A 112,710-nucleotide genomic window follows, 5' to 3' on the forward strand; every position below is an offset into this window, starting at 1 on the left:
TCATCTGCGTCGATCTGGGTCGTGTTGCGGCTCCGGTCTTCCAGGGTTTGCTGCGCGAAGGCGTAATCGTGCGTCCGGTGGCCAATTACGGCATGCCGAACCACTTGCGCATCACCATCGGTCTGCCGGCGGAAAACAGCCGCTTCCTCGAAGCGCTGACCAAGGTTCTGGCTCGTGGTTGATGTCACTGCACTGCAATCTGCTGAACCTATGATCGGTCGCCTGGTGGTGGTCGGTCTGGGGCTGATCGGCGGTTCGTTTGCCAAGGGTTTGCGTGAAAGCGGCCTGTGCCGCGAAGTGGTCGGGGTCGATCTCGACCCACAGTCGCGCAAGCTGGCGGTTGAGTTGGGTGTGGTGGATCGCTGCGAAGAAGACCTGGCCGTTGCTTGCCAGGGCGCCGACGTGATTCAACTGGCCGTGCCGATCCTTGCCATGGAAAAAATGCTCGGCCGATTGGCCAGCATGGACCTGGGGCAAGCGATTCTGACTGACGTCGGCAGCGCCAAAGGCAATGTGGTGCGCGCGGCAACCGAAGCGTTTGGCGGCATGCCGGCGCGTTTCGTGCCGGGGCATCCGATTGCCGGTTCCGAGCAGAGCGGGGTGGAAGCCTCCAATGCCGAACTGTTCCGTCGCCATAAAGTGATTTTGACGCCGCTGGATCAGACTGATCCGGCAGCGCTGGCAGTGGTCGACCGTTTGTGGCGCGAATTGGGCGCCGATGTCGAGCACATGCAGGTCGAGCGTCATGACGAAGTGTTGGCGGCGACCAGCCATTTGCCGCACTTGTTGGCGTTCGGTTTGGTCGATTCGTTGGCCAAGCGCAATGAAAACCTTGAGATCTTCCGTTACGCTGCCGGCGGTTTCCGCGATTTCACAAGAATTGCGGGTAGCGACCCGGTCATGTGGCACGACATCTTCCTCGCCAACCGCGAAGCTGTCCTGCGCACACTCGATACATTTCGCAGCGACCTCGACGCCTTGCGCGACGCGGTCGATGCAGGGGATGGGCACCAATTGTTGGGCGTTTTCACTCGCGCCCGGGTTGCCCGCGAACATTTCAGTAAAATCCTGGCCCGCCGGGCTTATGTGGACGCTATGAATTCCAACGACCTGATTTTCCTGGCACAACCTGGTGGCCGCCTGACTGGGCGGATTCGAGTACCGGGCGACAAATCGATTTCCCACCGTTCGATCATGCTCGGCTCCCTGGCTGAAGGCGTTACCGAAGTGGAAGGTTTCCTCGAGGGCGAAGACGCCTTGGCAACCTTGCAAGCCTTCCGCGACATGGGCGTCGTGATCGAAGGCCCGCACCATGGCCGCGTGACCATTCACGGCGTCGGCCTGCATGGCTTGAAGCCTGCGCCGGGCCCGATCTATCTGGGCAACTCCGGCACTTCGATGCGTCTGCTGTCTGGCCTGTTGGCTGCGCAGAACTTCGACAGCACGTTGACGGGCGATGCTTCGCTGTCCAAGCGTCCGATGAATCGCGTGGCCAATCCGCTACGTGAAATGGGCGCCGTAATCGAGACCGCTGCTGAAGGTCGTCCACCGATGACCATTCGCGGCGGCAACAAGCTCAAAGGCCTGACCTACACCATGCCGATGGCCAGTGCCCAGGTTAAATCCTGCCTGCTGCTGGCGGGTTTGTACGCCGAAGGCAAAACCACCGTCACCGAGCCTGCTCCAACCCGCGACCACACCGAGCGCATGCTGCGTGGCTTCGGCTACCCGGTCACCGTCAACGGTGCGACCGCGTCGGTCGAATCCGGCCACAAGCTGACCGCGACCCACATTGAAGTGCCGGGCGACATCTCGTCTTCCGCGTTCTTCCTGGTGGCCGCGTCGATCGCCGAAGGCTCGGAGCTGGTGCTTGAGCACGTCGGCATCAACCCGACCCGTACCGGCGTGATCGACATCCTGCGTCTGATGGGCGCTGATATCACCCTGGAAAACCAGCGTGAAGTCGGCGGTGAGCCGGTTGCGGATCTGCGCGTACGTGCAGCTAAACTCAAAGGTATCGAGATTCCCGAAGCGCTGGTTCCGCTGGCCATCGACGAATTCCCGGTGCTGTTCGTAGCCGCCGCCTGTGCCGAAGGGCGCACCATCCTGCGTGGCGCCGAAGAGCTGCGGGTTAAAGAGTCGGACCGGATTCAGGTCATGGCGGATGGCTTGCTGGCACTTGGCGTCAAATGCGAACCGACCCCGGACGGCATCATCATCGACGGCGGCCAGATCGGCGGCGGCGAAGTGCACGGTCACGGCGATCACCGGATTGCCATGGCCTTCAGCGTGGCTTCGCTGCGCGCCACTGCACCGATCCGCATCCATGATTGCGCCAACGTCGCGACGTCGTTCCCGAACTTCCTCGCGCTGTGTGCGCAGGTCGGTATCCGTGTTGCACAAGAGGCTCAGTCGTGATTATCAAGCCACCGGTCATCACCATCGACGGGCCTAGCGGTTCGGGCAAGGGCACTATTGCCGGGATTCTGGCCAAGCGCCTGGGCTGGTGCCTGCTGGATTCCGGTGCGCTGTACCGTCTGCTGGCATTCGCCGCGCGCAACCATGGCGTCGATCTGACCAATGAAGAGTCGCTGAAGCTGCTGGCCGCTCATCTGGACGTGCAATTCGTCGGCGCGACCGAAGGTCATCCGCAGCGGATCATTCTCGAAGGTGACGATGTCACTGATGATCTGCGCAACGAACAAGTCGGCGCCTGGGCTTCCCAGGTCGCTGCGCTGCCGGCCGTGCGTGATGCGCTGCTCCAGCGCCAGCGGGCGTTTCAGGAGGCTCCGGGTCTGGTGGCCGATGGTCGCGACATGGGCACGGTGGTTTTCCCCGATGCACCGCTGAAGATATTCCTGACTGCCAGTGCCGAGGAGCGTGCGCGCCGTCGATACTTGCAGTTGAAGGGCAAAGTCGATGGTGTTAGTCTGTCGAGTCTGCTAGATGAGATACGTGTCCGCGATGAGCGTGACACCCAGCGAGCGGTAGCCCCGCTCAAGCCGGCGGCTGACGCCATACAGCTGGATTCCACGGAATTATCCATCGATCAGGTGCTGGAACGCATCATGAGCGAGATCGCACTCCGCGATATTGCCGGGTGACCAAGAAACACCCTGGGGGACCAGTCATAGTCCTGTGGTGTTTCTTTAAATGAACGTAACCCACGTCGTCTGGGATGTGGAGATGGGCGTATTCTTCGCCCTTATACTCAGGAATTAAAATGAGCGAAAGCTTTGCGGAACTCTTTGAAGAAAGCCTAAAAACCCTGAACCTTCAGGCAGGCTCCATCATCACCGGTGTTATCGTTGATATCGATTACCAAGCTCGCTGGGTAACCGTTCACGCTGGCCTGAAGTCTGAAGCACTCATCCCGCTTGAGCAGTTCTACAACGATGCTGGCGAACTGACTATCAACGTCGGTGACGAAGTTCACGTTGCGCTGGACTCGGTTGAAGACGGCTTTGGTGAAACCAAGCTGTCCCGTGAAAAAGCCAAGCGCGCTGAATGCTGGATTGTTCTGGAAGCAGCCTTCGCAGCCGAAGAAGTGGTCAAGGGCGTTATCAACGGTAAGGTTAAAGGCGGCTTCACTGTCGACGTTAACGGCATCCGTGCGTTCCTGCCAGGTTCTCTGGTTGACGTCCGTCCAGTGCGCGACACCACGCACCTGGAAGGCAAAGAGCTGGAATTCAAGGTCATCAAGCTTGACCAGAAACGCAACAACGTTGTCGTTTCCCGTCGTAGCGTCCTCGAAGCCGAGAACTCCGCTGAGCGTGAAGCTCTGCTGGAATCCCTGCAGGAAGGCCAACAAGTCAAAGGTATCGTCAAAAACCTCACCGATTACGGCGCATTCGTCGATCTGGGTGGCGTCGATGGCCTGCTGCACATTACCGACATGGCTTGGAAGCGTATCAAGCATCCTTCCGAAATCGTCAACGTTGGCGACGAGATCGATGTCAAGGTTCTGAAGTACGATCGCGAACGCAATCGTGTTTCCCTGGGCCTCAAGCAACTGGGCGAAGATCCATGGGTTGCTATCAAAGCCCGTTACCCAGAAAGCACTCGCGTTACCGCTCGTGTAACCAACCTGACCGACTACGGCTGCTTCGCTGAGCTGGAAGAAGGCGTTGAAGGCCTGGTACACGTTTCCGAAATGGACTGGACCAACAAGAACATCCACCCTTCGAAAGTCGTACAAGTCGGCGACGAAGTGGAAGTTATGGTTCTGGACATCGACGAAGAGCGTCGTCGTATCTCCCTCGGCATCAAGCAGTGCAAATCTAACCCATGGGAAGATTTCTCTGGCCAGTTCAACAAGGGCGATAAAATCTCCGGCACCATCAAGTCGATCACCGATTTCGGTATCTTCATTGGTCTGGACGGCGGCATCGACGGTCTGGTTCACCTGTCCGACATCTCCTGGAACGAAGTGGGCGAAGAAGCTGTTCGCCGCTTCAAGAAGGGCGACGAGCTGGACACCGTTATCCTGTCGGTTGACCCAGAGCGCGAGCGCATCTCCCTGGGTATCAAACAACTGGAAAGCGATCCGTTCTCCGAGTACGTTCAAGAGAACGACAAAGGCGCCATCGTTAAAGGCATCGTGAAAGAAGTTGACGCTAAAGGCGCCATCATCACTCTGGCCGACGATATCGAAGCGACTCTGAAAGCCTCCGAAATCAGCCGTGACCGCGTTGAAGACGCGCGCAACGTTCTGAAAGAAGGCCAGGAAGTAGAAGCCAAGATCATCAGCGTTGACCGCAAGAGCCGTGTAATCCAGCTCTCCATCAAGTCGAAAGACGATGCTGAAGAGAAAGAAGCAATCCAGAGCTTGAAAGACAAGCCTTCGGATAGCATCGCTGCTGGTCCTACCACTCTGGGCGACCTGTTGCGTGCACAAATGGAAAAACAGAACTAAGTTCTGTCAGACCATAGAAAAAGGGCGACTTCGGTCGCCCTTTTTTGCGCCTGTGATTTGGTGATTTTAATGGTTTCGCGGCGCTGCGATTGTTTGCCGTGAAACCAATCCTCCCGACAAGTTGTCTCTTTCTTTAATAGGATCAATCGTTTATTTACAGCTAGTCTTTAGCCTGAAGCGAGCGACAGTCGGGCAGGGCGTCCGACCTTAGGAAGCGAATGAACAAGCTCATTGTCGTAATAGCCGTACTGACATTGGTGGGATGTACCACTAATGCCAAGACTCACGCAGTGCGTGGGGTCAGTGGCATCGAGATCGATTGTTCAGGGCTGGGGTCGGGGTGGGAGAAGTGTCGCAAGCGAGCTAACAAGGAGTGCAAGGCGGCGGGCTATAAAGTTATAGCCCGGTCCGATGATGCTAAAGACGAGGATGAGTACCCCTTTGGCTTCAATCCTGCGGGCTATCTGACGCGCACCATGCTGGTCATCTGTCGATGAGTGTGTGAGTGCGCGATCAGTGATTCGTTACTCTGGAATAGGTCATCTCATTGCTGGTGAGGTATGTCAAAACTCGGACTGTTCAAATTCATCCGGGCGTGCTAAAACCTTTGAAGCGCTGATCTAGCTGCTTGAAAAAGAAGGGAAAAATATGACGAAGTCGGAGTTGATCGAACGAATTGTCACCCATCAAGGGCTGCTCTCATCCAAGGATGTGGAGCTGGCCATCAAGACCATGCTCGAACAAATGTCCCAATGTCTGGCCACCGGTGATCGTATCGAGATCCGTGGGTTTGGCAGTTTTTCACTGCACTATCGTGCGCCGCGTGTGGGGCGCAACCCGAAAACTGGTCAGTCGGTTAGCCTGGATGGCAAGTTTGTGCCGCATTTCAAGCCGGGGAAGGAATTGCGTGATCGGGTGAATGAGGATGAGGAAGATGATGTCTAGATCGTGAGAAGGAAAATGCTTTTGAAAACATTGCTGCGGTGGTTCCTGCTCCTCTTTGTGCTGTCGGTAATTCTGGCTGTAGTCGTTTTTATGCTTGAGAATCAGCAATCTGTCATAATCACTTTTGCCGGCTGGTCTAGCGTAGAGGTTTCTGTTTCTAGTTGTTTGATTGTGGCGCTGCTGGTCGGGATGGCCATAGGGCCGGTACTGGGATTTGCCTTAAGGTATCGACGTGGTGTTCGGGGCAATCGGAAATTTAGTTAACTATTGGCGCAGTAGCCTTTAAAAGAATGGGTTGGATGAAGTGTATGCAAGAAAATAGCTCTGATAGCCAAAGCTTGAATGAAATTGATTTATTCGAATTTCTAAAAGGGATTTGGGAGCAGCGTCAGCTAATTGCTGTTGTTACGGCGTTGTTTTTGTGCGCAGCAGCCGCATACGCTTGGTTAAGTGAGCCCGTCTATGAGGCGCGAGCTTATGTATTACCGCCAACCCAGAGTGATATTGAAAATTTTAACCTGGGGCGATCAGAGAGCTCCGATCTGAAGCCTTACTCGGTAAAGAATGTTTACAATGCGTTCGTCAGCAACTTACAGTCTGAATCATTGCGACGTGATTTTTTTAAAGAGGTTTATTTACCTTCGTTAAGTGAGTCTGATCGTCAAAAGTCGCAAGACACTTTGTATCGTCAATTCCTGAAGGATATTACTGTCATTCAGCCGATTAAAGAATTTCCTGATCGATTCTCTGTGTACGCGCTGAGTAATAACTCTGAAGTGTCGGTGGAATGGTTGCGTGAATACATCGACAGGGCCAGTGTTGCAACGGAAAAAGAGATCATCAAGAACTACTCCAAAGAAGTCGAGATGCGAGCCCGTAATATCGCCGTGCAGATACAGATGTTACGGGATAACGCAGCGAATAAGCGCAGGGATACCGTTTTACAGTTGCGTGAGGCGGAGCGGGTCGCCGGCGCCATTGGCTTGGAAAATCACCAGATCATTTCTGGTGGTGTCACCGGGGAAGTGGCCGGCTCAGTTGATCCACGGCTAATTTACCTGCGTGGCACAAAGGCGTTGGCGGCCGAGGAAAAAACTCTTCAAGCGAGAGAGTCGGATGATCCGTTTATCGGTGATTTGCGCAAGCTTCAAGGCCAATATGATTTCTACAAAGCTTTGAACGTTAAAGCTGAAGACATAGCTGTGTATCGACTGGATGGTGTCATTCAGCCTCCTGATTCGCCAATCAAACCCAAAAAGGCGTTGATTTTGGTGCTGGGTATGGTCTTGGGGGGTAGCTTGGGTGTGATTCTGGGCTTGATTCGCCAGATCTGGATGCGCAACAGAAACAAAATAGCCTAAAGGCTCGGCCACCAATAGCATTGGTGGCTGATATTTAGAAGTTGATGTCAAAGTCACGTGCCAAGATCGGTCTAGCGCAGCGTACGGCAGATGCTCAAATCCCCTCTTCTCGGCTAACGGATTTAGCTCCAGTGGTCGTATAATCCACGGCTTTGGCGCCTAAAGGTCTTGGTAGGAGGCATAATACCTCTTCATTGACCACGGGATTCACTCCTGTACTCGTGCAGATATGAGACCCGATCCGTCGGATTGGGCGGGCGATTACGACTAAAAACGGTGTCAGGATTTTCACTCCACAGGCAGTGGGTCCGAGTCGCCGGAGCAGGCAATAGTGTTGGGATATGGATATGAACATTCGCGGCGCAGCCAGTAGTTCCGAGTCGCTCGCAGGGGCGTGGTATTTGGTGCAATGCAAATCCAGACAGGATCATCGAGCGGAGGAAAACCTTTTACGTCAAGGGTATGTCTGTGCCCGCCCTGTCTGCCGCCGTGGCCGTATCGTGCGAGGCCGGCGTGAGTATGTTCAAGAGTCTCTATTTCCAGGTTATCTATTCATCAACCTGCCTGCCAATGCCAATTGGTCCTCTGTACGTTCAACCCGCGGTGTCGTTCGTCTTGTCAGTTTCGGAGGCATGCCTTTGCCTGTGTGTGCAGATCTGGTTACGCAATTACAAGCGCGTGTCGAGCCAATAGAATGCCTCCCATTCAGTAGTGGCGACAGCGTGAGAATTCTTGACGAAGGATTTGCAGAGCTTGAAGCCGTATTTCTGACGATGGATGGTGAAGAACGAGCCATCCTGTTGGTTGATTTTTTGAACCGCCAGCAGCAGGTGAGCCTGTCGTTGGCAAAAATTTCAGCGCTCTGATACCTGTCGTTAATTAGATAGCGTATTAGAAGTAGCTGTTGACATTGCTGAGCCCACGTTTTCAGGAATTCGACGGAAAATCCTGGGGCGGTAGCGTGTCTTTATCATCGATGTTTCGCCTGGCTTAGCCATAAGTCATCAGAAACATCAACCATTTTATCGCTCATCAGCCTGAGCCGGAGCAAGTTTGATGTCCCAGCAAATGAAGACCAGCATCACCAAGTTTAAGAACAAGGAAGCCTTGATCGGTATCGTCGGCCTTGGGTACGTCGGGTTACCCCTGATGCTGCGTTATAACGCTATCGGTTTTCGGGTGTTAGGCATTGATATCGACGAACACAAAGTCGCCAAGCTGAATGCTGGTGAAAGTTACATCGAGCACATCCCAGCAGGTAAAATCCAGAATGCCCGTACCACCGGCTTTGAGGCAACGACCAATTTTAGCCGTGCTTCCGAATGCGATGCCCTTATTTTGTGCGTGCCAACACCGTTGAACAAGTATCGTGAACCCGATATGAGTTTTGTCATTAACACCACGGATGGCCTGAAGCCCTACATGCGCGCAGGTCAAATCGTCTCTTTGGAAAGCACTACCTATCCAGGTACAACTGAAGAAGAGTTGCTGCCACGTGTTCAAGAGGGCGGTTTGGTCGTCGGTGAAGACATCTTTCTTGTCTATTCACCTGAGCGTGAAGATCCGGGTAACCCGAATTTTGAAACACGCACTATTCCAAAAATCATCGGTGGTGATACTGCGGCTTGCCTTGAGGTCGGTATTGCTCTCTATGAGCAGGCCATCGATCACGTAGTGCCGGTAAGTTCTACGAAGGCAGCTGAAATGACCAAGCTGCTGGAAAACATCCATCGCGCTGTGAACATTGGCTTGGTCAATGAAATGAAGATCGTTGCCGATCGGATGGGGATTGATATCTTTGAGGTTGTCGACGCTGCTGCGACCAAACCTTTCGGATTCACTGCTTACTATCCGGGACCTGGTCTGGGCGGACACTGTATCCCTATTGATCCTTTCTATCTGACCTGGAAAGCTCGGGAGTACGGGCTCCACACAAGGTTTATCGAGCTGTCAGGCGAAGTGAACCAGGCCATGCCTGAATACGTTCTCAACAAGTTGATGGACGGATTAAACGATTCGGGCAAGGCTCTCAAAGGCAGTAAGGTTCTGGTGCTGGGCATTGCTTACAAGAAGAACGTTGATGACATGCGCGAGTCGCCTTCAGTTGAGATCATGGAGTTGATTGAAGGAAAAGGCGGTTCTGTAGCGTATAGCGATCCCCATGTACTTGTTTTCCCTAAAATGCGTGAACATCACTTTGAATTGAGCAGTGAAGTACTTACGGCCGAAAGTCTTGCCGGATTTGATGCTGTCGTACTCGCCACTGATCACGACAAGTTTGATTATGACCTTATCAAGCAGCACGCTAGGCTGATTATTGACAGTCGAGGCAAATACCGAGTCCCTGAAAAACATATTATTAAGGCTTGAGTACTGTCACAGTATTTGTTCAAGATAAAATGGCGGATTGCCATAGAAGAGGTCAAATGAAGAATTTTGCTCTAATCGGTGCCGCGGGCTATATTGCTCCACGGCATATGCGCGCTATTAAAGATACCGGGAACGTTTTGGTGTCTGCCTACGATATAAATGATTCAGTAGGCATCATAGATAGTATTTCGCCGCAAAGTGAATTTTTTACTCAGTTCGAGCGTTTCCTTGAACATGCTCATCAGCTCAAACGTAATCCAAAAACAGCGCTGGATTATGTAGCGGTATGCTCGCCAAACTATTTGCATCATTCACATATCGCAGCCGGGCTTCGACTGGGCTGTGATGTAATCTGTGAAAAGCCTTTGGTGCCAACTCCTGAGATTCTGGATGAGCTTGCATTGGTCGAACAAGAGACCGGTAAGCGTGTTTACAACATTTTGCAACTGCGCCATCACAAATCGATTCTCGATCTTAAAGAGAGAGTCGCCAGAGATAATGCGTCTGAGAAGTATGATGTTGAGTTGACTTATATTACCTCTCGCGGTAATTGGTATATGGAAAGCTGGAAGGGCGACCCACGTAAGTCCTTCGGACTGGCAACAAATATCGGCGTGCACTTTTACGATATGTTGCATTTCATTTTTGGTAAGTTACAGCGCAACGTTGTTCATTTTACTTCCGAGCACAGGGCTGCTGGATATCTTGAATACGAGAAAGCGCGCGTACGTTGGTTTCTCTCGATCGACGCAAATGATTTGCCTGAGTCTGTGAAAGGGAAAAAACCTACGTATCGATCCATCACTGTGAACGGTGATGAAATCGAATTCTCCGAAGGATTCACTGATCTGCATACGGTCAGCTATCAGGAGATTTTGAACGCGCGCGGCTACGGTATTGAGGATGCTCGTCACTGTGTCGAAACAGTGAATACTATTCGTTCCAGCCAGACTGTTGCACCTGCAAATGGGGAAGGTCACCCCTTCCTGCTTGGCGTTTAAAGAACGTCTATCTGCGTCTCTAGCAATTATCAAGCGACATAATTGATTGCTAGGAGACGCAGCGATGAGGTGGATCTCTGGAACAAATCAATCGGATAAAAATATCCTAACGGGATGACCTTCCATCGATTGGCTGCAGACCAGAAAATACTAGTTTTTTTAATGGCAAACCCTGGAGTATGAAGTGAATTTCTCCGTTCATAGCAGCGCAATAGTCGATGAAGGGGCAGTCATCGGTGAAGGCACCCGCGTCTGGCATTTTGTTCATGTTTGTGGTGGGGCTCGGATTGGCAAAGGCGTCTCATTAGGCCAAAACGTCTTTATCGGTAATAAGGTTGTCGTTGGGGATTTTTGTAAGATTCAAAACAATGTTTCGGTCTACGACAACGTTACTCTGGAAGATGGCGTATTCTGCGGGCCGAGCATGGTATTTACTAATGTTTATAACCCTCGTTCGCTAATAGAGCGCAAAGACCAGTACCGGGATACGTTAGTGCAAAAAGGCGCCACGTTAGGCGCGAATTGTACGATTGTTTGCGGTGTTGTCATCGGGAAGTTTGCGTTTGTCGGCGCAGGGGCGGTTATTAATCGGGACGTGCCAGCGTACGCTTTGATGGTGGGGGTTCCTGCTCGCCAAATAGGCTGGATGAGTGAGTTCGGGGAGCAGTTGAAGCTTCCTGTGAGAGGTTCTGGCGAAGTGAAATGTGAGCATAGTGGTGCTTCCTATGTTCTTGCTGACAATGTCGTTACAAAATTGGATGCATGAGTCTAATGATTGAATTTATTGATCTAAAACGGCAGCAGTCCCGGATTAAAACTCAGCTTGATGCTGCGATCCAGAAGGTATTGGCGCACGGTCAGTATATTTTGGGGCCAGAAGTTTCTGAGTTGGAAGAAAAACTGGCAAGTAAGGTAGGTGCCAAATATTGCATTACCTGCGCCAACGGTACAGACGCGCTTCAGATCGCTCTGATGGCTTTAGGTGTAGGACCTGGTGATGAAGTTATTACCCCCGGGTTCAGCTATATTGCGACAGCCGAAGCAGCCGTCATATTGGGCGCAAAGGTCGTATATGTGGACGTTGATCCATTGACATATAACCTTGATCCCAGATTGTTAGAGTCAAAAATCACAGCCAATACCAAGGCCATTATTCCTGTTTCGTTGTATGGCCAATGTGCGGACTTCGATGCAATTAATGCTGTAGCGGAGAAGTATCAGATTCCGGTCATAGAAGACGCAGCGCAGAGCTTTGGCGCAGCGTACAAAGATCAGCAGTCATGCGGGTTGACGACGATTGCTTGCACTAGTTTTTTCCCAAGTAAGCCATTAGGCTGCTACGGGGATGGCGGAGCTATGTTCACCAATGACGAAAAGCTTGCCGTTGTACTTCGTCAAATTGCGCGCCATGGTCAAGATCGTCGGTATCACCATATAAGAATTGGTGTAAATAGTCGGATTGATACTTTGCAAGCTGCAATCCTGCTTGAGAAATTATCTATTTTTGATGAAGAAGTCGAGCTTCGACAAGCTGTCGCAGCACGTTATGATCGACTATTAGCAGAGGCGGGAGTTGAATCGACACCGCACATTCATCCTGATAATAAAAGTGTTTATGCACAATATACTATACGCGTAGAACATCGCGAGCAGTTGCAAAAAAAACTTAAGGATGACGGGGTGCCGACGGTAGTGCATTACCCTATTCCTCTGAATAAACAACCAGCAGTCGCTGATCAATCGGCCTCCTTACCTGTTGGAGACGAAGTGGCTCGCACTGTACTGAGTCTTCCGATGCACCCTTATCTTAGCGAAACGGACCAATCGCGAATTGTTGAGTCTTTAAGACGAGCGCTTGATGCATAACCAATGATTTTGTGTATGAGCCCTGCTTTTATAGGGATCGTGTGGCAATAATATTAAGATTGATTGAGTGCTGAGTGTGTCGATGCGATTCTGGAAAAGCTTGGGACGATATAAGTCAAATGATTTTATCAGAGCCGTGGGTGTGCTGGTCGGAGGAACTGCGATAGCTCAAGTCATAATGTTACTTTTGCTTCCGCTACTGACCCGGCTATATACCCCTGAGGATTTTAGTGTCTTATCAATATACTTAGCGTTGCTTAGCATTATCTCTGTAGCGGCGACATTGAGGTTCGAGTTGGCCATTCCGATTCCTGAGGACGATGCGGAAGCGATAAATATATTGTTTTTGGGCGTTTTATCATCACTGTTCGTTGCGATGATAATTGGGCTTGTGGTGAGTTTGTTTTCGGCCGAACTCTCATTAATATTTGGTAAGCCCAGTTTGCAATATTATTTATGGGTCTTGCCTGTAGGGATATTTTTTGCGGGTTGCTACAGTGCATTGCAGTTTTGGGCCAGTCGCAAGAAAAGGTTCTCGGATATTGCAAAAACTAAAGTACAACAAGCTGTTGGGGCTGCAACAGTGCAGTTGTTGTTTGGCGTGTTTGCCAGTAGCCCTTTAGGTTTGATTTTAGGGCAAACGATAAATAATGGCGCAGGTGCAGTCGGGCTTGCGCAAAAAAGTAACTCAGTAGATAAAGCTTTGTTGAAAAGCGTGAATCTACGCGCGATGTTCGAGTTGTTTAAGAAGTACGATCGATTTCCAAAGTATTCGATGCTCGAAGGATTGGCCAATAACGCCGCAATACAGGTGCCTGTCATTATTATTGCGAGTTTGGCTGCAGGACCTGAGGCCGGATATTTACTTTTGGCGATGCAATTAATGCAGGCCCCCGTTAGCCTCGTAGGTAGTGCAGTTTCTCAGGTATATTTGTCCAAAGCCCCAGAGATGCAACGAGCGGGTGATCTTTCGGGTTTCACGTCCGATACGCTTATAGGCTTGATTAAGGTAGGGATCATCCCCCTCGTAATTGCTGGCGTAGTGGCACCGTATGCGTTCCCGTTCGTTTTTGGCGAGCAGTGGCATCGAGCGGGCGAGATAATTCTATACATGGTTCCCTGGATCGCAATGCAACTGTTGGCGTCTCCCATTTCCATGGCTCTTCACATCACAAATAATCAGCCTGCTGCAATGTTATTGCAGTTCAGTGGCTTATTACTTCGAGTAGGGGCTGTTACAGTCTCTGCGCTTTGGTTTAAAAACATATTAACTGAAGTCTATGCGGTTTCCGGATTTTTGTTTTACGCAATCTATCTGATCATTGTGATGAAAGTAACCCAGGTAAAAGCCTGGGAGTTGCTTTGCAAAGTAAAATTTATTGCTGGAGCGGTAGTAATTATGTTTTTTGCTGCGCTGTTATACGTGATGCGTCAGCGTTTTTTTTTAATGTAAGAGGTGTGTATGTTTTTTTATAATTTAACAAGCACCCGAGTGGCTGTTTTCTTGTTTGTACTGGCTATATCGCTGGTCTATATGTGGCTTCCGCTTTTTGTGAATTTTGCTTTGTTATCCAGCGCGTATTTTTTGAAACTCGCCTTCATGACGTTCTTCTCTATTGTCAGCGTGCTTGTTGGGTATAGTATTCCAATTTTCGACTCTCGTTTCAGGCCGCAGGCGGTCAGGATACGAGTGGGCGCCAATACTGTTCATTTTTTTGTTTGGGCAGTGTTTGTGGTTTTCTTGGTTATTACTCTGTATACCGCGCCGGCAATTCCAATACTATCGGCGTTGTCGGGTGCAGATACGGACGAGTTGAGCATTCAACGGGGTGCCTTCCTTAAGGGGCGTGAGGGCGCAGAAGTTGCATTAATATACATCAGTACAATTTTTGTAAGTGCATTTTTACCTTACAGCCTGGCGAAGATGTTTATCGATAAGCATAGATTTCGCTATGTTTTTCTCCTCGTCTTTTTTGGGTATTCAATAAGTTTTTTGCAAAAAGCGCTTTTCTTGAATGCGCTGTTGCCGTTGTTTTATGTGGCGTCACAGAGAAAAAAAATCAGTTTGACAACCGCGGTGATGATCGTTGCTGGGTGCAGTGCGGTTTTGTATCTCGTGACTATACTGTCTATGGGTGGAGCAGGTAACTCTAGCGTCGTAGTTGAAAGTGGCGGGGTTTCAAGTCCAGACTTTTACAGCTCCAAATACCTTCCGTCTGGAGCGATTGATCACCTGGTGTGGCGTATTGTTGCTGTTCCAATGTTTACAGCGGCAGATACCTTGGTTGTTTTAAAACAACAATTCGATGATCTTCCGTTGCTGGGTGCTACAAGTACTTTTTTTTCCGGATTGTTTTCGCTGGATCGCGTTTATCTAGAGAAGCTTGTCTTTGAGTACGAGTGGGGATGGAACGAAACAGCAAACTCCAATGCAGTATTTTTTACTGAGGGGTTTGCTAATTTCGGCTGGTTTGGTGTCTGGTTTTATTCCTTTTTTGTCGGGCAAACATTTCGGTGGTTTAAAACCTCTGATGATCACGCATTCAAAGCTTTATGGCTTATATATTTCTTAGGTTTATTTACGGGCGGGCTGATTGGAACGCTGTTAAGTAACGGATATCTGCTGATGTTTTTGGCAAATTTCTTCTTAAGAGTTCGGGATAAAGAGTCCGTCACCGTGCGGGCCAACTAGTTTTCTGGAATTTTGATTAAAGGAGCTCGCATGAGTGACCTGAACGTTAGCGTAGTGGTTGCAGTAAAAAATGAAGAGAAATACGTCCAGTCGGCGATGCTCAGTATTCTCAAACAGCGAGGTTTGATTTTTGAGCTGGTTGTGGTGGACGACGGCTCTGAGGATGAGACATACAACATTCTATGTTCGCTCGCCGCCGAGCATAAAAATATGCGGTTGTTAAAAAACCCGAAGGCGGGTAAGTGCTCTGCATTCAACTATGGTGTGTCTCACGCTACGGGGCGTTTTACCTGTATTTACGCAGGTGACGATCTCATGCCCGAGGGGAGCCTCGCCGCGCGCTTTGCTATGGTTTCAGGTTTCGGTGAGACCGATGCAGTTGTCGGTTTGTGCAAGTTGATTACGCTTTCTGAAAACAAGAAATTCGATGGACACCTCGTTCCTAAGCGTGCAGGCCAGGGGGGGTTGACTGGCGTATCTTATATGATGAGCCTGCAAGTGGTTTCCAAAATATTTCCAGTTCCCGAGATACTTCCGAATGAAGATACTTGGATGGAGTTGGCAGTAACTCATTTTGTAGAATGGAATATCGTCCATTCCGATATTGTGGGTTGTATGTGGCGTGTCCATAGTGGAAATAGCATTAACATGCTTGTGGACTTTCCTACTTATAATAAAAAGCTTACGCCGCGGATGGCTGCAATCGGTCTATTTTACGAGCGCCACTCTTCGGAATTATCAAGAAATTCCAGAGACGAACTTTATCAAAAGGTTAAGTGCGAGACGAGTCGCTCGCAGGGCGATATAGTTGGTATTTTGCTTTCAAAAACAAGTTTGATTAATAGGTTGAGAGCGCTGTCGGCGTGCAACAGCTTCTTTTATAATCTTCGAAAAAAATTGTACGGACTTCTCTCCGGCTGGTGAGAGTACAATTCGTGTCCGCTTGGGGTGATCTATGAGTTTGAAAGAATATAACATCTGCCGTACATGCATTATGGATACCAGCGATCCTAATATCGCTTTTTCGGAAGATGGTCAGTGCGAGTATTGCTTAAATTTTGCGCAAAGTATTCGGCCTAATTGGCACACCGATTCAATTGGTGAAGCTGAACTGATGAAAATCGCCGATAAAATTAAAAAAGAGGGCGAAGGCAAAGATTTTGACTGCATCATTGGCCTGAGTGGTGGGCTGGACAGTTCGTACCTGGCCTATGTTGCAAAAGAAAAAATGGGCTTGAGACCTCTGCTTTTTCACGTAGATGCGGGCTGGAATACGGATCAGGCTGTTGGTAACATAGAGAAACTTGTCGACGGCTTAGGTTTGGACCTCTATACCGAAGTGATCAATTGGGAAGAAATGAAAAGCCTGCAGGTTGCTTTTTTGAAGGCTCAGGTACCCGATCAAGACATTCCTCAGGACACCGCTTTTTTCTCCGGTTTATATAAATTTGCAAAGGCGCATAAGATAAAGTATGTGCTCACCGGTGGTAATTACTCTACCGAGTGTTGCCGTGAGCCTGAAGAGTGGGGCGCCTATCCGGGTATTGATAAGACACTTATCACTGATATACATACCAAGTTCGGATCGCGGAAGTTGAAGAGTTTCCCGATAGTCGACGTGCTGTCTTATAAGATTTATTATCGGTATGTATTGGGCATGCAAGTGGTTCGCCCACTCAATTTGCTTCCTTACATTAAAAGCGAGGCCGAGGAAACGCTTGAAAAATTGTTTGGCTGGAAGCGGTTCCAGCATAAGCATCATGAATCCAGGTTTACCCGTTTTTACGAGGATTATTGGATGCCTCGTAAATTTGGTTATGAAAAACGTAGAGCTCACTTTTCCAGCCTGATTATGACTGGTCAGCTCACGCGGGAAGCTGCGCTGGAGCGAATTTCCAAGCCAGAACTGGACGAGAAATTCCTGAAGTCCGAATTCGAGTACGTCGCTCATAAATTGGACTTGACTGTGCCAGAGCTTCAGAGCATTTTCGAGGGTTCCAACAAGACGTGCCTTGATTACAAAAACAAGCGCTTCTTGATCGGAATAGGCTCTCGAGTGCTCAGCGCGCTTGGTTTGGAAAGAAGACTCTTCAGATGATAACAATCATAGATTATGGCTTGGGCAATATTCAGGCGTTTGTCAATGTCTATCGACGCTTACACATCCCTGTATCTGTAGCAAAATGTGCTGCTGATCTCGACGGTGCTACCAAGCTGATCCTGCCGGGCGTTGGCGCATTTGACCATGCCATCGAACGTCTGGACGCTTCTGGCATTCGGCCAGCGCTGGACGAACTCGTTCAAAAGGCAAAGATCCCCGTGTTGGGGATCTGCGTCGGTATGCAGATTCTTGCCGATAGCAGTGACGAAGGCTCGCTGCCTGGCTTGGGTTGGGTTCCAGGCAGCGTGCGTTCGTTCAAGGCCATCCCTCAGCTTTCGGAGTTGCCCCTGCCTCACATGGGCTGGAATGACGTTGTACCTTCTGCGGATTCGGCGCTTTTCAAAGGGTTTGAACTGGAATCACGTTTCTACTTCCTTCACTCTTTCTTTTTTGATTGTTTGCAACCCCAACATATAGCCGCCACTTCCTCGTACGGGTTGGATTTCAGTTGTGCTGTCCGCGCTGATAATGTGTATGGCGTGCAGTTTCATCCCGAAAAGAGCCATCACTTCGGTGTTGGTCTACTGAAAAATTTCGCGGAACTATGAAATGTTAAGACCACGAATTATTCCATGTCTTTTGATTCAAGATGGCGGGCTGGTTAAAACAGTAAAATTTAAAGATCCAAAATATGTAGGTGATCCGATTAACGCTGTTAAGATATTCAATGAAAAAGAAGCAGATGAACTTATTGTCATTGATATCGATGCTACGGTTAATGGTGTTGAGCCTAATTATAAGCAAATAGCTAATCTGGCCGCAGAATGCCGGATGCCCCTTTGTTATGGAGGAGGAGTTCGGACTGCTGAACAGGCTAAAAAAATTATTGCGTTGGGCGTCGAAAAAGTCGCGATCAGTTCTGCAGCACTTGAGAATCCGACATTGATCACTCAAATTGCCGAGGAAATTGGCAGTCAAAGTGTCGTCGTCGTGCTCGACTACAAATCCCGCCTGCTCAGCAAAGCCAGTGATGTCTGGACACATAACGGCACTCGAAATACAAAGCGCAGTGTGTTGGATGTTGCATTGGAGGTCGAAAAACTTGGCGCGGGCGAGATCGTCATCAATTCGATTGAAAATGACGGTCGGATGAAGGGCTATGATATAGATCTCGCACTTAAGTTACGTCAGACCGTACACATTCCCATCACGATATTAGGCGGAGGTGGGTCGCTTGAAGACATGCGCAGCGTTGTCGCCGCATGTGGTGTTGTGGGTGTCGCAGCAGGTAGTTTCTTTGTGTTCAAAGGGAGTTATCGTGCGGTGCTGATCAACTACCCAAGTGCACAACAAAAAGACGAGTTAATTTATTCAGCTCTACGAACTAAGTAACATCGCCTGGTTCGCGGCAAGGTAGGTCATTATGTTTAGTGGAAAAAAACTTCTTATTTCCGGTGGCACAGGTTCTTTCGGTAACGCAGTTTTAAAGCGTTTTTTGGACACTGATATTTCTGAAATTCGTATTTTCAGTCGGGACGAAAAGAAACAGGATGACATGCGCAAACGCTACAGCAACCCAAAGCTGAAGTTCTATATCGGTGATGTGCGTGATTATCAGAGCGTTCTGAACGCGACCCGTGGCGTTGATTATATTTTTCACGCCGCAGCGCTTAAGCAGGTTCCTTCTTGTGAGTTTCACCCGATGGAAGCAGTGAAAACCAATGTTATTGGCACTGATAACGTCCTGGAGGCTGCGATACAGAATGAAGTTAAGCGAGTCGTTTGCTTAAGTACCGACAAAGCCGTTTACCCCATCAACGCGATGGGGATCTCTAAAGCCATGATGGAAAAGGTGATGGTCGCCAAATCCCGCAATGTGGATGAGACCAAAACTGTAATTTGTGGCACTCGGTACGGGAATGTCATGGCATCCCGTGGGTCAGTTATCCCGCTGTTTATCGAGCAGATTCGTGCCGGTAAATCCTTGTCAATTACTGACCCTAACATGACTCGTTTCATGATGACGTTGGCGGATGCTGTCGATCTGGTTCTGTATGCCTTTGAGCATGGTAACAACGGTGATCTCTTCGTTCAGAAGGCACCAGCAGCAACAGTGGAAACGCTCGCTCGCGCATTGACGTCGATGTTGGGACAACCCGAACATCCCATCCAGATCATTGGAACACGTCATGGCGAGAAGCTTTACGAGGCACTGTTGAGCCGCGAAGAAATGGCTTGCGCAGAAGACATGGGTGACTACTTCCGTGTACCCCCGGATCTGCGAGATTTGAACTACAGTAAATTTGTTGAGCAAGGTGAAGAAAAGATTTCCACGATGGAAGACTATAATTCTCATAACACTGAGCGTCTTGACGTCGAGGGCATGCAGAACTTACTGCTCAAACTGGATTTTATGCGTGCGATTCAGCGCGGCGAACACGCGACTCCCGAGGAGTAAGGCATGAAAGTATTGATCACCGGTGCCAACGGGTTCGTCGGTAAAAACCTTGTTGCTCATCTGAAAGAGCGAAAAGACGTCGAGGTACTGCGCTTCTGTCGTGAGGACAATATTGCCAGCCTGCATTCACTCGTATCAAAGGTGGATTTTATTTTCCACTTGGCCGGTGTCAATCGTCCTCAAAATGTTGAAGAGTTTAAAGTTGGTAATACCGATTTGACACAGGCTCTGTGTGCTGCTGTTGCAGCCACAGGTCGCAACATTCCTTTGCTTTATACATCTTCAATTCAAGCTGAGTTGAGCAACGCTTATGGATCTAGTAAGCGAGACGCCGAAGAAGCGCTACTGAATCTTTCAACAAGCGATGGCAGCCCCTTACATATATTTCGATTGCCCAATATTTTTGGGAAATGGGCACGACCTAATTACAATTCTGCCGTTGCGACCTTTTGCCACAATATTGCGCATGGGTTACCTATCAGCATAAATGATGCTGATGCCAGGATTTCCCTTGTTTATATCGATGACGTTATTAAAAGTTTTATCGCTGTTATGGATGGCGAGCAGTCTGGTGATCCGTTCGTTGTCGTTGAACCTCTTTATTCTACGACAGTAGGTGAACTTTCGGCGCAGCTGTATGAGTTTAAGGAAAGTCGTCAGTCGATGATCACGGGGCGTGTGGGGAAGGGTTTGGTTCGCGCACTGTACTCTACCTATCTCAGCTATCTACCCCCTGAAGATTTCACTTACGAAGTTCCAAAATATGGAGATGCCCGTGGCGTCTTCGTCGAGATGCTCAAAACGAAGGATTCTGGCCAGTTTTCTTATTTTACCGCCCATCCAGGTATTACCCGAGGCGGCCATTATCATCACACCAAAACAGAAAAATTCCTGGTTATCAAAGGCAAGGCTTGCTTCCGGTTCCGCCATATCGCATCTGGCGAGTTCTACGAACTGTTCACCGATGGGGACACACCGGAAATTGTTGAAACCGTACCTGGCTGGAGTCACGACATCACGAATGTTGGTGAGAATGAAATGATCGTGATGTTGTGGGCGAACGAAATTTTTAATCGTGAGCTTCCAGATACGTACACAATGCCTGTGGGTACCCAGGCCTGATCGAATTAGGAATGAGCATTGCAATGAAAAAGTTGAAAATTGTTACCGTCGTAGGCACTCGCCCTGAGATTATTCGTTTGTCACGAGTCATCGCGGCGCTGGATAAGTACTGTGAACACGTACTGGTCCACACCGGACAGAATTATGACTATGAGCTGAATGAAATATTTTTCCAGGATCTGGGAATTCGCAAACCGGATCATTTTCTCAACGCAGCGGGTAGCAGCGGTGCGGAAACGATCGGGAACGTGATCATCTCGGTGGATCGTGTGCTTGCGTCAGTTCAACCTGAAGCCCTTTTGGTGCTAGGTGATACCAATAGCTGCATGGCGGTTATTCCGGCAAAGCGACGCAAGATTCCAACGTTCCACATGGAAGCAGGTAATCGTTGTTTCGATATGCGGGTACCGGAAGAGATCAATCGGCGGATCGTAGATCATACCGCTGACATCAATCTTACCTACAGCACCATTGCACGCGATTACCTGCTCAAGGAAGGCCTGTCTCCCGATATGGTGATCAAGACAGGGAGCCCGATGTTCGAGGTCTTGAATCATTACCGCGATGGAATCGAGGCTTCTGATGTACTGCAGCGTTTGGGTCTCGAGTCCGGTAAATTTTTTGTAGTGAGTGCACACCGCGAAGAAAATATTGACTCTGATAAAAACTTTCTAAAATTGGTTGATGTCCTTAATACTGTTGCAACCACATTTGGTTATCCGGTCATTGTTTCAACTCACCCGCGTACCCAGAAACGTGTCGATGCAATGGGTATCGTATTTCATGAGAATGTTAAGCTCCTCAAGCCTTTGGGGTTCAAGGACTACAATAAACTTCAACTCGAGTCCAAAGCGGTGCTTTCCGATAGCGGGACCATCAATGAAGAGTCTTCGATTCTCAATTTCCCTGCGTTGAATATTCGCGAAGCCCACGAGCGTCCAGAGGGTATGGAAGAGGCCGCCGTGATGATGGTGGGACTTGAGGTTGAGCGGGTCTTGCAAGGGCTGATGATTCTGGAAACGCAGGCTTCCGGTGCAGAGCGTACGTTGCGCCTAGTAGCAGATTACAGCATGCCCAATGTTTCTGAAAAAGTGGCCAGAATCGTACACAGCTATACTGATTATGTTAACCGAGTCGTCTGGAAGCGTTACTAATTCGAGTTGTGATCATGCCTGAAAGTAAATTGAGGATCCTGGTGGTCACGCAATATTTTTGGCCAGAAAATATGCGTATCAACGATTTAGTCCGCGACTTTACCGAGAAAGGACACTCGGTTACTGTGTTGACTGGTTTACCTAATTACCCCGAAGGGAAGGTGTTTGAAGAATATAAAGCGTCGCCGGACCGCTTTAATGAATACTTTGGTGCCAAGGTGGTAAGAGTGCCGATGCTTGCGCGCGGTAAACGCAGTATTAATTTGGTTTTGAATTATTTCAGTTTCTTCACAAGTGCCTCTACGATTGGCGCTTACAAACTGCGTGGCGAAAAATTCGACGCGGTGTTTGTCTATGCCGTTTCGCCAATAATGGCTGCCATTCCTGCATTGGTGATGGGACGGTTAAAGAAAGCACCGGTGTTTGTATGGGTGCTCGATCTTTGGCCTGAGACACTAAGGGCGGTGGGAGTTCTCAAAAACCCGGTCTTACTGTCAATGGTCGGAAAAATGGTATCGTGGATTTACAATCGTACTGATTATTTACTTTTGCAGTCACATGGTTTCTTCGAGAATGTCAAAAAATACTGTACGAAGGACATAACCCCGCAAAGATTGGTGTATTTTCCAAGCTGGGCTGAAGATGATTTTTCATCCTCAGCAACTCACCACTCTACTTTGTTGGCACGTGACGACACCGTATTTACGGTCGTATTTGCGGGCAATCTCGGTGAAGCACAAGATCTGCCGGCTGTATTGGACGCTGCAGAACAATTGCGCGATAAAGTAGCCGTTCGCTGGGTCATTGTTGGCGATGGTCGAATGAGCGAATGGATGAGTCAACAAGTTCATTCCCGGGGCCTGAATAACGTATTGCTATTGGGGCGGCATCCTTTGGAAGAGATGCCAGGATTGTTTGCAAGCGCGGATGCCTTGCTCGTTTCCCTCAAAACCAATGATGTGTTTGAAAAGACCATTCCTGGAAAAGTACAAGCCTATCTAGCATCAGGCAGGCCCCTTTTGGGAATGATTAATGGAGAGGCAGCAAGAGTAATTGGTGATTCAGGCGCCGGTTTCACTTGCGCATCCGGCGATGCCAGCGGACTCGCAAACATTACCTTGGCGCTCGCGAAGACGGACGCAGTTGAATTGAAGGCGATGGGGCAATCTGGTCGTCAGTATTATCTGAGTAACTACTCGAAACCCCTTCTTCTGGCCCGGCTTGAAGATCTTTTCCGCAACGCCACCCTACGAAAGGCGACCCGCTGATGCCGCAGACCATTTTACTGACTGGCGCGACGGGTTTCGTCGGAGGAGCCATTCTCAATCGGTTACATCACGAGAACAAACACCCTGTCGTGGTTGCTGTTCGAGACGAGTCACGAGTGCCCATTCAGGGTGTTCCGAAGGTGTGTATCAAGTCCTTCGATGGTGGCACTCGTTGGGAAGAACACTTGACCGGGTCGGACGTAGTGATTCATTCCGCGGCTCGGGTGCATGTCATGAATGATGTAGAAACCGATCCGCTGGCGGCATTCCGCAAAGTAAACGTAGAAGGGACGTTGAATCTCGCCAGACAAGCTGCCGCTGCGGGTGTACGGCGATTCATCTTTATCAGTTCAATCAAGGTCAATGGGGAAGGGACGGTTCCTGGTACTGCTTATGCCGCAGATGATGTTCCTGCTCCCATGGACCCCTATGGTATTTCGAAGATGGAAGCCGAGCAGGGGCTTCGCGAACTGGCGGTAGAAACTGCGATGGAGGTCGTTATTATCCGACCGGTGCTGGTCTATGGGCCAGGCGTCAAAGCCAACTTCCTTAACATGATGCGCTGGTTGGATAAGGGGGTTCCGCTACCTTTTGGAGCAATCCATAACAGTCGAAGTCTGGTCGCGCTGGATAATCTGGTGGACCTGGTATTGACGTGCATCGTTCATCCTGCCGCTGCAAACCAGACCTTTCTGGTGAGTGATGGTGAGGATTTATCCACCACCACATTGCTGAGCAAGATGGCGAAAGCGCTCAACAAACCGGCTAGACTGATACCGGTACCTAGCTGGATACTTCAGAGTGGCGCCGCTCTGGTGGGTAAAAAGGGGCTGTCTCAGCGACTGTGCGGGTCGTTGCAAGTCGATATTACTAAAACTCGTAATCTTTTAGGATGGACGCCCCCACTAAGTGTTGATGAGGCGTTGGCGATTACTGCGATACATTTTCGGGAACATCAATAACAATGATTTACTTGTGGCTGGTACCGGTAGTTGCCGTTCTTTCTTTTGTGTTAACTGCTTCGCTGCGACGGTATGCATTGGCTCGAAGCATCATCGATATCCCTAATGCGCGAAGTTCCCATACGGTACCAACACCGCGCGGCGGAGGGGTGGCGATCGTGGTTACCTTTTTGGCGTCGCTTCCAGTTTTCGGTGTGTTTGAGCTGGTCCCTTGGCAGCAGTTGATCGCTTTAGGAGGTGCCGGGGCGCTGGTAGCCGTTATTGGTTTTATGGATGATCACGGTCACATCGCTGCCCGTTGGCGTCTGTTGGGTCATTTTGGCGCCGGCATATGGGCTCTGGCTTGGCTGGGTGGCTTTCCTCCCGTTACCTTGTTCGGTATCAGTCTTGAACTGCATTGGTTCGGACATGTTTTCGCTACGATTTATCTGGTCTGGCTGCTGAATTTGTACAACTTCATGGATGGAATCGATGGCATAGCGAGTGTTGAGGCATTGTGTGCTTGCCTTGGTGCTTGTTTGCTTTACGGGCTAAGTGGCGCCCCGACCCTAATCTGGGGGCCACTGATGCTAGCTGTGGCGGTAGCTGGTTTCCTGTATTGGAATTTCCCGCCTGCGCGGATATTTATGGGGGACGCCGGGAGCGGGTTTCTAGGCATTGCATTGGGGGTTCTGTCGCTCCAGGCTGCCTGGGTTTCCTCGGAGTTGTTTTGGGCCTGGGTGATTCTGTTAGGCGTATTCATAGTCGATGCAACGTTTACCTTGATACGTCGATTACTTCGCGGCGATAAGGTTTATGAGGCTCATCGCAGCCATGCCTATCAGTTCGCTTCCCGTCGATTTGGCAAGCATTTACCTGTAACGCTGGCTGTCGGCGCCATCAATCTGTTTTGGCTGCTGCCTGTTGCGTACTCGGTAACGCAGCTCGGGCTCGATGGTGCTTGGGGGGTAATCATCGCCTACGTTCCGCTCATTACTCTTGCTTTGAAATTCCATGCAGGCCAGCTCGAAGCCACTACGGCCACTTGATCCGACTAGGCGTCTGATTTAGAAGGTGCCGGCTGCGAGCGAATATGTACAATGATCGAGTGATGTCAGTTTAGGAGCGGTACAAGGTGTTTGAAGCGTTTATGGATCGATTGCGTGCGTTGTTGCTGGGGCTACCGCGCCGTCAGAAACGACTGATTCAGGTGCTGGCTGACGTTGTCCTGGTATGGATGGCGCTTTGGCTCGCGTTTGTCGTGCGCCTGGGCATTGATGAGATAATCAATCCCTTCAACATACACACCTGGCTTTTTGTAAGCGCTCCTCTGGTAGCGATTCCGCTGTTCGTTCGGTTTGGTATGTATCGCGCGGTGATGCGCTATTTTGGCAATGATGCACTTATTGCAATCATCAAGGCTGTGAGTCTCTCTTCATTGATCCTTGGTTTTATTGTCTATTGGTATAGCAATCATCAGAACGTCGTGCCGCGCTCGATCATCTTCAACTACTGGTGGTTGAGTCTGGTGATGATCGGCGGGTTGCGCCTGGCGATGCGGCAGTATTTCCTCGGCGACTGGTTTTCGGCCGCTCAGCACGTACCTTTCACTAATCGTGACGATGGTCTGCCCAGAGTTGCAGTCTACGGTGCGGGGGCTGCAGGTAACCAGCTTGTAGTTGCGCTAAGGATGGGCCGTGTCATGCGCCCGGTCGCCTTTATCGATGATGATGACAGCATTTCGAATCGGGTCATCTCAGGCTTGCAAGTTTACAAGCCCCGGCACATCGAGCAGATGATCCACGCTACAGGTGCTCAAGAAATACTGCTTGCCATTCCTTCTTCTTCCCGTGGTCGGCGTCGCGAGATTCTTGGTTTCCTTGAAGGTTATCCATTGCACGTGCGCAGCGTGCCAGGGTTTATGGATCTGGCGAGTGGCAGGGTGAAAGTGGATGATATTCAAGAAGTCGACATCGCCGATTTGTTAGGCCGTGATGCTGTGCCTGCGCAGGGAGATTTGCTTGAGCACTGCATTGAGAATAAAGCCGTCCTGGTAACCGGCGCAGGCGGTTCCATTGGTTCAGAGTTGTGCAGGCAGATTCTTGCACAGTCGCCCACCACGCTTATTTTGTTCGACCACAGTGAATTCAATCTTTATTGTATTTTGGCAGAGCTCGAGCAGCGTATAAGCCGTGAATCGTTATCGGTAAGGCTATTGCCGATCTTGGGCTCCGTGCGTAATCAGGCCAAGTTGCTGGATGTCATGAAGACCTGGCGCATCGACACGGTGTATCACGCAGCGGCCTATAAGCATGTGCCTATGGTCGAACACAATATCGCTGAAGGCGTGTTGAATAATGTGATGGGCACGCTCAACACTGCGCAAGCCGCTTTGCAGGCAGGCGTAGCGAACTTTGTGTTGATATCTACTGATAAAGCGGTGCGCCCTACGAATGTCATGGGCAGTACCAAGCGTCTCGCCGAGCTAACGCTACAGGCGTTAAGTCGCGAAATTGCTCCAGTTTTGTTCGGAGACAAATCCAAGGTTTCGCGGGTCAATAAAACTCGTTTCACGATGGTTCGATTTGGGAATGTCCTGGGATCGTCCGGTTCGGTCATTCCACTTTTTCACAAACAAATCAAGTCCGGTGGACCTTTAACGGTTACCCATCCGAAGATTACGCGTTATTTCATGACGATCCCTGAAGCTGCGCAGTTGGTGATTCAGGCTGGGTCGATGGGGCAAGGTGGTGACGTATTCGTCCTGGATATGGGAGAACCAGTTAAAATCGTCGAGCTCGCAGAAAAGATGATTCACCTCTCGGGCTTGAGTGTTCGTTCGGAGAAGAATCCGAATGGTGATATCGCTATCGAGTTTACGGGACTACGCCCAGGCGAAAAGCTCTACGAGGAATTATTGATTGGCGATAACGTAGAAGCGACCAAGCATCCCATGATCATGACTGCAAACGAAGATCACTTGTCTTGGGATGTGCTGAAGGCGAAGCTTACTGATTTGCTGGCTGCGGTTGAACAAGACGATTACTCCAAAGTGCGGCAACTGTTGCGCGATACTGTTAGCGGTTATGCGCCTGATGGAGACATCGTGGACTGGATATATCAACAGCGCAGGCTTGAGCCCTAAGCCGACATTGAATAAGTTATACTGGCAGGTAAGACGTCTGCTTTAAAAGAACGGGCGTTTTCGTTCTATGGCAAGCTTGTACAATAATTTATGGAGTTGGGGCTGAGTCTTGCATAGTTATTTGTATGGGGTTTCTTGTGCGCGATGATTATTGAGCATGGTCAATAATCTTATCTAAAAAATAAAAAGTTTTTCAAATTCCGAAGTGAATAAAAAGGTCGAACAATCAATGAGTATTCAGCACGGTGATCCACAGCTGATTGATCAAAATGCATTAGTGCGTGCGCCTACCTATATTTATTTTTTTTCTATTGTTTTTTCTGTTCTCGGGGCTGTTGCAATTCTCGGATTGTTAATGGTTATGAGCCGTTACGGCCTAGACTTCACTGATGAAGGGTTTTATCTCGCTTGGGGAAGCAAGCCCGGCTTGTACGACTGGTCACTGTCGCAATTTGGATTTATCTATCATCCTTTATATTTGCTTTTTGGTGGGGATATTGCCCTGATACGAAAAGTAAACGTATTAATGGTTTTTGGATTGAGTTGGATGTTGGTCTTTACCCTATTAAAAGGGGTTTTTGATGAGGATCTTAAAGGGAAAATCCAACATCTTGCTTTTGCTTTCGGTTTTGCAAGCGGAAGTTTGGTTTTTTTCAGTGCGTGGCTCCCCACGCCAAGTTATAACAGCCTAAACTTGCAGGCACTTTTAATCGCAGCAACTGGGTTGGCTGCAGCGCAATCCAAAATCAGTAAGGAAAGTATTCTTGGTTGGGCTCTAATCGCAATCGGGGGATGGTTGGCGTTCATGGCAAAGCCAAGCAGCGCTGCTGTTCTTGGGGGGGGCGCCTTTTTATATATTTTGCTTGCGAGAAAATTCAATTTTAGATTGGCGGTATTCTGTGGCGCACTAACATTATTGCTGTTGGTTTTTAGCGCCTTTCTCATTGATGGCTCTGTGCAGGATTTCATTCGTCGACTTCAGGTTGCGATGAAGTTTTCGGATTATCTTGGGGGCGGCTATTCCGTTAGCAATCTCATCAGGGTTGACGATTTTGTATTAAATCAACAGGACATAACGTTGTTTTTTTCGGCGCTGCTGATTTCGTTAGTGGCTGCGCTGCTGATGGATTCTGGCCGCAGAGCGTTAAATATTCTCGGGGTTGTCTGTGCTGGCATCGTTGTTCTTCTGATTTTGCTTTTGGTGAGTTTTAGAATTTTAGCGACGTTGGACAATGGCGGGTTTCATAATTTATTGATGCTCTCTATCCCTGCTTCGATGATTCTGTTCTCCATCGGGTTGTACAGACATCGATTTTTTTTGCATGTCCCAATTTCGCGATGGTCAATCGGAGTCATGTTTACGATTTTTCCTCATGTATACGCGTTCGGCACTAATAATAATTATTGGCAAGTAGGTGGTTTGGCTGGTTTTTTTTGGTTACTTGGAGGGTTGGTATTGGTTGCGCCTGTAATCAGTAAAGCCAAAGCAGGTTACGCTCTTCTTCCTTTCCTGTTGGCTACTCAACTGATTGTGGTGTTGTTATTACTAACAGGTATGGAGTCGCCTTATCGACAGCCAGAGCCTTTAAGGCTGAATACTCATACGGTAGAAATAGGACAAGGTGGATCAGGTCTTGTTTTGTCCCAAGGCTATGCGACTTATTTGACAGCCGCCATGACTGCCTCCCGGAAGGTTGGATTTCAACCCGGCACACCGGTCATCGACCTGACTGGGCAATCCCCAAGCGTTCTTTTCGCGATAGGCGCAACTAATATCGGTCAGGCTTGGATGATCGGCGGTTATCCAGGTAGCTTTAAAATGGCAAGTGAAGCATTGAAGAGGGTCCCCTGTGACCAACTAGCTGCAGCTTGGCTTCTGACTGAACCAGAAGGCCCAAGGAGTCTTTCCGTTAGTCTGGTGTCCAGCTTCGGGGCCGAACTCTCGGATTATGAGGTGGTGGCTTCTTGGAATACAGCCAAAGGTGCGGGAGGGTACGAACAGCGTCCGGCGCAACAGCTGTTAAAACCTGTTAGAAACTCAAACACGTCGATCAAGGCGTGTAGTGACAGCAGGAATTGATACTCAACGCGTCGGCACTAGCCTCATCAACTGAGGTCGTTTTGCAGAAGGCTTTTGTTTGGCGATCTTCGACCTCCATAGAGCCGTGCACTCTGGCTAACGCTTGCCGACTGGCGACGGTTTGAATCGTCAGCGCCGAACAGGTCACTGCGCCCGCGTTTTGCTGCTACGCGCTGACGTTCAGAAGCATGATTATTAGTAAGCGATCCATGAAGTACATCTACCGCCAGGAGCGCTCCGTGTTTACCGTGGCATCTCTGGCGAGCAGTTCCACGGCAACAACGCTTCGTAGTCGGCGACCGACTGAGCATGCGGCAGTCTTTCCAGTACGTGGCGCAGCCACGTATAGGGCTCCTGGCCGTTGACCTTGGCGGTCTCGACCAAGCTGTAGATCTGCGCACTGGCGGTGGCGCCTTTGGGCGTATCGCTAAACAGCCAAGCCTTGCGACCGATCACAAACGGCTTTATTGCGCGCTCTGCCGGGTTGTTGTCAATCGGTAAAAAGCCAGCCTCCACGTAGCGCTCCAGCCGGCTCCAGTTGCTGGCCAGATAATTAACGGCCTTGCCCAAAACACTTTGTGGCGTCACCTGCGGCTGCGTTTTATCCAACCAGCTTTTCAACTGGGCCAGGATCGGCAGGCTCTTTTCCTGAAGATTAATAAAACGCTGTTCATCGCTGACATCCTTGAGTTCGCGCTCAATGCCGTACAGCTTGTTGATCATCGTCAGCGCGATATCGGCACGTCCCGTCTTGCCCTTGGGCTGCACTTTTTGCGCATCGACGAACTTGCGCCGGGCATGGGCCATGCACGCCAGACGTTCCACACCCGGTTGCAACGCCAACGCGTTATATCCCGCGTAATCGTCGGTCATGACATGGCCGCGATAACCTTCCAGCAGGCGCAACGGCACGTCCTGCGCACGGCTGGAGGTGTAGTCGAACAGCACGACTTTTCGATCGGGTGGCCCGCTGGCCTGCACCCACATCCAGGATTGGCTGGTCGGGTCTCGATCCGGTTCTTTCAGTACCTGAACGCGGGTTTCATCGCAGTGGATGACGGGGCTTTCCAGCAACCGGTCGCGCATCAAATTCAGCAACGGTTGTAAGTGCTCGACGCACTGGATAATCCAGCGGGCGAGGGTCTGACGCGGGATCTCTACACCGTGTCGGCTCAGCACCGTTTCAAAACGATGCAGCGGCAAGCCATCGACATACTTGGTGGTCAACAGCATGGCCAGCACGCTCGGACTGGCCATGCTCATTGGTTCGCTTTCGGGTTCGTTGAATAAGGCCAGTTGCGGCGTGTTGGGCTCGACTGTTTGCTCGGATCTACGACCGAACAAACGGTCGCGTAACAACTTGATCTGTTCTTTCAGGTCAACAATATGCGTTTCGTAAGCCTGACCCACTTCCTGCTGGCGAGCGAGCGCGTCGAACGCATCAAGCAGCATTTGCTTGAGAAGTTCTGGGTCATCAGGAAGGTGTTCGGGCATCGAAATCATGCTCCGGATTATACCCGTCAGGCGACGAATCTTGGAGTCAAAACCTGATGAGGGCGATTGCGCCACAGGTCAAAACCGTCGAGCAACCAGTTCAATTCCTGAACAGTTAATACGATGGCTTCATCGGTAGCGTCGGGGGATGTTTTGAAGCGTTCGGATTCCAGGCGCTTGAGCCAAAGGCAGAAGCCGTTGCGCTCCCAGTAGAGGATTTTCACCCGGTTACGGTGGCGATTCAGAAAGACGAAAAGTACAGGGTCGAACACCGCGACTTTGATATCCAGCTCGACCAGAGCGGCCAGGCCGTCGATGGATTTTCGGAAGTCCACGGCCTTGGGGTAGAGGTACACCTTTTCGACTTTGGCGTCGGGTCGCATCATGAGCTGCTGGCTCCTGAAAAGAATCGGGAGCACAGCATTGCGGATCAACAGTTGGCTTTGAATGTGGTGTTCATGGATCGGATACGCTATAACGCCTTGGGCGCGCAGCCGGGTGTCGAGCGTCTGGGTTGCTGGGCACATGCGCGACGCAAGTTCGTCGATGCGCAAAAAGTGCAACCCAAAGGCAAGACGGGGCGTGCCGATATCGCGCTGACCATGATTAACAAGCTGTATGGCATCGAACGCGAACTCAAAGAGGTCACGGATGATCAACGCTTTGCCGGACGACAGGAGAAGAGCTTACCGGTGCTCGCCCAACTGAAAAGCTGGCTGGAGAAAACGCATCCCCAGGTGACGACGCAAAGTGCCCTGGGCAAGGCCGTCGGTTATCTGGCCAGCAACTGGAGCAAGCTTGAGCGTTACACTGAGGCCGGTTTCCTGCCTATCGATAACAACCAGGCCGAGCGAGCGATCAAACCGTTTGTGATCGGTCGCAAGGCATGGCTGTTCAGCGACACGCCCAAGGGCGCCACCGCCAGTGAGCAGATCTACAGCTTGGTGGAAACCGCGAAGGCTAATGGCCAACGCAGCCAGCGTAACCGACTCCAGTGGTCACGCTACGGACGCCTTGCCGATCTCTACATACCTAGACCCAGAAATGCACATCCTTACCCTGAGGATCGCTTCGCGTCACATACCCGAGGCAGGAGCCGTATGCGGTAGTTCCGCACGTGCGGATCTGTGCGGGGGGCGGCAGGTAACTGCCGTCCCTACCGCGACCAACGGTTCAGCATAAGAGCATCTCAACCACTCTGAGTTGTTGTTCTTCCGTAATACCGACCCAAAGTGGCAAGCGAACCAGGCGCTCGGATTGGTAATTGGTGACTTCTAAATCACCATGAGTGCGACCATAACGCTGCCCAGCAGGAGAGGAATGCAGGGGGACATAGTGAAAGACCGAACTAATCTCCTGGTTCTTAAATTTGTCGAGAACTACTTGTCGGTTAATGTCAGGTGCTAGCAGTACGTAATACATATGAGCGTTGTGTTGGCATTCTTCAGGGATTATGGGACGGCGGAGTATGCCCTGAGACTCTAGTGGCTCCAACAGTTTATGATATCGGTCCCAACTAGCCAGGCGCGCTTGAGTGATTCGATCTGCCTCTTCCAGTTGCGCCCAGAGAAAAGCGGCTATCAGTTCCCCGGGAAGAAAAGAAGAGCCAACTTCTTGCCAGGTGTATTTATCAACTTCACCTCTAAAGAATCGGGTGCGGTCGGTACCCTTTTCCCGGATGATTTCTGCGCGCAGGGCCATTTCTGGATCGTTGACCAAAAGGGCGCCACCTTCACCGGAAATGACGTTTTTTGTTTCATGGAAGCTGTAGGCGCCAAAGTCTCCGATGCTCCCCAGTGCCCGTCCTTTGTAGGTGGCCATAACCCCTTGCGCAGCATCTTCCACAACTTTGAGGTTGTGGCGCCTGGCGAGGGCCATGATGCTATCCATTTCGCAGGCGACACCCGCATAGTGGACAGGCGCAATCGCCTTGGTTCGATTGGTGATTGCGGACTCGATGAGTTCTTCATTGAGATTTAACGTGTCTTCGCGGATATCCACAAAAACCGGAACGCCCCCTCTCAATACAAAAGCATTGGCCGTGGAAACAAAGGTGTATGAGGGCATGATGATTTCATCGCCCGGCTCAATGTCGAGCAGCAGCGCAGACATTTCCAAGGCCGCCGTGCATGAGTGTGTAAGCAAAGCCTTGCTACAACCGGTGCGCTGCTCCAACCAGTTATGGCAATGCTTCGTAAATGGTCCGTCCCCCGCTAAACGGCCATTGAAATGAGACTCAGCAATGTAATAAAGCTCCTTTCCTGTCATATGTGGCCAGTTAAAAGGAATATTGTTTTTGCTCATCATCATTCCGCTCCAATCTCAAAGACTGCACAGGGTGTGTATTCCAACCTAGCAGGCTTGTAAAAATAAAAGTCTAATAGAAACAAACACGTCAAAAGCGACAACTAATTTCCACAACGAATCTGTGCAACCTGGACAGACCCATAAGTTTTTCGCCCAAGCTCCATCAGTGACGAAGAGAAATGCTCACGACAGTACCCTTCAAGTAGCAGCATTTTCGCACCAACAATTTTTATACCATTAGTGGTGGTAATCAGTTTGTCAAATCCACGTGCTTGCTGCTGCTCCATCGACGCAAGAGAAAAAGGTGCAAGAGTGAATACCCCCAGCACGTAGATCTTGAAATCCATTGAAACGAGTTCTTTACCTCCTAACACCGGGTATAGCGACTCATAGGGGAATTCCGATCCCCACACAACCAGTGGATCCGTTGGAAATGCTGCGAGTTCAGCGAGCTGTTTTTTTGAACCTGATGTGGCATTGCTTGAATCGGCGGCAACGAAATATGAATTAACTATAGCGCCTGCAAACAATATAATACCTACAAAAAATTGCCGCCATCCATGCAGACGACTAAACAATAGTGGGCTTAGAACAAGCAAGCAGAGAATAGGAACGTAAACTCTCAGTATCGCCGGCCGTCCAAGTAAGCCGAGCAAGGAAATGGCCGAAACAAATAAAACCCAGCTGAGAATTAATCTACGGCTTGGGCAAAAGGCGGCAAGAATTAAAGCGGTAAGCGTCAGAGCTGCCAGTTTTGGATGCCATAAAGCCTCAATACCTGCCAATATATTAGAAGCGACAATAGATTCATCCGGAAAAAAACCTATTTGAGAAAGCATTGATGCTAGCACTTTGGTATTGGCGATGTTTGGGTCTGCAAAAAACCAATTACTCACTAAGTCGACGTCATTAGCACTATAATTATTTTGCTCCAGAACATCGGTTCGCAACTTTAGAGTGGGGCCTGCTCTGAAATCGGTGAACTTTGCTCTTACTGGGTTGAAATCATTGAAAGCTTTCCATGATTCGTTTTGATACGCCTGTCGATCTATGATCGAAAAACTGGCCAAGGCAAAAAAAAGTATTAGGATCGTACTTCTGCAAACTCGGTCTTCATACATTTTCCTCAATGGAAGTAACGGGAGAGCAACTAAAATCACTAGTATGAACTCCTGACTTCTAATTAAGTATGCACAAGACGAGAAAACAAAAGCAGCAACGCATGCTGAGATGCTTCGATTGTTGCCGAAAGAATACCAGCACAGCACCGCAGCAACACTAAGTAAGCCAGAGTTCACTGTAAACTGGGGAAAAAGCAACGGCCGAAACATTACGAGTATAAGAACCGCCGCTATGCATAGCACTCCTGCTCCCGCGCGGGACAAAAAATAAAGAAACGCCGTTCCTGTTAATGCCAGTACACCTACTGTTGCCACGGAATAACCGAGCACACCATTGATCGATGGAATTAAGCGAACAATCCCTCCCCATAAAACATTGGAAAAAATGATATTGGGAGAGCCTGTTGTTACCAGTCCGTATCCATGAGCAACCATTGACATGGCAATATCATCATTGGTTTCCCATATCGGTGGGTAAATACTATAGATGCAGGCGATGATTGCCAAAAAAAACAGAAACGCAAGCCAAAATTTTTTTTGCACTAAAGAGAAAAAATTACTTATCGTTTTGTTCTTATCCACGTGCAGCCACCACAGTTCCTATCACTATAAAGGAGATCCCTAATACTTTTTGTAAAGTCATCGGCTCACTCAAGATCCATGTCCCTAAAATCAGAACTACGACAAAATTTATACTCATGAAAGGATATGCGTGGCTCAAGTCGAATTTCGACATCGCGGCCATCCACGTAATTGAGGCCAAAAATGCGGCTAAGAAGCCGGAAAATATGCCGGGATCCATAAATAAATGAGCAATGAACTTAAACTTTCCAAAGAGGTCTTCAGGCAAAACACCGAAGCGTGAAATTCTCCATTTCAACATAAGCTGGCCGTATACAGTAAATGCAATGGTTGCAAATATATATATATAATCGAACAGGCGAGCCATCAACTTCTCTCCAGCACAGCCAGGCCAAACCCGGATTTACCATAGCCGTTGCCATTATAAAGCATGTATCTCTTTCCTTTGTGGTCAAACACAAACGGGTATTCGATCATTTCCGAATCCCAACCCTCCGGGGAAACATCAATAGCTGCTTCATCCAGCGCCAGTCGCCATTGCTTACCTTCGTCAGTGGTCGCGTAGCCGATTCGATACGTGTCCCCGGTTCCACTTCGATAAGAAAACCACATTTCCAGTCCACCCAGATGGTTCTTTGCAACGGTGGGGCGTGAAAATGCTTGAGCGATACCCACTTCGAAGGGGATTGCCAGGCCATCACGATGCCAATTATCTCCATCAAAGGAATGTGCCGAGTTGATAACGTGGATCATTTCTCCATTGCCAGAATCCCAGGTCCGGGTCGATCCATACCACATGTCATAACCGCCGCGGCCATCTTCAAGTACCCATGGGTAGGAAAGGCTTATAGGGTCGATTTCGTCAGCGCTCATGAACGGAGTGTCGCAATCGAGCATCAGTGTGGTATCTGCATTGACAATTAGCCTGCCGACATCACCACGCCAATGCTGATTACCGGGCGATTGCCACCCCATGAAAAGCATGTACTGCACGCCGTCGACGGTGTAGCAATTGCCAATACTCACGCCATCGGCATAGAAACTGCCTTTGGGTCCGTGTTCCAAGAAAGGTAAGCCGTGTTCCTTGATGACTTTCCGCTGTTCGATATCGATGTCTACTGCACCGACAGAAGAGCGGTTGTCGCAATCCCTGCCGCTAAAAAATACTCGAAAGACATCATTGTGCAGATGTACCGGCAACGGGTTGGCAGCGTGAGATGACAGCTTGGGATGTCGCTTCTCACCCTCAACAACAAACAGTCGACCAAGTTTTTGCCACGTCGACTTCATAGTTTTCTCAGCTTGCTGCTGGGTACTTTCGAACGTTCAGTTGCCGTGCCAATAAATACGCCTTCCTGCTCAGCGTTTGCCAACAGTAATGTGCCTGCGCCAATGACACACTTGTCTTCCACTTTTATATGATCGCGCAGCGTCGCATTAACCCCGATAAAACACTGTTCGCCGATGTGAACGCCTCCGGAGATCACCACGTGGGATGCGATAAAAGTATGGTCCTGAATCGTAGAGTGATGGCCAATATGGTTACCGCTCCACAAGGTGATGTTATTGCCAATGGTCACAAAGGGCTGAATGGTGTTGTCTTCAAGGATAAAACAGTTGTCGCCAATACGGCCTTCGTTAAGCACGGTGGCATGACTGCTGATGTAATTGGCAAGAGTGTAGCCGAGTGTTTTTGCGGCAAGATACTTTTCTTTGCGCACGGCATTGAGCTTTGAATAGCTCAGGGCGATAAACATGTCGTGGCTTTCGGTTGCGAAATGGTCGGTGATATTTTCGAACGCAACGACGGGCAGCCCACAAAAGGTGGTGTCTTCGATATAACTACCGTCTACAGTGAAGGCCACGATTTCGTAAGCGGAGTCTGTATTGAAGTAGAAGTAGGCCAGCTGTGCAATATCGCCAGAGCCGAATATCACTAATTTTTTTTTCATCACATCTTCCTTACAAGAATGGTGAACTCATAAAGGCCGTAATCGTGAAGAAGGGCAACTTGTCGGGAGTAACGTCGCTTACATAAATCAAATAACAAGCAAGGGTCCGCGTAGTACAGATCATCCCGTTTCTTATCTTCGTCAGAGTAGGAAGTCAGGCAGTTGAAGGCAAATCCCAGGCGGCTTGTTCGGTCCAAAACGTCAAGGGTGTTTTCAAGGTAGGTCTGCCATTCGGCGTTCGAACGACCCAGGCGAACGTTGAAGATGCCGCTAGCAATGCTGTAGTCCCTCACAGAGTCGGGTTCGGAGGCAGAAATGAATCGAGTTTCAGGTACTCCCATGTAGCGCTGCTTCGCGACCTGGATCATTTCGTTTGAAACATCTATGCCAAGATAGGAAAACGACAGGTTCCTATTTTTCAGGTAATCAACCAGCGCGCCGTAACCACAGCCAAGGTCACTGATAGAGAACGGTTGCGGGTCGTTGATGACCTTGCACAGTTGTTCGAAGCGCAGGGCCTGGCCTTGCTCACCATTCCAGTCCACCCCATTAGGCGTTTCACCATGCAGCGCGAGCTTTTTCGAGTAATAGCTCGCTACTTCGTCAAGCAGTTCAGTCTTGTCGTTGTGCATAAATTTGTCTCACAATGGTGTAAGGGCGTTGTTTTGACTCGGAAAATATCTTCGAAAGATAAATGCCCACTACCCCGATAAACGAAATGACCATGCCGCCAAGAAGCCAGATGGAGGCCATGACTGATGTCCAGCCGCTCATCGGCTTCGCGAGGAAAAGCCAGTGCATTGTCAAGTAAGCAATGTAAAGCACGGCGAAAAATGAAATCGAAACACCGATGTAGAAAATACCGACCAAAGGAGCATTGCTGAACGAGGTCACTGAGTTAACCAGTACAGACATTTTTTTTCTGAAGGTGTAAGTCGTTTGACTAGTATTGCTCTTTTTGACTGTTTGAGGTTGCTGATCAAAGCCGGTGATATGCCAAAGCCCGGCCATAAATACTTCCCGCTCTTCATGCCGTAGTAAGGCGTCGACGTAACGACGTGTCATCAGTCTGGCGGTGACGATGTTTTCCGGTAGTGCCAGCCCCGTCAGAGCTTGAAAGAAACGATAGAACCAGCGGCCGCTCCAGCGTTCAAACCAACCTCCTTTGCGTTGCTCCTGCACGCCATAGACGACATCACAGGCTTTTTGCTGGAGCTGTTCGGCAAAACTGAGCAAGTACTCCGGTTCCTCTTCAAGATCACTGTCTATCAGGAATACTTTTTCTCCTTTGGAGTGTGAGAGGCCGGTCATCATGGCCTTGTGATGACCGAAGTTCCGTGAGAGGTCGACCAATACAACGTGGTGATCTCGCTCGGTGAGTGAGATGGCGATATCAAGGCTGTTGTCAGGTGATCCGTCGTTCACGAGGACGATTTCGTAATCGTCCCCTGCAAGCTTCATTGCGGCAGCGCTCGCGCGCGAATGAAAGTCTTCTATATAAGATGCCGACTGATAAAGAGTCGCTACTATGGAGAGTTTCATTGACTAACATGCCTCATTTGTCGATGGGCATCTTTTCCGCAGTTGAAGAGCAGGTCAAGGATCGTGACACCATGGGTGAACTCGCCCCATAGTTGCGGATACTCCGGATAGCCTGCGTAGTCAAACCAGTTCAGTTTGATGTTCATCGTTTCGAATACCTGTTCATCGATGTAATCCCTGGCAGCTGGGCCTGAGATGTACTCGGTACCTCCCGCCTGTGCGCAGAGGTCGGCAAGGCGCTCCGTTTTACCGTCGACCAGTACATAGTCCCATGAATGACTGATGATGGTCGTTATTTTCAGATAATCGCAAACAGCTTGAATAAATCGCTGATTAAGCTCTGAAATATGGGTGTACGAATCGTTCAGATAGAGGGGTTCAAGCCATTTTGCGATTTCATGAAAGTGCGGGGCGCGACTATAATTTTGAACCAGTGCTTTCCAGTGTGTAGCGGCCCATTCGGTACCATCGATTTCAGTTTCCCTGACTTTCTGGTGGTACTTGCCTTTCACCAGGACGGGCACAGTCAACCATTGCACACCTTGTGGCGTTTTGATCTGGTTACGGTTTCGCCAGTCACGACGTGTATATTGCATGTCGTCATAGAGAATGAACTCATCCACTGATGCGATCATGTCAAAATACCCTTTCCAAGGGATGTAGTTGGATTGAAGTATCGCGACTTTTTTCAAAGTACCTTTCCCTTGTGGCGGTAAATCTTCATTGAATAATTCAAATTAGAAGTAATAATTAGTCTTTTTAATCTGTGGAATAGAAGGAGTAGACAGGCTCACGGAAATACTACTTCACCTTTTCTAAGCAGTGGCATATTAATCTGCGAGGGGGGAGGCGTCACTCTTTTCGTGGAGAATTTTTACCCGGCCATAGATGTCGAAAGGATTTGGTGAGCAGCGTTTCCCCCACCCTCTGCGCCCTGCGCACCGTCGATAAGTCCCTCCACCATTCAAAATTTTGAACTAGAGCAGTTAGGGCTAAATCAGGGAAGGTCTGAAATAGTCGCCGACGTTTTGCCGTCCGTCATTGGGCGCTCAAAAAAACGGTCGCCTTCAAAAAATCAGGCTTTCAGACTGTGTGAAAACCTGACAATCTGCGCAGCGCTCAAAGGCTTACATCCAAGGAGAGTCCCGCAGCCAGACCAGTCTGTTCCCGGTCTCGCTGGAGGAACTGATCCCCGAGGATCATCTCGTTCGCGTCATCGACCTGTATGCCGCCAAGCTGGATCTCGTGCAACTGGGCTTTGATAAAGCGCTGCCCAAAAGCACCGGTCGCCCCCTCTTATGATCCTGCCGATCAGCTAAAACTCTACCTCTACGGCTATTTTCAGCGGATTCGCTCATCTCGGCGGCTCGAAGCCGAGTGCCAGCGGAACATTGAAGTGATGTGGCTGATCAACCGACTCAAACCCGACTTCAAGACCATCGCCGACTTTCACAAAAACAACAAACTCGCCTTTGTGGCGACGTACCGTTCTTTCGTCCGGTTTTGCCGCACAGCCGGTCTGATCGCCGGTGAGCTGGTGGCCATCGACGGCAGCAAGTTTTAGGCGGTGGCGTCCTCGCGGCGCCATATGAACCTCAAGTAACTCAAACGTCATAATTTTCAATTATTGGTGGCTTAGCCTCGTCATCATCATCATCGGCGGCCTGCGCCTATGCATGCGTCAATACTTCATGGGCGACTGGTTCAATGCCTCCCAACACGTACCGTTCACCAATCGCGATGATGGCCTCACCAAAGTTGCCATTTATGGTGCTGGCGTAGCGGGCAATCAACTTGTCGCAGCACTGCGTATGGGGCGGGTTATGCGTCCTGTGGCATTTATCGACGATGATTCGAGCATCGCTGATCGCGCTATTTCGGGCCTCCAGGTCTATAAACCCAAACACATCCAACAGATGATCGACGTAACCGGCGCGCAGGAAATCCTCCTGGCTCTGCCGTCATCTACCCGCGCACGACGTCGGGAAATTCTTACTATCCTGGAGCGTTTTCCGCTTCACATCCGAAGCGTTCCAAACTTCTCCGATCTGGCCAGCGGCCGGGTAAAGGTCGAAGACATCCAGGAAGTGGATATCGCGGACCTGTTGGGGCGCGATTCGGTACCAGCGCAACCAGACCTGCTTGAACGTTGTATCAAAGGCAAGACAGTCATGGTCACGGGGGCTGGCGGATCTATCGGCGCGGAGCTTTGCCGGCAGATCTTCTCGCTTGGCCCGACGACGCTTCTGTTGTTCGAGCACAGCGAATTCAATCTATACAGCATTCTCTCGGAACTGGAGCAGCGCGCTTGTCGGGGGTCTATTCCGGTCAGATTGTTGCCAATTCTTGGTTCCATCCGGCACCAGGACAAACTTCTGGATGTGATGAAAACCTGGAGCGTGGACACCGTCTACCACGCTGCCGCGTATAAGCACGTCCCAATGGTCGAGCACAACATTGCCGAAGGCGTGCTTAACAACGTCATCGGCACGCTCAATACCGCGCAGGCTGCGTTGCGGTCCGGTGTTTCCAATTTTGTGCTGATCTCCACTGACAAGGCTGTGCGCCCCACGAATGTGATGGGGAGTACCAAGCGTCTCGCCGAAATGACGCTTCAGGCGTTGAGTCGTGAGATTGCTCCAGTGATGTTCGGCGACAAGTCCAATGTCTCCCGGGTCAACAAGACTCGTTTCACCATGGTGCGCTTTGGCAATGTGCTGGGTTCCTCCAGCTCAGTGATCCCGCTGTTCCACAGCGAAGATCAAATCCGGTGGGCCGTTGACGGTCACTCACCCGAAAATCACTCGCTATTTCATGACCATCCCCGAAGCCGCGCAACTGGTGATCCAGGCGGGTTCCATGGGGCAGGGCGGTGATGTGTTTGTTCTGGAAATGGGCGAGCCGGTGAAGATTGTCGAGCTGGCGGAGAAGATGATTCACCTGTCCGGTTTGAGCGTTCGTTCGGACAAAAATTTGCAAGGCGACATCTCCATCGAGTTCACTGGGCTGCCTCCCGGTGAGAAGCTTTACGAGGAGTTGGTGATCGGCGACAACGTGGCAGCGACCCAACATCCGATGATCATGACTGCCAACGAAGATCATTTGCCCTGGGATGTACTCAAGGGCCGTTTGAGGGAGTTGCTGATTGCTGTCGATCATGACGATTACAGTCGTGTCCGTCAGATCCTGCGCGAAACCGTCAGTGGCTACACCCCCGACGGCGATATTGTTGACTGGATCTACCAGCAACGTCGCCTCGACCCCTGATTGTTTCACATCCTGTAACGGACACATTTTTGACAGGCTCCAGACATCGCCTAAGTTTAGAAGGCAGCTTCGGAAAAGCTGCTTTCTCAAATCGATGTCATGGAGCTTCATTTATGCGTACTGGCTATTTCTACTCTCTGGTTTTTGCCCTGCTCACCAGCGCCTCTATTGCTGCCATTGCTGCGCCGACGGCCAAACCCGAGGCTGGCAACGCACCCTTGGTGCTGGAAGTTTCTCCCAAGGCACAGTCCGGCAAGGTCGATCTGAATCAGGCCGATGCGCCAACCCTTCAGCGCGAGTTGTCCGGTGTCGGCGAGGCCAAGGCCAAGGCGATTGTTACTTATCGTGAGAGTAATGGGCCGTTTGCGTCCGTGGACGAGTTGCTTGAAGTGAAGGGAATCGGTAAAGCGATTCTGGATAAGAATCGCGAGAAGCTTGAGGTGAACTAAGCTTATACGTCAGCGCCAGGGGCCGGTCATTGATCGCAATGCTGTTCACTTAAGCCGCTGACCGAAGGTTTTTGCTTTTCGGTGCTGCGGCGAAGTCCAAGAAAAACGGTGCTTTCCCATTTCGGGGTAAGCGCCGGTTTCCCTTAAGTGAACAGCATTGCGGTCATTGATCGGCCTTTTTGCTTTCTGGTGAACGCTGTGATGGTGCGCCTTTCGTCGACATGAGAAAAATTACGGCTATCATATACAGATAAGATTATGCCTATAATAAATTGGTTTTCGCCAAGCGCTCTGATCCTCGGGCGCTTGTCTTTCCCTTAGGCATCTCCCAGGAGCACAGTCATGAACTCTGTCCAGTCCCAAGGTACGGCCCTCGTCACCGGTGCTTCTTCCGGTATCGGCGCGATATACGCCGAGCGGTTGGCGGCGCGTGGTTTTGATTTGTTATTGGTCGCCCGTGATCAAGAGCGGCTGGAAGCGGCGGCGACCAAATTGCGCGCCGAGCATGGCGTTCAGGTTGAGGTGCTGAAGGCGGATCTGACGCAAAAGAATGATGTGCTGAAACTTGAACAGCGTCTTCGCAGCGATTCGAGTATCAGCCTGTTGCTGAATAATGCCGGTGTCGCGTCCGAGGGGTTGTTGGCTAACTCAGACATGGATCAGCTGGAACGTTTGATTCAACTGAACGTTACGACGGTCACGCGGTTGGCATCGGCAGCGGCCGCCAGTTTTGCCAAGGCGGGTCGGGGCACGATCATTAATATTGCGTCGGTGGTGGCGTTGTTTCCCGAGCGCTTCAACGCAACTTACACCGCCAGCAAGGCATATGTGTTAAGTCTGACTCAGTCGTTGAACGCTGAATTGGATGGCGCAGGGGTCAAGGTCCAGGCCGTGTTGCCAGGCGTAACACGCACCGAAATCTGGGAGCGCTCCGGTATCGACGCAACGCAGATTCCGGCGGATATGGTCATGGAAGCCGGGGAGATGGTCGATGCGGCGTTGTCGGGTCTGGATCAGGGTGAGTTGATCACCATTCCTTCGTTGCCGGATGCGGCCGACTGGGATGCTTTCGTTGCGGCGCGTCATGTATTGGCGCCGAATCTTTCCAAAAGTAAGGCCGCCGCGCGTTACACGTGAGGCGTCATGAATCGGCTTGAGGTATTTGCGGTATGAGTGATCGTCGAGTAGTTGTAACGGGCATGGGCCTGGTGTCGCCATTGGGCTCTCGCGTCGAAGCCGTCTGGTCGCGACTGTTGGCCGGCCGTTCCGGGTTGCGCAATTTGCCGGACGAGGTGGTTGCCGATTTGCCGGCCAAGGTCGGTGGTGCAGTGCCGACGCTGGCTGACGATCCCGAGGCGGGTTTTGACCCGGATCGGGCGACGGCGCCCAAAGAGCAGAAGAAGATGGACCGCTTCATTATGTTCGCCATGGAAGCGGCGCGTCAGGCGCTGGAGCAGGCCGGTTGGCAAGCGGCGGACGCCAGTGCCCAGGAGCGTACGGCAACTATTATCGGTTCCGGCGTGGGTGGTTTCGGTGCGATAGCCGATGCGGTGCGCACCACGGACAGCCGTGGGCCGCGACGCCTGTCGCCGTTCACCATTCCTTCATTTCTGGTCAATCTCGCCGCGGGTCATGTGTCGATCCAGCACGGTTTCAAGGGGCCATTGGGTGCGCCGGTGACAGCTTGCGCGGCCGGGGTCCAGGCGATTGGTGATGCGGCGCGGTTGATTCGTTGTGGCGAGGCAGACATCGCGGTATGTGGCGGCGCGGAAGCGGCGATCGATCGCGTCAGTCTCGCCGGGTTTGCCGCTGCTCGCGCCTTGTCCAGCGGTTTCAACGACACCCCGGAGCGTGCCTCGCGGCCGTTCGACAGTGGCCGCGATGGCTTTGTCATGGGGGAGGGTGCAGGCCTTCTGGTGATTGAGTCGCTGGAGCATGCCTTGGCTCGCGGTGCTAAACCGCTGGCGGAATTGGTCGGTTATGGCACCAGTGCCGATGCCTATCACCTGACGGCGGGTCCCGAGGATGGCAGCGGTGCGCAACGGGCGATGTCGCTGGCGTTGGCCCAGGCGGGCATTTCGCCGGCGCAGGTGCAGCATCTCAATGCTCACGCAACCTCGACCCCGGTCGGGGACTTGGGAGAGTTGGCGGCCATCAAGGCGTTGTTCGGCACGGATAACAAAATCGCCGTGACATCGACCAAATCGGCCACCGGGCATTTGCTCGGCGCAGCGGGCGGTATCGAGGCGATCTTCACGCTGTTGGCAATTCGCGATCAGGTCGTGCCGGCCACCCTCAACTTCGATAACCCGGACCCCGCCGCCCAAGGCGTGGACATCGTCCACGGCCAGGCGCGGCCGATGGCCATCGAATATGCGCTGTCGAATGGCTTCGGGTTTGGTGGGGTGAATGCCAGCGTGCTGTTCAAGCGCTGGGAGGGTTAGTCGCGGGACTGTTTGAGATAGGCGCGAGTCACGTCGAGAATCCGCTGAGCCAGCTCGGGATCCTCGACACTGCGTGACAGCAGTAAGGCTCCGACCAGCGTCGACATGATGACGACGCTGTCGTCGGCAGCGTTGTCGCCTTCAAGGGTGCCTTGCACTTGTTCAAGCCGTGCGTTGAGCACCACGTCAGTGGTCGGGCTCTGCTGCCCGCGCAGGCCGAGTTCCGATGACATGGTCGGTAACGGGCAACCTTCATCGGGTGAAGTCTGGTGCCATTCGGACAAATAGGCGTCGATGAACGCTTCCAGTGGACGATCCTGAGCGAAGAGCTCGGCGCAAATCACATCGACCTGCTCGCCCGCGGCTTGCAAAGCCTTTTCCACCAGTTCGTCTTTGGACTTGAAATGCGAGTAGAAGCCGCCGTGAGTCAGGCCCAGTGCTTTCATCAGCGGTTGCAGACCTGTCGCGCCAATGCCATCGCGGCGAAAGCGCGCTGACGCTTCCTTGATGATGCGTTGGTGGGTCTGGGCTTTATGGTCCTGCGAGTAACGCATCGGGTATCTCCGCAACAATGCGCCATATTAACCAATGAAAATGGGATGGTGATTGTACTTCTACTTCTAAAAAGCATGCAGATGCGTCGATCTTGGTAGAACGTTGTATTAACAGGTGGCACGAATAATGATTACTCATTAACTGACGATTGTTGAACAATCACTAGGCAAAGAGTATGAACAGCGGACTGTCCCTGGCCGACCACATCACCCTTGAGTTGCGCGCCGACATTATTGGCGGCCGTTTGCTGCCCGGCATGGCGTTGGTGGAAAACGATCTGGTGTCTGCCTACAACGCATCCCGCAATACCATTCGCGAAGCGCTGCATCGCCTGGGGCAGGAAGGTCTGACCCGTTATGTGCGCAACAAGGGCGTGATGGTGCGCAGGCTGGGCGTCGAAGACGTGCGGGATCTGTTCAAGGTCAGGCGCACCCTGGAGTTGCAGGCCATCAGCGCGAGTCAGCCGCTGCGCGACTATCAATCCGACCGGATGCTCGAAGCCCTGGAAGCCACCGAGCTTGCCCGGGAGCGCGAAGACTGGCGTGCTGTCGGCACCCACAGCCTGGCCTTTCATCAACACATCGTTGGATTGCTGCGCAGTCCACTATTCGATGAGTTCTTCACCAACGTCGTCGCGCAATTGCGCCTGGTGTTCTGCACCGCCCCCGATGAATCTCGTTTTCAGGCGCCCTGGCTGGCGCGTGACCGGCAGATCCACGAGTTGTTGGCCGAGGGCGACAAACGCTCAGCCGAGGACGCCATGAGCCTGTATCTCGACGATTCCGAACACCTCCTGCTGCAGATGCTTGCCCCAATTTCCCATCACTGATCGAGGATTCGTGCCATGTACAAAGACTATCCGGCGGCCTATCAAGTCAGCAAAGGCTCAGCCTTGCAAGTGGACACAGCCTTCTACGAACGGATTCGCGATGACAAGGAGGGGCGCACGCTGATCGAGGAGTTCGAGGTGCCGATCCGCACCGGTCGCGCCTGGAAAGTGCCAGCCGGGCATGTGTTCCGGGTGACCACGCCCGTCGGGCCGCAAGTCGGGGATTTCAACGTCTGGAATGCCAACGATCCCCGGGAGCGTTTGTGGGCGGCACGGACCCGGCAGTTACAGGGCGCACACGTCAGCACTCATGACCGGCTTTGGTCGAACCTGCCTTTTCTGCGGCCGCTGGTGACCATCACCGACGACAGCCTGGCCGGTTACGGCATCGACGAACATGGCGGTCGCTTGCACGATTTGCTCGGCACCCGCTGCGACCCTTATGTGAACAAAATGCTCACCGGTGAAGACTTCCATCATCACTGCCACTCGAACCTGACCCGCGCAGTGCTACCTCATGGGCTGACCGAGTTCGACGTGCATGACGTACTGAACATTTTCCAGTGCACGGGCCTGAACCACGATGACATGTATTTCATGAAAGCCTGTCCGGCGCAGAAGGGTGATTACCTGGAGTTTTTTGCCGAAATCGATCTGCTGTGTGCACTCTCGACCTGCCCGGGCGGTGATCTGTCGCTGGCCATGTGGGGGCCGGATGCGCAGGACCCGCTAAGCGTGTGTCGCCCGCTCGGGGTGGAAATCTACGCGTTGGAGGATTCATTGCTCGAAGGTTGGAGCCAGCCCGAGCGTGCAGCGTACAAAGGTTTGCATGGCTTGCACATTGCCAAGGCTGACTGGGAGAAATAAAGCGAAAAAGATCGTCCGAACGCGGCCCGAACCTTCGGCAGCTCCTACATTGGTCGTGCTTGGCGCAAAACCCTGTAGGAGCTGCCGAAGGCTGCGATCTTTTGATCTTTTGATCTTTTGATCTTTTGATCTTTTGATCTTTTGATCTTTTGATCTAGCGGTCCTGCGCATCCTTGGCATCCGCTTGCGCGTTGCGTTCAGCGACGCGTTTGCGTTGCTCCTCGGTCAGTTCGACCTTGTTGGCGGTGTCACGCAACATCATCAAACCACCAACGATCGAGCCGATTGCAACGACCAGAATCAACCAGGCATACCAGGGCATAGGGCTCTCCTTGAGGGCAGGCCGATTGGCGGGTTTCGCCAACCGATCGTGCATACCACTTTGAGCGATTAATTTTCGCAGTGGTTCCATTCTATGCCTGTTACATCTTGCACATACCCCGTAGGAGCTGCCGAAGGCTGCGATCTTTTGATTTTGGCGTCATTACGAGCACTAAAGATCAAAAGATCGCAGCCTTCGGCAGCTCCTACGCGGATCGCGTCTTTATAAGCCGGTCAGCATCGCGTCCGCCGGTGCATCGGCACGCAGTTGCGCCGTGAGCATGAAGTACACGAACCCCACCGCCATAAAGCCCAGGAAGATCATCCCGATCAACGTGTTGAACCAGGCCATTGCCACCAGGCAGACCACCGCCAGTACCAGCGCAATGAACGGCACCAACGGATAGCACGGCGCGCGAAAGGTGCGCTCCAGATTCGGTTCGGTTTTGCGCAGTTTGAACAGGCTGAGCATGCTCATGATGTACATCACGATCGCCCCGAAGACCGCTATCGTGATCATCGCCGCCGTCAGCGTCATGCCGCCCAGGTTGATCAAACCATCGCTATAAATCGCTGCAATGCCGATCACGCCCCCGGCGATGATTGCCCGGTGCGGGGTCTGAAAGCGCGACAACTTGGCCAGAGATGCCGGCAGGTAACCGGCCCGGGCGAGGGCGAAGAACTGCCGCGAGTAGCCGAGGATGATTCCGTGGAAACTCGCCACCAGGCCGAACAGTCCGATCCACACCAGCATGTGCAACCAGCCCGAGCTTTGGCCGACCACGGTTTTCATCGCTTGCGGCAGCGGATCGTTGATGTTCGACAAGGTGCGCCAGTCACCGACGCCGCCGGCAAAGAACATCACACCCATTGCCAGCAATACCAACGTCAGAATGCCGCTGATGTAGGCCTTCGGAATGGTGCGTTTCGGATCCTTGGCTTCTTCGGCGGCCATGGCGGCGCCTTCGATGGCCAGGAAAAACCAGATGGCGAAGGGAATCGCCGCGAACATCCCGGCAATCGCCGGCGCGCCGAACACATCGGAACCGGCCCAGCCGTTCAGCGCGAAGTTACTGAAGCTGAACGCCGGGGCGACCACGCCCATGAACACCAACAGTTCGGCCACTGCGAGAACGCAGACCACCAATTCGAAGGTTGCGGCCAGTTTCACCCCGAGGATGTTCAGGCCCATGAACACGATGTAGGCACCGACCGCGGCGTGTTTCGGGTCGAGGGCAGGAAACTGCACGTTGAGGTAGGCACCGATCGCCAGTGCGATGGCGGGTGGGGCGAAGACGAATTCAATCAGTGTCGCCAGCCCCGCGATCAGTCCGCCTTTCTCGCCAAAGGCGCGGCGGCTGTAGGCAAAGGGACCACCAGCGTGAGGAATCGCGGTGGTCAGCTCGGTGAAACTGAAGATGAAGCACGTGTACATGGTGGCGACCATAAAGGACGTCACCAGAAAGCCGAGTGTACCCGCCACGCCCCAGCCGTAACTCCAGCCGAAGTATTCACCGGAAATCACCAGCCCGACCGCAATGCCCCACAGGTGCAGCGTGCCCAGCGTGGGTTTGAGTTGTGTGTTCATGCGTTGCTCCCTGAACGGTTTGGAAAGCTCGGGAGAGGGCGTTTGCAGTGGGCGTGCCAGTGTTGCGAAGACGGTCGTAAAGTGCAGAAAGGCGTCGTATCGGGGATGTTTGCCGCTCGATGTGCGCAAATGGGTGCTCCAGTTGGAGGCGCTGGTGGCGGTTTTGCCGTCTTCGTGGGCAAGTCCTGTTGGTAGGTTTAACCTTGCTCGGCAAGACACTCATGCAGCGCAATTTGCCAGTCAGGTTGCCTGACGCCCCATTCACGTTGCAGGCGACTGCAATCAAGACATGAGTTGAGCGGTCGGGCCGCCGGTGTCGGGTAATCGCTGGAGGGAATCGGCAGCAGGTTTGCGCAGGGCTTTCCCTGTTGCCGTAACGCTTCGCCAATGGCCTGGGCGAAGCCGAACCAAGAGGTTTCCCCCTGTGCGGTCAGATGATATGTACCCCAGGTAGCGGCCTGACCTGCCTGCCAGCGTTCGATCAGGGCAAGGGTGCTATTGGCAATTGTGCCTGCCCAGGTAGGTGCGCCGATCTGATCGGCGACAATGCGTACTTCCGGTCTCTCTTGCAGCAGGCGTTGCATCGTCAGCAGGAAATTGCGGCCATGGGTCGAATAGACCCAGCTGGTACGCAGGACAAGATGTTTGCCTTGCACGTCAGTGATCGCCCGTTCACCGGCCAGTTTGCTCTTGCCGTAAACCCCGAGCGGGTTTGGCGTGTCGTCTTCGTTGTAAGGCCCGACCTTCATGCCGTCGAATACATAATCGGTGGAGTAGTGAATCAGCGGGATGCCAAGCATCAGTGCTTCTTCGGCAAAGATGCGAGGGGCCACGGCGTTGATGGCAAAGGCTGTTTCCGGCTCGCTTTCAGCCAGATCGACCGCTGTGTGGGCCGCCGCGTTGATGATCAGATCTGGACGAACCTTTTGTACCTGTTGGCGAATCTGCTCGGGTTGTGCCAGATCGAGTTGATCGCGACCCAGCACGATCAACTCGCCGACCCCCCCCAGTCGACGCTGCAGTTCGCGTGAGACCTGACCATGCTGGCCGCTGATGAGAACTCTCATGGGAGCAGATCAACCTCTTGCAGGCTTTTACCGATGATCACTACGCCGCGCAGATCGGTTTCATTCACATCCATTGTTCATCCCCGGCGAGCTTGGCCAGGTACTGGCCATACCCTGTCTTGCCGAAGTAGCGGGCACGCTCCAGCAGCTGTTCGCGGTTGATCCATTTCTTTTCATAAGCGATCTCTTCGAGGCAGGCGACTTTCAAGCCTTGTCGATGTTCGATGGTCTGCACGTACTGAGAGGCATCGAGCAAGCTGTCGTGGGTGCCGGTGTCGAGCCAGGCGAAACCACGGCCGAAGCGCTCGACCTGCAGGTCTCCCCGTTTGAGATACGCATTGTTGACGTCGGTGATTTCCAGCTCGCCGCGAGGCGAAGGCTTTACCGCTTTGGCGATCCTGATTACATCGTTGTCGTAGAAATACAGGCCGGTGACGGCATAGCTGGATTTCGGTATTTTCGGCTTTTCTTCGATCGACAGGGCACGGCCCTGGCTGTCGAAATCAATCACGCCGAATCGCTCCGGGTCTTTGACCCAATAGCCGAACACGGTAGCGCCAGAAGTGCGTGTTGCCGCGTTTTGCAACTGCTCGCCAAAGTGTTGACCATGGAAAATGTTGTCGCCGAGGATCAGGCACACTGGATCATTGCCAATGAACCTTTCGCCAATCAGAAAAGCCTGGGCCAGACCATCCGGTGACGGCTGCTCGGCATAGCTGAAATTGATCCCGAACTGACTGCCATCACCCAGCAGATTGCGGTACTGGGGCAGATCCTGGGGAGTAGAGATCACCAAAATGTCTTTGATGCCGGCCAGCATCAGGACCGAAATCGGGTAATAGATCATCGGTTTGTCGTAGACCGGCAACAGCTGTTTGGACACACCGAGCGTGATCGGATGCAGGCGTGTGCCCGAGCCGCCTGCCAAAACGATACCTTTCATCATGCATGAAGCTCCTGGGGATTGATGGCACCAAGGCGTTCACCTTGGTAGCTGCCATCCTGAACACGACGGCACCACTCAAGGTTGTTCAAGTACCACTGAACGGTTTTGCGAAGGCCGGTTTCGAAGGTCTCTTCGGGTACCCAGCCCAGTTCGTGTTCGATCTTGCTGGCATCGATCGCGTAGCGCAGGTCATGGCCAGGACGATCCTGGACGAACGTGATCAGGTCGGCGTAGTGCGCGACACCCTCGGGCTTGCGCGGTGCCAGTTCTTCAAGCAGGGCGCAGAGGCCACGCACCACGTCGATATTCTTTTGTTCGTTGTGCCCGCCGATGTTGTAGGTCTCGCCGACGATGCCGGTGGTCACCACTTTGAGCAGCGCCCGGGCGTGATCTTCGACGAATAGCCAGTCGCGGATTTGCAGGCCATCGCCGTACACCGGCAGCGGCTTGCCGGCCAAGGCATTGAGGATGACCAGCGGAATCAATTTTTCGGGGAAGTGGAACGGCCCGTAATTGTTCGAGCAGTTGGTCAACAGCACCGGCAGGCCATAGGTGCGCTGCCAGGCACGGACCAGGTGGTCGGACGCCGCTTTGCTGGCGGAGTAAGGCGAGCTCGGGGCGTAGGGCGTCGTTTCCGTAAACAGATCATCGGCGCCATGCAGGTCGCCATAGACCTCGTCAGTGGAGATGTGATGGAAACGGAAGGCGCTTTTTTCCGGCTCGGCGAGGGTTTGCCAATAGGCGCGGGTGGCCTCCAGCAGGCTGTAGGTGCCGACGATGTTGGTCTGGATGAAATCCGAAGGTCCGTCGATGGAACGGTCGACGTGGGATTCCGCTGCCAGGTGCATGATCGCCTGCGGCTGGAAACGTGTCAGCACTGCGCTGACGGTTGCCTGATCAACGATATCGGCTTGAACGAACTCGTAGCGAGTGTCGTTGGCAATGCCGGTCAGCGATTCGAGATTGCCGGCGTAGGTCAGCTTGTCCAGGTTGAGCACTTCATGCTCGGTGTGCCGGATCAGCTCGCGAATCAAGGCAGAGCCAATGAAACCGGCACCGCCGGTGATGAGGATACGCATGTTGGCCAGCCTTTTTCAGTAGTCGAAACGCAAACGTCATATTTTGTCGGCAGGAGCGGGGTGGTGCAATAGGTTGTTCATCCCACTTTGGTTTTGTGGAGTCTTATCCATCGATGCAGGACGATAGAGACGCCTGATAAAACCCGGAAGGGTGTTGTATGCCCCCAGACACCAGCGTAACCCTAGCGTAAATCCACTCTTTACGCTTTCTTTATGCCCAGCCAACACCCTCGATCTCGCTCCTTTACAGCCTCCCTCCCGACAATGACTCCACACGCGGCAATACGCCGTAACACGGAGAACTTCCATGAGCGTTCTGGACGGGGTGTCACTGCTATTGGCAGTGGGGCTGTTCATTTATCTGTTGGTTGCGCTGTTACGCGCGGACCGGAACTAGGAGCGGCTATGCACAGTTATGACTATTGGCTGATCCTCGCCTTCTTCGCCCTGGTGCTGATCCCGGCGCCGTTTCTGGGGCGCTTCTACTACAAGGTGATGGAAGGGCAGCGCACCTGGCTTTCGCCGATTCTCGAACCGGTGGAGCGTGGATGTTATCGGGTGGCCGACGTCGATCCGCAGGCCGAACAGAGCTGGCAGAAATACACCCTGGCCTTGCTCGCCTTTAACCTCGCAGGCTTTTTGCTGTTGTTCGCGATCCTGCTGTTTCAGGATTACTTGCCGCTGAACCCGCAAAACCTGCCGGGTCAGGAGTGGACGCAAGCGTTCAACACTGCCGTCAGCTTCATGACCAATACCAACTGGCAGTCCTACAGCGGCGAAGCGACCCTGAGCTACCTGAGTCAGATGGTCGGCCTCACCGTGCAGAACTTCGTCAGCGCCGCCACCGGCCTCGCCGTGTTGGTTGCCTTGTGTCGCGGTATTGGTCGCAAGTCGAGCAAAACCCTCGGCAACTTCTGGGTCGACATGACCCGCGCCACCCTCTATGGCTTGCTGCCGTTGTGCCTGCTGTTGGCGCTGTACCTGGTCTGGCAGGGCGTGCCGCAAACCTTCGCGCACTACGTGAATGCGGTGACGATGCAAGGCGTCGATCAGGTGATCCCGCTCGGCCCGGCCGCCAGCCAGATTGCGATCAAGCAACTGGGCACCAACGGCGGTGGCTTCTTCGGCGTCAACTCGGCGCACCCGTTCGAGAACCCGACGGCGTGGAGCAACCTGTTTGAAGTCGGCTCGATCATTCTGATCCCGGTGGCGCTGGTGTTCACCTTCGGCCACTACGTGAAAGACCTGCGTCAGAGCCGCGCGATCATCGCCTGCATGCTGGCGCTGTTCCTGATCGGCGGCGCGACGTCGCTGTGGGCTGAATATCAACCGAACCCGACCCTGAACAATGTCGCCGTCGAACAGACCGCGCCGCTGGAAGGCAAGGAAGCACGCTTCGGCACGACCGCCACGGTGCTGTGGTCGGTGACCACCACTGCGGCGTCCAACGGTTCGGTCAACGGCATGCACGACAGCCTCAACCCGCTGAGCGGCATGGTCGCGCTGGTCAACATGATGGTCGGCGAAGTGATCTTCGGCGGCGTCGGTGCCGGGCTCTACGGCATGTTGCTGAACGTGTTGATCGCGGTGTTCCTCGCCGGCCTGATGATCGGCCGCACCCCGGAATACCTTGGCAAGAAACTCCAGGCCAAAGAAGTGCAACTGTTGGTGGTGACCTTGCTGGTGATGCCGGTCGGTGTGCTGGTACTCGGCGCGATTGCCGCCAGCCTGCCAGGCCCGGTCGCGGCGGTGAGCAACCCCGGTCCTCACGGTTTCAGTCAGTTGCTTTATGCCTACACCTCGGCCAGTGCGAACAACGGTTCGGCGTTCGCTGGATTTGGGGCGAACACAGCGTTCCACAACCTGATGCTGGGCCTTGGCATGTTGATCGGTCGCTTCGGTTACATCCTTCCGGTACTGGCTCTGGCCGGTAGCCTGGCGATGAAGAAAACCGCACCGATCGGCCAGAACAGCTTCCCGACTCACGGCCCGCTGTTCGTGACCTTGCTGACCGTGACCATTTTGCTGGTGGGTGGTTTGACCTTCCTGCCGACATTGGCGCTGGGTCCAATCGCTGAACATCTGAGCCTGGGCTTCTAAGGAGTTAATGATGAATATGCCCGCAACTAAAGCCGCTGCCGTCAAAGCGCCGGAACAACCGAAAACCGCGATCTCGGCCCTCTGGCGCCCGGCGCTGGTGCAAGCCTTCGTCAAGCTCGACCCTCGGCAATTGCAGCGTGCGCCGGTGATGCTGGTGGTCGAACTGACCGCGATCCTGACCACTGTGCTGTGCTTTATTCCCGACAGCAGCGTGCCGACCTTTGTCGCCGCGCAAATCGCCTTGTGGTTGTGGTTCACCGTGCTGTTTGCCAACTTCGCCGAAGCACTGGCCGAAGGTCGCGGCAAGGCCCGCGCCGACAGCCTCAAGGCCGGTAGCGAAGGCCTGAGTGCCCGGCGCAAAACCAGCAACGACGCCTTTCAGGTTGTGCCGGCCACCAGCCTGCGCAAGGGCGATGTGGTCCGCGTTGAAACGGGGGAAATGATCCCCGGTGACGGCGAGGTGATCGAAGGTATCGCAGCGGTCAACGAAGCGGCGATTACCGGTGAATCCGCGCCGGTGATTCGCGAATCCGGCGGCGACCGTTCGGCCGTCACCGGCAACACTCGCCTGGTCTCCGACTGGCTGTTGGTGCGCATCACCGCCAACCCGGGCGAGTCGACACTCGATCGCATGATCGCCCTGGTCGAAGGCGCCAAACGCCAGAAAACCCCGAACGAAGTGGCGCTCGACATCCTGCTGATCGGCCTGACCCTGATCTTCCTGTTGGTGGTCGTCACCCTGCAACCGTTCGCCCACTTCGCCAACGGCAGCCTGCCGCTGGTGTTCCTGGTGGCGTTATTGGTCACGCTGATTCCGACCACCATTGGCGGTCTGTTATCGGCCATCGGTATCGCCGGGATGGACCGTCTGGTGCACCTGAATGTGATCGCCAAATCCGGTCGCGCCGTGGAAGCGGCGGGGGACGTGCACGTCCTGCTGCTGGACAAGACCGGCACCATCACCTTCGGTAACCGTCGTTGCACCGCGGTTTACGCAGCACCTGGCGTCACCGCCAAGGAACTCGCCGAGGGTGCATTGTTCGCCTCGCTGGCCGATGACACGGCTGAAGGTAAATCCATCGTCGAGTACCTGCGCAGCACTCAGCCACAACCTGAGCCTGCCACCGAGTTGCTCACCGCCGTACCGTTCAGCGCCGAGACGCGTCTGTCTGGTGTCGACTATCAAGGCCGCGTGTATCGCAAAGGCGCGGTGGATTCGTTGCTGGCGTTCGTCGACCTGAAACGCGCCGATCTGGCCGCGCCTCTGTCCCGGGAAATCGACAAGATCGCCCAGAGCGGCGGCACCCCGTTGCTGGTCTGCGTCGACGGTAAATTACTCGGCGCGATCCACCTCAAAGACGTGGTCAAACCCGGCATCCGCGAGCGTTTTGCCGAGCTGCGCAAACTGGGCATCCGCACCGTCATGGTGACTGGCGACAACCCGCTGACCGCTGCGGCGATTGCGGCCGAGGCGGGCGTCGATGACGTGCTGGCCGAAGCCACGCCGGAGAAAAAACTGGCGCGCATTCGTCATGAACAGAACGACGGTCGCCTGGTCGCCATGTGCGGCGACGGCGCCAACGACGCCCCGGCCCTGGCCCAGGCAGACGTGGGCATGGCGATGAACGATGGGACGCAAGCGGCGCGCGAAGCGGCGAACATGGTCGACCTCGACAGCGATCCGACCAAGCTGTTGGACGTGGTGCAGATTGGCAAGGAATTGCTGGTGACCCGCGGTGCGCTGACGACGTTTTCCATCGCCAACGACGTGGCCAAATACTTCGCGATTTTGCCGGCGCTGTTCGCCTCAATTTATCCGCAACTGGGCGTTCTCAACGTCATGCACCTGAGCAGTCCGCAGAGCGCGATTCTCTCGGCGATCGTGTTCAACGCCTTGATCATTGTGGTGCTGATTCCGCTGGCATTGCGCGGTGTGCGCGTGCAGGCGGCGAGTGCGGCGGCGTTGCTGCGACGCAATCTGTTGATCTATGGATTGGGCGGGATTGTGGTGCCGTTTGTGGGGATCAAGGCGATCGACATGTTGTTGACCGCATTGCATCTGGTTTGACCCTGGCGCGGTGTGCCAGGCACACCGCCTTCGCGAGCAAGCCCGCTCCCACAGGGGAATGCGTTTCAAATGTGGGAGCGGGCTTGCTCGCGAAAAACACGACACGGTTCACCTGACTGAACGCTGCACTTGTTCACTGATTTCGAGGATTCTGAAATGTCCACAATGATACGTCCGGCCCTGAGCCTGCTCGTCCTGATGACCCTGATCACCGGCGTCGCCTATCCACTGGTGGTCACCGGTGTCGCCCAGGTCGCATTCCCGGACCAGGCCAACGGCAGCCTCGTACACGACGCCGATGGCAAGGTCCGCGGTTCCTCACTGATTGCGCAAGATTTTGTCGGCGACGCCTGGTTCCATCCACGGCCATCGGCCGGTGCCTTTGCTACCGTGTCGAGCAGTGCCAGCAACCTCTCGCCGAGCAACCCGGCCCTGGCTACTCGGGTGATCGACGATGCCAACAAGCTGCTGGTGCCGGGCCAGGGTCCGGTGCCATTGGCAATGGTCACCACCTCCGGCAGCGGCCTCGATCCACACTTGCCACCGGCCGCGATTGCCTATCAACTGGCGCGTGTTGCGGCAGCGCGCAATTTGCCGGTGTCTACGCTTCAGCAGTTGATGGATGCGCATATCGAGCAGCCATTGGTGGGGCCGCCGGTGGTGAACGTGTTGGCGCTGAACATGGCGCTGGAAAGCCTGTAGAACGGTGGTGGCGCCATTCGCGAGCAAGCCCGCTCCCACACTGGATCTGCGTAACACTGAAGATCAAATGTGGGAGCGGGCTTGCTCGCGAAGGCGGCTGAACAATCACTACATCAACATCTGAAAAAAGAGAGCTTCAAGCATGAGTGACTCCGGCCGCGCCGATGCGCTGTTAGCAGACCTGCCCCGCGACGGCCGTGGCCGGCTCAAGGTTTTTCTCGGCGCCGCACCCGGTGTCGGCAAGACCTACGCCATGCTGCAAGCGGCCCACACCCAACTGCGTCAGGGCGTGAAAGTCATCGCCGGCGTGGTCGAAACCCACGGTCGCGCCGAGACCGAAGCGCTGCTCGGCGGCTTGCCGCAGCAGCCGTTGGTGCGCTCGGAATACCGTGGCGTGATGCTCGAAGAAATGGACCTCGACGGCCTGCTCGCAGCCAAACCGAAACTGGTGCTGGTGGACGAACTGGCCCACAGCAACGCCCCCGGCAGTCGCCACACCAAGCGCTGGCAAGACATTCAGGAACTGCTCGCTGCAGGCATTGACGTATTCACCACGGTCAACGTCCAGCACCTGGAAAGTCTTAACGACAAAGTGCGTGGCATCACGGGTGTGCAGGTCCGCGAAACCCTGCCGGACTGGGTGCTGCAAGAAGCCTACGAACTGCTGCTGATCGACCTGCCACCGCGCGAGCTGCTCGAGCGTCTGCGCGATGGCAAGGTCTATGTGCCGGAGCAGGCGAGGGCGGCGATCGACGCTTTCTTCACCCAGACCAACCTCACGGCCCTGCGCGAGCTGGCGATGCAAACCGCCGCCGCTCAGGTCGATGATGATTTGGCCCAGGGCTATCGCCAGCTCGGCCAAGCGGCGCCGGCGGTCCGCGGTCGCCTGTTGGTCGGCGTCGATGGCGATGCACAGGCCGAACGCCTGGTGCGTCACGCCAGTCGCGTCGCCCAGCGTCGGCATTTACCGTGGAGCCTGGTGCATGTGGACAACGGCAGTGTGCGTGACGAGCAGTCGCGCCTGCGCCTGCAAAGCGCCCAGCAATTGGCCGAACGCCTCGGCGGCGAAGTGGTGCTGCTGCGCGCCGGCGAGGTGGCGAAAACCCTGATCCAGCACGCCGCCGAACGCCGCGCGAGTCTGGTGTTGGTCGGTCAATCCCGGCAGCGTTTGCATCGGCGGTTGTTCGGTGGCGGTCTGGCATCACGTTTGCTGCGCGATGCGCGCGGGCTGGAAATCAACGTTCTCGACAGCGATCACGAACAGCATCAGCCGCGTCAGCGTTCGGCGCAGGCACTGGTGTGGTTCGACTACGCGCTGGCACTGGTGGCGACGGTGCTCGCCAGTGCCTTGGCCTGGGCGGTGGCGAGTGTCTTGCCGCTGCCGAATATTTCGCTGGTGTTCCTCGCCGCGGTGTTGCTGGTGGCGGTGCGCAGCAGCCTCGGCCCGGCGCTGGCCTGTGCGGCGCTGTCGTTTCTGACCTATGACTTTCTGTTCATCCCGCCGAATTTTTCCTTCAGGATCCAGCGCGAAGAAGACGTGCTGACTTTACTGTTTTTCCTGCTGATGGCAGCGCTGACCGGTAACCTCGCGGCCCGGCAACGGCGGCAATTGCAGGCGCTGCGCGACACTCAGGAAGAGACCACCGAACTGCTCGACCTGTCGCGCAAACTCACCGCTGCCACCGACCGCCAGGCGGTGGTCAGCGCAGCGGCCCAGCACCTCGATGGCTGGAGTGATCTGCAACTCTGCCTGCTCAATCAAGACGGGCAGGGCGGCTGGAAAGTCGAAACCGGTGGCCCGCTGGAGTTTTCCGAAGCCGAGCGCGCTGCCGCCGATTGGGCCTGGCAACACGATCAACCGGCCGGCGCGGGCACCGGCACGCTGCCGTTCGGGCGTTGGTGGTGGTGGCCGTTGTCGGTGGAAGACGGGCCGCTGGCGCTGCTCGGCGTGTGTGCCAAAGAGGGGCAAATCTTGAGCGGTCAGCGTCGGCGTTTGTTGACGGCGCTGAGCCAACCGCTGGCTCAAGCGCTGGCCCGGGCGCAATTGGCCGAAGACCTGGAAGCCGCCCGGCTGCACGGCGAAACCGAGCAACTGCGCAGTGCCTTGCTGGCCTCGGTGTCCCATGATTTGCGCACGCCGCTGACCTCCATGCGTGGCAGCATCGACAGCCTGTTAGCCCTCGGCGAAGCGATCCCGCTGGAGGATCGCCGCGAACTGCTCGAAGGCACTCGCGATGAAGCCGAGCGCCTCGATCGCTACATCCAAAACCTGCTGGACATGACCCGCCTCGGGCACGGCGCGCTGAAGCTGGCGCGGGACTGGGTGTCGCCGGCCGACATCGTCGGCAGTTCGCTCAATCGTCTGCGCGCCGTGCTGGCGCCGTTGCAGGTGACCACCGAAGTGCCGCCGGAGTTGCCGCTGCTTTACGTCCACGCCGCGCTGATCGAACAGGCGCTGGTCAACGTGCTGGAAAACGCCGCGCGGTTTTCACCGTCTCACGGTCGCCTGCAATTGCGCGCCGGAGCCGATGAGCGCGAGCTGTTTTTTTCGGTGAGCGATGAGGGGCCAGGGATTCCGCAGGAAGAGCGGGCAAAGATTTTCGACATGTTCTACACCGCCGCGCGCGGTGATCGTGGCGGGCAAGGCACCGGGCTGGGGCTGGCGATCTGTCAGGGCATGGTCGGTGCCCATGGCGGGCGAATCAGCGTTGCCGATGGCATCGAGGGGCGCGGCACCTGCATCACCTTGCACCTGCCGTTGCAGGCCCAGCCGGCCTTTGAAAATTAAGAGCCGAAAGTGAAGCCTTATCGCGCTTGCGCTACTCTCGTGCCACTTCTTTATGTTGATGTGAATTCATGAGCCAGACCGCGACCATTTTGGTCATCGACGACGAGCCGCAGATCCGTAAATTCCTGCGCATCAGCCTCGCCTCCCAGGGCTACAAAGTGCTGGAGGCCGGCACCGGCACCGAGGGCCTGGCCCAGGCTGCCCTGAATAAACCGGACCTGCTGGTACTCGACCTCGGCCTGCCGGACATGGACGGCCAGCAAGTGCTGCGCGAGTTTCGCGAGTGGTCGACAGTGCCGGTGCTGGTGCTCTCGGTGCGCGCCAGTGAAGGGCAGAAAGTCGAAGCACTGGACGGCGGCGCCAACGACTACGTGACCAAACCGTTTGGCATTCAGGAGTTTCTTGCGCGGGTGCGTGCCTTGTTGCGTCAGGCGCCGGCGGGAGAAGCGCAACCCGCGGCGCTGACGTTCGGCCCGTTGACCGTCGACCTGGCTTATCGCCGGGTATTACTCGACGGCACCGAAGTCGCGCTGACCCGCAAGGAATACGCGGTGCTGGCGCAACTGGCGCGGCATCCGGGGCGGGTCATCACCCAGCAACAACTGCTCAAGGATATTTGGGGGCCGACCCATACCGAGGACACTCACTATTTGCGGATTGTGGTCGGGCACCTGCGGCAGAAACTGGCGGATGACCCGACGCAGCCGCGGTTCATCGTCACCGAAGCCGGAGTTGGGTATCGGTTGTTGAGTGAGGACAGCCTTTAGTCTTGTGTCGTCTGATCTGGCGTCTTCGCGAGCAAGCCCGCTCCCACATTGGAATGCGATCAAATGTGGGAGCGGGCTTGCTCGCGAAGGGGCCTTATCATTCACTCGAGAAGTTCAGGAATCCCGCTCACTCTCATACCGATCCAGCGTATCCCGCGCAATCTCCCGCCCCAGCGCGATCAATTCCGGCGCTTTATAAAACTCGAAAAACCGGCACACCCGTTTCGGCACGTTGATCAAAATATCCGGCGGATAACCGGCGATCTTGTACTGCGCCAATGAGGTTTGCATCACCTCGAAACTCTGGTTGATCAGATCCAGCAAAGAGGCCGGGCCGACGTTGTCGATGATGAACGAGCCGGTGGCGGACTTAGGTGCGCCGTCGCGTTCAGGGGCGGCTGCCGGTTGCTGGGCTTCGGGTGCGGCGGATTCGATCCACGGGTTGATCTCGGCCGCTTCTGCCATCAACGCTTCCTTTTCCAGCAGCAGCAATTGCTCCGCCTGTTTGCGGCGGAAGGGCAATTTTGAACCGAGCGAGTTGATCAGGCTGTCGAAACGGGTCTTGAACGCCGCCGGGCGCTGGATCACCGGCAGTTGATAGTGGCGCTGGTTGGTGGAATTGAGGTTGACCGCGATGATCAGGTCGCAATGACTCGACACCACCGGCACGATCGGTAACGGGTTGAGGATGCCGCCGTCCACCAGCATGCGGTTGCCCTGCATCACCGGGGTGAACAGGCTGGGAATCGCCGCCGAAGCGCGCATGGCCTGGTGCAGGCATCCTTCCTGAAACCAGATTTCCTGCTGATTGGTCAGGTCGGTGGCTACCGCCGTGTAAGGGATGCGCAAGTCTTCAATATTGATCTCGCCGACGATCTTGCGGATCTGCCCGAAAACCTTCTCCCCGCGAATCGCACCCAGACGAAAACTGACGTCCACCAGACGCAAGACGTCGAGGTAATCAAGGCTTTCGATCCAGTTGCGATATTCGTCGAGTTTACCAGCGGCATAGATCCCGCCGACCACTGCCCCCATGGAACATCCGGCGATGCAGGCGATGTCGTAGCCACGCCGTTCGATCTCTTCAATGACCCCGATATGGGCGTAGCCCCGGGCCCCACCTGAGCCCAGCACCAGCGCGACACGCTTTTTCATGAATCGCCCTCGTCTGACAAGGTTCAACAATGCACCCATCGAGGGGCGCGCTTCAATCGATAAGGTCGTTCAGCGAGGCGAGGGCGTCGTTTTTTCGACACTCTTTGGCGGCAGATGGGTATTCTCGCGAGCGCTAGAGTTTCCGCGGCGGGACCAAGGCACTTTTCACGCGCCAGACCGTCTTAACTGCACGACTGTTTATCTATCTTTGAGGTGTGAATAATGAAAGCCTGGATCTGTGTGCCCTTGATTGCCCTGGCACTCGCCGGTTGCGCCGGCAAAACCGCTTATCGTGACAGCTGCGCCAACGGGATCGATGCGGCGTGGCATGAGCTGGACCTGGCCAAGGCTGAAGGTTTCGCCGGGAATGTCAGTTACTCCAAGGCGCTGTCGCTGTTGACCGGTGCCAAGACCCAGCAGCAATTCGAAGCGTTCGAAGGCTGCGCCAAGAAGGCCGAGAAGGCGCGTTTCTATATTCGTGAGTCGCGCGCCGGCCGTTGAGGCATGATGTAGGCATTAGGGGCAATTCGATTCAGGGAGCAAGTGATGTCTGCCTTGGTTGATCGGTTGGTGGCTCATGTCCTGGGCCTGGAAGTCCGTTTGCTGGCCTGTCAGGCACGCTTGAGTGCGCGCACCGACCCTGAAGCGCTGCACGATCTGCGCACCACGGTTCGCCGTTTGCGCAGTCTGCTGCGGCCATTGCGCGGCTTACCCGGGGTCGAACAGCTGGAAGCGGCGGCGTCCCTGGTCGGCGACTTGACTACGCCGTTGCGCGATCGCGAAGTGTTGGCGGCGTACTTGCTCGAGCATGATCAACCCGAGGCTGCCCATCGGCGCATGGCGCAGATGGCTGAGGCTTACCCAGCGGTCGCTACGAGTCCTGAAGTGGCGCAGTTGCTGATGATCCTCGACGCCTTTCCGCGTTTTCTGCGGGCCTCCCAACGTCAGGGCTTGCTCAAGGGCTTGCGCCGGCGCATCGAAAAACGTTTGGCCAAACAGTGGAAAAAACTCGACAAAGCCCTGCACGATCCGGCGCATGATCGCCACCGTTTGCGCCTGCTGATCAAGCGTGTGCGTTACGGCATCGAAGCCTATCCCGAACTGGATCGACTGCCGAAAGCGGCGATGCCGCGCTTGAAGTCCGCGCAAGGTGCCTTGGGCGATTGGCACGACTGCTGGCAATGGCTGGCCAGGGCCGAACAGGAAGCCGATTTGCAGCCCTGCGTCGCGGCCTGGAAAACCGCCATGGCCAAGGCCGAAGGCCGCGCCGACCGCGTCCTCGACAAACTCAGCGCAGCCTGTTTCAAATCCTGAAACCACCACAAATCGGGCCTGATCACCCTAGGGGGGGGGCCACACTGAGCCAATGTGGGAGCGGGCTTGCTCGCGAAAGCGGTCTGTCAGTCACATCTGTTTTGGATGTGCCGCCGTCTTCGCGAGCAAGCCCGCTCCCACATTTGATCACTGTTGAATTTTGAATCGATGTCCGGCACACGGCCTATCTGTCAGCTTCTTTGGCCGGAATAAGCGCTGTGCCACCCCCGCAGGCTGGTTAAGATCCCTTCATCCTTTCCCGCACCGAGGTTTCCATGCGCTTTTCCGATCTGCTCGACGCTGTCCGCAGCCAGCCGCTGGAGCTGTCTATCCCGGCCGAATGGGCTCAGGGGCGTGCCAGCTTCGGTGGCCTGGTGGCCGCCTTGCAGTACGAAGCCATGCGCGCAAAAGTCCCGGCGGATCGTCCGGTGCGTTCGCTGGCGATCACCTTTGTCGGTCCGGTCGAGCCAGAAGTGCCGGTCAGCTTTGAAGTCGATGTGTTACGCGAAGGCAAAGCGGTCAGCCAGGTGCTGGGTCGGGCAATGCAGAAAGGCCAGGTGGTGACGTTGGTCCAGGGCAGCTTCGGCGCCTCGCGACCGTCGGAGGTGGCGGTGATCGCCGAACCGGCGCCCGAGATGAAACACTGGGACGACTGTCAGGAATTGCCTTACATCAAAGGCGTGACTCCAGAGTTCATGCGGCATCTGGCGATGCGCTGGAGCGTCGGCGGTCTGCCGTTCACCGGCAACAAATCCCGCGAGATGGGCGGCTGGGTGCGCTTGCGTGGCGACGTGAAGGAAGAAGCGGTCAGCGAGGCACATATCCTGGCGCTGGTCGACGCCTGGCCTCCGGCGCTGTTGCCGCACCTGAAAAAACCGGCGATGGGCAGCACGCTGACCTGGACCATCGAATTCGTCCAGCCGTTGCTTGAACTGAGCACGCTGGACTGGTGCAAATACCTCGTCGAGATCGAGCATGCCGCTGACGGCTACGGTCATGCGGCCGCGAAATTGTGGAACGCGGACGGTCAGTTGATTGCCATGAGCCGGCAGACGGTGACGATTTTCGCCTGATCAGTGACGACGGTGGCGCTCACGCCAGGCGCGCCACCAGCCGCCGCTCAGGAAGAACCGTGGGAAGGTCAGAAACTGCTCGACCAGCAAGCGCGACACGGCATCTTTGCGATCACTGAACGGCTCGGAGGCTTGCGCCTCCAGGCGGTGACCGTGGCGTTGCAGGCCGAGGGCGGCGAGCAGGCCAATGACGCCAATCGCGACATTGGCGAAGCTCAGACTGAACACTCCCGAGACAATCAGCAGAAACGCCACGATGAACAGCGGCACGGCAATCAGGTGCAGCACCAGATTGGTCGGGTGCTGGTGATTGTTCGGGTACGCTCGCCATTGCCAGGCGGGGAGGTTGGGGTGACGTTTGCCCATGATGGTAATCCTTGGTTCGTTGAGGCTCTTGAACAAAGAATAGGCCCGGGCAAGCCAGTCGGCGAATCAAGGCTGGCTATCGGAGTGATAGGTGTCATGTTCGGAATTGATGTTAATTGAGCTGACGCCTTCGCGAGCAAGCCCGCTCCCACAGGTAATGCGCAAATATTGAAATGGCGCTAACCCTGTGGGAGCGGGCTTGCTCGCGAAGGGATCCTTACAGCTTCAGCTGCCCGATAGCCTTGCTCAACTCCCCGGCCAACGCCGCCAGCTCATTGCTGGTGGTCGCCGACTCCACGGTCTGCTGCACGGTGTTCTCGGTCACATCCCGAATGCTCACCACCGCCCGATTCATCTCTTCCGCCACGTGGCTCTGCTGCTCGGCCGCCACCGCGATCTGCGTGTTGCTTTCACGCATCTGTGCCACGGCGCTGGTGATTTCTGCCAACGCTACGCCGGCCTCCTGAGCCTGCTGCACGCAATCGTCGGCCTTGAACGAGCTTTCCTGCATGAAATCCACCGCGTCCCGAGTCCCTGCCTGCAACGCGGAAACCATGATCGTGATCTCGTCAGTGGAGGTCTGGACACGTTTGGCCAGGTTGCGCACTTCATCGGCAACCACCGCAAAACCGCGACCCATTTCACCGGCACGGGCCGCTTCAATCGCTGCGTTCAGCGCCAGCAGATTGGTCTGCTCGGCGATGCTGTGAATCACACTGACCACGCCGTTGATTTTCTGACTGTCCTCGGCCAGACGTTGAATCATCTCGGCAGTTTGCTGCACCCCGCTGGACAGGCCGGCAATCGAATTCTGCACCCGACTGACCACTTCCTGCCCGCTGCCGGCCAGGGTGTCGGCGGTTTGCGAGAGATCGCGGGTGGCGCCGGCGTGCTGGGCAATGTGATAGACCGTGGCGGTCATTTCGTTGATCGCCGTGGCGGCCTGATCGGTTTCGCTTTGCTGGCCGAGCATGCCGTGACGCACCTCGTTCATGCTCGACGCCAACCGTGCCGCGCCGACATCCAGTTGCCGGGCGGTGCTGGCGACGGTGTTGACCACGCGCTGGTAACCGGCCTGCATAGCGTTGAAGGCATTGGCCATCTGCCCGACTTCGTCAGTGCAGGCCAGCGGCACACGGGCCGACAGGTCACCGGTTTTCTCGACGTGAAGCATCACGTCTTTCAGCGTATTGAGCTGGCTGAGCAGGAAGCGGATCAACAATTGCGAAGCGCCGAGCATCGCCAGCATCAGGATTGCCACCGCCACGGCATAGTTGGGAAAACGCTCGCCAAATACCTGGGTCAGGCTCGGGCCATGGGCAATCACCGCGACCTGATTGCCATCCGTGCGCGTAAACACTTCAGCGCCCATCAACGGGTTGTTGCCGAACAGCGGCATGGCATTGATTTCGACCCAGCCATTGGTATCGGCCAGTTCCAGTACCGGCTGCCCGTTCAGCAACGGTGCCTGCCCGCGACTGAAAGTCAGCACGTTATCGGCGTTGGGGAGCGGCTGCCCGGCGGGCCAGGCGCTGAGCAGTCGCGCCTGGGCTTGTGCCGATGCCTGATAAGCAAGGCTGCGGGCCTGTTGTTCGAGCTGTACGGCGTACAACACCAGCAGCAAGGTCGTGACGAAGGCGACGGCGTTGACCGCCCAGAATTTGTATTTCAGCGAGATATTGCTAAGCCAGGCACCCATGGAGGTCTTCTCTGATAGCGGAAACAGTTTCGGCAAGGTGCCAGTATTGTGCCGCTACTCAGGGGGCTGGATCTTGATGTGGGTCAACGTTCCCGGCATGCTCGCGCACAGGAATTGCGGGGCGTAATGCGCTATCCTTCGCGCCTTCAAAATTCCCTCGCTACAGGATTCCGCCCCATGAAAGCCGCACTCGTCGAACTCATCAGCAAAATCAGCTCCGGGTGCATGAGCGATGACGAAATCCTGAAAGTCGCTGACGAAGCGGCCCAGGCCTACGCCGATCCCGAGGCTTTTCTGACGGTCAATCCGGATATCAACTACGACGACACGTTCCCGATTCCGCTGGGCGAGTGGGTCGTCGTCGGCAGTCTTCCGGAGACCGTGCTGTTCCAGGCCGACACCTACATGGACCTGTTCGCCCAGATCGTTTCCTCGTTCGGGCCCGGGGTTGATTTCAATATCAAGCCCAAGCAACTGGCCAAGACTGAAGCCCTGACCGCACTCAATCGCATTCAGGTGCAGATGGGCAGCATGAACAAGGAAAACGGTGGTTACACGCTGATGAACTTCAGTCAGTTGCTCGACGACGAACTGCAAGTGGTGCTGGTCTACGGCAACGACGTGCCGCGCGTGCTCGAGTTGTGCGCCAAAGTCGGCATCGCTGCCGCACCCTCGCTGGAAGCCCTCAAAATCGCCGTCCACGTTTAAAAAACGGAACCCTCGCAAGGCCCGGCTATCCTAAGAGTGCAAACCACTCTTAGGGAGCGACACCATGGGTTCCACGTTCAACGGTCTGATTGGCCTGATTATTCTTGCCCTGGATATCTGGGCGATCATCAACGTGCTCAAAAGTGGTGCCGACACAGGGATGAAAATCATCTGGGTGCTGCTGATCCTGCTGCTGCCGGTGCTGGGCCTGATCATCTGGGCCATTGCCGGGCCACGGGGCAACGTCCGAGTCTGACCGGTTTCCCGGAAACAACACCGAACCTGTGGGAGCGGGCTTGCTCGCGAAGGCTGCGTCACATCCAATATATATGTGACTGACATACCGCTTTCGCGAGCAAGTCGGATCGCCGCACCGCCGCTTCCACATTCGACCTGTCATGTTCCGCAACGTAGAATTCTCGCCTTTCCCGGGGCAATCGAGCTGATCGATTGGCCATCATGGTCGGGTAACCGTCCGTTGCCACCCGCATTCATCGGAGCACTTCCCATGAGCAACACCCCGACCAGCGAGTACCTGGAAACCCTCTACGAAGGCTACGGCCAGCGTTTTCGCATGGAAAAACTGCTGCACGAAGTGCGCACCGAACACCAACACCTGGTGATTTTCGAAAACCCGCGCATGGGCCGCGTCATGGCGCTGGACGGCGTGATCCAGACCACTGAAGCCGACGAATTCATCTACCACGAGATGTTGACCCACGTGCCGATCCTGGCGCATGGCACCGCCAAGCGCGTGCTGATCATCGGTGGCGGTGACGGCGGCATGCTGCGTGAAGTGGCCAAGCACCGCAGCATCGAGCACATCACCATGGTCGAGATCGACGGCACCGTGGTCGACATGTGCAAGGAATACCTGCCGAACCACTCCAAGGGTGCGTTCGACGATCCACGCCTGAACCTGGTGATCGACGACGGCATGCGTTTCGTCGCCACCACCACCGAAAAATTCGACGTGATCATTTCCGATTCCACCGACCCGATCGGCCCGGGCGAAGTGCTGTTCTCGGAAAACTTCTACCAGGCCTGCCGTCGCTGCCTGAACGAAGGCGGCATCCTGGTGACCCAGAACGGCACGCCGTTCATGCAAATCGAAGAAGTCAAAACCACCGCCGGGCGCCTGCGCAGCCTGTTCCCGGACTGGCACTTCTATCAGGCGGCCGTGCCGACCTACATCGGTGGCGCCATGACCTTCGCCTGGGGCGCGACCAATACCGCCTATCGCAAATTGTCCCGCGAAACCCTGCAGCAGCGCTTCGCCGGCAGCGGCATCATTACCCGCTACTACAATCCGGAAATCCACATCGGCGCGTTCGCCTTGCCGCAATACGTCCTGCAGGCTGTGAACAAGCCTAGCAACGACTGATATCGAGCAAGCCAGAAAAGGGCCCTCTCAGGTTGTGTGAAAACACACCGCAGATGGCCCTTTTTTCATGCTTCACTTATAGAAGGTCCGGTTGAACGATTGGCCGGGGAAGAATGTCGAGATACATGTAAGCCCATCCATGGGTTTTATCGAGGAGGCACCTGATGCAAAAGTGGAAAGTCACTTTCGTTGATGATCACGGTGAACAAGTTGACGAGGTGTTCGAAAGCGATGAATGCCCGAACAATGAACAAGCCGCGAAGCTCATTCGCGCCCGGTGTCTGCCTGTGGCTGCCGAACTGGACCTCAACGATCTGGAAGGGCGCACCGATGATCCGACTGTCAAAAGTCTGAAGACCCAGTACAGCATTGAAATCCTCAGCATCACGCCAATCTGAACATCTCCTGTCACATTCCTAACCAGGCCTTGGCAGCGGCTCTATCTTGAGGCTACTCTGCAATCGAGATCAGCGAACGGATCGCTAAGGTCTGGTCTTGTCAGCTACATGCTTGCTTCCCACCGGCAACGTTGTTGCCGCATCGCTCGCCCCATTCGGTTGCGAGTGCCGGGAATACGGAAAGTCTATCCATCAGTCTGAGGGGGACGTTTCATGAGCACAGCCTATCAAGAAGACATCAGCACCAGCGTCTTGCGCCGCATGAAAGAAGGCGGCTTCGACTTTTCACGATTCCATCCCATCGAGTTCTACGCCATTTTCCCGGACGAGGAGCGGGCGCGCAGGGCGGCAGGGCATTACTGCGGTGAATCCTTGAATGCACAAATCAGCGTGCGCGACGACGGCGCGTGGTACCTGGAACTGAGCAAAGTGATGTACGCCACTTATGACGGCATCGGCGATTTTGAGCAGGATTTCGAGGCGGTGGTCGAGCCTTTGGGCGGCATCATCGAAGGATGGGGCGTCAAGCAGGAGGTACGAGGGCGACTCGCATAACTTATGAACAGTGACAACACTCAGCAACGGCTGACCTCAGGGTTGGCCGTTTTCGTTTTCACGGTTTGAAAAGTTAAAAGATCGCTGCCTCGTTTCACCTGTAGGAGCTGTCGAGTGAAACGAGGCTGCGATCTCTTGATCGTGTTTTTGATTCATAACGTTTCAAAAACGCAAAAAAAAGCCGCCTGAACAGGCGGCTAAAGGGAAGTTCATCAAGTTTTCCAGCGAATGCGCGGATTATCCGCATCCACTCCCGGGCAGTGAAATCAACTCTGGCTATGCTGGTGAGAGGCGACAACATTGCTTCGCAATGAAGCGGGGGCGATCAGCTGGGGGCATTTACCGCACAGGATTGGTGCGGTGCGTGCAGTGCGATTATCCAACTGATTGATATCAAAGCGTTTATGCCGATGGCACGGGCTTTGCGAAGCCCAGATGTCCGGGTGACAAGGAGTACGGCATGATCCGCACCTATTTTGATGAGATGTACGATGCCGGCGGTCAGGTCCGCCCGCATTATCGGGAGTTTGCCCGTTGGCTGGCCGAAACGCCTGACGAGCTTTTGGCACAACGGCGACGCGAGGCCGATCTGTTATTTCATCGCGCCGGGATTACGTTCACGCTCTATGGTGATGAGCAAGGGACAGAGCGCCTGATTCCCTTCGACACCATCCCCCGCAGCATCCCCGCCAGTGAATGGCGAGTTGTCGAGCGCGGCTGCATTCAGCGGGTCAAGGCGTTGAACATGTTCCTCGCCGACCTCTATCACGAGCAGCGCATAATCAGGGCAGGCATCATTCCGGCCGAGCAGGTGCTGGCCAACGAGCAATACCAGTTGGCGATGCAAGGGCTGGATTTGCACCGCGATATCTATTCCCACATCTCCGGTGTCGATCTGGTGCGCGATGGCGACGGCACGTACTACGTGCTTGAAGACAATCTTCGTACACCGAGCGGCGTCAGCTACATGCTGGAAGACCGCAAGATGATGATGCGGCTGTTCCCCGAGTTGTTCGCGGCCCAGCGCATTGCCCCTATCGACCACTATCCGAACCTGTTGCTCGACACCCTGAAAAGCTCCAGCCCGATTGATAACCCGAGCGTGGTGGTACTGACGCCGGGTCGTTTCAACAGCGCGTTCTTTGAACATGCGTTTCTGGCGCGGGAAATGGGCGTTGAGCTGGTGGAAGGCGCGGACTTGTTCGTGCGGGATGACAAGGTGTTCATGCGCACCACGGACGGGCCGAAAGCCGTCGACGTGATCTACCGTCGCCTCGACGATGCGTTCCTCGATCCGCTGGCGTTCAACCCGGACTCGATGCTTGGCGTTCCAGGGCTGCTGTCGTCATACCGCTCCGGCAATGTCGTGCTGGCAAATGCCATAGGCACCGGGGTCGCGGACGACAAGTCGGTGTATCCATTCGTCACGGACATGATCCGTTTCTACCTGGATGAAGAACCGATTCTGAAGAATGTGCCGACGTGGCAGTGTCGTAATCCCTCCGAACTGTCCCACGTACTGGCCAATCTTCCGGAACTGGTGGTCAAGGAAACCCAGGGCTCCGGCGGTTACGGAATGCTGGTCGGGCCGGCGGCGACGGCGGCGGAAATCGAGTCTTTCCGCGCGCGGATCAAAGCCAAGCCCCATGCGTACATCGCGCAACCGACGTTGTCCCTGTCGACCTGTCCGACCTTTGTCGAAAACGGCATCGCTCCACGCCACATCGACCTGCGTCCGTTTGTATTGTCTGGCCGCGAAACCCGGGTTGTGCCTGGCGGTTTGACCCGTGTTGCCCTGCGCGAAGGCTCTCTGGTGGTGAATTCATCCCAGGGCGGCGGAACCAAGGACACCTGGGTGGTCGAGGATTGAAGGAAGCCTGCCATGTTAAGTAGAACTGCCTCGGATTTGTATTGGATGTCGCGTTACCTGGAGCGGGCGGAAAACCTCGCACGGATGCTCGACATCAGTTATTCGCTGTCGCTGATGCCACAGGATGGCCGTGGTGACGGCCTGCATGAACTCGCCATGCCGTTGCTGATCACCGGCACCCTGGACGATTACCTGGAGCGCCACGGCGAATTGCACGCTGAACGGCTGCTGCATTTCTTCGCTCTGGACGCGGCCAACCCGGCGAGCATCTACAGCTGCCTCGGCGCCGCGCGGGCCAGTGCCCATGCGGTGCGTGGGCGAATCACCGCCGACATGTGGGAAAACATCAATGCCACCTGGCTGGAAATTCGCGGGATAGCTGATCAAGGCTTGAGTCGCTACGGCATGAGCCGTTTCTGCGAGTGGATCAAGGAACGTTCCCACCTGTTCCGGGGCGCGTCCTACGGCACGATCATGCGTAACGATGCGTTCCGCTTTATTCGTCTGGGGACGTTTATCGAAAGGGCGGACAACACGTTGCGCCTGCTCGACGCCCGTTACGAAATGGCTGGCGATCAGGCAGAGGCGGTCAGCGATGGCACCGCTCACGCGTATTACCAGTGGAGTGCTTTGCTGCGGGCGTTGTCCTCGTTCGAGGCCTACACCGAGATCTACCGCGATGCGCCCGGCGCCCGGCATGTGGCCGAGTTGCTGTTGCTGCGTGCTGACGTGCCGCGTTCATTGCGAGCCTGCACAGAAGAAATCGACCAGATCCTTGCCCAATTGCCGGGGGCCAATGGCCGTCCCGCGCAACGCCTGGCAGCGGAAATGGACGCACGCCTGCGCTACACCGGCATCACCGAAATTCTCGACGAAGGCCTGCACGCCTGGCTGACCGAGTTCATCCCGCTGGTGCGCCAGTTGGGTAACGCCATACACAGTTCCTACCTGGAGGCTGCATGAGACTTTCCATTAGCCACGAGACCACCTATCACTACGAAGATCAGGTGCGGGCGAGCATCCAGTACCTGCGACTGACACCCCACGACAGCGAGCGCCAGCATGTGCTCAGCTGGCAGCTCGACCTGCCGCGCCCGGTGCGCGCGCAACTCGATCCGTTCGGCAACATCCTGCACGTGCTGACCCTGGACGAGCCCCACGAGGCGATCATCATCGGCGCTCGTGGGCAGGTGGACATCGATGAATTGCGTGAGGCGGAGCATGAAAGCCAGTCGGCGCTGCCGTTCCTGCGTTTCACGCGCCTGACCGAAGCCGATGAAGCCCTGCGTGCGTTCGCCGAGAAGGAGTGCAAGCAACGCCGGGATCGCACGACGTTGATCGACTTGATGCATGGCCTGAACCAGCACATGACCTACACGCCGGGCTCCACCGAAGTGGACACCAGCGCCGCCCAGGCCTTCGCCGGGCGTTCCGGCGTCTGCCAGGACCACACCCACGCGTTTCTCGCCTGCGCTCGCAGCCTGGGCATTCCGTCGCGTTATGTGTCGGGCTATTTGTACAGCGAGAACAGCGAACACCTGGCCAGTCACGCCTGGGCGGAAGCATGGCTCGATGACGCCTGGTACAGCTTTGACGTGACCAATGAATTGGCGCGGCCTGAGCGTCATCTGAAACTGGCGGTGGGCCTGGATTACCTGGATGCCTGCCCGGTACGTGGCATGCGGCGTGGCGGTGGTTGCGAGCAGATGCATGCGAAAGTGTTTGTTTCGCCAACACCATTACCGGTTATTTCTGTGCAACAGCAATAATCGGGGATACCGCTTCGCGAGCAAGCCCGCACACATTGGATCTTTATTGATCACAGAATTTGCGTTTGGCGCAGATCAAATGTGGGAGCGGGCTTGCTCGCGAAGAGGCCAGTCCAGGCAACAAAAGGCTAGGGCTTAACTTTTCGCCCAGCCATATGCTTCAAATACCCCACCAACCTCTCCAGATCCCCGTCCGGCAGCACCGTCGCCGAAAACCCGGGCATCTTCGCCTGAGGCCACTGGCGCAAGCTCTGCGGATCACGAATGTAGCGCTTGAGGAAATCCGCGCCGAAGTACTCGGTCGGGTTAAACGGAATATTCAGGTCTGGCCCAAACTGCGCATCCCCGGCGCCGTTCAATCGATGACACGCCAGGCAATTCTTCTGAAACAGCGAAAAACCCTTGTTCACCGGATCGTCAGCCTTCAACGCCGGATCGGGCAGCAGGGCAGGGAAGCGCTCGGCCACCGGTGCCAAGCGCTTGATGCTCGCCACTTGAAAGGGCCATTGCTCGGGGCTGATATCGCTCGCCTGAGGATCGGTCCAGACCAGATAGAACGGCCCGGCGCCGGGTTTGCCTTCCGACAGCGGTGGCCACGGCTTGGCGGGTTCTTCAATCGCCAACCATGCACGCGCACCCTGGGTATTGAGCAACGGCGCGGCTGACAGTTCTGCCGCAAAACCATCCAGGGCTACCGCCTGTAAATGGTTTTCAGGCTTGATGCCCGTCAACAACGCAGCCAACGGAACAGCGCGATAGCTCATGTCCCGTTTGTAGGAAACGTCGTTGCTAATGGTGATGGTCTGAACCTGAGGATGCTTGAGCAATTCCTCGGTTTGCCAGGTGCGACTGCTCGCGCCCAACTCAAGGTTCAGCTGTGCGGCAGACAGAGGCGTGCTGAGCAGCAAGGCCCCGAAAAGAATGAGCGTTTTCAAGTGATCGCCGTCCATGTCGTGGAAGTGCCGTAAAGGTTGGCACACCCACGCTGGCCCGGGTAGCGAGCCAGTCACATTTTTAGAGGGCGATATAAAACCTGGCGCCGTATTTTTTAATGACCGACTAGCCGATCACCTTGGTCAGGTTCGGCAAAATCAACAACAGCGTAGTGGCGAAAAGAATGAGCCCGGCTTGACGTACTTTCGATTGTTTGAACATGGCTTGACCGCCTTTATTGTTATTTCCTGATGCCTGCCTGCATTTCTCCATGACGGCAGAGCGTTGCACTTCCTGTTTGACGAGCGCCTCGGCAAAACCCGACGACAACTTCGTACAAGTTCACCTTAGAGCCCGCGTCACGCTTGGTTTAGATCCATTTCGTATGGACTTCACATAAATTGCTCTTAAAAAGGCATGAGGCCTATTGCCAGCTTCTTGGGCGCCCGTTTGCTAGACAGCTTGGTGTCCTGAATCGGTTAATTCGGTCGTTGCCTACCGTCCGTCTGAGCGTGACCGTCAACGTCTGTGAGCACTGCGGTCATTGAATCCAGGGCTGCTCGGCCTAAGGTGGGAACTCTGAATTTACTCCCCTGCCCAGGTTCGAGAACGTCATGACCCAAGCTTTTATTTTCGACGCGTTACGCACGCCCCGCGGCAAAGGCAAGGCCAATGGCGCCTTGCACAGCGTCAAACCGGTGAACCTGATAGCCGGGCTGCTCACGGCGCTGCAACAGCGCACGTCTCTCGACACCAGTCAGGTCGACGATGTGGTACTTGGCTGCGTGACGCCCATCGGCGACCAGGGTTCCGACATAGCCAAAACCGCGACCCAGGTGGCGGATTGGGACGTCAGCGTGGCGGGTTTGCAGATCAACCGCTTCTGCGCCTCGGGGTTGGAGGCGGTGAACCTCGGCGCGATGAAAGTGCGTTCCGGCTTCGAAGACCTGGTGGTGGTCGGCGGCGTCGAGTCCATGTCCCGCGTGCCGATGGGCAGCGATGGCGGCGCCTGGGCGCAGGACCCGGAAACCAGTTTTCACAGCCATTTCGCCCCTCAAGGCGTGGGCGCTGACCTGATCGCCACGGTGGAAGGCTTCAGCCGTCAAGACATCGATGCCTATGCGCTGCACTCCCAGCAAAAGGCTGCGCGAGCAAGGGCCGACGGTTCGTTCAACAAATCGCTGGTGCCGGTGCAGGACCAGAACGGCATTATCCTGCTCGATCACGATGAATTCATCCGCGCCGGATCAACCATGGAAGGCTTGGGCCAGCTCAAGCCGAGCTTCGAGATGATCGGGCAAATGGGCTTTGATGCCACCGCGCTTCGGGTCTTCAGCCATGTTGAGCGGATCAACCACGTGCACACGGCGGGTAACAGTTCCGGGATCGTCGATGGTGCGGCGCTGATGCTGATCGGCTCCGAAGCCAAGGGCCGGGCGCTGGGTTTGCAACCGCGGGCGCGGATCGTCGCCACGGCAGTCACCAGTACCGACCCGACTATCATGCTCACCGGCCCCGCGCCGGCCACCCGCAAGGCACTGGCCAAGGCCGGGCTGCGGGTTGAAGACATTGATCTGTTCGAGGTCAACGAAGCCTTCGCCTCGGTGGTGCTGAAATTCATCAAGGACATGGCGATCGACCCGGACAAGGTCAACGTCAACGGCGGCTCCATCGCCATGGGCCACCCGCTGGGTGCCACCGGCTGCGCAATTCTCGGCACGTTGCTCGATGAACTGGAAACCCGGCGCCTGCGCTATGGCCTCGCGACGCTGTGTGTCGGCGGCGGCATGGGCATCGCCACCATCATCGAACGCCTCTGAGCCCCGACCGACTTCAAGGAAGCACTTTCATCATGACTGAAGCCATTCGTTACGAAAAAGGTCAGGACCAGATCGTCGTCCTGACCATCGACATGCCGGGCCAGAGCGCCAACACCATGAACGCGGTTTACCGCGAAGCCATGGCTGCCTGTGTTGCCAGACTGGTTGCCGAAAAAGACACCATCGCCGGCGTGATCATCACCTCGGCCAAGAAAACCTTCTTCGCCGGCGGCGACCTCAATGAACTGATCAAGGTCGGCAAGCTCGAGGCCAAAGCCTTTTACGACATGGTGCTGACACTCAAAGGGCAGCTGCGAACTCTGGAAACCCTCGGCAAACCGGTGGTCGCCGCGATCAACGGCACCGCGTTGGGCGGCGGTTGGGAAATCTGCCTGGCGTGCCATCACCGGGTTGCGCTGGACGACTCTTCGGTGCAACTCGGCTTGCCGGAAGTGACCCTCGGCCTGCTGCCAGGCGGCGGCGGGGTGGTGCGCATGGTGCGGATGCTCGGTATTGAAAAAGCCTTGCCCTATCTGCTCGAAGGCAAAAAATTCCGGCCGCAGCAGGCGTTGCGGGCAGGTTTGATTGATGAGTTGGCGGCGGATCGTGATGAACTGCTGGCCAAGGCGCGCGCCTGGATTATCGCCCATCCTTCAGCTGTGCAGCGCTGGGACGTGAAGGGTTACCAAATTCCCGGTGGTACGCCGTCGAACCCGAAAGTCGCGCAAATGCTGGCCATCGCGCCGTCTATCCTGCGCAGCAAAACCCAGGGCTGCCTGCCCGCGCCAGAGAAAATCCTCTGCGCCGCGGTGGAAGGTGCTCAGGTGGATTTTGACACCGCGCACTTGATCGAAACCCGCTACTTCACCGAATTGACCACCGGCCAGGTGTCGAAAAACCTGATTGGTACGTTCTGGTTCCAGCTCAACGAAATCAATGCCGGCAGCTCGCGGCCTCAGGGCTTTTCGCCCTACGTGACTCGTCGGGTGGGTGTACTGGGCGCAGGCATGATGGGCGCCGGAATCGCCTTTGTCAGCGCGTCGGCCGGCATCGACGTGGTGCTCAAGGACATCAATCTTGCGGCCGCGCAGAAGGGCAAGGCTCATTCGGCGGTGCTGCTGGACAAGAAGGTTGCGCGTGGCCAATTGAGTGTCGATCAGCGCGATGCAACGCTGGCGCGAATTCACCCCACTGAAAGCGACGCCGATCTGGCCGGTTGTGATCTGATCATTGAAGCGGTGTTTGAAGATCGCGATTTGAAAGCCAACGTTTCTTCGGCGGCGCAAAAAGTCGTTGGGCCAGATGCAGTGATTGCTTCCAACACGTCGACCTTGCCAATCAGCGGCCTCGCGACCGCCGTGCCGGATCAGAGCAAGTTCCTCGGTCTGCATTTCTTCAGCCCCGTGGAGAAAATGCCCTTGGTGGAAATCATCAAAGGCGCCCACACCAGCGACGAAACTCTGGCTCGCGGGTTCGATTTCGTCCTGCAAATCAAGAAAACCCCGATTGTGGTCAACGACAGTCGCGGTTTCTTCACTTCGCGGGTGTTCGGCACATTCACCAACGAAGGCATTGCCATGCTGGGCGAAGGCGTGAGCGCGCCGATGATCGAGACCGAAGCGCGCAAGGCCGGCATGCCGATCGGACCTCTGGCGATCTCCGACGAAGTTTCCCTCAGCCTGATGAGCCATATCCGCCAGCAGACCGCCAAAGACCTGCAAGCAGAAGGGAAACCGCTGATTGAGCACCCGGCGTTCGCCGTGATTGACTTGTTGCTCAACGAATACAAGCGTCCGGGTAAGGCTGGAGGGGGTGGTTTCTACGATTATCCGGCCCGTGGGCAGAAGCATCTGTGGCCAGAGCTGAAAAGCCGTTTCGAGAAGGCTGACGGGCAGATTTCGCCGAAGGACGTGCGTGATCGACTGTTGTTCGTGCAAGCCATCGAAACGGTGCGCTGTGTGGAGGAGGGGGTGTTGACCTCGACGGCGGACGCCAACGTCGGCTCGATCTTCGGCATCGGCTTCGCCGCCTGGACCGGTGGCGCGCTGCAATTCATCAATCAGTACGGCGTGAAAGATTTCGTCGCCCGCGCCCAGTACCTGGCGGAGCAGTATGGCGAGCGATTCGCACCTCCTGCGCTATTGCTGGAGAAAGCGGCTAAAGGGGAGGCGTTCTAGGGGACGGATGACGCATTCCGGGGCTTGCCTTGCCACTGTGTTTCAAGGCAGGCTCTGGGGTGTGCATTATTCCCATCACGTGTCAGGTATTTTTTATGTCGTTACGCATCTGCATTCTGGAAACCGACATCCTGCGTCCGGAACTGGTCGATCAATATCAGGGTTACGGGCAGATGTTCCAGCGTCTGTTTTCGCAGCAACCCATCGCTGCCGAGTTCACCGTTTACAACGTGATGCAGGGCGAGTATCCCGGCGAAGAGCTGACGTTTGACGCCTACCTGGTCACCGGCAGCAAGGCCGATTCCTTCGGCACCGACCCGTGGATTGAAACCCTCAGGGCTTACCTGCTGACCCGCTACGAGCGCGGCGACAAACTGTTGGGCGTGTGCTTCGGCCATCAACTGTTGGCATTGCTGCTGGGCGGCAAGAGCGAGCGTGCGGCCCAAGGCTGGGGCGTCGGCACCCACAACTACAAACTCGCCGCCAAGGCGCCGTGGATGAGCCCGGTGAGGGAAGAACTGACCTTGTTGATCAGCCACCAGGATCAGGTCACCGCGCTCCCGGAAAATGCCACGGTCATCGCTTCCAGCGATTTCTGCCCGTTCGCCGCGTACCACATCAACGATCAGGTGCTGTGCTTCCAGGGGCATCCGGAATTCATTCACGATTACTCGCGGGCGTTGTTGGATATTCGTCAGGAAGCGCTGGGCGAGCAGATTTATTCGAAAGGTATGGCGAGCCTTGAGCACGAGCATCACGGCACTACCGTCGCGGAGTGGATGATGCGGTTTGTGGCGCATAAGCCAGAATCTGGGGCGGTTTAAAAGATAAAAGCTTCGCGAGCAAGCCCGCTCCCACAGTGGATCTCCGGTGTTGCAGAGATCATTGTGGGAACGGGCTTGCTCGTGAATGTCACAGGCACCTCGGTAATGGCTACAACCACCCCGACTTCTTGAAACTCGCCCACAAACTTACGCACCCCACCGCAATAACCCCCAACACTCCGAAATACCCATATTGCCAACTCAACTCCGGCATGTCCTGAAAGTTCATCCCGTAAATCCCCGCCACCGCCGTCGGGAACGCCAGAATCGCCGCCCACGCCGCGAACTTGCGCTGCACCACGCTTTGGCGTGACGCCTCCAGCAACACCCCAACCTCAATGGTCTGACTGGCAATGTCCGCCAGGGTCGTCAGGTCTTCCATCTGCCGTGTCACATGGATCTGCACATCGCGAAAGTACGGGCGCATGTTCTTGTCGATGAACGGAAAACTCAGCTTCTGCAATTCCTCACCGATCTCCACCATCGGCGCCGCAAACCGGCGCAAGCGCAGTACATCGCGGCGCAGGCTGTGGAGTTTTTGAATGTCGCGCTCGTTCAGGGAGCTACACATGACGTTGCGTTCCAGCTCATCGATCTCCGCATGGATCGCTTCGCCCATGGGCTGGTAGTTTTCGATCACGAAGTCGAGGATGGCATAGAGTACGAAATCTTCCCCGTGCTCCAGCAACAGCGGACGCGCCTCACAGCGCTGTCGGACATGGGCGTAGGACGCGGAGTGGCCGTTGCGTGCGGTAATGATGTAACCATTGCCGGCAAAGATATGAGTTTCGATGAACTGCAGTTTGCCTTCATGCCGGATCGGCGAATACGTGACGATGAACAGCGCGTCGCCGAAGGTTTCCAGTTTCGGCCGACTGTGTTTTTCCAGGGCGTCTTCGATGGCCAGTTCATGCAGGTTGAACTGGCGTTGCAGATTGAACAGCTCCTGGGCGTTCGGCTCTTCGAGGCCGATCCAGACAAAGTGGCCAGGCTTTGCCGCCCAGGCAGCGCCTTCGTCGAGGGTGATATTGGTGACTTTCTTACCGGCGCTATAAACCGCAGCAGCAACAACTCTACCCATGATAGTGATTCACTTCTTATTGGCAGCTTTCTATTAGCAAAGATGGCAGTGGCAGGCAGTCTCCAGCTTAGCCCTGTCTGCTGCTTGAGAGTCAGTGAAATCTGTTGAGTTCGTAGGCAAAAGCTCGCAGGCAAAAGAAAACCCGCACAAGGCGGGTTTCTTTTACGCGGCTTGCAGTTGCCGATCCATCGAAGCGATGCACTCGCGCATCTGCTCGCGGCACTGGGCAATCAGCAGCGGCATGTCATCCAGGCTCAATCCAGCCGTAGGAATCGCCGGTAACGAGCGAATCAGAATCTTCCCACTGCCCCAACGGTTCAATCGCATGTGTTTAACGTAACTGCTGACACACACTGGAACAATCGGCACCCCGGCGGCAATGGCCATTTGAAAGGCGCCTTTCTTGAACGGCAGCAACTCTTCGCCCAGGTTGCGTGTGCCTTCCGGGAAGACCCAGATCGAAGTGTCTTCATTCTGCAGCGTGTGGGTAGTGGTCAGCATCGACTGACGCGCTTTCTGCGCATTGCCGCGATCGATCAGCACATTGCCCGCCAACCAGAACAACTGACCAAACAGCGGCACCCACTTCAGACTCTTCTTGCCGATACACACAGTACGGCGGGGCACCACGTTACCGAACACAAACAAATCGTAGTTGGACTGGTGGTTGGCGATGATCACGCAGCTGTCGGGTTTATCCATCAGCGGTCCGACGTCAGCCTTCACCCGCAGACGCAAAATGCACATCGCCGGCCATGCATAAAGACGCGCGCACAAGCGGCTGTTGTCCGGATTGAACGGTCGGCACAGGCCGAGAATCACCCCGAGCACACCGGCCAGAATAAAGTGCAGGCCCATCAATAACATACGAAACACAAACAGCATTTACAGGCCCCACCGGGACAAAAGGTGGCGCAGTGTACGGATGTGCACTGTTTTCGGCAATTGCCGCTATAGAGGTGGGAGATAGGCGATGTTTGAGCGCATGTTTCCGACTTATGGGTCAGATGCGATCTAGAGCGGTTGTAGGCTATTCAACGGAGCGTGTAAGAAAAAGCCCGACACGACGGTCGGGCTTTTCGGTGTGGCACGTTTGGGTTTAAACCAAAAAATCCTGATCCTCGATGATCGCGTTGTCCAGCCTCTCCAGCAGCGCTTTGCGCACTTTGAGCTTGGTGTTCTTGTGAGCGGTCATGTTGATCTTCTTCAACTGACGAGCCGCCGCCAGCGCCGCGCCTTGCAGCTCTTCGGCCGACACCACCAGGTCGAGGAACCCGGCATCCATGGCGCTCTGCGGATTAAACATTTCAGCGTTGATCACAGAGCGGTGGAACGCCGACTTGCGCAGACGATCACGGGCCAGTTCGATACCGGCGTGGTGCATGGTCATGCCGATCTGCACCTCGTTCAAACCAATGCTGAACGGGCCGTCGACACCAATTCGGTAATCCACCGACAACAGCAGGAACGCGCCCTTGGCCACCGCATGCCCAGGGCATGCCACGATCACCGGGAACGGGTGCGCCAACAGACGACGAGCCAGGGTCGAACCGGCAGTCACCAGCGCCACGGCTTCTTTAGGACCTGAGGTCATCACCTTCAAGTCATAACCGCCTGACAGAATCCCAGGCGTACCGGTAATGATCACCACCGCACGATCAGTCACCGCCTGATCCAGCGCGGCGTTAAACGCAGCAATCACGTCCGGAGAGATGGCATTGACCTTGCCATTGCTCAAGGTCAGGGTCGCGATACCGTCTTCGAGATGGTAGGAAATCAACTCACTCATGACGCTATTCCTTTCAATAAAGTAGGGCAGACGTTACTCACCGCCGTAGGCCAGGTAAAGCGCCGTGACTGACCGCCCAGTCACCCTTTCCCCGCCCGGCAAGCGTCGCCCGCCACGTCAGCCGCGCATTCCCTTCTATATAGAGGAGGGCGCGAAGCCGGAGATTGGCGGGTTTGCCATGGACTGGAACCTGCTCGAACGACTAAAACGCTAAGCGCATGAAAATTCTGAAAAAAAAATTTGCCATCGGAAAAGCTTTCGACTACATTAGCGCGCCTCGACAGACAGAACATGTTTGACGAGATACGGTGAAGTGTCCGAGTGGCTTAAGGAGCACGCCTGGAAAGTGTGTATACAAGAAATTGTATCGAGAGTTCGAATCTCTCCTTCACCGCCACATTTAATCGTTAGAGCCCTGATTATTCGGGGCTTTTTCGTTTCTGCGGTTCTGAAAAAAAATTTAGCCCATACTTTGGCCCATACCCTGGACGGCTCAGTGCTTTGCGACCAAAGGCTGATTTTTCGACAGTTTCTAAGCGGTGTACATCATTCGACGCACTGTATTTCCGTGATGATCCCCGCATCGTGTAAGCCCAAGGCATAGCCCTCTGCACGACTGGCTGATTCCAACACCAGGTGCATGAGGCTGCCTTCGATGATCTTGAGAGTGGAGTATTAGGCCGATCACCGGTAGCGATCCGCGAGAATGCTTACTCTGGCATTGTCCAGGATTGTAGCTTGTAGCCCTCCTGGCTCAACTCGGCGCGCACCTCTTCCAGCAGGCTTTCCAGTTGCGCCGGGTCGGAATAGGCACTGCTTGGAACCTGTTTGCGACAAATATGAGTGTTGGCCCGGTCGATGACGGTCAGGCTCAGTTCTCCATTACCGTCTTGCGGAGCCCAGGCGACGCATTGAAAAGGTTCGAATGCGTGGCCGGCAATCAAAAGTGCTTCGTTGATGCGGAACGGGGTGCTCATGGGTTGTCTCTCCTTGTACCCAAACAAATGATGTGCCATCGGGTGGGCTTACCGGTCGGCTGTTTACTAGTAGGGGGCGGGTCACACGTAGTAATAATTTTGTTTAAACTTTATTTCATTCACAAAAATTAACCCGCGATTGTGAAAGTTGAATGGACGGTAGTAATTCATTAGGGGAACTCTGAAAAAGACTTCCAGATTTGGTGAAATTGTTGGCGCTGATTGAAAACTCACACACCCTGCCGATTGAAATTAGACCCAGGGCGGATTGCTGATTTCGCAGCAGCAATTTCGAATAAACTTAGCAGCGTGCCGATCACATGAGTCGCGGAAGACCTGCTGCATGCAGTCATGCAGCAGGGCATTTCCACAACAACAGTCAAAATTGCTGGTCTTCCTCCGTACTCGCTCTGGCCCACAGCAGTTTTTCATTGCTTTACATAACTGCCTGGCGCCGGCTCCAGAGGCGGGAATTTGTCATTCCCTATGTGCGGAACCGCTGGTTGGCGCTCGCCGGAGTGTCCCGCCAGCCAGTTGAACCAATCATTCCACCAGCTACCGGGTTGCTGCTCAGCATTCTTGAACCAGGTCTCCGGGTTTTTCGTGACCCGACTATTGGTCCAGTAATGGCGCTTCTGCTTGGCCGGTGGATTGATGACGCCGGCGATATGCCCTGAAGCTCCTAATACAAAACGCTTGGCCCCGGAGAGCAGGTTGGTGCTGGCGTAGGCGCTTTTCCAGGGCACGATGTGATCGTCATGGGTGGCGAGGATGTAAGCGGGAGCGTCAATTGCACGCAAATCAAGCTTGACCCCACAGCACTCCAGCTCGCCTGATTTCAAATCGTTCTGCAGATAGGTGTGGCGCAGATACCAGCAGTACATCGGCCCTGGAAGGTTGGTGCTGTCGTTGTTCCAGAACAGCAGATCAAGCGGGATCGGCTTCTGCCCCTTGAGGTATTTGTCGACGTTGTAGTTCCACCACAGCTCGTTGGGGCGCAGTAGGGAAAAGGTATTGCCCATGTCCTCACCACGAAACAGACCGATGGGACCATTCATGCCGCCGATGGTGCGCTCTCGATAGGCCACCAGTTCTTCGTCGACGAATATGTCGATGGGACCGGTATCCAGGTAGTCAAGGAACGTGGTGAACAGGCTCACGCTGGCGATCTCCCTGTCGCCGCGTGCAGCAAGTACTGCCAGCGCCGTGCTCAGCAGGGTGCCGCCGATGCAGAAGCCCACGCAATTGAGTCGCTGCTCGCCACTGATATCGCGGGTCACCTGCAAGGCGTCGATTACCCCGTGCTCAATCAGGTCATCCCAGGTGGTGCCAGCGTGTTCCTCGTCAAAGTTGCGCCAGGACATCAGGAATACGGGATGTCCCTGTTCCAGCAGGTGGCGGACCATCGAGTTGTCCGGGCGCAGATCAAGGATGTAGTACTTGTTGATCGACGGAGGTACGACGAATACCGGGTGTCGGTACTGGGTTTCGCTTTGCGGGTAGTACTGAATTAGTTGGAATAGGTGATTCTCAAAGACGATTTCGCCGGGGGTGTTAGCCAGATCGACGCCAACCTTGAAGGCGCCGCTGTCACACTGGCGCATTTTGCCTTCGTTCATGTCGCTGGCCAGATGCTGCATACCTGTGAGCAGGCTGGCACCTTGAGTCTCAACCACACGCTGGAGCGCATCAGGGTTACTGACCAGGAAATTGCTTGGCGCACTGGCGGCAATGGCTTGCTCCACCAGATAGCGCAGGCGTTGGCGCGGTTTTTTTTCGTCGATCAGCAACTTGTCGAGCAGTTTCAGGAGAAAGCCGGAGTTGAGCAGGTAAAACGCAGCGAGGGAGCCGAACTGTGGCTCGCTCCAGTTGCCGCTGGAGAAGCGTCGATCATCGAAGCTGAAGGGTTGGCCGGTCAGCAGTTTTTGGCCGAGTTGGCCCCATTGAACCTGGTAGTCCGCTTGAAGGCTGTCCAGGGTTTCGCGAGGTAACTCGAACCAGGCGCCGTGCTCATGCCCGGAAAACCACGGATTAGTGCTGACCCATAGGCGTAATTGTTGCACTGCAAAGGAAGCGATGAACGGAACCTGGCCTGACCAATAGGTTTTGAATGTATGCGCGTTGTTGTCCATAAAGTTCCTTGCCCATACAGATGAGCCGGGCAGAAAAAAAGCCGCGCTTTGCCGGACTCCGGCGTTGCGACGGCAGGAATGCGCGCAGCGTTGTCTGACGCCAATCTGATGCGCGGAACAAGGGTCCCAAGTCCGCGCATGGGCTACTCAGAAGCCGTTGGTTAGCGCTCGATAGCCAGGCCGACGCCTTGTCCGCCGCCGATGCACAAAGTGGCCAGCCCCTTCTTGCCGTCGCGACGGATCAGTTCGTGCACCAGCGACACCAGAATCCGTGCCCCCGATGCGCCGATCGGATGGCCAAGGGCGATCGCGCCGCCGTTGACGTTGACTTTGCTGGTGTCCCAACCCATCTCTTTGCCAACCGCCAGCGCCTGGGCGGCGAAGGCTTCATTGGCTTCGATCAGGTCCAGGTCCTCGACGCTCCAGCCGGCCTTTTGCAGGGTCAGGCGTGTAGCCGGGACCGGGCCGATGCCCATGATCGACGGGTCCACACCGGCGCTGGCATAGGCTTTGATGCGTGCCAGTACCGGAAGGCCGAGCGCTTGTGCTTTAGCGGCGCTGGCCAGCAACAGCACGGCCGCACCATCGTTGAGGGTCGAAGCGTTGCCGGCAGTCACGCTGCCGTCTTTCTGGAATGCCGGTTTGAGTTTTGCCAAGGCTTGCGCAGTACTGTCGATACGCGGCTGTTCGTCGGTGTCGAAGACCAGCGGTTCGCCCTTGCGCTGAGGAATCAGCATCGGGGTGATTTCGCTCTGGAAACGCCCGCCCTCAATGGCTGCGGCGGCCTTCTGTTGCGAGGCGGCAGCGAAGGTATCCTGCGCTTCACGAGAGATCTCGTACTTCTGCGCCAGATTCTCAGCTGTGATACCCATGTGATAGTCGTTGAAGGCGTCCCACAGGCCATCCTGGATCATGCTGTCTTGCAGTTGCGCATGGCCCATACGCAGGCCGGTGCGTGCCTTGGGCAGAACATAGGGGGCCAGACTCATATTTTCCTGACCGCCAGCGATTACCAGTTCCGCGTCGCCGCAACGGATTGCCTGGACGGCGAGATGGACCGCCTTGAGACCGGAGCCGCAGACCTTGTTCAAGGTCAGGGCAGGCGTGGTGTGTGGCAAACCGGCTTTGATCGCTGTCTGGCGTGCCGGGTTTTGCCCAGCGCCGGCAGTGAGTACCTGGCCGAGGATCACTTCATCAATTTGAGCAGCATCGATACCCGTCTGCTTCAGCAAGCGGCGAATCACTGCGGCACCCAGTTCGGTCGCGGGAATTGCAGACAAAGCACCCTGGAAACTGCCAATGGCGGTACGAGTAGCGGCAACGATTACGACTTCGTTCATGCGTGACCTCATCGAAAAGACAAAATTCGTCGAGCAAACCAGGGCATTCCTGCCCTGATCGGGGTTATTGCATGTTCATGCCGCCGTTTACCGAGAAATCGGCACCGGTGCTGTAGGCAGACTCATCGGAAGCCAGCCAGGCCACGATTGAGGCGATCTCTTCGGGTTGGCCAAGGCGACCGACCGGAGTTGCAGCGATCATGCCTTCGAGAATGTCCGGGCGAATTGCCGCGGTCATGGAGGTCTGGATGTAGCCTGGGGATACGGTATTGACGGTCACGCCCTTGCCGGAGACTTCCCGGGCCAGTGCCATGGTGAAACCATGAATGCCAGCCTTGGCGGCGGAGTAGTTGGTCTGACCGAACTGGCCACGCTGACCGTTGATCGAGGAGATATTGATGATCCGCCCCCAACCATTGGCCAACATGCCTTCAATGACCTGCTTGGTAGTGTTGAACAAGCCCGTCAGGTTAGTCCCGATCACGCTGTTCCAGTCTTCCGGGGTGAGATTGCGAAAAGAGGCGTCGCGAGTGATGCCGGCGTTGTTGACCAGCACATCGATCGGGCCGAATTGTTCACGAGCCATCTCGAAAGCCTTGCGGGTGGTCTCCCAATCGGTGACGTCGCCATAGATGCATTCGAACTGATAACCCGCCTCCAGCTGGCTGGCAATCCAGTCGTTCTTGCGGCTGGAATCAGAGCTGCAGCCGACGATTACCTTGAATCCTTCCTTGTATAGACGTTGGCTGATTGCCGTACCGATACCGCCCATACCACCCGTTACTACAGCAATACGACTACGCGACTCCATACTTCTACTCCATTTTTTTTACGCTGTAGGAGAGAAGATTGTTGGTTATCGACGGGCCGTGCGGAAGTGTTTGAAGGTGACGTTCTCCTGTCCTTCGGTGCCACGCGGGGAGGTGCCCGCTGGCAAAAAATGAGGAGTACCTATACTGGGATCAATGTTTGAAACTGAAGGGATAGTTAATATTTCTGCAACGTAGTTGAAATATGTTCAACGCATGTCAGTATCGGCTTCGGACAGGACGTTCGGTTCCATTGGTCATTGAGGACGCCATGTATAGAATGAGTTCAGGTTATGCCAGCATGCTGGCGAATACGTTTTTGGCCCAAGGACTGGACCTTGCCGGTCTGTGCCAGGAGGCGGGACTGGATGTCGAGTTCGTGAGTAAACCAGGAGCATTCTGCGAGCGAAGCGTTATCTATCGTCTTTGGGACTTGGCTGCTCAGGCTTCGGATGATCTGAATATCGGTTTGAAAGCCTACGGGGAATTCCATCCCAGTAGTTTTCAGATCGTGGGCTACACGATGATGTCCAGTTCGAATCTGAAAAGGGCGCTTGAACGTCTGGTTCGTTTCAGCCCGTTGATCGGTACCGGATTCAGCCTTTTCCTTGTCCAGGAGCAGCAGCATTACCGATTGGCCAGTCTCGATCATCAGCAACATGGCTCGGTCAAACCCCGGCAATACACGGATGCAGCCTTGGCTTCGCTGCTGGGTTTCTGCCGTTGGCTGGCAGGTGGCAAGTCACCGCAACCGTTGAGTGTGGAGTTCACTTATCCCGAACCTGAAGACACGTCGGAGCATCAGCGGCTTTTTGGCTGTCCGCTGAGTTTCGGGGCGGCATATGACAGCATCTTGTTCGATGGCCAGGAGCTTCTGAGTCCATTGAGCATGGCCAACGAGGCGTTGGCCACACTCCATGACAGTTTTGCCGAGGCTCAATTGGACGTGTTGTCCGGGTACTCTATTGTTGGCAGGGTTCGCGCGCTGATTAACGAGCGCTTGAGCCAGGGGCAAGGCCGATGTGATATGGAATCGATTGCGGCGGCACTGAGAATCAGCAAGCGAACGCTCCAACGAAGCCTTGAAAAGGACGGCACGCAATTCAAGGATGTCCTGAACGATGTACGCCGGCAGTTGGCCGACTTCTATTTGCGCCATTCTCATTTCAACATGAAGCATGTGACTTACCTGCTCGGCTTTCATGATCACAGCAGCTTCCATAAGGCATGCACCCGTTGGTTCGGTATGACCCCCGGTCAGTATCGAACCGACGATTCGTTGCTTGTGCTCGAGGAATTCGCGCCGGTTCGACTCATTAACCCCGTCGGTTTGCGCAGAGATCAAAAGATCGCAGGCTTCGCCGAACGGATGCACCGCTAATCCCTTGTGAAGGGTCATTGAGGCTTGGGGCCTGTTGTCCCTTTGCTCGCTTTGCGCTTCGGGGCTTTAACTACGATGGCGGGAGCGGGCAGTGGTGTGTCTGCGGCGACAGCGTTACTGCAAGCGGAAATGGCTCCGAAGGGGTCTCCTGCGGGATGACAACTGTTTCACTGGGTGGTTGGGTCAGGCTGAAGCCCGGCAGCGGGACTTCGAGCAACGCGTGCACTTCACGCCAGAATTCGCCTTCAGCTCCAACGGTCGCTAGCAGTTCCGGCATCAATTGGCGGGGGAGATCTGAGCCGGCGATCAGGGTTTCATGATCGAACTTGAGCAGCAGTGGATACCCGGCGCGTTCATGGGCCTGCGTATTGTCGCCGCGCTGGCGCAGGGTGTCCCAGAACAGCAGGCTGCGTTGGCCGAGGTCGGTGAAGTATTCCTGCCAGTCAGTGGGCGTGGGTTGTCTGAGTTGACCCCACTTCAGAGGCGCGAGGTTTTTTTCCTGGCGCTGGCGCAAAGCATCAAGGACGTTCAGTGTATTGAGGTGCTGCAGATGACTCAGGTGTTCGAACAGGCCGCGTTGAGAGGAGGATTTTTCATATTGCGATGCAATAATATCTTCCTGGCCCATGGTGATCTCCTGGCGTTATGCATGAGAAGCAGCTGCCTGCGCCTCATTAATAAAGAGGGCTTGGCTGGCTGTTCGATGTTAGGAGTCTATAGCGAATAGAGGCAGCAGAAGAAAGATTTTTGTGCGCCGCACAAAAAATCATTGCTAAACGAATTTGTGCGCTGCAATATTAAGGCTAACGCGATGACCGGCAGGATCGCTATCGCGTCCTCGGGCCCATGTAGGCCTTCCAGTATCAGGAGATTCAAGCATGTCTTTTTTTAACTCGGAAAAATTGCAAGACGCTCAGAAAACCAACCTAGACCTCCTGCAGCAAATCAGCGGCAAAATCTTCTCCAGCGTTGAACAGTTCAGCCAATTGCAGTTCAAGACATTGCAGGCCTCCACCGAGGAGCAGTTCGACGGCTTTCGCAAGCTGCTGGCAGTCCGTGATCTACAAGGGCTCGCTGAGCTCCAGACTTCTTTCACCCAGCCAAATGTGCAAGCCGAACGCCTGGCTGAGTTCAATCGCCAAGTGCAAGCGTTGATTGTCGGCACTCACTCGGAAATCGCCAAACTGACCTCGCGTCAGGTCGAGGCGGGCACCCAGCAGGTGCAAGAGTTCGTCGAAGTGATCAGCAAGAATGCACCGGCTGGCTCCGAGCCTGTTGTGGCCGCGTTCAAGTCGTCGCTGGCGAATGCCGGTACCGTTTTTGAAAGCGCACAGAAAGCCGTAAAACAGGCTGCTGACGTTGCCCAGAGCGGTTTTGACGCAGCTACCGCCGCAGCCGGTAAAACCGCTCCTGGTGCCAAGGCTACAAGCGGTAACAAGTAAGTCACATTAGAGCGGTTACACTGATGGCGATGGGTTTACTCCCCCATCGCCATTTTTTTCGGCTCGCCACCGGCACCTGGCTTGCCTGGTGGCATGCCGCCGAACAGGCCGAAGAGGTTCTGAGTGTTCAGGTAGAGGTTTTTTGACTGGTCGACATACTGGCGCATCAAATCCTGCATGACCGGTGCTTGCTGGTGCATGAACTTGCTCCAGGCTTCAGAGGACTGAGCGCCGGTCTGGGACTGGATGTCGATGACCGTCTGGATGCTTTTATCTAGGTAGCTGCCGAGGACGCTCTGGTAGGGACCGTAGAACACGTTAAACCAGAAATCATAGGGTGCAGGCCTTGTGCAGTCTAGGTTTTGGTGGGTTAATTTGCGTCATACCCGGTTTAGCGCCCGGTTTTGAAGCTGCATATGATTTTACTTTCACAGCAGTTGCGTTGCTCTCGGTGCGCTGAGGCATTTGATCAAATGTCCTCGTTTGTTTGCTAAGAGGATCTTGCTTGACGTGACTAACGGCAAAGGGCCGGAGTCGCCCCCACAGCGGCCGGTCATTCGTCTATGAAAGTGGGGCCGTTGATGTGTCAACTGTCAACCACGTTAGAGTTAGAGTAGGTCCATGGTAGCCATGGAATCAGCCATGCGGTAGCCCATCGCTTTGTAACCCGCTTGGCGCTTATCCCACATCCTCAGCAGCGCGACATTACCCTCGTCAACGAAGTCGATCACTCTCACGTCGGTCTTATCGGCATGCGATCGATGCAATCGTCCCGCATATTGCTGAAGGATACCCTTCCATGAGATGGGCATTGCCAGTACCAGCGTGTCCAGCGGCGGGTGATCGAAACCTTCACCTACTAGTTTTCCTGTTGCCAACAGCACCCGTGGAGCATCAGGGGGAAGGGACTCAAGCTCATGCATACGGGAAATGCGCTGTTTCTTGGGCACTCGCCCATGAAGTGTGAAAAGGTTGTGCACGCGCTGCTTCAATTCTAATTCAAGGGCATCCACATGTTCCGTTCGCTCCGTTAGCACTAGAATTTTTCTACCCTCGTTGTACGCCAGCTCAATCTCCGAGACGATTTTGGCTGTCCGCTCAGAGTCGTCCGCTAGATGCCGAAAAACGTCCTGAATCCCAAAGCCGTCGGGGACCACTATTGGTTTGGACAGCAATCGAGGCACGACAGAGAGGTCATGGGGCGCACTCGCTGGTCGAGCAGCAGAATGTCGGATCGGTCCGCACTGCATGAAAATAATGGGCTGCTGCCCATCTCGGCGCACTGGGGTTGCCGTGAGTCCCAGCACGTACCGCGCGGTCGCGCTCCTCAGTAGTGCCTCGAATGACACAGCTGATAGGTGATGACACTCATCAACGATGATCTGGCCGTAGTTTTTTACCTGATCGCTGATTTCGCCTTTTCGCGATAAAGACTGCATTACGGCAATGTCGATGATGCCGGTAAGCTTCGCTTTTCCGCCCCCAAGAGTTCCAACGACACCATTCCAGACTCCCAAGAACACCTGCAAGCGCTCTTGCCACTGCCTTAACAGTTCCGTCCGATGCACAAGCACCAACGTGTTAATGCCACGTGCGGCAATCAACGCAGCAGCACTGACAGTTTTACCGAAAGCAGTCGGTGCGCAGAGGATACCGGTGTCATGACTTAGCATTGCGCTGACAGCAGCCTCTTGGTCAGAACGCAGGGTCCCGAGAAAACTCACGTCGATGGGATCGCCTGCGAAGCGTTCGTCTTTAAGAATAGGGGTAACCCCGTTTTCCCCTAAAAGCTCCAACGCAGCATCCAAACAGCCACGTGGTAACGCAATATGTTTGGGGAAGTTCTGGGCACAGCCGATAATCCTTGGCTTGTTCCACACTGACATACGCATGGCCTGAGCTTTGTAGAACTCAGGATTTTGAAAGGCAGCGAGCCGGACAAGCTGGTTTGCCAATGGCTGTGGCAATTCCGACTTTTCAAAGTAAATTAAGTTAGCCAGCGTAATGTTGACAGCAGCAGGCAACGGGCATGTCAATTTGCGTGATCTAGATTCACGATCTTTCCAAGGTTCTGCATCACCTTCGTCATCGACATAGGCGACCCCTAGAGGGTCCCGATTACCCATCGCCTGGATAATAACGGGCTGGATATCTTCTGGACTCATGCGCTGAATCGATGCCAGGAAGGCCCATTGATCAGGATGAGGCTCAAGCGAGTCGTCTACAAAAACGCTATTGTTTTGGGCCCTGGCCCGCTTTTGTAAAGGGAGCGCGATGAGATTTCCAAAGCCGCCTTTGGGCATATAGTCCTGGTTTGGAAACAGTCGATCATAGGAGCTGAGCGCCAACTGGCGGGTGCGCTCACAGGCATGACTGATGATTGCGGCACCGAGGCGGCGCGCATCGCAGGCAGGAACATTACGCTCAAAGAAAATCCAGCCATGAGCCCCTTGGCCTGAGCGCGATATTTCCAGCGCCACCGGGACGTTCAGCTCATGGCATGACTGCACAAAAGCTTTGGAATCATCACGCCATTCGGCCTCATCGAAGTCGACCGCCAAAAAATAACAAGTGTCATCAGAGAGTAGGGGGTAGATACCAACGACCACTTCGCCCGCCAGATGGCGATAGACCACCTCATCGGTCAGCGGAAGCAGCTGGCGGTTACCGCAGTCGCCACATTTAATTCGGGGCTTCTCACAAACGCCAGGCCTCCATTCGTTTGCGCAAGCGGGTGCGTATCCTGATTTGCCTGCCTTGCTTTCCCAGCGGATGGGATAAACGTCCGTCCTACCACGAAACAAGCTTCGGAATAGGGCAAGCTTCCCTTCAGTATCGAGTTGCTGTGATTGTTCTGCTTGGACAATCGCTATCTTGACTGGCTCAGCAGGCGGGCGCCAATCGATGCCATGAGCATCCAACAAGGCAACCAATCTTGCATTCTCAGCCCTTAGCTTCGCCACCAGACTACTGTCTATCACCGCCTTCAGCCTCTACGTCTCAGGTGAAGCCTGTAGCCTCGAGCTACAACCCTCAGTCCATCAGTAAAACATAGAGGTTATCAAACAACAGAGGTTTGGTTCAGGAGCTCAAGAGGTCCTCCCTAATCCCAATCAAATCGTTGGCTGGCTCAATCTGCCAGTGAGGGATACGGTGCCAGCCTGGCACTGCTGATGCTGATGCTGATGCTGATGCTGATGCTGATGCTGATGCTGAGGTAGAGAGCGATGGTTGATAAGCGCAGTGATACGACCAAGAAACCCGTCAAGGATCAGACGTACTTTCCACAGGCGAACCCAGGCAAGAGGCCGAGAGGCAAGGGCGGTAAAGGGAAAGGCAGATGACCGGTGTGCAATACGACGACGAGGGCGCCCATGGGGAGCGCCCTTTATTTTAAATGGCGTAGCATGCCGTCAGCCTCGGCCTTTTTGAGTAGCATGTACATTTCACATAGGTAATTGAGTTCGCTGCAACCCCCGGAGAGTTTTGCCGTGCAGGCTTGAGCCACTTCCACCGCAACAAGTTGGGCCTCTTTCGATAAAGACAGGTAGGCGTCCACTGTCCAGTCGACATCAACGGCGCACATCTCAGTGTCGTCGCCAGCTCTAATCATGAGCTTAGTGCCGGATTTGAATTGGGCCTTGAGACGTTTCATGACCGCCTCATTGAAATAGTGTACGTTTTCGTTGTTCATGATCCGCGCCATCAAGTGCCCAAGGTTGCCAGGTCATTGTGACCCAATCGGTGGGATTCACCAGTGGCTTTGCTGCGGACTGCTCTCAGGCGTCACCACGGTGCTGGACTGGGGGCGCTCTACGGTTTGTTCGCATGACCAGCGAGTGAGTACAAAGAAAAAGGGTACTTGGAGAGTGCCCTTTGTTTTGCCACTTGGTTACCGCCAGAGGCTGTAGACCAGCAGACCGAGGATCAGCCAGCCAACTTGGGTTGAGCAGCGCAACTGATCAGGCAACGGCCGAGGATGCCTTGGCCATTGATCACCGGGTCTTTGAACAGTTGGTTGGCCAGGTAGGGCTGCAGCATCAGATGCAGACTGAGGCGGCGGTCATAGGCGCGCAGGCTTTCTCCGGTCATGGAGCGCGCCCGGTCGATCGGGCTGCCATCCCACAGTGTCGACAAGGTGGTAATCGCCTTGAGCCGATTCTCTTTGCTCATGGTGCTGCTGCCCAAGAACTGGCCCCCTTCATCATTGAACAAGCCCATGCTGGGCAAGCCCTGGCACAGGCTTTTGACCAGGGCCTTAATGGTCGGCTCGGCAATGATCAATCTCGGCGGTACCGGCTCGGACAGCTCATCGCCTTCCGTATCTGCGTGTTTCTTTGAGGTTTTGGGTTTGACCGTGATGCTGCTGGCAGCGCGATAGGCTTTGAGCTTTTCCGCGTACAAGGTCCACTGCTGTCGTTCCCAGTCACGCGCCGCCTTCAGTGCCAGCTGATCCACCGCGCTTTTGCGATCCCCCGAGGATGCCACCGTCAGTAGGTAGAGGGACAACGGATAGGTTCGGCCATCGAGTTGGACATTGGCATGACCCTGGCTCACCCGGGCCGCGCTGGCCAGCACCGATTGTGCAGCCATGGCGCAGGGCACGCCGATCACCTCGGCCAGTCGGTCGACCGCAGGGCCCAACAGTTCTCCGAGTGCTTCGACCGGGTAGGGCAGTGGCGCCTGCTGGTACTCCAGCAATGATTGTGGTGGCTCGAACGCTTCGCACAGTTGCATCGCTATTCTCCTGAAATTATCGACTTCGTCCTCACTCTTCCCGCCACGGTTGTTGAGTGTTATCAGGGATCAAGGCCCCTGCGACCTGTGAGGGTTGTCCACTCACGCGGGACTGACGGCTCCTTACGACCGGGAGCTTGGGCATTTCATGATCTGGCCTCCTGAACACTTCCTAAGAAGTGGGCGGGTGGAGGCTGCACTGGCTGACGAGACCGGTGCCGCGAGATCCTGAGTCGGGTGAAGGCAGTGAGGCGATGACCGGGGCATACCTGACTGTCAGTCAGGTGCAGTCCATTCCGTGGGCTGCGGCACCATCATCGGCATCGCTGTTGCTGGTGACGTCGGTGTTTGTCACGTCGATTGTCACTAGGGGAAATGCCGCAAAGCCTTGTGCGAGTTGGGCTGCAGCAGTGGTACGAGCGCCCGTCTCTTTCGGGGAGAAAGAGACGGGCGCAGGTTGGCGCTGGGAAATGGCCAAGCGGAAAGGTTGCTGCAGGGCAGCTATGAAGGGGGATGAGCTGCCGCAGTGGGCACTCTGGTAGAAGTAGGCATCCATCACATCGCTGTGACCGTGCGAGCCGCCGAACGCTAATCGCACTTTGGGTGAACCACCACGGTGTGGCGTAGCCTTAAAGGTTCTGGCTGCCTGGGTGCTGTCGAGGACAGCGCTTGTACGATTCTGGTGTAACGCTCGCTCTGCTCGCGGTCAACAGCATTTTGTGGGCGACTGTTGCGCCAATCGGTAGCGCTGGAAGACCTTGGAGGCCGGTGGCTTTCCATGGCCGGGTGGTCGTTCGTCGGTTTTTAATGTGAGCCCACGCGGACGGGAATGCGGAGCCTTCCCGCTCGCGTGGGCTTAGCCGAAAAGGCCCCACGAGCGAGGCTTGCAACGGCGACAGTCGCCACCTTTGTCGCCATGCTGCAGACCAGGTATTACGCGGGTTGTCGCCGGTGTCGCCGGTGTCGCCATCCTCCATTCGATAAACGAGGTGAGATGATGGCTTGAGCATCTCGCTTCTCATTCAATAGTATTTGCTGCCGCATGCCCTGTGGCATATCGCGCCCAATCCTCCATCAGTATTCGCCGCTTTTCAAAAAGATCGCCACGTCGATAAGCCGCCTCTACCGCATTCTCTACGGCGTGCGCGAGCGCCTGCTCACAGACCTCCCGAGGATAGTGAGTAACCTCACTCGCCCAATCCCTGAAAGTCGAGCGGAATCCATGCGTCGTGAGATCGTCCCGCTTCATCCGACGCAATGCCATCAACATCGCCATATTACTCAGAGGCCGCTTTTTGCGAGCCCCCGCAAATAGGTGATTGTTTCCTTCAACGCGAGGAAGCCCTGCGAGTAAATCCAATGCCGCTTTTGATAGAGGCACCCGGTGTTCCTTCCCCGCTTTCATCCTCGGCGCAGGAATGGTCCATACCCTTGCTGCCACATCAATCTCTGCCCACGTCGATTCAAGCACCTCACTGGTTCGGCAGGCAGTCAGGATGGTAAAGCGCAATGCTTTAGAACTCAGATCATTTACTTTCTCAAGGGGCGCCATGAAGGCGGGAAGCTCTGTCCACGATATTGCTGCATGATGCTTCACCCCACGCACTTTTGCGCGAGGTGGTAGCAGTTTGTTCAGGTGTCCACGCCATCGAGCGGGGTTTTCTCCATCACGCAGCCCTCTGGCCTTTGCTGCATCGAGTACCAGTTCGATGCGGTTTCGCAAACGACTGGCGGTTTCGGGTATTACTGTCCAAATCGGCTTGAGGATTTTCAGCACATGCTCAATGCCTACTTCCTGCGTCGGAAGATCGCCTATGGTCTTGAACGCATAAGTAGCCAGAGTGTTCTCCCACTGCTGAGCATGCTTGGCATTTTTCCAGCCTGCTCTGTGGGCAGCGATGTAGTCGAGAGCAACTTCTTTGAAAGTGATTGCTTTGGCCCTGGCTGCATCCTGAACTAAACGTTCAGCTTCTTTTTCCAGCCGTTGCCGTTCCATCTCCTCATCCCGACTGGTTAGCGGATCGACGCCTGACTTGCTCAGCTTTCTGGCTTCTGCAGCTTTCTCACGAGCTACCGCAAGGCTTACTTCGGGGTGCCTGCCCAGTCCCATGTCTCGGCTCTTGCCAGCAAGCTTGTAGCGGAAGATCCAGCTTGCGCCACCGGTACGGCCGAGTTTCAAGTAGAGGCCGTCACCATCGTTGGTCATTCCGGGTAACCCTGATCTGACTATTTTTTCTACCGCTTTCGTCGTCAGAGATGCCATCACTCACTTCCTATTTGAAAGGATGATGACTCAATCTAAATGAATGCCAGCCCATACTCCAGCCCATACCTTGGACCCTGGCTTTCCGTAGTCATGCTTGGACCATCAAAGAAAAAATATACTGCAACTATATGTTTTTATGGAGTTTTTATAGAGTTAATTAAACGTCTATGTGCTTCTAGAAACACTAAAATGGCGGACTCCTTCACCGCCAAATTCGATGTAACCAAAACCCCTGATTTCGAGAGAAGTCAGGGGTTTTGTGGTTTCTGGCGTCTGGATTTTGTGGATGGCAAGGTTATTGACCCACGCCCATCGGCGAAGACGCTTCCGAAATTCATGTAGGACGGCTGATAGGCATGTGGGAAGTAATGCTGGGAAGCCAGGTAGTTGGGTGCTTTCATAGGTTTCAGCACCTGACACGAGCCGTTTCGTGAGGGGTATTCGCTTTGCGCCTTTAGGGGGCAAAATGAATCAACGGCAAGGCACATGACGCGGCCTATTATCTGGAAGGACGAACGCACGTTATTCAGGAATTCACCATGAAACAGGCAGAACTGGAAAAGGTCCACGTGGAGATCGTCAAGCTGATGGCTGAGCAGCGCAAGCTGAACGCCGAGGCCGGAAAGATGACCCGTGAAACTTTTTGGTATCCGGTGGCTGTAGCGACAGGGTTGATTGGCGCGGTGGCCACTGTCACAACTGTGTTGGTCAAGCTGCTTTAACCTGTTGGACTGCCCTAGGCCCCTCGAATGGAGTCGACACTATGTCTCACCCTCGCGCCGCTTCCCGCCGCATAGCTATTTCCCTCTCCGCCGTGTTGATGAGTACCGCCTCCTTATTCGCCACCGCATCTACGACTAAGACTTTCCCCGATGCCATAGCCAGCGACCCCGCAAAGCTAGGCTGGATGGTCGGCTCACCACCACCTGCAGATCGCACCGTGCGCTTCGAAGACGGTAGCTATTTCCAGTTCCCGGCGATGCGCTGGAGTGTCTCGAACTTCCGTCAACTGATGCCTACGATCAACGTTTCACTGGGGGCTCAGTGCGCCGGTTCCATTGGTATCTGCGCTGCGCAAAGACATTGATGCGATCAGCTTCGTCCCGCTGGGCGCGAAGGCTCCGATGACCTGGGAGCAATCCCTCGCGGCCACCTATACCGACGGGATTGTGGTGATGCATTGCGGGAAAGTTGTCTACGAGCGTTACTTTGGCGTGCTGAAGCCTGAAGGCCAGCACGCGGCAATGTCGGTGACCAAGTCTGTGGTCGGCACATTAGGGGCGATGTTGGTGGCAGAAGGGCGAATCGATGCGAACAAGCACGTCGCCGAATACGTCCCCGAACTGGCGGCTTCGGCGTTTGGCGGCGCTACGGTGCGTCAGGTCCTCGATATGACGACCGGCCTCAAATACAGCGAGGACTACACCGACCCGAACGCCGAGGTCTGGGCTCATGCAAAAGCTGGCAGCCCTCTGCCCAAGCCAAGGGACTACAGCGGTCCGCGAAGTTACTACGAGTTTTTGCAGACGGTTCAACCGCAAGGCGAACACGGTAGCGCGTTCGGCTACAAGACCGTCAATACCGATGTACTGGGTTGGATCATCGCTCAAGCGACCGGTCGCAACGTCGCACAGTTGTTGTCGGAGCGGATCTGGAGCCGTTTGGGGGCTGAGCAGGACGCCTATTTCACGGTGGACTCCATTGGCACCCCGTTTGCTGGCGGCGGCTTGAACACCGGTTTGCGTGACCTGGCACGATTTGGCGAGATGTTGCGTAATGACGGTCAGTTCAACGGTCAGCAAATCGTGCCCAAAGCGGTGGTTGACGACCTCCGTCGCGGCGGCGACAAGCAGGCATTCGCCCAGGCGGGTTACGATTTGTTGAAGGGTTGGAGCTACCGTTCAATGTGGTGGGTGACCAACAAAGAGGGCGGAGCCTTCATGGCGCGCGGGGTCCATGGGCAACGCATTTATGTCGACCCGAAAGCCGAGATGGTGATTGTTCGCTACGCCTCCCATCCGGTCGCCAGTAACTCGGCTAATGATCCGGTCACCTTGCCGGCGTTTGATGCGTTGGCTCAACATCTGTCCAGGTTGCCTTGAGTAATTATCCCCAGGCCATGAAGAAGGAAATTTAATGATCACCACCACAACCCACGCCATCGAAGGCCGACAAATCACCGCCTATCTGGACATCGTCAGTGCCGAGTCGGTGCAGGGGGTCAACGTTATCCGCGATATGTTCGCCGGGATGCGGGATTTTTTCGGTGGGCGCTCTCAGACGTTGGAGCGGGCGTTGAAGGAAGCACGGATTCAGGCAACCGACGAGTTGAAGGAGCGGGCGCGGGCACTTCAAGCTGATGCGGTGGTGGGGCTTGATTATGAGATCAGCATGCCGGCCGGGAAGGGCGGGATGGTGGTGGTGTTTGTGACCGGGACGGCGGTCAAGTTGAGGTGAATGTGTTACGAGGCCGTTCGTCGGGGACGCAATAATCTGAACTACAAGTCCGGTAATGACTGACTAGTCTCAAAAGCGTTGAAGGTCGATATTTTTCAGGCAAATAGGGCTTGCCGGTGTCGACCCTTTTTTGAGAGGGGAAAGGTATGGCTGATTCGTATATCGAAGACGACGGATCTGAGTTTTCGATCAACAATTGCGTGCAGTGTGGTCAAGCGGAGTATATGCCGGGCTTTGGTGAAAACCGGGTCCAGGTCGCCAAATTGAAATCCAAGTTGCCCCGGACCGAAAAGGCGAATTTCTTGCCCAAGAGGATGCCGCCTTCCAGGAAGTAACCGTCAACCGGACAGCCCCCGCCATTGAGCGGGGTTTTCATTTTCACAAGGGCGGCTGTCGGGATTTGGACTACAGATACACAGCCCGCTGTTAGCGATTTCTTTCACAAACTTTTCACACCCACCTACGTAGGCTCAACTCATCCGTTAGAAAGCAGTACCTGGCCCGTTCCCCAGCGGGCTTTTTTTTGCCTGTCATAAAACCTTTTCTAAAAACGCTGTCCAACCGTCGCCTATTGCGAGGTTGTACCCGTGCGTGTCTGGACTTTGTCTCCTCAAAAGCATTCAATCTCGCCCCTTTCGTTACCCCTTTTTTTGAGGTTCTTGTCATGCGTTTAACACTGCCTGCTTTGGTTCTGGGGCTTTTGGTTGCTCAAGGTGCGATGGCTGCGGGTGATGGCACTGCCGCGATCGGTGGTGGTTTGGGTGGCGCGCTGGGTAATGTGGTCGGCCAGAGCATGGGCGGCAGCACCGGTGCAGCGATTGGTGCTGGTGTAGCGGGCGCGGCCGGCAGTGCTGTTGCCGCACGCAAAGGCAGCCGCACTAAAGCAGCCATTGGTGGTGGTGTCGGCGCGGCCGGCGGTTCGATCATCGGCAACAGCTTGGGCGGCAGGACCGGTTCCACCATCGGCGCAGGCTTGGGCGGCGCATTGGGCGGCGGCGTGGGCAGCAACCTGGCCAAAGGTCACAAGCGTCACTGATCCTGATCGATCAGCTCAAAAAGCCCGGCTTGATGCCGGGCTTTTTGTATCTGGAAATTTCTTCTTCACGCTCTTCGAATTTACAGCTGTCCAACGATCAGCGCTGGCGTGATGAAAAAGCTAGACTCACGCCATCCGTAACGCGTTCTCTTACCCCCGATACGGAATTTAGAGGTTCATATCATGCGTTTGACATTGTCCACGTTGGTTCTGGGACTTTTGGTCGCTCAAGGTGCAATGGCAGCCGGTGACGGCACCGCTGCAGTTGGCGGTGGTATTGGCGGTGCGCTAGGTAACGTGGTCGGCCAGCAAATGGGCGGCAGCACGGGAGCCGCGATTGGCGCCGGTGTAGGCGGCGCGGCAGGTAGCGCGGTCGGCGCGAAGAAAGGCAGTCGCACAGAAGCGGCGATTGGTGGTGGTTTGGGGTCGGCTGGTGGCTCGGTGATCGGCAATAGCCTCGGCGGTTCTACCGGTTCGACCATTGGCGCAGGCCTGGGCGGCGCGGCGGGTGGGGCGGTAGGCAACAACCTGGGCAGCGACAGCGGCAGTTCGCACTCCGGTAGCGGCCACAATCATAAGCATAAAAACAAGCACAGGAACAAACATCACTGATTCGTCATTGAGTCACAGCAGAAACCCGGCCCAGCGCCGGGTTTTTTCGTTTCTGGAGTAGGACTCTGGAACGTTTGGTCGTGGGCCGCCTCGAACTTCATACACCCCAGAATGTTGTGAGGCATGCCATGACTCCTGAAACCGAAGGCAAGGAAGAAAAAGGCCCGAGCGGGCTTCCGTTCATTAACGATCCAGGAAACGAAGACCCAGGCTCGTTGATGGATGACGCAACGGTGCCGCTCAATGATTCTGATGATGCGGGCGATGTCGGAAATATTGAGTTCGAAGACGAGGAGGAAGAGGACGAAGAAGATTGACCCTGCTGTGCGACGGACTCGACCGATCGTCTCTCTGATCGAACGCAATGCAGGGCGCAATCCTCGAAATTTCAGGGCCTGCTTTTCAGGCCTCTCGAGAGGTGCTTTATGAACGCTGATCCGAAAGACGCCGACATCGACGATACCCCTGAATATCCATTGCCTTCACCGACCGATTCCCTGAGTCGTGATGAACGTCCGCCTGATGATGCTGGTGTGGAGCAAGTGCCGAGCGACGATGTGAAGCGCTCTGATGTGGAAGCAGACCTGGAAGATCCAGACAATGCCGGGGATGGTCGTTCGGGGGGGCGAGTTTAGGTGGATGTATATGAGTCGATGCGTAGTCGTTAATGCTATACCCATGCCCAGCTAATTGCTGGGCTTTTGGAGAGCGTTAATTTTTACGTGCCTGGCACCCCATGCTAGTGCGCTAGCCGACCAAGTTAAGGGGGCGGGGAATAAACCAATTTATTCTGCCAACGAGGTGATCCAGTGATTGTAAAAATCCCTTTGTTGTTGAATATCATGTGTGATGTCGTTTTCTTCGAAGTCAAAAATGTTGACCACATCTTCATTTTCAGCCGGTTTCCCCATCTGAAGTTCATACGCCACTACGCCGCCAGACATTTGGGATGACATACGTGAAGGATAAACATTGAGTTTGGCGCCTTTGCATAGAAACTTTACTTCTGGAAAATCTGCTCGCAACAGTCCAAGACATGCGTAAAGATCATGGCCTGTGTATGTTCTTCTTAAGCCGTTTTCCATTATGAAAGTTAAGGCTCGCTTTTGCCGGTCGCATTCGATAGTGGCTTTTTTAGTGACTCCGTGGGTGTGGATAGATATTTCTATTATTTTCATGATTACTTCCTGCGCGGGTTAGGGGTTGAGTAGCCCTTATAGCTACCATCGGCGTTGACGGGGGTAACGCCGAGGATGTCGTGGCTGTCTATTCCTCCTGGGAACGCGATTTCAACCTCCTTGCGGTGAGGCGAAATCATGCCGAGCCTTTTATTCACATCTATTCCGCGAATGTTTTTTATTACGTAGACGAAGCCATCATCAAAACCGTATCCCGTTGCGAACTTTATGGCCTCCTTTTCCGAGGTCGAAGTACTGACAAAAAAACTGGGAGGGCTTCGGTTGTCCAAGGCATGCAAGTAGAGATCCATGCTGTCTCCCAAGGGCTCAAACCCCGTTTCAAAAATCTCCCAGTCTTCTCGGGAGTCTCCGCGGTACAAATACCGATTTATTGGTTTCGTGGATGGAGCGCCGGGCTCCCCCTCATCAACACCCGCCTTCCCAGCCGGATCCTCATTGTTTAGGACTGAGATAAATACCAGGGTAGCTGTGAGGTAAACCCGAGATACTCCGGGATTCGATGGTCCATGGTGATATGGGATTTGTAATTGAGTTGCAGCGAGTGCAATTGATATGACCCCGGTCTGTTGCTGGTGACCGGGGTGCAGTGAAGGCAGGCGAGGCTCTTTTGTTCCGGTGTTTAGTCATCCAGGTGGGGAGTGAACAGGTCGCCCTGGTCGCGAGCGATTACTGCTTGCCGCATCCTCTTAACCACCTTGTAAACAAACGCCAGTGAGATGTTGTGCTTCATGGCGATCTCGCGGTGGTTGCGCCCCTTCCACTCATCAAAAATCTGTTGATGCAGTTTCGAAGCCTGTATGTGAATACCTTTCGGCATATACAGCTGCTGGCCGCCCCAAACCGTAGCCATTTGCATGGCCACCTCAATACCGTGTGCTTCGGCGAGTTCGTCACTAACGTGAAGTGTTTCTTTCGCTGACTGGGTGACGTGGTCAGCCAAGGTCTGGAGCAGCTCGCCGGCCGTGCTGCTGGGCTCTTTCATACACCCTCCTTATGGGTCACGCGACTCTGCCACTGCTTCAAGTTTTCAATTACACGACTGGCTTGGACGGCGGTGAGCCATTGCAGTGCTGACACCTTGGTCATACTCAGCACAAACTTCCCCAGAGCCTCCTCGGAAGGATCGCGGACGGCGCCCAGACCATGCAGCGTCAGCCACAGCGAACGGATCTTCTTAGACTGCTCGTCGTTGGCCTTCGGTCGCTTTCCAGCCGCGTTTGGACGAACCTTAAAGCCCCGCTGCTTGAGCTGTTCCAAAACCTTAACCAAGTTTGGAACGCTCAAGTCAGCGGTTGATGTCGCGCCGTCCAAACCATTCATACCGGCCAGCATCATTCGATAGGTATCGTCATCCATGCGCAGCTCGCGCCGTGCAACATGAATCAGCTTGATGTAACGCAGTCGGTCTGGATTGGAAGACGTCATAGCGCTCATTTCATCCCCCCATCGTCAGGAGTGCGCGTGGTTGATGGTTCACAGCTTTATGCAACTGGGCCGACTTACCGGCCTGGTAGCCAGCTGTTGACGCTCCCTCATCACGAGCTTTGACCTTGCGGCGTTTGAGATCCGCCTTTTCCAGATCCGGATGATGCTTGGCCATGTAGGCCTCGATTGCCTCTGCGACGTTGTCCTCTATACCGGCAAATTCATCGACCTTGTGATACACGGCATCAATCCAGCCATTGGCAAAGTGATCCCCCCGTGCCACCTTCGTGGAGCGCTTGCACCGTTTCTGTGGCGGCAGGGCCAGAAAATCTCGCCGAGCCTTTTGCAGTTGCCGCTCCAACACCTCGTAGGCATACCCGGTAAGTTCTGGCGCCGCAGCGCAGCCAACGAATATGAACCCGCCGCCGCTGTGCCAGCTGTGTGTGATGATCATGCGAGTGCCAAAAGCGTGGGCACAAACGTGTGCAAGCCGAACCCGCCAGGTCGGCGGCTGCCCTTCAGAACCTGCAGCGATCTTGACTTCACCAGCCATGCTGGCCAGCACATCGCCCATCTCCAGGTTGTACAGCTCCATCAGCTTATGGGCCTGACGCAGAGCGATCTCTGCTTCATGTGGGTTGCTGGTTTTGGACTTGGCCATCTCCAGACACTTTTTGATCTTGTCGAGGGTGCGGTTCTCTTCCATCTCACACCCCCGCAATATCGAGGCTAATGGCGCGGTACTGGTCCGAGTCTCCGATCCGCTCATACACACGGATATAGGACTTGGAGCCGACCACCTGGCACGCTTCGCCGATGGCCTGCATAGCCCGCTGCCAGCGCTCGTCCTTGATATCTAGGCGGCGCAACGCAAGAACCCGAGCGGTACGGATCTCACCCTGAGAGTCAGTGCGGAATGCGTCATTGGCTAGGGTGGCTACCTCTGGCCGAGCCCCTTGGGTCCAGTCGCGCAGGCATTCGTCAATCAAAGCGCGTGCTGCCTGCAGACGTTCATCGAAAGCAATCGACTCCTGCACTGAACGCTGGATTTTGAAGCGGCCATCGAAGCTATAAAGAGTGACATTGCCTTTCTTGCCACCGAGTTTGATGTCGTACTGTTCCGCGCTCAGTTCGATAAAGGCCTCAATGTCACCAAACGCGACTGCCTTGAAGTCGACCAGTTCGGAGTTGAGTTCACTGGCGCGATCCACCAGATGACGCACCAGACGATCCCGCTCGACATCGATGGGCTTGATCAAGCTTTCCGGCACCATGCGGCCTTGTGCGTCTTGCCAGAAACCTGCAGGTACTAAAGGTTGTGGGGCGTCATTCATTATCTTCGTCCTTGCTGTTGGTGGCGCCGTTGAGGCTGGCTTTTTGAAGCACTTCGATGATGTCCCGAATGCCGACTGCATGACTTTCGGGTTTGTTTTGCGTTGCAGCGGTCAACCTGGTGATCGCATTGGCCACACCTTTCGGTGTGTAAATCTGTTCACCAAGCGACTCAACGAGATCAAGTGCGAATTGCCGACCTTGCACACGCATGTACTGGTTGATCGGTGCAGTCATTGGTCCTGCTCCTTCACCAGGGAAAACCATGAAACGTTGATGCCACGGATCTGCACGGAGTGACGGGTCTGGTGATTCCGAGTCTTGCTGCTTTGGCTGCGAATCTCGTGAGCAAACCGGCGTGCGATCACATCGACATCGTCTATCGAGATAACGATGCGTTTTTCGAGGAGGTTCAGCTCCTGGACGGAAACGCCCGCAGCGTGGATATCACGGGTCAGTTCGTTGAACGTCGACAGCAACGGCTGAAACTCTGGCGCCAAGAGGCTCAGCGGTGGCTTTGGTTGCGGTGGCACAAGGGAAAGATTAGGCATGTCACACCCCCTTCACGATGTCGGCGTTGACCACGGGCACACCCAGCTCAGCGGCAAGGTTCATCGCAGCAATCACCAGGTTGCCGATGGCAAGCGGATACAGAAGCGAGATCGATTCATCGCGTCCCCCACGTCGGCCTGTCTGAGACAGTCGAGCGACGACAGCTTGAATACCGCTATCGTCGATAACTTCGCGCAGGTCTTTGCCTGCACGTTCAAAGCGGAACCGCAAAAACTCATCGAGACGCCCACCTTCGATTGGGGGCAGTGTCACGCGTTCGCAGCGCTGCACGACTTCACGCACATCAGCGTTGCGTTCACTCAGTTTTACGCCCAGCTCAGGCTGGCCGATCATGATGATGCTGACCAGTTTGGTGAATCCAATCTCCAGTTCTAGAATGCGTTTGAGGTGCTTGAGGGTAGGGATCGGCAGGCTATGCGCCTCTTCGATGATCAGGCAGTGACGGAAGCCAGCGGCATGTGACTCCTTGAGAACACGGTGCAGTTGAGCAAAGCGCGCCTCTGGGCTGCTCTTGGCTTTTTCCAGCGGCGCGACAGCGGCCATCATCGACTCGGCGATGTGGGTGCTTTTCAGCGACTTGCCCTTGGTGTCGTTGTCTTCGGACGCCAGCACATAGGGTTCGATGATGAGGACCGGGTCATTGTTCTCCAGCAGGCGGTTGACCAAGTCACGGCGTAGCGTACTTTTTCCCGCTCCCGATTCGCCCTCGATAGCCAAGAAGCCACCGTGGCGTGCGACCTGGTACATAGCCTCTCGAACATAGCGAATATCAGGACTGACCCACATGTCCTTGCCGCTTTGCAGCTCGTCAAAAGGGTCGCGAAACAGGCCGAACACCTTTCGGGTAGCTGCCTTCAATGTTTGTTTTGGTAGTAGCATGGGTTCGTCCTCCCCGGACGGCTCTTCATTTAGGGCCGGATCTGTCGTGTTGGCGCACGGCAGGTCCACTTTTTCAAATGCATTGGCGATGTCGGCATCATTGGCCCCTGACTCGACCAGGAACGCTCGGATGCGTCCCTGCAAGTCCGTACTGTCCAAGCTGCGTGGCCATTGACCATGGTTAATCAGTTGGGCGACTGTGGCCGCACTCAGCTTCAGTGATTCAGCCAAGGCCGATTGAGGTCGGCCAACTCCCTGCAATACCTGCTTTAACTTCAACATCACTCACCTCCAGCTGCGGACCGCACCAAGCTGAGCGGCTGGCGCATCACCTCTGTAGGTCGGTTCAGCTCAGCCTCAATGGCGTCGAGCTGCTCATGGGGAACACCGTCAGGAAACCGCTGCTGCAACCAGGCGAAGGTTTCGCCCGACCAAACAGAGCCCAACCGGGCGCGAAGTAGCTTCGCCGCCTCCACATGCGTGAGTGAAGTTTGCTCAATCGTGGGTACGTTCACGTCCAGCGAAGTGCCACGGCGTGGCATGTAGGCCGGCAGCAATGTGTCGGTGACGTGTTTGTGAGGATCAATCAGGCCACCGAACGGCACAGCCTTGGCCTTGCGAGCGGCCTCGGCGTCAGCTTGATTGGTGGTGCCGGTAGCCAGCTGTTCCAGCACCTTCCGCGATGCCTGGGCCGGGGTTTCGGCATGGCTCTTGTATTGCTCACCAATCGTTGCCGAGGTCTCGGCAAAGCCAAACTCGTCCATCTCGATCCGCTCGATGACGTGATAGTTTTCCCGGCCGTCTTCCCCGACCAGTACTGCGATGGCCGCATCCTTATCGCGCCAGCAATTGCGGGTGATCAACAGCTTTTCACCAACCATTACACCCGGTACCGAGCTGACATCGAACTGAGCGCCACGGAACGAAACACGCAACAAGTTGCTGACCTTGCGGTACTCCGGTGTGCTGACCGCCAGCTCCCGGCAGACCTCAATGCTGGGAGCCAAGCGCAGCTGTTCCTGCTTGATCAACTGCCACACGCCATACCGGGTGCGTCGTGTACGGGTGTGAATCGAGGTGGCGTTGTAGTAACGCATCCACTGGCCGGCCCAGGTGTTGATCTGCTCCAGGGTTTTCGCTGCTTGAAACTTCAACGCACTCTCAAACTCACGCTCAACGATGTTGTGCGCCTGTTCGACCTGGCCTTTTGCACGTGCATTACCGACCTGGTTGATGATCAAGTCGATTGACATGGCACGGCACAGATTGCGAAAAATGCCACTGGTCATGGCCGCACCTGGGTCGGTCATTAGCATCCAGGGCACGCCATGAAACGGATCTGACTCGTGGCGTTTTTGCATCGCATTGATCAATACGTTGCACAGGTTCTCGGCAGACTCAGCACCCAGCACGTACTCCAGGTACAAAGTACCGCTGGTGTGATCGGTGACCACGTAGCGCCACAACCGCTGGCGCTCGATCTTCTTCAGGTTGCCGGGCTTGCCGTCATAGAATTCGGCCTTGTTCATTACCCGCGCTCCGTCATCAGCGAGGTAGAACTGCGTCGAGATCGATGCGTCCACCTGCCAAACATGGTTGGGGTGATTGCTGGCCAACGACACGGCTGGTGCGTCATGTAACAACTGGTCAGGGTGCAACTTGTAACTCTGCAGGGCGCGGCTGATTGCGCCGCTGGTTAATGGACGCAGTAGGCCGGTCCCTTCATCCACCCGACCGGCCACAATCAGACCGTTGCTGCGCAGCCGCTCGACGGCTCGCTCTATGGTGGATAGCTGTTTGTTGTTGGCGCGGATTGACTCCAGCAATACGGCTGATATCAAGCGAGCCTCTTCCAACGGCAAGGCGCTGTTGCCCGCATCACTGCGACGTTTACGCGGCTTGACCACTCGGACCTCCTTCAGCTTGCGCTGAAGTGTTTGGATGGAAACACCCAGTTCAACTGCGCCCGCCTGGTAGACGGCAGTGCGCTGGCCATGCGGAGCGTTGTCTGCCCGTTGGGCGATCTGGGCCAGTTGTTGGGTCTGAACCGGGTTCATGGTTTAAGCCTCGGCCGCGTTCAACCACACAGGATCGCCATCCAACTGCTCTGGCAGATGGAACTCGCTGCGAACCGATGCAAGGGTGATTTCAAGTTGGCGAATCAAAGCGGCTTTGAAGGAACGATGGTCTTCGCCGCTTTCAGTGGCGTGTGCTTCCAGCTTGGTAAAGCCCTCGCGCAGTGAGCCGAGGATGCTGGCTTCCGCCTCGTAGGCGACGGCTGCCACTTCCTGGCGCAGTTCTTTCGCGGCTTCATTCGCTGGCATCGATTGAATGCGCTTGCGGGTTTTCTCCAGTTCTTGCTTGGTGGTATCCAGCTCTTTGGTTTTCTTCGCCATGACTTCGCTTTGCGCTTCATAGTCGGCGTTGGATTCGTCAAGCCGCTGGGTCAGCTCTTCTTTTTCCTTGGCGTGTTTGGCGATGATTTCTTCCGCAAGATCAATGAACGCATCTTTGTCACCAGCTTTTGCCACCTCAATGAGCGCAGCTTGCTGATCTTCTGGAAGGCGCCGGTATTGACGCATCTCGCGGTAGCCGATGCCCATTCTGGACATGGATTCGAGTGCTTCCTCTCCGAAGGTGCGAAGGTTTGATATGTCCTGATCTGCCTTCTCTCGGGACATCCCCAACAGCCCGCAGAACTCTTCCCAAGTACCTTGAAACTGGTAACCGTTACCACTTTGCTTGCCAGCCAATGCCCTGTAGAGCTTGTTTTCTTTCACATAGGCCAATTTTGAACTGGTAACCGTTACCGAAAATTTGGCAAAGGCATCCGACATTTGCGCCTGGCCAAGGAGCTGATTGACGAGATCTCGGTCTTCGCCATGAGCAGATTGGATCGTTGCCATCAAGTTCTGATCAGCAGTCAGCGCAGCACCATCCAGTGCGGGCAGATCAATTGCCTCAGCGACTTCCTGTAGTTTGCGTCCCATTTTCATCCCCTTATTTCATTGAGCCAGCAGCGATACGTTGATTGATTTCCTGCATCCGGTCGGTCAACCGGGCCATGTGTTCGGCATGGGCTTGTGCGATTTGCAACATGCCTACGGAATGAGCGAACCGGCCGTTGTCCAGCTTCACCGCTAGCCCTTCCTCAATCAGGGTTTGCATGGCGCGGGTGATGTTGCTGGGGCTGTCGTGAGCCAATTGAGCCAGTTCGGTATTGCTGAGACCGGTGACGGTGTGGCCCTTCAGAGCCTTGAGGACACGCAACACCCGTGCAGCTGCAGAGACGGTGCGGCTCATGGTTGCCCCTCCAGTTCGAGTTGTGGCTGCTGGGTTTGGCTGACATTGCCCCGGTGCCAGGCAAGCCCCTCCATCGCCGCCTGAATGGCAGCAAGGGTTTCCTCGGCTTCGCAGTTGTTGGCATAGAAGGCCAACAGCTTTCCGGTCGCAGTGGTCAGCATTTCCTGTAGGGCTTGAGTGTCCTGTGCTGTGCACTTGCGGCCAGTTGGTATGGCAATGGTCAGTCGCCCCGAGCTGGCGGCGATCCAGCGAGTGACATAATCGCAACCACAAGCCCGCTCATAAGGAAGGATCAAATTGGCCGGCATGCGTCCGGTCTGCAGCCACTTGTAAACCGACCAGTGATCGGTCACCCCCATCTCATCGGCGATACGCTCCACGCCTTTGTTGTGAGCTTCCTTTGCATAGTCCTTACACAACTCCATTGCATGGCGCAGTGAGGTCGGTTGGGCGTTCTTCCAGCGGCGGCGGTTCATTGGAAAGTCCCCAATAGAGCGTCTTCCAAACAAACCGAACGTTTGCACCTAGGCAAAAGGATTACTCCAGGCGCAATGTTTTCGGGTACATTCGCTAACAGGAACATGGCTATGACCGACCGTATTGATAGGCTTGAAGCGCAACTGAATGCCCTGGCGCAGGGTTGGTTGCGTCTTGCCGCTGCTCTTGAAGTAGGAGGAGTCGTTGCTCCTGGACAAATTGACCAGTCGCTGCGGTCTGCTCGCTGGCCTGGACAGCTGTTTGAGTCTGAGTCAGTGACGACAGCTGAATGGTTGTGCGATCAGTTAGCTCAGGCGCGAGACGTTCGCCAATCGCGGGAGCTGCATGATTGAAGCCGAAGCAGTCAGTGCGTAGCTGTGAGGTTTTCATCATGCTGCCAACGCTGCGGAAGGCTTGAGACCAAGCTTCACCGCAATATCATGGGCTTTGCCGTAATGGGCTTTGGCCTGGCCATTGAGGACGCGGTACACCTCGTTACGGGTGTAGTCGTTTTCGATAGCCCATTGAGTGATCGTTTTGCCGGCACGACGAAAGTTTTCTTTCACCTGGTCGGCAGTTAGGGCTTTGGCATGGGTGGCCATGGTGGTGGCTCCTGTGATGCAAAGATAATAGGTTTGTGTGGCAATCATGATGGTATCTAAAAGAATACCTGTCAAGTGGTGAGATATGCTTTTGAATATCGGAGAGCGCCTTAGAGAGGAGCGCGAACGGCTGGGTTACAGCCAATCTGCAATTGGGGCTGTCGGAGGGGTTAGGAAGCTTGCTCAATTGAAGTACGAACAAGGCGAAAGGTACCCCGGTGCGGACTACCTTGCTGCGCTCGCAAAGATCGGTGCAGATACGCTTTACATCGTTACCGGGGAGCGGTATGCAGGCTCGCTCACGGCGGATGAAATAGAGCTACTTGAGAAGTTCAGGTCCGCACCTCTAGCGGTGAAAGCGGCTGCTATCGCCGCTGTCACTGCCGGCTCTGTACCAGTCAAACAAACGTTCCACGGGAACGTGGGTCAGTCTGTTGCTGGCAATGTCACCAACAAGGCAGGCGTTACTTTCAATTTTGGTGATGTGAAATCCAAGGAGTAACCCATGAGCCAGGATTTTCATGGTGATGTTGGCCAAGCGGCTGGGGGCGATATTAATAACTACGGCGTCAACATCCATCTCGTCGACAAGACAGAGACTCGTGGCCTTGTTTCTGCACAGCGCAAAGAGCTCCATCAGCTGCGCGCCAAGTGCGAGGAGCTAGGTGATGATCCCCGCGATGTCTGGCGTACAGTCCATGCGCAACTGGCAGTGACCTCCATATCTGAAATCACAGCAGAGCAGTTCATTGATGCACGCAATGTGATGCAAATAAGGCTGGAGCGTTTGCAGGAAGAGGCTGATAAGCGTCGGCTGGTCGGAAAAGTTCTGCGTGCAGTGGCTGAAAAAGATGCGAAGGACGAGATGAACAATTTCTGTGAGTTGAGCTTCGGCCGGACTCAGCTCAATAATCTTCAGAAATCGCAGCTTCAACAAACATTAGAATTTGTTCAACACTTTCAACCGATGAGACAACCATACGCGCCTCAAATCATACCCAGAGAAATCTCGATCAGAGAGTTTTTGGTAACGCATAAACAGATCGCTACCGTTTTGTTTTGTTTTGGCGTACTGGTTGGGGGGATTTGGTTTTGAGGAAGCTTTCGAGTCTGGTCGAAAGTTAATAAGTTATTCGTACAGGGAGCGTGGCTGATGAAACAAATTTTAAGCGTGCTGGTTTTGGCGATGGCTGTAACTGCTCATGCGGAGCCTTTCAAGGGCGCGGGCCCAGAATCGTTTGAGCAAGCGACCAAGCAAATGAATGCCCTAAGTAAAGCCATGACTGATGGTGCTGCCATATTAAAGAGTGGTGATCTTGCTGCCGTTGGCGCTCATAGCAAGTACATTTCCTCGTTGGTGGATTCAGGTAAAAGTCAGTTCGGCAACACTATCTTTGAACCGCTAGGAAGCTGCTTCGCGGCGGGCAACTCCTCCCGCACCTGGTGGAGTGCGCAACTGGCTGCCGCTCACAACGGAGGTGTTGAAAAAGTCCCTGGTTCAATTAAAGGGGCTTTTGATGAATATCAGGAAAAGCGAGATGACTGCCTTCGCTCCGCCAATCCTGTGACTTCAGCGAAGGCGGATGCAGAAAGCGATGCAGATCTAAAGGGGAAAACTGGTGCTGGTCGGGAGTGCCTCACGGTGTTTACTGTTGATCCTGAGACCAGGGAAGTAGTCGAAAAGCCCAAACCGTCGCATTGCAAGGGTTGATGGAATTACTGAGAATAAAAGGAGCTTTGCAGAAAAATGTTCGATGACCTGATGACAGACAAATGCTACGTAATTGACGAGAGTGGCAAGCGAACAGGCCCCTTCAAAACACTGTTCACTAGGCAAAACCAGATCCGTACATTTGATCAGAACCTGGATACTAAAGAAGGTGACACGCTTGTTCAGCCCCTGCCAAATGGTAAGGAGGTATTTTTCACGATCACAGAAGTCAACTATGTGTCTGGCATGGATGAGGGAAGTTGGGTGGTTTCCTATCAGAGAGGTAGCGCTAAACCCAAGGAGCCACAGATCTCGAATCCTACCTATAACTTTCATGGTGCCAACAATGTTCAGATCGGCGATAACAACATCCAAAATATCCGCAGCGCAGTAGAAACGCTGGTGCATGGCATTAACAATGCACAGGCTACGCCTCAAGAAAAAGAGATGGCCAAAGGGTTGTTGCGTACGTTTCTTGAAAACCCTACAACGTCTGCAGTACTGGGTGCTGCAACTTCCGGCTTAGTTGCACTGCTAGGCTAACAACCTCTTTAAACTCGATTAAAAGCTCTCCTGTACCACGCCGCCCATCATGGCGGCGTGTGTATTTCTGGCGTCCGAAACTGGCGGCGCCATTACAGGAGGCGTCCCATGCGACCCGAATCCCCTCGCGGTATCCGCAACTTCAACCCCGGCAATATCCGCCACGCTAAAGGTGTGCGCTGGCAAGGTATGGCCGTCGCTCAGTCCGACACCAACTTCGTCCAGTACACAGCCACGCGCTGGGGTATCCGGGCCATTGCTCGCGTATTGATCACTTACCAGGATAAACGTCTGGCTGCCGATGGCAG

General features: G+C 54.8%; 112 protein-coding genes, 1 tRNA gene and 6 pseudogenes (2 of these 119 only partly in view). 72 read left to right on the forward strand and 47 right to left on the reverse strand.

Going from position 1 to position 112,710, the window contains the following annotated elements:
* From hisC to CUN63_RS22185, 27 genes are all read left to right on the forward strand, one after another.
* Nucleotides 1–182, forward strand: partial view of a histidinol-phosphate transaminase gene (gene hisC / locus CUN63_RS22055; RefSeq protein ID WP_129442400.1) — the final stretch only. The gene continues 931 nt to the left of window position 1, outside the view; 182 of the gene's 1,113 nt are visible here — the last part of the coding sequence; the start codon falls outside the window, past its left edge; the stop codon is at nucleotides 180–182.
* A gap of 28 nt (nucleotides 183–210) precedes the next feature.
* Nucleotides 211–2,418 (forward strand): bifunctional prephenate dehydrogenase/3-phosphoshikimate 1-carboxyvinyltransferase, encoded by a 2,208-nt coding sequence (locus tag CUN63_RS22060; RefSeq protein ID WP_256657756.1) that lies wholly within the window; start codon nucleotides 211–213, stop codon nucleotides 2,416–2,418.
* Nucleotides 2,415–3,104 carry a (d)CMP kinase gene (gene cmk / locus CUN63_RS22065; RefSeq protein WP_129442406.1) on the forward strand — a complete coding sequence of 230 codons (690 nt, stop codon included), beginning with the start codon at nucleotides 2,415–2,417 and terminating at the stop codon, nucleotides 3,102–3,104. Before CUN63_RS22060 ends, cmk begins: the two co-directional genes overlap by 4 nt.
* Before the next feature lie 119 nt (nucleotides 3,105–3,223).
* Nucleotides 3,224–4,915, forward strand: coding sequence for a 30S ribosomal protein S1 (gene rpsA, locus CUN63_RS22070; RefSeq protein ID WP_008148721.1), 1,692 nt, complete (start codon nucleotides 3,224–3,226; stop codon nucleotides 4,913–4,915).
* Nucleotides 4,916–5,133: 218 nt separating this feature from the next.
* Nucleotides 5,134–5,412: a hypothetical protein gene (locus tag CUN63_RS22075; protein WP_129442407.1), complete on the forward strand. Its 279-nt coding sequence runs from the start codon at nucleotides 5,134–5,136 to the stop codon at nucleotides 5,410–5,412.
* A 151-nt stretch (nucleotides 5,413–5,563) separates the two neighbouring features.
* The gene (ihfB, locus tag CUN63_RS22080; protein ID WP_048731065.1) at nucleotides 5,564–5,860 is read left to right on the forward strand and encodes an integration host factor subunit beta; all 297 of its coding nucleotides are present in this window, start codon (nucleotides 5,564–5,566) and stop codon (nucleotides 5,858–5,860) included.
* Nucleotides 5,861–5,881: 21 nt separating this feature from the next.
* Nucleotides 5,882–6,124 carry a lipopolysaccharide assembly protein LapA domain-containing protein gene (locus tag CUN63_RS22085; RefSeq protein ID WP_165353267.1) on the forward strand — a complete coding sequence of 81 codons (243 nt, stop codon included), beginning with the start codon at nucleotides 5,882–5,884 and terminating at the stop codon, nucleotides 6,122–6,124.
* Between the two features lie 44 nt (nucleotides 6,125–6,168).
* Nucleotides 6,169–7,221, forward strand: a complete 1,053-nt coding sequence (locus CUN63_RS22090) for an LPS O-antigen chain length determinant protein WzzB (RefSeq protein WP_129442412.1) — start codon at nucleotides 6,169–6,171, stop codon at nucleotides 7,219–7,221.
* A gap of 347 nt (nucleotides 7,222–7,568) precedes the next feature.
* Complete coding sequence (rfaH, locus tag CUN63_RS22095; RefSeq protein ID WP_129445132.1) at nucleotides 7,569–8,087, forward strand: transcription/translation regulatory transformer protein RfaH; 519 nt, start codon at nucleotides 7,569–7,571, stop codon at nucleotides 8,085–8,087.
* Nucleotides 8,088–8,289: 202 nt separating this feature from the next.
* Nucleotides 8,290–9,591, forward strand: a complete 1,302-nt coding sequence (gene wbpA, locus CUN63_RS22100; protein ID WP_129445133.1) for a UDP-N-acetyl-D-glucosamine 6-dehydrogenase — start codon at nucleotides 8,290–8,292, stop codon at nucleotides 9,589–9,591.
* A 56-nt stretch (nucleotides 9,592–9,647) separates the two neighbouring features.
* The gene (wbpB, locus tag CUN63_RS22105; RefSeq protein WP_129442414.1) at nucleotides 9,648–10,592 is read left to right on the forward strand and encodes a UDP-N-acetyl-2-amino-2-deoxy-D-glucuronate oxidase; all 945 of its coding nucleotides are present in this window, start codon (nucleotides 9,648–9,650) and stop codon (nucleotides 10,590–10,592) included.
* Nucleotides 10,593–10,776: 184 nt separating this feature from the next.
* Complete coding sequence (locus CUN63_RS22110) at nucleotides 10,777–11,358, forward strand: acyltransferase (protein ID WP_129442417.1); 582 nt, start codon at nucleotides 10,777–10,779, stop codon at nucleotides 11,356–11,358.
* A gap of 5 nt (nucleotides 11,359–11,363) precedes the next feature.
* Nucleotides 11,364–12,458 (forward strand): DegT/DnrJ/EryC1/StrS aminotransferase family protein, encoded by a 1,095-nt coding sequence (locus tag CUN63_RS22115; RefSeq protein ID WP_129442420.1) that lies wholly within the window; start codon nucleotides 11,364–11,366, stop codon nucleotides 12,456–12,458.
* An 82-nt stretch (nucleotides 12,459–12,540) separates the two neighbouring features.
* A complete protein-coding gene (locus tag CUN63_RS22120) occupies nucleotides 12,541–13,911 on the forward strand; it encodes an oligosaccharide flippase family protein (protein ID WP_129442423.1) in 1,371 nt (456 codons plus the stop codon).
* 9 nt (nucleotides 13,912–13,920) lie between these two features.
* A complete protein-coding gene (locus CUN63_RS22125) occupies nucleotides 13,921–15,150 on the forward strand; it encodes a hypothetical protein (protein WP_129442425.1) in 1,230 nt (409 codons plus the stop codon).
* Between the two features lie 30 nt (nucleotides 15,151–15,180).
* Nucleotides 15,181–16,074: a glycosyltransferase family A protein gene (locus CUN63_RS22130; RefSeq protein WP_129442427.1), complete on the forward strand. Its 894-nt coding sequence runs from the start codon at nucleotides 15,181–15,183 to the stop codon at nucleotides 16,072–16,074.
* Between the two features lie 31 nt (nucleotides 16,075–16,105).
* Entirely contained in the window at nucleotides 16,106–17,248 is a 1,143-nt protein-coding gene (locus tag CUN63_RS22135; RefSeq protein ID WP_129442430.1) for an N-acetyl sugar amidotransferase, read from the forward strand.
* Nucleotides 17,245–17,859, forward strand: coding sequence for an imidazole glycerol phosphate synthase subunit HisH (hisH, locus tag CUN63_RS22140; protein ID WP_129442433.1), 615 nt, complete (start codon nucleotides 17,245–17,247; stop codon nucleotides 17,857–17,859). The genes CUN63_RS22135 and hisH overlap by 4 nt, the downstream gene beginning before the upstream one ends.
* A 1-nt stretch (nucleotide 17,860) precedes the next feature.
* Nucleotides 17,861–18,643, forward strand: a complete 783-nt coding sequence (locus CUN63_RS22145) for an AglZ/HisF2 family acetamidino modification protein (RefSeq protein ID WP_129442436.1) — start codon at nucleotides 17,861–17,863, stop codon at nucleotides 18,641–18,643.
* A gap of 31 nt (nucleotides 18,644–18,674) precedes the next feature.
* A complete protein-coding gene (locus CUN63_RS22150) occupies nucleotides 18,675–19,709 on the forward strand; it encodes a polysaccharide biosynthesis protein (RefSeq protein WP_129442439.1) in 1,035 nt (344 codons plus the stop codon).
* A 3-nt stretch (nucleotides 19,710–19,712) separates the two neighbouring features.
* Nucleotides 19,713–20,831, forward strand: a complete 1,119-nt coding sequence (locus CUN63_RS22155; protein ID WP_129442442.1) for an NAD-dependent epimerase/dehydratase family protein — start codon at nucleotides 19,713–19,715, stop codon at nucleotides 20,829–20,831.
* A 23-nt stretch (nucleotides 20,832–20,854) separates the two neighbouring features.
* Nucleotides 20,855–21,985, forward strand: a complete 1,131-nt coding sequence (gene wecB / locus CUN63_RS22160) for a non-hydrolyzing UDP-N-acetylglucosamine 2-epimerase (protein ID WP_129442444.1) — start codon at nucleotides 20,855–20,857, stop codon at nucleotides 21,983–21,985.
* A gap of 14 nt (nucleotides 21,986–21,999) precedes the next feature.
* Nucleotides 22,000–23,253 carry a glycosyltransferase family 4 protein gene (locus tag CUN63_RS22165; RefSeq protein ID WP_129442447.1) on the forward strand — a complete coding sequence of 418 codons (1,254 nt, stop codon included), beginning with the start codon at nucleotides 22,000–22,002 and terminating at the stop codon, nucleotides 23,251–23,253.
* On the forward strand, nucleotides 23,253–24,215 hold the full coding sequence (locus CUN63_RS22170) for an SDR family oxidoreductase (protein WP_129442450.1): 963 nt from the start codon (nucleotides 23,253–23,255) through the stop codon (nucleotides 24,213–24,215). Before CUN63_RS22165 ends, CUN63_RS22170 begins: the two co-directional genes overlap by 1 nt.
* A gap of 2 nt (nucleotides 24,216–24,217) precedes the next feature.
* A complete protein-coding gene (locus tag CUN63_RS22175; RefSeq protein ID WP_129442453.1) occupies nucleotides 24,218–25,243 on the forward strand; it encodes a glycosyltransferase family 4 protein in 1,026 nt (341 codons plus the stop codon).
* 101 nt (nucleotides 25,244–25,344) lie between these two features.
* Complete coding sequence (locus tag CUN63_RS22180) at nucleotides 25,345–27,339, forward strand: nucleoside-diphosphate sugar epimerase/dehydratase (RefSeq protein WP_129445134.1); 1,995 nt, start codon at nucleotides 25,345–25,347, stop codon at nucleotides 27,337–27,339.
* A gap of 229 nt (nucleotides 27,340–27,568) precedes the next feature.
* The gene (locus tag CUN63_RS22185; RefSeq protein WP_129442455.1) at nucleotides 27,569–29,419 is read left to right on the forward strand and encodes a hypothetical protein; all 1,851 of its coding nucleotides are present in this window, start codon (nucleotides 27,569–27,571) and stop codon (nucleotides 29,417–29,419) included.
* 243 nt (nucleotides 29,420–29,662) lie between these two features.
* Here CUN63_RS22185 and CUN63_RS22190 read toward each other — a convergent pair whose 3' ends face one another.
* Both CUN63_RS22190 and tnpB read right to left on the reverse strand, forming a co-directional pair.
* Nucleotides 29,663–30,922, reverse strand: coding sequence for an IS66 family transposase (locus CUN63_RS22190; protein ID WP_129442457.1), 1,260 nt, complete (start codon nucleotides 30,920–30,922; stop codon nucleotides 29,663–29,665).
* 17 nt (nucleotides 30,923–30,939) lie between these two features.
* Nucleotides 30,940–31,299: an IS66 family insertion sequence element accessory protein TnpB gene (gene tnpB, locus CUN63_RS22195; protein WP_240050551.1), complete on the reverse strand. Its 360-nt coding sequence runs from the start codon at nucleotides 31,297–31,299 to the stop codon at nucleotides 30,940–30,942.
* Nucleotides 31,300–31,374: 75 nt separating this feature from the next.
* Between tnpB and CUN63_RS22200 the strand changes: the two are divergent.
* Nucleotides 31,375–31,884 (forward strand): annotated as a pseudogene (locus CUN63_RS22200) (IS66 family transposase); the annotation flags it as partial.
* A gap of 202 nt (nucleotides 31,885–32,086) precedes the next feature.
* Here the strand turns inward: CUN63_RS22200 and rffA are convergent.
* The 8 genes from rffA to CUN63_RS22240 form a co-directional block, all read right to left on the reverse strand.
* Entirely contained in the window at nucleotides 32,087–33,217 is a 1,131-nt protein-coding gene (gene rffA / locus CUN63_RS22205) for a dTDP-4-amino-4,6-dideoxygalactose transaminase (RefSeq protein WP_129445136.1), read from the reverse strand.
* Between the two features lie 104 nt (nucleotides 33,218–33,321).
* Entirely contained in the window at nucleotides 33,322–34,923 is a 1,602-nt protein-coding gene (locus CUN63_RS22210; RefSeq protein ID WP_129442460.1) for a hypothetical protein, read from the reverse strand.
* Nucleotides 34,916–35,290, reverse strand: a complete 375-nt coding sequence (locus tag CUN63_RS22215) for an EamA family transporter (protein ID WP_129442463.1) — start codon at nucleotides 35,288–35,290, stop codon at nucleotides 34,916–34,918. The genes CUN63_RS22210 and CUN63_RS22215 overlap by 8 nt, the downstream gene beginning before the upstream one ends.
* A complete protein-coding gene (locus tag CUN63_RS22220) occupies nucleotides 35,290–36,213 on the reverse strand; it encodes a hypothetical protein (protein ID WP_129442465.1) in 924 nt (307 codons plus the stop codon). The genes CUN63_RS22215 and CUN63_RS22220 overlap by 1 nt, the downstream gene beginning before the upstream one ends.
* Nucleotides 36,210–36,875 (reverse strand): acetyltransferase, encoded by a 666-nt coding sequence (locus CUN63_RS22225; RefSeq protein ID WP_129442467.1) that lies wholly within the window; start codon nucleotides 36,873–36,875, stop codon nucleotides 36,210–36,212. Before CUN63_RS22225 ends, CUN63_RS22220 begins: the two co-directional genes overlap by 4 nt.
* Complete coding sequence (locus CUN63_RS22230) at nucleotides 36,875–37,507, reverse strand: trans-aconitate 2-methyltransferase (protein WP_129442469.1); 633 nt, start codon at nucleotides 37,505–37,507, stop codon at nucleotides 36,875–36,877. Before CUN63_RS22230 ends, CUN63_RS22225 begins: the two co-directional genes overlap by 1 nt.
* Nucleotides 37,488–38,417, reverse strand: coding sequence for a glycosyltransferase family 2 protein (locus CUN63_RS22235; RefSeq protein WP_129442471.1), 930 nt, complete (start codon nucleotides 38,415–38,417; stop codon nucleotides 37,488–37,490). Before CUN63_RS22235 ends, CUN63_RS22230 begins: the two co-directional genes overlap by 20 nt.
* Nucleotides 38,414–39,109 (reverse strand): WbqC family protein, encoded by a 696-nt coding sequence (locus CUN63_RS22240; protein WP_129442474.1) that lies wholly within the window; start codon nucleotides 39,107–39,109, stop codon nucleotides 38,414–38,416. Before CUN63_RS22240 ends, CUN63_RS22235 begins: the two co-directional genes overlap by 4 nt.
* 439 nt (nucleotides 39,110–39,548) lie before the next feature.
* Between CUN63_RS22240 and CUN63_RS22245 the strand changes: the two are divergent.
* The 5 genes and pseudogenes from CUN63_RS22245 to fabF all read left to right on the forward strand — a co-directional run.
* Nucleotides 39,549–39,978: pseudogene (locus CUN63_RS22245) on the forward strand (transposase); the annotation flags it as partial.
* 52 nt (nucleotides 39,979–40,030) lie between these two features.
* Nucleotides 40,031–41,684, forward strand: a pseudogene (locus tag CUN63_RS22250) (polysaccharide biosynthesis protein); the annotation flags it as partial.
* A 113-nt stretch (nucleotides 41,685–41,797) separates the two neighbouring features.
* Nucleotides 41,798–42,133 carry a helix-hairpin-helix domain-containing protein gene (locus CUN63_RS22255; protein WP_129442477.1) on the forward strand — a complete coding sequence of 112 codons (336 nt, stop codon included), beginning with the start codon at nucleotides 41,798–41,800 and terminating at the stop codon, nucleotides 42,131–42,133.
* 342 nt (nucleotides 42,134–42,475) lie between these two features.
* Nucleotides 42,476–43,270: an SDR family oxidoreductase gene (locus CUN63_RS22260; protein WP_129442480.1), complete on the forward strand. Its 795-nt coding sequence runs from the start codon at nucleotides 42,476–42,478 to the stop codon at nucleotides 43,268–43,270.
* A 32-nt stretch (nucleotides 43,271–43,302) separates the two neighbouring features.
* Nucleotides 43,303–44,577: a beta-ketoacyl-ACP synthase II gene (gene fabF / locus CUN63_RS22265; RefSeq protein ID WP_129442483.1), complete on the forward strand. Its 1,275-nt coding sequence runs from the start codon at nucleotides 43,303–43,305 to the stop codon at nucleotides 44,575–44,577.
* Here the strand turns inward: fabF and CUN63_RS22270 are convergent.
* Nucleotides 44,574–45,131 carry a TetR/AcrR family transcriptional regulator gene (locus CUN63_RS22270; RefSeq protein WP_129442486.1) on the reverse strand — a complete coding sequence of 186 codons (558 nt, stop codon included), beginning with the start codon at nucleotides 45,129–45,131 and terminating at the stop codon, nucleotides 44,574–44,576. The two genes, fabF and CUN63_RS22270, sit on opposite strands and share 4 nt — an antisense overlap.
* 176 nt (nucleotides 45,132–45,307) lie before the next feature.
* Between CUN63_RS22270 and CUN63_RS22275 the strand changes: the two genes are divergently transcribed.
* Together CUN63_RS22275 and CUN63_RS22280 are read left to right on the forward strand one after the other, a co-directional pair.
* A complete protein-coding gene (locus CUN63_RS22275; RefSeq protein ID WP_129442489.1) occupies nucleotides 45,308–45,961 on the forward strand; it encodes a GntR family transcriptional regulator in 654 nt (217 codons plus the stop codon).
* A gap of 15 nt (nucleotides 45,962–45,976) precedes the next feature.
* Complete coding sequence (locus CUN63_RS22280) at nucleotides 45,977–46,828, forward strand: DUF1989 domain-containing protein (RefSeq protein WP_129442491.1); 852 nt, start codon at nucleotides 45,977–45,979, stop codon at nucleotides 46,826–46,828.
* A 154-nt stretch (nucleotides 46,829–46,982) separates the two neighbouring features.
* Here the strand turns inward: CUN63_RS22280 and CUN63_RS22285 are convergent, their stop codons facing one another.
* From CUN63_RS22285 to rfbB, 5 genes are all read right to left on the reverse strand, one after another.
* Entirely contained in the window at nucleotides 46,983–47,150 is a 168-nt protein-coding gene (locus CUN63_RS22285; RefSeq protein ID WP_064678955.1) for a DUF2897 family protein, read from the reverse strand.
* 222 nt (nucleotides 47,151–47,372) lie between these two features.
* Entirely contained in the window at nucleotides 47,373–48,737 is a 1,365-nt protein-coding gene (gene eat, locus CUN63_RS22290) for an ethanolamine permease (protein ID WP_129442494.1), read from the reverse strand.
* Nucleotides 48,738–48,934: 197 nt separating this feature from the next.
* Nucleotides 48,935–49,804, reverse strand: coding sequence for a dTDP-4-dehydrorhamnose reductase (rfbD, locus tag CUN63_RS22295; protein ID WP_129442497.1), 870 nt, complete (start codon nucleotides 49,802–49,804; stop codon nucleotides 48,935–48,937).
* A gap of 64 nt (nucleotides 49,805–49,868) precedes the next feature.
* On the reverse strand, nucleotides 49,869–50,750 hold the full coding sequence (rfbA, locus tag CUN63_RS22300) for a glucose-1-phosphate thymidylyltransferase RfbA (protein ID WP_129442499.1): 882 nt from the start codon (nucleotides 50,748–50,750) through the stop codon (nucleotides 49,869–49,871).
* Nucleotides 50,747–51,829, reverse strand: coding sequence for a dTDP-glucose 4,6-dehydratase (rfbB, locus tag CUN63_RS22305; RefSeq protein ID WP_129442502.1), 1,083 nt, complete (start codon nucleotides 51,827–51,829; stop codon nucleotides 50,747–50,749). The genes rfbA and rfbB overlap by 4 nt, the downstream gene beginning before the upstream one ends.
* A gap of 307 nt (nucleotides 51,830–52,136) precedes the next feature.
* On the opposite strand from rfbB, the gene kdpF reads away from it, so the two are divergent.
* The 6 genes from kdpF (at nucleotide 52,137) to CUN63_RS22335 (ending at nucleotide 60,254) form a co-directional block, all read left to right on the forward strand.
* Nucleotides 52,137–52,226, forward strand: a complete 90-nt coding sequence (gene kdpF, locus CUN63_RS22310) for a K(+)-transporting ATPase subunit F (protein WP_007899818.1) — start codon at nucleotides 52,137–52,139, stop codon at nucleotides 52,224–52,226.
* Nucleotides 52,227–52,234: 8 nt separating this feature from the next.
* Nucleotides 52,235–53,929 (forward strand): potassium-transporting ATPase subunit KdpA, encoded by a 1,695-nt coding sequence (gene kdpA / locus CUN63_RS22315; RefSeq protein ID WP_129442504.1) that lies wholly within the window; start codon nucleotides 52,235–52,237, stop codon nucleotides 53,927–53,929.
* A 10-nt stretch (nucleotides 53,930–53,939) separates the two neighbouring features.
* Complete coding sequence (kdpB, locus tag CUN63_RS22320) at nucleotides 53,940–55,997, forward strand: potassium-transporting ATPase subunit KdpB (RefSeq protein ID WP_129442507.1); 2,058 nt, start codon at nucleotides 53,940–53,942, stop codon at nucleotides 55,995–55,997.
* A 156-nt stretch (nucleotides 55,998–56,153) separates the two neighbouring features.
* Entirely contained in the window at nucleotides 56,154–56,699 is a 546-nt protein-coding gene (gene kdpC / locus CUN63_RS22325; RefSeq protein ID WP_129442509.1) for a potassium-transporting ATPase subunit KdpC, read from the forward strand.
* Between the two features lie 142 nt (nucleotides 56,700–56,841).
* Entirely contained in the window at nucleotides 56,842–59,487 is a 2,646-nt protein-coding gene (locus CUN63_RS22330) for a sensor histidine kinase KdpD (RefSeq protein ID WP_129442512.1), read from the forward strand.
* Nucleotides 59,488–59,555: 68 nt separating this feature from the next.
* Nucleotides 59,556–60,254 carry a response regulator gene (locus CUN63_RS22335; protein WP_129442515.1) on the forward strand — a complete coding sequence of 233 codons (699 nt, stop codon included), beginning with the start codon at nucleotides 59,556–59,558 and terminating at the stop codon, nucleotides 60,252–60,254.
* A gap of 114 nt (nucleotides 60,255–60,368) precedes the next feature.
* On the opposite strand, the gene CUN63_RS22340 is transcribed toward CUN63_RS22335, so the two are convergent.
* Complete coding sequence (locus CUN63_RS22340; RefSeq protein ID WP_129442519.1) at nucleotides 60,369–61,409, reverse strand: patatin-like phospholipase family protein; 1,041 nt, start codon at nucleotides 61,407–61,409, stop codon at nucleotides 60,369–60,371.
* Between the two features lie 222 nt (nucleotides 61,410–61,631).
* On the opposite strand from CUN63_RS22340, the gene CUN63_RS22345 reads away from it, so the two are divergent.
* The 3 genes from CUN63_RS22345 to CUN63_RS22355 all read left to right on the forward strand — a co-directional run bounded on the left by CUN63_RS22345 (nucleotide 61,632) and on the right by CUN63_RS22355 (nucleotide 63,796).
* The gene (locus tag CUN63_RS22345) at nucleotides 61,632–61,910 is read left to right on the forward strand and encodes a hypothetical protein (RefSeq protein ID WP_129442522.1); all 279 of its coding nucleotides are present in this window, start codon (nucleotides 61,632–61,634) and stop codon (nucleotides 61,908–61,910) included.
* A gap of 45 nt (nucleotides 61,911–61,955) precedes the next feature.
* Nucleotides 61,956–62,723 carry a CHAD domain-containing protein gene (locus tag CUN63_RS22350; protein ID WP_129442525.1) on the forward strand — a complete coding sequence of 256 codons (768 nt, stop codon included), beginning with the start codon at nucleotides 61,956–61,958 and terminating at the stop codon, nucleotides 62,721–62,723.
* A 275-nt stretch (nucleotides 62,724–62,998) separates the two neighbouring features.
* Nucleotides 62,999–63,796, forward strand: a complete 798-nt coding sequence (locus CUN63_RS22355; RefSeq protein WP_129442528.1) for an acyl-CoA thioesterase II — start codon at nucleotides 62,999–63,001, stop codon at nucleotides 63,794–63,796.
* Here the strand turns inward: CUN63_RS22355 and CUN63_RS22360 are convergent, their stop codons facing one another.
* Nucleotides 63,797–64,162, reverse strand: a complete 366-nt coding sequence (locus CUN63_RS22360; RefSeq protein ID WP_129442530.1) for an Mpo1-like protein — start codon at nucleotides 64,160–64,162, stop codon at nucleotides 63,797–63,799.
* Between the two features lie 217 nt (nucleotides 64,163–64,379).
* Nucleotides 64,380–65,861, reverse strand: coding sequence for a methyl-accepting chemotaxis protein (locus CUN63_RS22365; protein ID WP_129442532.1), 1,482 nt, complete (start codon nucleotides 65,859–65,861; stop codon nucleotides 64,380–64,382).
* A gap of 177 nt (nucleotides 65,862–66,038) precedes the next feature.
* On the opposite strand from CUN63_RS22365, the gene CUN63_RS22370 reads away from it, so the two are divergent.
* The 8 genes from CUN63_RS22370 to CUN63_RS22405 all read left to right on the forward strand — a co-directional run bounded on the left by CUN63_RS22370 (nucleotide 66,039) and on the right by CUN63_RS22405 (nucleotide 72,545).
* The gene (locus tag CUN63_RS22370; protein ID WP_129442535.1) at nucleotides 66,039–66,569 is read left to right on the forward strand and encodes a hypothetical protein; all 531 of its coding nucleotides are present in this window, start codon (nucleotides 66,039–66,041) and stop codon (nucleotides 66,567–66,569) included.
* 64 nt (nucleotides 66,570–66,633) lie between these two features.
* Nucleotides 66,634–66,825 carry a PLDc N-terminal domain-containing protein gene (locus CUN63_RS22375; RefSeq protein WP_059404672.1) on the forward strand — a complete coding sequence of 64 codons (192 nt, stop codon included), beginning with the start codon at nucleotides 66,634–66,636 and terminating at the stop codon, nucleotides 66,823–66,825.
* 252 nt (nucleotides 66,826–67,077) lie between these two features.
* Nucleotides 67,078–67,953, forward strand: coding sequence for a polyamine aminopropyltransferase (gene speE, locus CUN63_RS22380; RefSeq protein WP_129442537.1), 876 nt, complete (start codon nucleotides 67,078–67,080; stop codon nucleotides 67,951–67,953).
* A 164-nt stretch (nucleotides 67,954–68,117) separates the two neighbouring features.
* Complete coding sequence (locus tag CUN63_RS22385; RefSeq protein WP_129442539.1) at nucleotides 68,118–68,351, forward strand: hypothetical protein; 234 nt, start codon at nucleotides 68,118–68,120, stop codon at nucleotides 68,349–68,351.
* A gap of 213 nt (nucleotides 68,352–68,564) precedes the next feature.
* Complete coding sequence (locus tag CUN63_RS22390; RefSeq protein WP_008148805.1) at nucleotides 68,565–68,906, forward strand: ribonuclease E inhibitor RraB; 342 nt, start codon at nucleotides 68,565–68,567, stop codon at nucleotides 68,904–68,906.
* Nucleotides 68,907–69,366: 460 nt separating this feature from the next.
* Nucleotides 69,367–70,776 (forward strand): circularly permuted type 2 ATP-grasp protein, encoded by a 1,410-nt coding sequence (locus CUN63_RS22395; protein WP_129442542.1) that lies wholly within the window; start codon nucleotides 69,367–69,369, stop codon nucleotides 70,774–70,776.
* 12 nt (nucleotides 70,777–70,788) lie between these two features.
* Nucleotides 70,789–71,739: an alpha-E domain-containing protein gene (locus CUN63_RS22400; RefSeq protein ID WP_008148807.1), complete on the forward strand. Its 951-nt coding sequence runs from the start codon at nucleotides 70,789–70,791 to the stop codon at nucleotides 71,737–71,739.
* Entirely contained in the window at nucleotides 71,736–72,545 is an 810-nt protein-coding gene (locus CUN63_RS22405; protein WP_129442545.1) for a transglutaminase family protein, read from the forward strand. Before CUN63_RS22400 ends, CUN63_RS22405 begins: the two co-directional genes overlap by 4 nt.
* Nucleotides 72,546–72,673: 128 nt before the next feature.
* Here the strand turns inward: CUN63_RS22405 and CUN63_RS22410 are convergent, their stop codons facing one another.
* On the reverse strand, nucleotides 72,674–73,495 hold the full coding sequence (locus CUN63_RS22410) for a cytochrome c (RefSeq protein WP_129445137.1): 822 nt from the start codon (nucleotides 73,493–73,495) through the stop codon (nucleotides 72,674–72,676).
* A gap of 597 nt (nucleotides 73,496–74,092) precedes the next feature.
* Here CUN63_RS22410 and CUN63_RS22415 point away from each other — a divergent pair.
* The 3 genes from CUN63_RS22415 (at nucleotide 74,093) to CUN63_RS22425 (ending at nucleotide 78,299) form a co-directional block, all read left to right on the forward strand.
* On the forward strand, nucleotides 74,093–75,298 hold the full coding sequence (locus tag CUN63_RS22415; protein WP_129442548.1) for an acetyl-CoA C-acetyltransferase: 1,206 nt from the start codon (nucleotides 74,093–74,095) through the stop codon (nucleotides 75,296–75,298).
* 32 nt (nucleotides 75,299–75,330) lie between these two features.
* Nucleotides 75,331–77,475, forward strand: coding sequence for a 3-hydroxyacyl-CoA dehydrogenase NAD-binding domain-containing protein (locus CUN63_RS22420; RefSeq protein ID WP_129442551.1), 2,145 nt, complete (start codon nucleotides 75,331–75,333; stop codon nucleotides 77,473–77,475).
* A 95-nt stretch (nucleotides 77,476–77,570) separates the two neighbouring features.
* The gene (locus CUN63_RS22425; protein ID WP_129442553.1) at nucleotides 77,571–78,299 is read left to right on the forward strand and encodes an amidotransferase; all 729 of its coding nucleotides are present in this window, start codon (nucleotides 77,571–77,573) and stop codon (nucleotides 78,297–78,299) included.
* A 109-nt stretch (nucleotides 78,300–78,408) separates the two neighbouring features.
* On the opposite strand, the gene CUN63_RS22430 is transcribed toward CUN63_RS22425, so the two are convergent.
* From CUN63_RS22430 to CUN63_RS22440, 3 genes are all read right to left on the reverse strand, one after another.
* Nucleotides 78,409–79,380 carry a magnesium and cobalt transport protein CorA gene (locus CUN63_RS22430; RefSeq protein ID WP_129442556.1) on the reverse strand — a complete coding sequence of 324 codons (972 nt, stop codon included), beginning with the start codon at nucleotides 79,378–79,380 and terminating at the stop codon, nucleotides 78,409–78,411.
* A 162-nt stretch (nucleotides 79,381–79,542) separates the two neighbouring features.
* Nucleotides 79,543–80,265: a 1-acylglycerol-3-phosphate O-acyltransferase gene (locus tag CUN63_RS22435; protein WP_129442558.1), complete on the reverse strand. Its 723-nt coding sequence runs from the start codon at nucleotides 80,263–80,265 to the stop codon at nucleotides 79,543–79,545.
* 214 nt (nucleotides 80,266–80,479) lie between these two features.
* Nucleotides 80,480–81,169, reverse strand: a complete 690-nt coding sequence (locus tag CUN63_RS22440) for a crotonase/enoyl-CoA hydratase family protein (protein ID WP_129442561.1) — start codon at nucleotides 81,167–81,169, stop codon at nucleotides 80,480–80,482.
* Between the two features lie 64 nt (nucleotides 81,170–81,233).
* Between CUN63_RS22440 and CUN63_RS31730 the strand changes: the two genes are divergently transcribed.
* Together CUN63_RS31730 and CUN63_RS22445 are read left to right on the forward strand one after the other, a co-directional pair.
* Entirely contained in the window at nucleotides 81,234–81,383 is a 150-nt protein-coding gene (locus CUN63_RS31730; RefSeq protein WP_165353268.1) for a hypothetical protein, read from the forward strand.
* A 93-nt stretch (nucleotides 81,384–81,476) separates the two neighbouring features.
* Nucleotides 81,477–81,566, forward strand: a tRNA-Ser gene (locus CUN63_RS22445).
* Nucleotides 81,567–81,879: 313 nt separating this feature from the next.
* On the opposite strand, the gene CUN63_RS22450 is transcribed toward CUN63_RS22445, so the two are convergent.
* From CUN63_RS22450 to phbB, 4 genes are all read right to left on the reverse strand, one after another.
* A complete protein-coding gene (locus CUN63_RS22450; RefSeq protein ID WP_129442564.1) occupies nucleotides 81,880–82,146 on the reverse strand; it encodes a hypothetical protein in 267 nt (88 codons plus the stop codon).
* A 428-nt stretch (nucleotides 82,147–82,574) separates the two neighbouring features.
* Nucleotides 82,575–84,278, reverse strand: coding sequence for a class I poly(R)-hydroxyalkanoic acid synthase (gene phaC / locus CUN63_RS22455; protein WP_129442567.1), 1,704 nt, complete (start codon nucleotides 84,276–84,278; stop codon nucleotides 82,575–82,577).
* Nucleotides 84,279–84,439: 161 nt separating this feature from the next.
* Nucleotides 84,440–85,618 carry an acetyl-CoA C-acetyltransferase gene (locus CUN63_RS22460; protein WP_129442570.1) on the reverse strand — a complete coding sequence of 393 codons (1,179 nt, stop codon included), beginning with the start codon at nucleotides 85,616–85,618 and terminating at the stop codon, nucleotides 84,440–84,442.
* A gap of 64 nt (nucleotides 85,619–85,682) precedes the next feature.
* On the reverse strand, nucleotides 85,683–86,429 hold the full coding sequence (gene phbB, locus CUN63_RS22465) for an acetoacetyl-CoA reductase (protein ID WP_129442572.1): 747 nt from the start codon (nucleotides 86,427–86,429) through the stop codon (nucleotides 85,683–85,685).
* 269 nt (nucleotides 86,430–86,698) lie between these two features.
* Here phbB and CUN63_RS22470 point away from each other — a divergent pair, with 269 nt between their 5' ends.
* Nucleotides 86,699–87,808, forward strand: coding sequence for an AraC family transcriptional regulator (locus CUN63_RS22470; protein ID WP_129442575.1), 1,110 nt, complete (start codon nucleotides 86,699–86,701; stop codon nucleotides 87,806–87,808).
* A 70-nt stretch (nucleotides 87,809–87,878) separates the two neighbouring features.
* On the opposite strand, the gene CUN63_RS32320 is transcribed toward CUN63_RS22470, so the two are convergent.
* Nucleotides 87,879–88,436, reverse strand: coding sequence for a DUF3141 domain-containing protein (locus CUN63_RS32320; protein ID WP_256657566.1), 558 nt, complete (start codon nucleotides 88,434–88,436; stop codon nucleotides 87,879–87,881).
* A 250-nt stretch (nucleotides 88,437–88,686) separates the two neighbouring features.
* On the opposite strand from CUN63_RS32320, the gene phaP reads away from it, so the two are divergent.
* Entirely contained in the window at nucleotides 88,687–89,250 is a 564-nt protein-coding gene (gene phaP, locus CUN63_RS22480; RefSeq protein WP_129442578.1) for a TIGR01841 family phasin, read from the forward strand.
* 35 nt (nucleotides 89,251–89,285) lie between these two features.
* On the opposite strand, the pseudogene CUN63_RS22485 reads toward phaP, so the two are convergent.
* The 5 genes and pseudogenes from CUN63_RS22485 to CUN63_RS22510 all read right to left on the reverse strand — a co-directional run.
* Nucleotides 89,286–89,564, reverse strand: a pseudogene (locus tag CUN63_RS22485) (PHB accumulation regulatory domain-containing protein); the annotation flags it as partial.
* 294 nt (nucleotides 89,565–89,858) lie between these two features.
* On the reverse strand, nucleotides 89,859–92,231 hold the full coding sequence (locus CUN63_RS22490) for a DEAD/DEAH box helicase family protein (RefSeq protein WP_129442580.1): 2,373 nt from the start codon (nucleotides 92,229–92,231) through the stop codon (nucleotides 89,859–89,861).
* A 407-nt stretch (nucleotides 92,232–92,638) separates the two neighbouring features.
* Nucleotides 92,639–92,944 carry a hypothetical protein gene (locus tag CUN63_RS22495; RefSeq protein ID WP_129442583.1) on the reverse strand — a complete coding sequence of 102 codons (306 nt, stop codon included), beginning with the start codon at nucleotides 92,942–92,944 and terminating at the stop codon, nucleotides 92,639–92,641.
* Nucleotides 92,945–93,207: 263 nt separating this feature from the next.
* Nucleotides 93,208–93,987: pseudogene (locus CUN63_RS22500) on the reverse strand (DUF3987 domain-containing protein); the annotation flags it as partial.
* A gap of 1,018 nt (nucleotides 93,988–95,005) precedes the next feature.
* Nucleotides 95,006–96,250 (reverse strand): site-specific integrase, encoded by a 1,245-nt coding sequence (locus CUN63_RS22510; RefSeq protein ID WP_129442588.1) that lies wholly within the window; start codon nucleotides 96,248–96,250, stop codon nucleotides 95,006–95,008.
* Nucleotides 96,251–96,792: 542 nt separating this feature from the next.
* On the opposite strand from CUN63_RS22510, the gene CUN63_RS22515 reads away from it, so the two are divergent.
* The 7 genes and pseudogenes from CUN63_RS22515 to CUN63_RS22550 all read left to right on the forward strand — a co-directional run bounded on the left by CUN63_RS22515 (nucleotide 96,793) and on the right by CUN63_RS22550 (nucleotide 100,993).
* Nucleotides 96,793–96,975 (forward strand): hypothetical protein, encoded by a 183-nt coding sequence (locus CUN63_RS22515; RefSeq protein WP_129442591.1) that lies wholly within the window; start codon nucleotides 96,793–96,795, stop codon nucleotides 96,973–96,975.
* A gap of 98 nt (nucleotides 96,976–97,073) precedes the next feature.
* A pseudogene (locus CUN63_RS22520) lies at nucleotides 97,074–98,355 on the forward strand (serine hydrolase domain-containing protein).
* Nucleotides 98,356–98,389: 34 nt separating this feature from the next.
* Nucleotides 98,390–98,710: a YbjQ family protein gene (locus CUN63_RS22525; RefSeq protein ID WP_129442594.1), complete on the forward strand. Its 321-nt coding sequence runs from the start codon at nucleotides 98,390–98,392 to the stop codon at nucleotides 98,708–98,710.
* Between the two features lie 664 nt (nucleotides 98,711–99,374).
* Nucleotides 99,375–99,746, forward strand: a complete 372-nt coding sequence (locus tag CUN63_RS22535) for a hypothetical protein (RefSeq protein WP_033055724.1) — start codon at nucleotides 99,375–99,377, stop codon at nucleotides 99,744–99,746.
* A 183-nt stretch (nucleotides 99,747–99,929) separates the two neighbouring features.
* Complete coding sequence (locus CUN63_RS22540; RefSeq protein ID WP_129442599.1) at nucleotides 99,930–100,358, forward strand: glycine zipper domain-containing protein; 429 nt, start codon at nucleotides 99,930–99,932, stop codon at nucleotides 100,356–100,358.
* A gap of 128 nt (nucleotides 100,359–100,486) precedes the next feature.
* The gene (locus CUN63_RS22545; protein ID WP_129442602.1) at nucleotides 100,487–100,675 is read left to right on the forward strand and encodes a hypothetical protein; all 189 of its coding nucleotides are present in this window, start codon (nucleotides 100,487–100,489) and stop codon (nucleotides 100,673–100,675) included.
* 108 nt (nucleotides 100,676–100,783) lie between these two features.
* Nucleotides 100,784–100,993: a hypothetical protein gene (locus CUN63_RS22550; protein ID WP_129442604.1), complete on the forward strand. Its 210-nt coding sequence runs from the start codon at nucleotides 100,784–100,786 to the stop codon at nucleotides 100,991–100,993.
* 150 nt (nucleotides 100,994–101,143) lie between these two features.
* Here CUN63_RS22550 and CUN63_RS22555 read toward each other — a convergent pair whose 3' ends face one another.
* From CUN63_RS22555 to CUN63_RS22615, 13 genes are all read right to left on the reverse strand, one after another.
* Nucleotides 101,144–101,536: a hypothetical protein gene (locus CUN63_RS22555; RefSeq protein WP_129442607.1), complete on the reverse strand. Its 393-nt coding sequence runs from the start codon at nucleotides 101,534–101,536 to the stop codon at nucleotides 101,144–101,146.
* 2 nt (nucleotides 101,537–101,538) lie between these two features.
* Entirely contained in the window at nucleotides 101,539–101,916 is a 378-nt protein-coding gene (locus CUN63_RS32330) for an enterotoxin A family protein (RefSeq protein WP_256657568.1), read from the reverse strand.
* Between the two features lie 260 nt (nucleotides 101,917–102,176).
* Complete coding sequence (locus tag CUN63_RS22565; protein ID WP_129442612.1) at nucleotides 102,177–102,539, reverse strand: Mor transcription activator family protein; 363 nt, start codon at nucleotides 102,537–102,539, stop codon at nucleotides 102,177–102,179.
* On the reverse strand, nucleotides 102,536–102,991 hold the full coding sequence (locus CUN63_RS22570; RefSeq protein WP_256657569.1) for a gp16 family protein: 456 nt from the start codon (nucleotides 102,989–102,991) through the stop codon (nucleotides 102,536–102,538). Before CUN63_RS22570 ends, CUN63_RS22565 begins: the two co-directional genes overlap by 4 nt.
* A 1-nt stretch (nucleotide 102,992) precedes the next feature.
* Nucleotides 102,993–103,688, reverse strand: coding sequence for a DUF2786 domain-containing protein (locus CUN63_RS22575; protein WP_129442615.1), 696 nt, complete (start codon nucleotides 103,686–103,688; stop codon nucleotides 102,993–102,995).
* Between the two features lies 1 nt (nucleotide 103,689).
* Nucleotides 103,690–104,316 carry a DUF3164 family protein gene (locus CUN63_RS22580; RefSeq protein WP_129442618.1) on the reverse strand — a complete coding sequence of 209 codons (627 nt, stop codon included), beginning with the start codon at nucleotides 104,314–104,316 and terminating at the stop codon, nucleotides 103,690–103,692.
* A complete protein-coding gene (locus CUN63_RS22585) occupies nucleotides 104,309–104,551 on the reverse strand; it encodes a hypothetical protein (RefSeq protein ID WP_129442620.1) in 243 nt (80 codons plus the stop codon). Before CUN63_RS22585 ends, CUN63_RS22580 begins: the two co-directional genes overlap by 8 nt.
* The gene (locus CUN63_RS22590) at nucleotides 104,548–104,865 is read right to left on the reverse strand and encodes a hypothetical protein (RefSeq protein WP_129442623.1); all 318 of its coding nucleotides are present in this window, start codon (nucleotides 104,863–104,865) and stop codon (nucleotides 104,548–104,550) included. Before CUN63_RS22590 ends, CUN63_RS22585 begins: the two co-directional genes overlap by 4 nt.
* Before the next feature lies 1 nt (nucleotide 104,866).
* A complete protein-coding gene (locus tag CUN63_RS22595) occupies nucleotides 104,867–106,048 on the reverse strand; it encodes an ExeA family protein (protein ID WP_129442625.1) in 1,182 nt (393 codons plus the stop codon).
* A complete protein-coding gene (locus CUN63_RS22600) occupies nucleotides 106,048–107,823 on the reverse strand; it encodes a DDE-type integrase/transposase/recombinase (protein ID WP_129442628.1) in 1,776 nt (591 codons plus the stop codon). Before CUN63_RS22600 ends, CUN63_RS22595 begins: the two co-directional genes overlap by 1 nt.
* A 3-nt stretch (nucleotides 107,824–107,826) precedes the next feature.
* Nucleotides 107,827–108,756 carry a hypothetical protein gene (locus CUN63_RS22605; protein WP_129442631.1) on the reverse strand — a complete coding sequence of 310 codons (930 nt, stop codon included), beginning with the start codon at nucleotides 108,754–108,756 and terminating at the stop codon, nucleotides 107,827–107,829.
* 10 nt (nucleotides 108,757–108,766) lie between these two features.
* Nucleotides 108,767–109,069: a helix-turn-helix domain-containing protein gene (locus tag CUN63_RS22610; RefSeq protein ID WP_129442633.1), complete on the reverse strand. Its 303-nt coding sequence runs from the start codon at nucleotides 109,067–109,069 to the stop codon at nucleotides 108,767–108,769.
* Nucleotides 109,066–109,545, reverse strand: a complete 480-nt coding sequence (locus CUN63_RS22615; RefSeq protein ID WP_129442635.1) for a hypothetical protein — start codon at nucleotides 109,543–109,545, stop codon at nucleotides 109,066–109,068. Before CUN63_RS22615 ends, CUN63_RS22610 begins: the two co-directional genes overlap by 4 nt.
* Before the next feature lie 111 nt (nucleotides 109,546–109,656).
* Between CUN63_RS22615 and CUN63_RS22620 the strand changes: the two genes are divergently transcribed.
* The gene (locus CUN63_RS22620) at nucleotides 109,657–109,899 is read left to right on the forward strand and encodes a hypothetical protein (protein ID WP_129442637.1); all 243 of its coding nucleotides are present in this window, start codon (nucleotides 109,657–109,659) and stop codon (nucleotides 109,897–109,899) included.
* 36 nt (nucleotides 109,900–109,935) lie between these two features.
* Here the strand turns inward: CUN63_RS22620 and CUN63_RS22625 are convergent, their stop codons facing one another.
* Complete coding sequence (locus CUN63_RS22625) at nucleotides 109,936–110,148, reverse strand: DNA-binding protein (RefSeq protein WP_129442639.1); 213 nt, start codon at nucleotides 110,146–110,148, stop codon at nucleotides 109,936–109,938.
* Nucleotides 110,149–110,233: 85 nt separating this feature from the next.
* Here CUN63_RS22625 and CUN63_RS22630 point away from each other — a divergent pair, with 85 nt between their 5' ends.
* The 5 genes from CUN63_RS22630 to CUN63_RS22650 all read left to right on the forward strand — a co-directional run.
* The gene (locus CUN63_RS22630; protein WP_165353269.1) at nucleotides 110,234–110,650 is read left to right on the forward strand and encodes an XRE family transcriptional regulator; all 417 of its coding nucleotides are present in this window, start codon (nucleotides 110,234–110,236) and stop codon (nucleotides 110,648–110,650) included.
* Nucleotides 110,651–110,653: 3 nt separating this feature from the next.
* Nucleotides 110,654–111,244 carry a hypothetical protein gene (locus CUN63_RS22635; protein ID WP_129442642.1) on the forward strand — a complete coding sequence of 197 codons (591 nt, stop codon included), beginning with the start codon at nucleotides 110,654–110,656 and terminating at the stop codon, nucleotides 111,242–111,244.
* A 57-nt stretch (nucleotides 111,245–111,301) separates the two neighbouring features.
* Nucleotides 111,302–111,859, forward strand: coding sequence for a hypothetical protein (locus tag CUN63_RS22640; protein WP_129442646.1), 558 nt, complete (start codon nucleotides 111,302–111,304; stop codon nucleotides 111,857–111,859).
* Between the two features lie 36 nt (nucleotides 111,860–111,895).
* Nucleotides 111,896–112,402: a hypothetical protein gene (locus CUN63_RS22645; RefSeq protein ID WP_129442649.1), complete on the forward strand. Its 507-nt coding sequence runs from the start codon at nucleotides 111,896–111,898 to the stop codon at nucleotides 112,400–112,402.
* 108 nt (nucleotides 112,403–112,510) lie between these two features.
* Nucleotides 112,511–112,710, forward strand: partial view of a structural protein gene (locus CUN63_RS22650; RefSeq protein WP_129442652.1) — the 5' end (the start) only. The gene runs 292 nt beyond the window's last position; 200 of the gene's 492 nt are visible here — the first part of the coding sequence; the start codon lies at nucleotides 112,511–112,513; its stop codon lies off the right edge, out of view.

This window comes from Pseudomonas sp. ACM7 (genome assembly GCF_004136015.1).
Classification (GTDB): Bacteria; Pseudomonadota; Gammaproteobacteria; order Pseudomonadales; family Pseudomonadaceae; genus Aquipseudomonas; species Aquipseudomonas frigoris.

Coding starts and splice junctions, on each gene's coding strand:
- CUN63_RS22060 (WP_256657756.1), top strand. CDS start 211: ATGATCGGTCGCCTGGTGGTGGTCGGTCTGGGGCTGATCGGCGGTTCG.
- rpsA (WP_008148721.1), top strand. CDS start 3,224: ATGAGCGAAAGCTTTGCGGAACTCTTTGAAGAAAGCCTAAAAACCCTG.
- CUN63_RS22075 (WP_129442407.1), top strand. CDS start 5,134: ATGAACAAGCTCATTGTCGTAATAGCCGTACTGACATTGGTGGGATGT.
- ihfB (WP_048731065.1), top strand. CDS start 5,564: ATGACGAAGTCGGAGTTGATCGAACGAATTGTCACCCATCAAGGGCTG.
- CUN63_RS22090 (WP_129442412.1), top strand. CDS start 6,169: ATGCAAGAAAATAGCTCTGATAGCCAAAGCTTGAATGAAATTGATTTA.
- rfaH (WP_129445132.1), top strand. CDS start 7,569: ATGAACATTCGCGGCGCAGCCAGTAGTTCCGAGTCGCTCGCAGGGGCG.
- wbpA (WP_129445133.1), top strand. CDS start 8,290: ATGAAGACCAGCATCACCAAGTTTAAGAACAAGGAAGCCTTGATCGGT.
- wbpB (WP_129442414.1), top strand. CDS start 9,648: ATGAAGAATTTTGCTCTAATCGGTGCCGCGGGCTATATTGCTCCACGG.
- CUN63_RS22115 (WP_129442420.1), top strand. CDS start 11,364: ATGATTGAATTTATTGATCTAAAACGGCAGCAGTCCCGGATTAAAACT.
- CUN63_RS22120 (WP_129442423.1), top strand. CDS start 12,541: ATGCGATTCTGGAAAAGCTTGGGACGATATAAGTCAAATGATTTTATC.
- CUN63_RS22125 (WP_129442425.1), top strand. CDS start 13,921: ATGTTTTTTTATAATTTAACAAGCACCCGAGTGGCTGTTTTCTTGTTT.
- CUN63_RS22130 (WP_129442427.1), top strand. CDS start 15,181: ATGAGTGACCTGAACGTTAGCGTAGTGGTTGCAGTAAAAAATGAAGAG.
- CUN63_RS22135 (WP_129442430.1), top strand. CDS start 16,106: ATGAGTTTGAAAGAATATAACATCTGCCGTACATGCATTATGGATACC.
- hisH (WP_129442433.1), top strand. CDS start 17,245: ATGATAACAATCATAGATTATGGCTTGGGCAATATTCAGGCGTTTGTC.
- CUN63_RS22145 (WP_129442436.1), top strand. CDS start 17,861: ATGTTAAGACCACGAATTATTCCATGTCTTTTGATTCAAGATGGCGGG.
- CUN63_RS22150 (WP_129442439.1), top strand. CDS start 18,675: ATGTTTAGTGGAAAAAAACTTCTTATTTCCGGTGGCACAGGTTCTTTC.
- CUN63_RS22155 (WP_129442442.1), top strand. CDS start 19,713: ATGAAAGTATTGATCACCGGTGCCAACGGGTTCGTCGGTAAAAACCTT.
- wecB (WP_129442444.1), top strand. CDS start 20,855: ATGAAAAAGTTGAAAATTGTTACCGTCGTAGGCACTCGCCCTGAGATT.
- CUN63_RS22165 (WP_129442447.1), top strand. CDS start 22,000: ATGCCTGAAAGTAAATTGAGGATCCTGGTGGTCACGCAATATTTTTGG.
- CUN63_RS22170 (WP_129442450.1), top strand. CDS start 23,253: ATGCCGCAGACCATTTTACTGACTGGCGCGACGGGTTTCGTCGGAGGA.
- CUN63_RS22175 (WP_129442453.1), top strand. CDS start 24,218: ATGATTTACTTGTGGCTGGTACCGGTAGTTGCCGTTCTTTCTTTTGTG.
- CUN63_RS22180 (WP_129445134.1), top strand. CDS start 25,345: ATGGATCGATTGCGTGCGTTGTTGCTGGGGCTACCGCGCCGTCAGAAA.
- CUN63_RS22185 (WP_129442455.1), top strand. CDS start 27,569: ATGAGTATTCAGCACGGTGATCCACAGCTGATTGATCAAAATGCATTA.
- CUN63_RS22190 (WP_129442457.1), bottom strand. CDS start 30,922: ATGATTTCGATGCCCGAACACCTTCCTGATGACCCAGAACTTCTCAAG.
- tnpB (WP_240050551.1), bottom strand. CDS start 31,299: ATGATGCGACCCGACGCCAAAGTCGAAAAGGTGTACCTCTACCCCAAG.
- rffA (WP_129445136.1), bottom strand. CDS start 33,217: ATGAGCAAAAACAATATTCCTTTTAACTGGCCACATATGACAGGAAAG.
- CUN63_RS22215 (WP_129442463.1), bottom strand. CDS start 35,290: ATGGCTCGCCTGTTCGATTATATATATATATTTGCAACCATTGCATTT.
- CUN63_RS22220 (WP_129442465.1), bottom strand. CDS start 36,213: ATGAAGTCGACGTGGCAAAAACTTGGTCGACTGTTTGTTGTTGAGGGT.
- CUN63_RS22225 (WP_129442467.1), bottom strand. CDS start 36,875: ATGAAAAAAAAATTAGTGATATTCGGCTCTGGCGATATTGCACAGCTG.
- CUN63_RS22230 (WP_129442469.1), bottom strand. CDS start 37,507: ATGCACAACGACAAGACTGAACTGCTTGACGAAGTAGCGAGCTATTAC.
- CUN63_RS22235 (WP_129442471.1), bottom strand. CDS start 38,417: ATGAAACTCTCCATAGTAGCGACTCTTTATCAGTCGGCATCTTATATA.
- CUN63_RS22255 (WP_129442477.1), top strand. CDS start 41,798: ATGCGTACTGGCTATTTCTACTCTCTGGTTTTTGCCCTGCTCACCAGC.
- CUN63_RS22260 (WP_129442480.1), top strand. CDS start 42,476: ATGAACTCTGTCCAGTCCCAAGGTACGGCCCTCGTCACCGGTGCTTCT.
- fabF (WP_129442483.1), top strand. CDS start 43,303: ATGAGTGATCGTCGAGTAGTTGTAACGGGCATGGGCCTGGTGTCGCCA.
- CUN63_RS22270 (WP_129442486.1), bottom strand. CDS start 45,131: ATGCGTTACTCGCAGGACCATAAAGCCCAGACCCACCAACGCATCATC.
- CUN63_RS22275 (WP_129442489.1), top strand. CDS start 45,308: ATGAACAGCGGACTGTCCCTGGCCGACCACATCACCCTTGAGTTGCGC.
- CUN63_RS22280 (WP_129442491.1), top strand. CDS start 45,977: ATGTACAAAGACTATCCGGCGGCCTATCAAGTCAGCAAAGGCTCAGCC.
- CUN63_RS22285 (WP_064678955.1), bottom strand. CDS start 47,150: ATGCCCTGGTATGCCTGGTTGATTCTGGTCGTTGCAATCGGCTCGATC.
- eat (WP_129442494.1), bottom strand. CDS start 48,737: ATGAACACACAACTCAAACCCACGCTGGGCACGCTGCACCTGTGGGGC.
- rfbD (WP_129442497.1), bottom strand. CDS start 49,804: ATGAGAGTTCTCATCAGCGGCCAGCATGGTCAGGTCTCACGCGAACTG.
- rfbA (WP_129442499.1), bottom strand. CDS start 50,750: ATGATGAAAGGTATCGTTTTGGCAGGCGGCTCGGGCACACGCCTGCAT.
- rfbB (WP_129442502.1), bottom strand. CDS start 51,829: ATGCGTATCCTCATCACCGGCGGTGCCGGTTTCATTGGCTCTGCCTTG.
- kdpF (WP_007899818.1), top strand. CDS start 52,137: ATGAGCGTTCTGGACGGGGTGTCACTGCTATTGGCAGTGGGGCTGTTC.
- kdpA (WP_129442504.1), top strand. CDS start 52,235: ATGCACAGTTATGACTATTGGCTGATCCTCGCCTTCTTCGCCCTGGTG.
- kdpB (WP_129442507.1), top strand. CDS start 53,940: ATGAATATGCCCGCAACTAAAGCCGCTGCCGTCAAAGCGCCGGAACAA.
- kdpC (WP_129442509.1), top strand. CDS start 56,154: ATGTCCACAATGATACGTCCGGCCCTGAGCCTGCTCGTCCTGATGACC.
- CUN63_RS22330 (WP_129442512.1), top strand. CDS start 56,842: ATGAGTGACTCCGGCCGCGCCGATGCGCTGTTAGCAGACCTGCCCCGC.
- CUN63_RS22335 (WP_129442515.1), top strand. CDS start 59,556: ATGAGCCAGACCGCGACCATTTTGGTCATCGACGACGAGCCGCAGATC.
- CUN63_RS22340 (WP_129442519.1), bottom strand. CDS start 61,409: ATGAAAAAGCGTGTCGCGCTGGTGCTGGGCTCAGGTGGGGCCCGGGGC.
- CUN63_RS22345 (WP_129442522.1), top strand. CDS start 61,632: ATGAAAGCCTGGATCTGTGTGCCCTTGATTGCCCTGGCACTCGCCGGT.
- CUN63_RS22350 (WP_129442525.1), top strand. CDS start 61,956: ATGTCTGCCTTGGTTGATCGGTTGGTGGCTCATGTCCTGGGCCTGGAA.
- CUN63_RS22355 (WP_129442528.1), top strand. CDS start 62,999: ATGCGCTTTTCCGATCTGCTCGACGCTGTCCGCAGCCAGCCGCTGGAG.
- CUN63_RS22360 (WP_129442530.1), bottom strand. CDS start 64,162: ATGGGCAAACGTCACCCCAACCTCCCCGCCTGGCAATGGCGAGCGTAC.
- CUN63_RS22365 (WP_129442532.1), bottom strand. CDS start 65,861: ATGGGTGCCTGGCTTAGCAATATCTCGCTGAAATACAAATTCTGGGCG.
- CUN63_RS22370 (WP_129442535.1), top strand. CDS start 66,039: ATGAAAGCCGCACTCGTCGAACTCATCAGCAAAATCAGCTCCGGGTGC.
- CUN63_RS22375 (WP_059404672.1), top strand. CDS start 66,634: ATGGGTTCCACGTTCAACGGTCTGATTGGCCTGATTATTCTTGCCCTG.
- speE (WP_129442537.1), top strand. CDS start 67,078: ATGAGCAACACCCCGACCAGCGAGTACCTGGAAACCCTCTACGAAGGC.
- CUN63_RS22385 (WP_129442539.1), top strand. CDS start 68,118: ATGCAAAAGTGGAAAGTCACTTTCGTTGATGATCACGGTGAACAAGTT.
- CUN63_RS22390 (WP_008148805.1), top strand. CDS start 68,565: ATGAGCACAGCCTATCAAGAAGACATCAGCACCAGCGTCTTGCGCCGC.
- CUN63_RS22395 (WP_129442542.1), top strand. CDS start 69,367: ATGATCCGCACCTATTTTGATGAGATGTACGATGCCGGCGGTCAGGTC.
- CUN63_RS22400 (WP_008148807.1), top strand. CDS start 70,789: ATGTTAAGTAGAACTGCCTCGGATTTGTATTGGATGTCGCGTTACCTG.
- CUN63_RS22405 (WP_129442545.1), top strand. CDS start 71,736: ATGAGACTTTCCATTAGCCACGAGACCACCTATCACTACGAAGATCAG.
- CUN63_RS22410 (WP_129445137.1), bottom strand. CDS start 73,495: ATGGACGGCGATCACTTGAAAACGCTCATTCTTTTCGGGGCCTTGCTG.
- CUN63_RS22415 (WP_129442548.1), top strand. CDS start 74,093: ATGACCCAAGCTTTTATTTTCGACGCGTTACGCACGCCCCGCGGCAAA.
- CUN63_RS22420 (WP_129442551.1), top strand. CDS start 75,331: ATGACTGAAGCCATTCGTTACGAAAAAGGTCAGGACCAGATCGTCGTC.
- CUN63_RS22425 (WP_129442553.1), top strand. CDS start 77,571: ATGTCGTTACGCATCTGCATTCTGGAAACCGACATCCTGCGTCCGGAA.
- CUN63_RS22430 (WP_129442556.1), bottom strand. CDS start 79,380: ATGGGTAGAGTTGTTGCTGCTGCGGTTTATAGCGCCGGTAAGAAAGTC.
- CUN63_RS22435 (WP_129442558.1), bottom strand. CDS start 80,265: ATGCTGTTTGTGTTTCGTATGTTATTGATGGGCCTGCACTTTATTCTG.
- CUN63_RS22440 (WP_129442561.1), bottom strand. CDS start 81,169: ATGAGTGAGTTGATTTCCTACCATCTCGAAGACGGTATCGCGACCCTG.
- CUN63_RS22450 (WP_129442564.1), bottom strand. CDS start 82,146: ATGAGCACCCCGTTCCGCATCAACGAAGCACTTTTGATTGCCGGCCAC.
- phaC (WP_129442567.1), bottom strand. CDS start 84,278: ATGGACAACAACGCGCATACATTCAAAACCTATTGGTCAGGCCAGGTT.
- CUN63_RS22460 (WP_129442570.1), bottom strand. CDS start 85,618: ATGAACGAAGTCGTAATCGTTGCCGCTACTCGTACCGCCATTGGCAGT.
- phbB (WP_129442572.1), bottom strand. CDS start 86,429: ATGGAGTCGCGTAGTCGTATTGCTGTAGTAACGGGTGGTATGGGCGGT.
- CUN63_RS22470 (WP_129442575.1), top strand. CDS start 86,699: ATGTATAGAATGAGTTCAGGTTATGCCAGCATGCTGGCGAATACGTTT.
- CUN63_RS32320 (WP_256657566.1), bottom strand. CDS start 88,436: ATGGGCCAGGAAGATATTATTGCATCGCAATATGAAAAATCCTCCTCT.
- phaP (WP_129442578.1), top strand. CDS start 88,687: ATGTCTTTTTTTAACTCGGAAAAATTGCAAGACGCTCAGAAAACCAAC.
- CUN63_RS22495 (WP_129442583.1), bottom strand. CDS start 92,944: ATGAACAACGAAAACGTACACTATTTCAATGAGGCGGTCATGAAACGT.
- CUN63_RS22510 (WP_129442588.1), bottom strand. CDS start 96,250: ATGGCATCTCTGACGACGAAAGCGGTAGAAAAAATAGTCAGATCAGGG.
- CUN63_RS22515 (WP_129442591.1), top strand. CDS start 96,793: ATGAAACAGGCAGAACTGGAAAAGGTCCACGTGGAGATCGTCAAGCTG.
- CUN63_RS22525 (WP_129442594.1), top strand. CDS start 98,390: ATGATCACCACCACAACCCACGCCATCGAAGGCCGACAAATCACCGCC.
- CUN63_RS22535 (WP_033055724.1), top strand. CDS start 99,375: ATGCGTTTAACACTGCCTGCTTTGGTTCTGGGGCTTTTGGTTGCTCAA.
- CUN63_RS22540 (WP_129442599.1), top strand. CDS start 99,930: ATGCGTTTGACATTGTCCACGTTGGTTCTGGGACTTTTGGTCGCTCAA.
- CUN63_RS22545 (WP_129442602.1), top strand. CDS start 100,487: ATGACTCCTGAAACCGAAGGCAAGGAAGAAAAAGGCCCGAGCGGGCTT.
- CUN63_RS22550 (WP_129442604.1), top strand. CDS start 100,784: ATGAACGCTGATCCGAAAGACGCCGACATCGACGATACCCCTGAATAT.
- CUN63_RS22555 (WP_129442607.1), bottom strand. CDS start 101,536: ATGAAAATAATAGAAATATCTATCCACACCCACGGAGTCACTAAAAAA.
- CUN63_RS22565 (WP_129442612.1), bottom strand. CDS start 102,539: ATGAAAGAGCCCAGCAGCACGGCCGGCGAGCTGCTCCAGACCTTGGCT.
- CUN63_RS22570 (WP_256657569.1), bottom strand. CDS start 102,991: ATGAGCGCTATGACGTCTTCCAATCCAGACCGACTGCGTTACATCAAG.
- CUN63_RS22575 (WP_129442615.1), bottom strand. CDS start 103,688: ATGGAAGAGAACCGCACCCTCGACAAGATCAAAAAGTGTCTGGAGATG.
- CUN63_RS22580 (WP_129442618.1), bottom strand. CDS start 104,316: ATGAATGACGCCCCACAACCTTTAGTACCTGCAGGTTTCTGGCAAGAC.
- CUN63_RS22585 (WP_129442620.1), bottom strand. CDS start 104,551: ATGACTGCACCGATCAACCAGTACATGCGTGTGCAAGGTCGGCAATTC.
- CUN63_RS22590 (WP_129442623.1), bottom strand. CDS start 104,865: ATGCCTAATCTTTCCCTTGTGCCACCGCAACCAAAGCCACCGCTGAGC.
- CUN63_RS22595 (WP_129442625.1), bottom strand. CDS start 106,048: ATGTTGAAGTTAAAGCAGGTATTGCAGGGAGTTGGCCGACCTCAATCG.
- CUN63_RS22600 (WP_129442628.1), bottom strand. CDS start 107,823: ATGAACCCGGTTCAGACCCAACAACTGGCCCAGATCGCCCAACGGGCA.
- CUN63_RS22605 (WP_129442631.1), bottom strand. CDS start 108,756: ATGGGACGCAAACTACAGGAAGTCGCTGAGGCAATTGATCTGCCCGCA.
- CUN63_RS22610 (WP_129442633.1), bottom strand. CDS start 109,069: ATGAGCCGCACCGTCTCTGCAGCTGCACGGGTGTTGCGTGTCCTCAAG.
- CUN63_RS22615 (WP_129442635.1), bottom strand. CDS start 109,545: ATGAACCGCCGCCGCTGGAAGAACGCCCAACCGACCTCACTGCGCCAT.
- CUN63_RS22620 (WP_129442637.1), top strand. CDS start 109,657: ATGACCGACCGTATTGATAGGCTTGAAGCGCAACTGAATGCCCTGGCG.
- CUN63_RS22625 (WP_129442639.1), bottom strand. CDS start 110,148: ATGGCCACCCATGCCAAAGCCCTAACTGCCGACCAGGTGAAAGAAAAC.
- CUN63_RS22630 (WP_165353269.1), top strand. CDS start 110,234: ATGCTTTTGAATATCGGAGAGCGCCTTAGAGAGGAGCGCGAACGGCTG.
- CUN63_RS22635 (WP_129442642.1), top strand. CDS start 110,654: ATGAGCCAGGATTTTCATGGTGATGTTGGCCAAGCGGCTGGGGGCGAT.
- CUN63_RS22640 (WP_129442646.1), top strand. CDS start 111,302: ATGAAACAAATTTTAAGCGTGCTGGTTTTGGCGATGGCTGTAACTGCT.
- CUN63_RS22645 (WP_129442649.1), top strand. CDS start 111,896: ATGTTCGATGACCTGATGACAGACAAATGCTACGTAATTGACGAGAGT.